Source organism: Desulfovibrio sp. ZJ746 (assembly GCF_011039155.1).
Classification (GTDB): domain Bacteria; phylum Desulfobacterota; class Desulfovibrionia; order Desulfovibrionales; family Desulfovibrionaceae; genus Desulfovibrio.
In genome coordinates, this window is record NZ_JAAKEK010000001.1 from 110,678 (window position 1) to 220,525 (window position 109,848).

A 109,848-nucleotide genomic window follows, 5' to 3' on the forward strand; every position below is an offset into this window, starting at 1 on the left:
AGAGGTCGTAGGAAAGGCCCATGGCCGGGAAGCCCAGGCTGCGCACCAGGATGAAGATGGCCACGAACTTGTAGACCGAGAGAAAGTTGGCGCTGCCGAAATAATAGGCCACCACGGCCGGCAGCACCACCCACAGGCCGCCAAGAGACACCCCGAAAAAGAAGCCGAAGGCCGCCATGCTGGCGAGGCTTGGCGGCAGCAGCAAAAGCCCCATGCTGGCGGCGCTCCCCATCATGAGCGCCCGCGAGGCCAGGATGGGCGTGGTGCGGTCGCACAGCCAGCCCCAGAAGAACTTGGCGAGCATGCCGAAAAAGGCCGCGGCCCCGGCAAGGATCATGGCGGTGTAGGCCTCGGCGCCCATGTCGGTGAAGCGGGGCTTGAGCTGGCTCAGGATGCCGGCGCCGACCATGAGCGCGAGCCCGAAGGCCACGCCGATGCACCACGGCGCGGGGTCGCGCACGAGCGCCGCGAGCGAGACCTGGCGCGGCACCCCCTCGGGCGGGCGCGGGTCGTGGCGGCGCCCGTCCGGGTGCAGGTGCAGCATCTGCGGCGTGCGGCGCACGAGCACCCAGCAAAGCGGCGCGAGGAGCAGGGTCGCCCCGCCAAGGACGAAATACGCCGTTTGCAGGTCGAAATGGCGGATGAGCAGCAGGGTAATGAAGGGCAGCACCATGCCGGACACGTTGGTGCCCGCATTGGCGAGGCCGAAGGCGATGCCGCGGTAGTGGCTGAACCAGTTGCTCATGAGCGCGTTGGCCACCACGCCGCCGCAGACCTGCGAGGCCACCCAGAGCAGCACGAGAAAGCAGGTGAAGAGCCGGATGTCGCCGGTCACGCCCATGGCGCAGGTGGCGAGGCCGCCGGCCACGGCGCCAGCGGTCATGAGCCCACGCAAAGAATGCCGGGCGGAAACGGCCGCCGCCAGGGGCATCGCCGCCTGCCCCATGAAGGCCGCCACGCCGAGGCTCATGTTGAGGCCCACGCGCGTCCAGCCGTGCGCCTCGCACAGGGGCTCCATAAAGGCGTTCATGCTATAGAGGGCGCTCCCCTGAAGCAGGAAGTTGCCCGCAAGGCAGAGGGTGCTGATCTTCCAGCCGTAAAACATGGGCGCTCCGTGTGGGCAGTGGCCGCGCGTTTCGGGCAGGATAGCGCCGCTTGGCCCGGCAAGGCAAGGCGCCGGGCGCCCGGCGCATCCGGCGGCCTTGGCAGGGCGCCCGTGCCGGCGTAAGATGGGCGCATGGACAGGCCCGACCCTTCCACCATCCCGCTCACGCCCGGCGTCTACCTCTACAAGGACGCCCGCGGCCGCGTCATCTATGTGGGCAAGGCGCGCGTGCTGAGGCGGCGCGTGCTCTCCTATTTCCGGCCCGAGGGCCTGCCGGTCAAGACGCGGGCCATGCTCGCGCACGCGCAGAGCATCGACTATCTCACCACCACCACGGAAAAAGAGGCGCTCCTGCTGGAGGCGAGCCTCATCAAGAAATACCGGCCGCGCTACAATATCGTCCTTAGGGACGACAAGCAGTATGTGCTCTTCAGGCTGGACGTGAAGCAGCCCTTCCCGCGCCTCGAGATCGTGCGCAACGCCCGGCGCGACGGCGCCCGCTATTTCGGGCCCTTCACCTCGGCCTTCTCGGCCCGGGAAACGTGGAAGCTCATCCACCGCGCCTTCGGGCTGCGCCGCTGCTCCGACCGCGCCATGCGCAACCGCGTGCGCCCCTGCCTGTACCACCACATGGGCCAGTGCCCGGCGCCCTGCATGGGCGAGGTCACGCCCGAGGAGTACCGCGTGTCCGTGGAGCGCGTGTGCGCCGTGCTCGAGGGCCGCGCCGAGCCGCTCCTGCGCTCGTTGCGCAAGGAAATGGAGGAGGCCGCCGAAGCGCTGGACTTTGAGCGCGCCGCGCGACTGCGCGACCAGATCCGCGCGGTGGAGCGCACGGTGGAGCGCCAGGCCGCCATCATGCCCGCGGGCGGCGACATGGACGCCATCGGCCTCGCCGAGGTGGAAAAGGGTCTCGGCCTCGGCATCGTCTTTGTGCGCGGGGGCGCGGTCACGGACGGGCGCGCCTTTTTCTGGCCGGGCCTGGGCTTCGAGGACGCGCCGGAGCTTTTGTCCTCCTTCCTCTCCCAGTTTTACGGCACGGTGACGCCGCCGCCGCGCATCCTCGTGCCCTGGCTGCCGCCCGACCTGCTCGCGGAGGACGGGGAAGGGGAAGGCGCCCCCGATGGCGAGGACGGCCGCGCCGTGCTGGAGCAGGCGCTTTCGGAGAAGCGCGGGGGGCCGGTGCGCGTGGTGGCGCCGCAGAACACGGCGGACAACCAGCTGGTGGACATGGCGGCCTCCAATGCGCGCGAGGAGGCCCGGCGCCGGCGCGGGCAGGACGGCGAGGCCCTGCTGGCGCGCGTGGGCAAGGCGCTTTCGCTTCCCGAGCCGCCGGCCCGCATCGAGTGCGTGGACGTGTCGCACACCGGCGGCAAGCAGGCGCGCGTGGGCATGGTGGTCTATGTGGACGGGCGCCCCAGCAAGGAGGACTACCGCATCTATTCCATGCCCGACAGCGCGGACGATTACGCCACGCTCCACGCCTGGGTGGCGCGGCGCCTCGAGAGCGGCCCCCCGTGGCCCGACCTGCTGCTCATCGACGGCGGCCGCGGCCAGCTCACGGCCGTGAGCCGGGCGCTCGCCGAAGCCGGGGAGGAAGGCCTGTTCCCGCTGGCGGCCATCGCCAAGGCCCGCGACGAGGACGGCCATGCGGACCGCCGCGCGGGTAACGTGGCGGACCGCATCTTCGTGCCCGGCCGGGTCAATGCGCTGCCCCTGCGCGAGGGCAGCCAGGAACTGCTCTTCCTCCAGCAGGTGCGCGACGCCACGCACCGCTTCGCCATCGGCCGCCACCGCCGCGCCCGGCGCGGGGCCGCGCTGTCGGGCGAGCTCATGCGGCTCCCCGGCGTGGGGCCGGCCACGGCGCGCCTGCTCTGGGATCATTTCGGCAGCGTGGAGGCCATGGCGAAGGCCAGCGAGGAGGAACTGCGCGCGCTCCCGGGTGTCGGGCGCGCCAAGGCCGCCAGCCTGCACGAAAAACTGCGCCGCCTCGCGGGCGAATAGGCGCAGGCGGATTCTTGCTGCTCGTCTTGAAAAAGGTTATCCTAAAAAATCATAATTTTAGGATAAGAAGGAATACTTATGCCAGAGTTGACTGTATATTTTGACGATAATCTCAAAGTGCTGGAAAAACTGCCGTCCGAAAGTGTGGATTTGATCTATATAGATCCACCATTTAATACCGGGAAGGTACAAAAACGTACACAAATTAAGACAGTCGCTTCGGATGATGGTGACAGGGTTGGTTTTCAGGGGAAAAAATACAAGACCATCAAGCTGGGCACAAAAGGGTATGCGGATAAGTTTGATGATTTTCTTAATTTTATTGAAAAGCGGATGGTGCACGCCCACAGGATTTTAAAGAAGCAGGGTTCCCTCTTTTTCCATCTGGATTATCGGGAGATACACTATTGCAAGGTATTAATAGACAAAATTTTCGGACGTGAATCCTTTATGAATGAAATCATTTGGGCCTATGATTATGGTGCGCGCTCTAAAAGAAAATGGTCGGCCAAGCACGACACCATTCTCTGGTATGCAAAAGACCCCAATAATTATACTTTTAATTATGAGGAAATGGACCGCATCCCCTACATGGCTTCGGGCCTCGTGGGGCCTGAAAAGGCTGCGCGTGGCAAAACGCCCACCGATGTGTGGTGGCACACCATCGTCAGCCCCAATGGGAAAGAAAAGACCGGCTATGCAACGCAAAAACCATTAGGAATCATTTCACGGATTGTAAAAATCCACTCAAATCCCGATGATATTCTCTGTGATTTTTTTGCAGGAAGTGGTACTTTGGGGGAAGCGGCTTATAGGAATGGCCGGGACTGTGTTCTAGTTGATAACAATATTGTAGCGTTGGAGACTATGGAGAAAAGATTTAGAGGATTTAATGTAAATTGGAATAATTATAATCCTACAAATGAGAGTGAAAAACTCGAGGAAATAAAATGTACGACAAATGATATAAAAAAATTAGAAATAAAATTAAAATTATACAAGGAGAGCTTATATGAATATCAATACTCAGGAATATAAAGCGTTAGTCCATATTAGCCACGTGTTAAAAATGAGTATTTAAAAAATAACCATCAATGGGATGATAGTCCCTTTGCTTGGATTAGACATAGACCTTCGCGTTCTATTGGCGCAATAGGTGAAAAGATGGTCTCCATGTGGCTAACGATGCATGATTTTAATGTATCGCGGTCTGGCGATTCAGAAGCCGATAGATTGGTAGAAGGTATTCGCACAGAGATTAAATTTTCCACATTATGGGAAAATGGTGACTATTGTTTTCAACAAATTCGAGATCAAAATTATAATATACTGATACTGTTGGGGATTTCTCCGCATAGCGCTCATTGCTGGGTACTGGAGAAGCGTGATATTATTGACTTGTGGAAGAAAAGACATGTTATTGGTGGGCAGCACACGGGACAATTGGGAACTGAGACAGCGTGGATACATGTACGGCCAGATGTAGAGTCCTTCCTGACGCCCTTTGGCGGTGAGTTAGAGGTTGCAATTGAACGTATGGCAGACTTAACCGGCTTTCAACCAAAGCCTTTGTCTGATGCCTTGGATGAGTCGTAATTTTTATCCCCTGCGTATTAGTTGACAGGCCTAATCAGCGTTGCAGCCAGTCGGCCAGGGTGGCCTCCAGCGTTTCAGCGTCCAGGCGCGGCGTGGCGTACCAGCCGGCTGCCTCCCGCTGGCGCGCGGCCTCGGCGAGGATGATGGCCGCGGCCACGGAGACGTTGAAGCTCTGGATCATGCCGTGCATGGGGATGTAGAGCCTGCCATCGGCCTCTGACAGCAGGGACTCGTCCACGCCCTCGTGCTCGTTGCCGAGAATGACGGCCGTGGGCCTGAGAAAGTCCCACTCGCGCAAGGGCCGCGCCTCCGGCGAGCAGGAGGTGGCGAGCACCTGCATGCCCCGGCCGCGCAGGGCCGCGAACAGCGCCTCCCTGTCGCGGTGGCGCTCGCTCTCCACCCATTTGCGCGCCGAGGCCGAGCTCTTGCGCCCGAGCGCCGGGAAGGGCGTGTTCGTGTAGTAAAGGTGCACGCGTGCCACGCCGAAAGCGTCGCACGAGCGGTAAATGGCCGAAACATTGTGCGGGTCGTGGATATTGGCGAGCACGAGAGTGAGGTCGGGCTGGCGCTGTGAGAGCACCTGGCGCAGGCGCGCGCGGCGGCGCGGCGTCACTGACCGGGCGGTGTCGTCGGGGGATGCGCTCTGCGCCCCGGGTTCGTCCTCGGGGGTCGCGGCGTGGGGCAGGGGCATGGCCTTCTCCATTGTGAGGCGGCCGCGGCGGAAAGGCCGCGCGGCCGGCCCCATATGTGGCAGAAAAAAACTTTGCGGGCAAGCGCATTGCAAAGCACGGGAAATTGCCCTACACAAAGGGGAACCACCTTGCGGCGCGGGAGCGCCACACTCCAGACAGGAGCGCACGATGTCACACCTCCGCTCATTGCCTCTGCTTGTGCCGGCCATCCTCTTGGGGGCGCTCGCCCTGTTGGCGCCCGAGGCGGTCCTCGCCTCCGAAGGCCATCCCACCATTCCGGGGGCCTCGCTCTCGGCCATCTGGGTCATTCCCTTCGCCTGCATGCTGCTCTCCATCGCCATCATGCCGCTGGCGCTGCCCCACTTCTGGGAGCACCACTTCGGCAAGATCGCCGTGTTCTGGGGTCTCGCCTTCCTCGTGCCCTGCTTCATCGTGTTCGGCCTGGGCACGGCGCTCTATGAATTCCTGCACATCATCCTCTTGGACTATATCCCCTTCATCGTGCTGCTGTTCGCGCTGTTCACCGTGGCGGGGGGTGTGCGCCTCAAGGGCACTCTGGTGGGCACGCCGGTGGTGAACACGGGCCTGCTCGCCATCGGCACCGTGCTTGCCAGCTGGATGGGCACCACCGGCGCGGCCATGCTGCTCATCCGGCCCCTGCTCCGCGCCAACGCGCACCGGCGCTACCGCGTGCATTCCATCGTTTTCTTCATCTTCCTCGTGGCCAATATCGGCGGCTCGCTCACGCCGCTTGGCGACCCGCCGCTCTTCCTTGGCTTCCTCAAGGGCGTGAGCTTCTTCTGGACGACCACCCACCTCTTCTTCAAGACACTCTGCATGGCCGTGGCCCTGCTGCTCCTCTTCTTCATCATCGACACGGTGCTCTTCAACAAGGAAGGCCGCCCGCAGCCCCCGCATGACCCCGACGCCGCCGAGGAAAAGCTCGGCCTCGAGGGCACCATCAACCTGCTCTTCCTGCTCGGCGTGGTGCTGGCGGTGCTCGCCTCGGGCATGATCAATTTCGGCACATGGATCGAGGTCTACGGCGTGCCCGTGGAAGGCCAGAACCTCTTGCGCGACCTTGCGCTGCTCTGCCTCGCCGGCCTCTCCTGGAAGTTCACGAGCCGCCACTGCCGCGAGATGAACGGCTTTTCCTGGGCGCCCATCGAGGAGGTGGCCAAGCTCTTCTTTGGCATCTTCCTCTCCATGATCCCGGCCATCGCCATCCTGCGCGCGGGCACCGAGGGCGCGCTCGCCTCGCTCATCAACATGGTCTCCACGCCGGACGGCCAGCCCGTCAACGCCATGTATTTCTGGCTCACCGGCGCGCTCTCGAGCTTCCTTGACAATGCGCCCACCTACCTCGTGTTCTTCAACACCGCGGGCGGCGACGCGCAGCACCTCATGACCGACATGGCGACCACCCTCATCGCCATTTCGGCCGGCGCGGTGTTCATGGGCGCCAATACCTATATCGGCAACGCGCCCAACTTCATGGTCCGCTCCATCGCCGAGAACCAGGGCGTCAAGATGCCGAGCTTCTTCGGCTACATGATGTGGTCGTGCGGCATCCTTGTCCCGCTGTTCCTCCTGCTGACCTGGGCCTTCTTCATCTAGGCGCGGCACGAAATAACACGAGCTTCGGGCGGGTCCGGCTGAGGTCGGGCCCGCCCCTCTTTTCAAAGGAGGTTTTTCATGAACCAGCGCGAACGCATGCTGGCCGGGCTGCCGTATATCCCCATGCGCGACGGCCTTTGGGAGCTCTATAGAGACTGTCACCAAAAGATCTACCGCTACAACAATCTTCCGCCCGACGCCGAAGAGGAGCGCGACGCGCTCCTGCGCTCCATCCTCGGCAAGTGCGGCAAGACCGTCACCATCATGGGACCCTTCTACTGCGACTACGGCTTCAACATCGAGCTCGGCGAGCGCTTTTACGCCAACTATAACTTCACGGTTCTCGATGTGGCGCCCGTCACCATCGGCGACAATGTGCTCTGCGCGCCCAATGTGGCCATCTATACGGCCGGCCATCCGCTGCACCCCGAGAGCCGCAATTCAGGCTATGAATACGGCGCGCCGGTTCGCATCGGCAGCAATGTGTGGCTCGGGGGCAATGTGGTCATCAATCCCGGGGTCACGGTGGGCGACAACGTGGTCATCGGATCGGGCAGCGTGGTCACGCACGATATTGCGGACAACACGCTGGCCGCGGGCAATCCGTGCCGCCCCTTGCGGGCCATCACCGAGGCCGACCGCGACTTCTATTTCAAGGGTCGCCGCTTCGACGTGGAAGACTATAAAGAACCCTGGTGGGAGCGGCGGGGCTAGCGGCCCCAGGGAAGCTGGCAAGAAAGAGCGGCCCGAAAAAAACGCCGCCCCGGCCCGTTGTGACCCGGGCAGGGGCGGCGAATTTTTCGCGGGCGCCGGGATTACAGGGCGGCGCCGAAGGCGCGCGCCTCCTCCAGGACGGGCTTGCCCGCGATGGCGCCGGCCTCGAGGACGCCGCCGGCGAACACATAGCCCAGGTCCTTCCACTTGAGGAAGCCGGTGAGCGCCTTGTAATAGTCCAGCACGGGCTTCCAGTTGTCCGGCGTGTCGCCTTCCGCGGCCATGAGCAGGGCGCATTCCTTGCGCGGGTTGGCGTAGTCGGGGTTGCACTCGGCCACGGCGAAGAGGCGGTCGAAGGCGGTCTTGAGCTGGCCGGAAATGGCCCAGTAATACATGGGCGAGGCCAGCACCACCATGTCGGCGGCCACATAGGCGGGATAGACCTTTTCCATGCCGTCTTTCTGCACGCAGGGGCTGGCCGGATCCTTGCCGCCCTTCATGCAGCCGAGACAGCCGTGGATGTCCAGCTTCTGGAGGTCGATGCGGGTCACGGTATGGCCCGCGCTTTCCGCCCCGCGGGTGAAGGCGTCGCAGAGCATGACGGTATTGCCCTTGAGCCGCGGGCTGCCGTTGAGGATGAGGATGTTCTTGCCCATGTTCGTCCCCCTGCCTTGAGCGGTTGCAGATGAAGGAATGCGGCGCTAGCACGCGGTTCTTGCGGCGCGGGTCCATCGCGCCCGCTGCGTGCGCCCGAATACTTGTTTATTGAATACTAAATAAATGTCAAGCGCGGAGCGCGTGGCGAAAATTCAGGCTGCGGGGCGCGGGGGCAACAGGTGCACGGCGCGGGCGGCCATGGCGCCCAGCTCTTCCCGGGAGAGGTCGTCGCGCGCCTGGAGCGACAGCCCCTCCAGCAGGGCATTGAGGGCGCCCGCGAGGGCGGTCACATCCGTCCCGGCCGGGAGCTGGCCCTCCGCGACCGCGCGGGCAAGGCGATCCGCGAACATGGCCTTGGTCGCCATGCGCATTTCCCGGATGGCGGCGATGATCTCCGTCTCGGCCGGGGAGATGTTCACCGCCGCCAGCACCAGCATGCAGCCGCAGGGCGTTTCAGGCGAGAGCAGGATGCCGGCCGCGGTGGTGAAAAACCCTTCCACCGCGCGGTAAATGTCGGGCTCGGCCAGGAAGCGTTCGGAAGGTTCCTGCCAGTACGCCTGCTCGTAATGGCGCACCGCCTCGAGAAAGAGCGCCGCCTTGTTGCCGAAGCTGGCGTAGAGGCTCGGGGGCTTGATGTCCATGACCTCGCAGAGCCGCGCCACGGAGGCGGGCTCGTAGCCCTCCTGCCAGAAAAGTTCGAGGGCGGCGTGGAGCGCCTGTTCGCGGTCGAAGCCGCGGGGGCGGCCCTTGCCGCGGTGCCCGGGGTGCTCTGGGTGCTCGTTGCTCATGGGCGCTTCCGCCGATAGCCGTTTTTCAGTATTTGTAATTCCATTTGATGCCGCCCCAGGTGTTCTGCTGCTCGGTGCGGATCTCCATGCTCGTGCGCGGGGTCAGTTCCCACTCGATGATGAAGGCCGTGCTGTCGGGCTTCATGCCCTGCTGGATGCCCATGTAGATGCTGTCCGTAAGGTACTTGCCCATCTCGAGGGTGGTGCCGCCGGCGTCGTCGTCGCCGGATTCGGCACCGCCGGTGGGGGAGGTGCCAAGCCTGAGCACATCCACGCCGAGCGCCTTCTTGGCCGCGCCGAAGATGCCGCCGCCCCCGCCGCCGAAGCCGGCGAGCTGGGCCACGGCCCCGGCCAGCTGGAGCGCCTCGAGGCGCCCGAGCTCGTTGACGCTCTTGCCGAAGAGCACCCGCGAGAGGATGTCGTCGCGCGGCAGGGAGGGGTCGCTCGTGAGCCTGAGCTTCATCTTGCGCACCGTGCCGGTGACGAGGATGTGGGCGGTGAGGTCGGGCGTTTCGTTGGTGAGCTCGATGTCCAGCAGCGGGTCGGAGAGCGCGCCGCCCGCAAAGGTGACAAGGCCGCGCGTGAGCGCGAAATTCTTGCCGAGAAAGTCGAAATTGCCGCGCACGGCCTCCACGCTGCCCGTGATGTCCGGGTCGGACGGGGGCCCGGTGACGAGCAGGTTGGCCTTCCACAGGCTGGTGAGGCCGCGCCCCTCCACGATGAAGCGCGGCAGCATGATGATGCGGATATGGAGGTTTCCCTGCGGGGCGGCGGCCGCGGGTTTCGGGGCAGACGCTGCTGCGGGCTTGGCGGCGTTTTTGCCGGCCTTCTTTTCTGGTGCCGGAGCCGTGCTGATGGGGAGCGTGGTGATGCTGCCGCCCATTTCAATATTGTTGAGCAGCACCTCGCCCTGGTTGACGATGATCTCGCCGGCCACATCGGGCGCCGTGGCGCTGCCCCTGACCGTGGCGTTGCCCGAGAGCATGATGTGCACGTCGCGGCGGCGCAGCGGCCTCAGGCGGTCGATGCTGGCCTTGATGTCAAGGCCGGTGCCGTTGAGCGCGCCCGTGCCGGTGATGGAGGCCTTGCCGCCGCGGCCGTCCGAGGCGGAGAGGTTGAGACGCATGCTGCCGGGCAGACCTCCCCGGGTGGCCGCGCCCTTGTCGTCGAGGTTCAGCCGCAGGGTGATGTCCGTGAGCAAAACCCCGAGCATGAGGTCTTCAAAGCGGCCCTGGTTGATCTGGACGCCGCCCCGGACGCGCGGGGCCGCGAGGGTGCCGCCGGCGTCGGCATTGAGCGCGATGCGGCCGTTGAGGCGGCGGTCGGCCATGGGCACGAGGCTCCAGAGGGGGCCGAGGGCGCCGTCCCAGCGCACTTGCGCCGAAAGCTGCCCAGCCATGTCCGGCTTGGGGATGCCGTCGACCCCGAAGAGCAGGGGCACGCGCGCGGCCACGCGGGCCGCGTCCCCGCCGAGGGCCTTGAGCGTGGCCTGCGGGAGCTCCAGCCGCGCCGAGAGGATGCCGCCATGGCGGGCCTGCTCGATACCGCCCGTGAGCGCGAGCGAGAGCGGGGCCAGCTGGCTCCCGGGGATCTTCAGGCTGGAGACGCCCACGCGGAAGCGGCCCGACGGCCGCGCCGGGCTCCCGTTGAGCCTGGCGCTGATGTCCACGGCGCCGGATGGCAGCGAAGGCACGAGGACGCTCCACGGCTTGAGCTCGAGACGCGCCAGACTGAGGTCAAGGTCGAGCTTGTCCGGCGCGAGGCCCCCCTGCGCATGGAGGCGCCCCGATGGGGTCAGCGCGAGGTCGAGGCGATCCACGCCGAAGCCGCCCTGGCCATAGCGCAGCCGCGCCGCCCGCTCGAGCCTCGCGCCGAGGCGCGCCGGCTGGCTGCCCGTGAGCGAGGCCGGCAGGGTGGCGCGGGCATCGAGCACGCGCAGGAGCACCTCGCCCGGCTGCCACGCCGCGTCAAGTTTCGCGGCCACATCGCCCGTGGTGGACAGTTTTGCGTTGAGCGGGCCCGCCAGCGGGCCCTCGGCCGTGAGCTTCGCGCCGAGGCGGATGCCCGATGCCCGCGCTTCCTGAAGGTCGAGGCGGCAGGCGAGCGCCGCGTGGCGGAAAAGGTCGCTGAGGCGCGCTTCGCCGGCGAGGCCCTGCACCCGGGCCACTTCCTTGCCGGCGCTTTCCCTGACGCCCAAGCGCGGGATGCGCCAGGCGAGGCGCGCGTCCTGCGAGGGGGCGACGCCGGACGCGTCCGGGTCGTCCGCGCCCGCGGGCGCAAGCGATTTAAGATCCAGCTCCACGCTGGCCTCGCCCGTGAGCGCCATGCCGGGCGCAAGCGCCGAGAGCGCGGCCCAGTCTTCCACATGCAGGCGCAGGCCGCCGTCCAGCGCTGGCGAGCCCCCGTGCGGCAACAGGGCCGTGAGGGCGCCCTCGCCGCCCACGCCCGCGGCGTGGAGGATGAGGTCGCGCACGCCCGCGCGCAGGCCGCGGGGCTCGCCGGCGCCGGCGTCCTCCGCCGCGGCGTAGAAGAAGTGCCCCCGGGTGGTGAGGGCATGGCCGTCCAAAGTGGCGGCCACGTCAAGGTCGATGCCCGTCTCCCTGGCGGGGGGGAAGGCGCCATCCAGCGGCAGCGCGAGATCCTTGCCGCTGACGGCGAGGGCCAGGCCCTCGAGGCGATGGCCGCCGGCGACGAGCTCGGCGCACGCAAGCCTGAGGTCGAGGTCAGGCGCGGGCAGGGCCCCGCCGGCGGAAAGCGTGAGCCTGAGCGGCGCGCGGAACATGGCGAGCGGGTCGCCGGCAGCGGCATCGGGGGCCGGCCCCTCCGCCGCGCCCGGTGCCAGCGCCGCCGCAAGGCGCAGGGCGAGCGGGCCGTCGATCTCGCCGTGGCTCCAGCCGGAAGCGGCCTGCCACGAGCCCTCGCCCTCAAGGCTCACGCGCCCGGCGGCGAGATTGGGGCCGCGCAGGCTGACGGACGGCGTGCTCGCGGCGTCCCCGAGCTCCCTGGCATCCAGCGCGAGGTGCAGGACGGCCGCGGAGCCGAGCAGGTCTTCGGGGAGGCCGGTCACGAAAAGCGCGGGCGCCCCAAGCTGCGCCTCCACCCGCGCGCCGGCGGCAAGCCCCGGGCCGGCATCATCCGCGTGCGCCGTGACCTTTGCCTTGACCTTGGCCTCGCTGAGCCCGAGCACGGCGACGCGCACCTCTTGCGCGTCCGCGCCGGCGAGCTTGGCCGTGGCGTCCACCGTGGCGCCCTTTGCGGCCTCGAAGCTCACCGTGAGACCGGCGTCCGCGCGCAGTTCGGCGCCGGGCGGCGTGGCGGGTGCCCCCCCGGCGTCCGGCGCCCCCCCAACGGTTGGCGACGCTGCCTTTGCGTCGATGAGCGCCGCGGGAAAGCGCGCTTCCTCCACCGTGGCGGCGAGAAAGACCCCGGGCAGCCAGAAGGGCGGCTTGCGGAAGATGCCCGCGACCTTGCCGAGGAGCGCCTGTACGTCCTGAAGCGTCAGGGGCGGCGAGGGCGGTTCGGGCTCCGGCGCGGGCGGCAAATCGGGCAGGCGCGTGAGCACCGGGCGCCGCGCGGCGATGCTTTCAATGCGCACGGCGCCGGGGAGCGCCCGCCAGTTCCAGAGGATGCGGTTGTCAGGTGCGGTGAGCCAGACGCCGTGGGCGTCGGCCGCTTGGAGGCCGAAGGTGAAATCAAAGGGCAGCGAGCCCGAGAGCCGCGTCAGGCGCAGGGTAAGGCCGCCGTCCTTGCTTTCGAGGGCCGCGTTGGCGGTCTTCACGAGCCACGCCTGGCCGGCTTCGGTCTGGCATGCCCAGTAGAGCCCCCCGGCCACGGCGGCGAGCGCCGTCACCACGAGCGCGAGCGCGGCGAACAGGCAGCGGCGCAGCCAGCGCCGGCGGTGCTTCGGCTGCGGGACGGCCTCCGGCGCGGCGCCGTCCCCGGGCTGTTTCTTTCTCCAGAACCAGGCCATCAGAAGGACTGCCCTATGCTGATGTAGAACTGCACCGGCGGGTCGCCGTCGATCCTGTGCAGGGGTGTGGCCACGTCGAGGCGCACCGGCCCGATGGGCGTGTAATAGCGGAAGCCGAGGCCCGTGCCCCAGTCCATGTCGCCGATGATGTGCGGGAATTCGTCCTTGTAGACCATGCCGCCGTCGAGAAAGGGCACGATGCCCACATTTTCGGCCACCATGAAGCGCGCCTCGAGGTTGACCACCTGGTAGGAGCGCCCGCCCAGGGGGTCGCCTTTCTTGTCACGCGGGCCAATGGCCTGGTAGGCATAGCCGCGCACCGAGCCCGCGCCGCCCGTGAAATAGCGCAGGCTCGCCGGGATGCTGTTCAGCGAGGAGGCCCCGGGCATGGCGCCGCCCTCCACGCGGCCGGCGAGCACGAGGCTGTCGTCGATCTTGCCGTCCGGCTTTTTCCCATAGGGCGCGTAAAAGCCCGCCACGGAGAGGGTGGTGGCGAAGGCGCCGAAAAATTCCTCATAAAAGCCGCTGAAGGGGATGAGCTTGAGCTCCGCCTCCATGCCGCTACTCGGGTTGAGCTTGTTGTTGCGGCTGTCGTGCCTGAGGCCGGCCTTGGGCTCGATGACGCCGTAAGGGCGCTTTTCGTGCTCGTTGTCCTTGAGCCAGCCGCCCTCGGCGCCCAAGTGGATGCCGCCCCACCACTGGCGCGCGAGGCGCCGGTCGATGCCGACCTCGCCCTTGAGCGCTTCCTGCTGGTAGGCGTCCGTATTTTCCCACAGGGCCGAGCCGTTGGCGAGCAGCCGCTGGCCGCGCTGGAGGAAGGCCGGCTTCTCGAACGCGGCCTTGAGGCCGATCTCCTGCTGCGAGATGGGCGCGTCAAGGGTGAGGCGCTCGCCGTTGTGGAAGAGGTTGCGGTGCTCCCAGGTGCCCTCCACGCCGAAGCCCGTGTCCGAATCATAGCGGGCGCTGGCGCTCACCGAGCGCGGCGGCCCCTCGGCCACGGTGACGGACGCCGGCACGATGCCCACGTCGCCCTCGCTGCCGTCAGCCCCGAGAACGCGGTGCTCGAGCTTCATGTCGTCGGCGACGGGCTCGGCCTCCACGGAGCGGAAGAGCCCGAGGCCGCGCAGGGTATTGGCATAGTCGGTGAGCAGCTCGTCGTCCCACGGCTCTTCCCCGGGCGTCCACGGGACGAGCCGTTCGAGGTAGCAGGTGTTGACCTCCTTGTTGCCGTGGATGAGCACCGGCCCCATGAGCGCGGGGGGGCCCGGGTTGATCACGATGTCCGCATTGAGGGTGCGGTCGGCCCGGTCGAGGGTGTAGCGGCTCTCCGTGACCTTGGCGAGCGGATAGCCCGTGCGGCGCAGGGCCTCGGGCATGGCCGCGACGGCGGCCAGCATGGCGTCGGCCACGATGGGCTCGCCCACGGTCACGCCGGGAACAGCGTCGGGAAAGGAGGGCGCGGGGAGCTCCTCGCGCTCCAGCCCCCAGAAGCCGGTGACGCGCGTTCGGTGCAAAAAGGCCTCGGGCACCACGGGCTTGGGCTCGTAGCGCACGTCGGCGCGGCCCACGGTATAGCGTGGCCCGGGCGTGAGGGTGAGCGTCACGCGCACGGGGGTCGCGGCCTCGTCGATGCTGAATTCCGCTTTGCCGTCATAATAGCACTGGGATTGGAGAAGCTTGACCGCCGTCTCCTCGTCGGCGCGGGCGCGCCGCTCGAGCGCGAGCAGGCTGTCCGGCGGCTCCTTGACGAGCTTGATGAGCTGGCTCGCGTCGCGCATCTTGCTCTTGAGGGAGTCCGGGTCGCCGGCGACCTCGATGTCCACGGTATAGGGCACCGGGTCGCTGTCCCATGCGGCTTCGGCGCCAGCGCCCTCGGCCGGGCCGCCTTCGCCTGCCCCCCCGTTTTGGGAGGCGCCCCGCGCCGTATCCGCGCCCTGCGCCCCCGGGTCGGTATTCTTGGCCAGCAGGCCGCAACCGCCGAGCTGCCCCAACAGGGCCAGAAGCAGCAAAAGGAGGGCCAGCCGTCCCGGCGCCCGCCGGAACGCCGCTCCGAAGTGGGGGAAGAGCCCGGATGCGCGCCGCATGGTGGCCGCAGTCTAGCCCGAGAGGGCGCGGCGCGCAAGCATTTGTGACCAATGCCGGGGCCTTGCGCGCTGCTGGCGGCAGCGGGCTTGGCAGGGGCGCGGGCCTCTGTTAACCTGCCGCGTGCTGTCTTTCGTGTCGCAACCGCCCGCCCGAGGGCACGCTTTTGGAGGAGGAGCCATGAACTACGATGTCTGCCTGCACCTTGACGCCAAGGATCCCGCCATTCTCGCCCTGGTGCTCCGCAATGCCGAAAACTATCTTAACGGCCTTGCCGGCGAGAGCTTCCAGCTCGACGTGGTCGCCAATGGCGGCGGCGCGACGCTGTTCGCGGCGGAAGGCGGCGAATTTGACGAGCTGCGCGCCAAGGCCGCCGGGCTCATGCAGCGCGGCGTGCGCTTCAAGGTCTGCGCCAACGCTCTCGCCGAGAACGACATCGCGCACGATCGCCTCTGGCCCGGCTGCCGGGTGGTGCCCGCGGGCCTTGTGGAGGTGGTGCGCCTTCAGCGCGAGGGCTTTGCCTACATCAAGCCTTAGGCCGCTCAGCGAAAGAGCTTCCAGGTGCCTTCCACGATGCCGCCGAGGATGTCCACGAAGCCCGTGGTGATGCCGGTGATGGTGTTGAGGATGAGCTTGCCCGCGCCGATGGAGGTCTTGGGCTTGTCCACGCTGCCGTAAACGCGCAGCGGAAATTCCGGCAGGCCTTTCATGTTGACGGTGAAGTTGCAGTCGAGGGTCCTGCTCACGAGGTTGAGGCTGCCGCTCCCCGTGGTAGTGAGGGTCGGCCCCTGGATGCGCAGGTCCTTGCTTTGCGCCACGCCGTCGCGCACGGTGCCCGAGGCCGAGGCGACGGTGAAGCGCGTGGGCTCGCCCTTGAGCTCGCCGCTCTTTCCCCGCGACTGGTAGGAGCCGTTGCGCACGCTGAAGCTCCAGTCGCCGTTGAGCGCCGCGGGGAGGCACCCGGGGCCAAGATCCTTGGCGCGCAGGGCCGCCTCGAGGCTGGCCTGCCCGGTGAGCACGGCCTCCACCTTGCGGTCGCGGGCGGCGGCGCCGAGGTCAAAGGCCGTGACCGCAAGGCTCGTGTCAAAGGCCATGGCCTTGCGGAAGTCCACGGTGCTTCTGCTGTGGAGCGTGGCGCCGTAAAAACGGCCCTTGCCGGGCCCGAGGGTGAGCCGCCCGGCCTCGAGTGCCACGGGCATCGCCACGTCTTTCAGGTGGAAGCGCCAGCCGGAGAGGTCGCGCACCTTGAGCTCCCCCTTGGCGTCAAAGTCGCGCAGGATGGGGAATTCCCACGGGGCGCCGCGGGCCTGCGCCTTTGTGGCGGCCTTGGCGGCGGGCCTGTCCGGCCCGGCCAGCTTTTCGAGGTCCACGGCTTCCGAGGCGAGGGCGAACTCCACGAGCGGCCGCCCCTTGCGCCGGCTGAGGCTGAGCGCGCCCGTGGCGGCGAGTTGCGGCGTCCTGGCGTTGAGCTTCGCAAGGCCCAGCGTTTCGGGCTTGGCCGTGAGCTCCCCGGTGAAGGAGAGGCTGCGCAGGGCCTGCGGCAGCCTGGGCGAAGCCATGCCCATGAGGCGCAGGGTGCGGGCGAGGTCGGGGCATTTGGCGTCGATGCGGCCCTGCACGGCCGGCCCCGCGCCCTCGAAGCTGAGCTCGCCCGTGACGGTGCCGGCCAGCGCCTCCAGATGCAGGCCGGCCGCCGTGAGGCGCTTGCGCGCGCTTTGGCAGCCGAGGGCGGCCCGCCATGTGGCGCGCAGGCCCTGATCGAGGCCGCAGAGCTCGGGCCCGAGCCTGAGGCTCCCGCTCGCCGGGACCTTCTGGAATTCCATGCCCGCGCCGGCCTCGGTGGCGCCGAACCAGAGCCTGCCGTCGAGCTCGGCGTTGCCGTCGAGGCCGGCATTTTCCAGCCTGAGCTTCCACGCCCCGTCGAGGCCGAGGCGCCTTGAGCGCCACACGCCGGAGCGCAGCGCGATGTCCGCCTCCAGCCGGGAAAAGGCCAAAGCCCCCGCGGCCACGCCGGCAAGGGCTCCCTGCTCGCCGCGCACGCTTACGCTTCCGCGCAGCTTGGAGAGGAAGAGGTCGAGCTCGCGCCCCTGGCTCTGCACATTGGCGTCGGCGCGGAAGCGCCCGCTGCGGAAGGGCAGCACGGGCAGGTCTTTCGCGAGCGGCGCGCCGTTGACCCCGCGCACCTGCGCCGTGATGGCATAGGGGGTCGCCTTGCTTCCGCCGAGGATGCACTGCCCGCGGAAGCTGCCGCCGTAAAGGGCGGCCTCGGCCTCGATGAGCACGTCTTCAAGGCCGTTCGTGTCCAGCTTGCCCGGGTAGATGCGCGTCTTCGCGCCCGTGATGGTCAGGGGGCCGTAGCGCACCGTTTCCGCCGCGAGGCGGATGTCGTAGTTGATGCCGGTCTCGCCGGGCTTGAGCGGTTCGCCGGGCATGGGCGTGAGCGGCGGGTGGAAAAAGTGCACGTTTTCCGGCGGCCTCGCCACGGCCTCGGGCAGGGCGAGGCCGAGGTTGACGTTTTTGGAGGCCAGGTCCAGCACCACCTCCGGCGCCCGCCACGAGGGCACGCCGCCGCTGCCCGTGAAGCGCGCGCCCGCGCACACGGCCGAGATGCGCGGCGCCTTGAGCCCTTCGCCGTCGAGCTCGAAGTCCACGCTCGCCTCGGTCACGTTGTCGAGGGCCAGTTGCAGCCCCGGGGCGAGATTGCGCGCGAAGCCGAGCCACTGGGTGAGGCTCGCGCGGTGGAGGAGCAGGCTGCCCTTGAGTGCCGGCCCCCCGCTGCCGGAGAGGCGCAAGGTGCCGTCGAGGCGGCCGCTGTCCGCCCCCAGGGCGAAGGTGACGCCGCGCAGGTCCATGTCGCGGGCGCCCTTGGCCATGGCGGCCGTGCCGTCGATGGTGAGCGGGATGAGCTCGTTCGCGGCGCTGCCGAGGGAGAGGCTGGAATCGAGCGCGAAGCTGCCGTTCCAGCCGCCGGGCTGGCCCTTGAAGGCAAGATCAAGGCGCACAGGCCCGGGCCAGTCCCCTGCGTGGAGGGTGGCGCCCATTTTCAGCCCCGGCGTGGCGCCGAGCGGCTCGGCAAGGTCGCTGCGGCCCTCAAGGCGGAAGCGCTCAAGGCTCGCCACGGTCTCGTCCTGGGCGAAGTAGCGCAGGCTCGCGAACTGGAGCGCGCCCCCCGCCTCGCCCGGGGGCGCCAGCTTGAGCCGGCACTGGAGGCCGCGTAGCGAAAGGCCCGCACCGTCCGGGCCCGTGAGGCGCGCGTCGCCCTGGGTGATCTCAAGGCGGCAGCTTCCGTCCAGAAAAGCCAGCGGGGCCGCGGGCGCCTTTCCTTCCCCGCCGCCGAGGAACGCCCGCAGCCGTTCCGCAAGCTCCCCGGGCTCGCCGAGGGGTGCGTCCAGGCGCGCCTCCAGCCTGGGGCGCACGAGGCCGACGCTCCATGGCGAAAAGGTGCCACGCAACAGGGCGAACGGGTCGGGGCGCACGGTGAGGTAGGCCGCGGAGAGCGTGATGTCAGGCCGCTCCACGCGCACATTGCTCACGGCGACGGCCGGCGAGGGCCACAGGCTCACGTCCACGGCGCCCATGCTGAACTCAAGCCCGTGGCTGCGGGCGGCCTCGCCCAGATAGCGGTTGATGAGGCCCCCGGGGTCACGCTGGAGGAACCACCAGCCCGCGCCCATGAGCAGCGAGAGCCCGAGAAGCGCCACAAGCACGACGCGGAAGAGGAGACGCAAGGGGCGACGCATGGCGTTCCTGCGGGATGCGGCCGGGCCCGGCCAGGGGGCCTGGCGGGGCCCCTGAAGGCGTGGCCCCGGGAGGGTGGCGCCTTGACGCCGCCGGCCGTGAACAGTATCTTGAAAATAGTATGCAATCTTGTCCACGATGGCAACCGCGGCGGGATACTCATGCAACGACTTCTCTGGATCGGGAGCCCCTTCTTCTGCTCGTCCCTCAGGGACTGCGGCTGGCAGGACGTGGCCTTCCACAATTTTGAGGAGCCGCGGGTCTACGGCTGGGAAGACCTCGTCAGGCTCGCGGGCTTCACGCCCGACGTGGTGGTGGTGGCGGACAAGAGCCGGGCGCCTTTCGTGCTCGGCGTGGAGGAGTTTCCCTGCCTCACGGTCTTTTATGCGGTGGATTCGCACATCCATTCGTGGGAGCCGCATTACGCCCAGGCTTTCGACGCCTGCCTGGTCTCGCTTGGCGGCCATCTCGAGCGCTTCGCCGGCCCGTATCTTCCCGCCGAGCGCGTGTGGTGGTCGCCCCCCTTCGCCTGGGAGGAAGACCGCCCCCGCCCCGAGCTTGCGAAGGAGTGGGACTGCCTCTTCGTGGGCAATGTGAACCCGGAGACCATGCCGCGCCGCGCCGCCTTTCTGGACAAGGTGGGCAAGGGCCTGCCCGGGCTGCACGTCACCCGGGGCGATTACCGCGCGCTCTTTCCGCGCGGGCGCGTGCTCCTCAACCAGTGCGAGCACGGTGACCTGAACTTCCGCGTTTTCGAGGCCATGGGCTGCGGCGGCTGCCTCGTGACGCCGCGCATCGGCCACGGCATGGAAAAACTCTTTGTGGACGGCGAGCACCTCGTGGGCTATGCGCCGGACGATGCGGGCGACGCGATCTACCGCATCCGCTTTTTGCTGGAGCGGCCCGAGCTTGCGCGCTACATCGGCGAGACCGCCCTCGCCGAGGTGAACGCGAAGCACCGCGCGCCCCACAGGGCGCAGGAATTCACCGACAGGCTCTGCGACCTCTGGATGCAGGGCGCGGAAGAACTGGTCGCCGCGCGCAGGGAGCGGGCGGAGTCGGTGCGCCGCGACTGCCTGTGCATGCCCTATTTGCTCTGGGCCAACGAAGTGCCGCAGCCGGGGCTCAAGCAGGCCTATCTGGACGCGGCGCGGGGGCGTTTCGGCGGAGGCGCCGGAGCCCGGGACGGGGCTTAGGCCGGCGCCTGAGACGGGCTCAGCGGCGGGGCTCTTCCTCGCCGGGCGCGAAGCGGAGCTCGAGCGCGGGGTCGTGCCCGTTTTCGCCGGCCGCCGGGGCGCGGGGCGTTTCCGGCTCCTCGAAGCTCAGGCGCAGCAGAGGGTCGGTGCCCGAGGGGCCGGCGGCCGTGTCGTCAAGCGGCGCATAGGAGGCTGCCTTGCGGGGCTCGCCCCCTTGCGTGGCGTCGTCCCCGCTTCTGCGCGCCTGCTCCGGGTCGAGGCACACGGTGGCGAGATATTCCAGCCGCGACTCCAGCGCGCGTGTAAGGACGCGCAACTGGGCGTGCTCGTCGCGCAGAAGCTGCCACGCCTGTTCCTGCCTTTTGTGCAGATAGAACAGCGCCGCCAGGATGCCGAAAAAGCAGAAAAAGATGAACAGCAGGGCGGAGAACATACGCAACCTCGCTTGCAAGGGCCGTGCGCCGGCACGTGGCTCCGCTTATATACGCTTGGCCCGTGCGGGGCAAGGAGGAAGTATGGGGCTTTCCCCGCGCCTGGTCATGGCCGACGCCAAGGGCAATGTGGTGGACGAGCCCGGGCTGCTCATGGTCTGCCGCCGCGGCGGCCAGTGGGGCCTCCCGCGCCCGGACGAGCTCATGCCGCTCCCGGAGGAGAGCGAGCTCTTCCTGCTGCCCGGGCGCCGCGCCGTGGGCCTTGACCCTGAAAGCGGCGCCATGGAGGCCGTGGACGGCCTTGCGGTGGCGGCTTTCGCCGCGCCCGCGCACACCCTTTCCGCCCACCCGGCCTCTGTGACGGAGGTGGGCGCGCCCCTGCTGCCGCTCTTCGCGTATGGCGCCGTTGGCTTCGCGAAAGGCCGCTTCTGGGTCTGCGCCCGCAAGGTGGACGACGACCCGCGCCAGCAGTTCCGCCATATCAGGCCGGGCCGCATCGAGCGGGGGGCCGAGGCGCTCTTGCGGGCCTATCCCAAAAACCGGCTCATCCGGCACATCATCGACAATTGCGTGCGCCGCTACGCCTGCCCCGCGGCGCGCAATTTCGCCCTCGGGCGCTTTGAGGCGCCGCTCCCGAGCGCGCGCGCCTGCAATGCCCGCTGCGTGGGCTGCATCTCCGCGCGCAGCGCGGACTCCCCCGTGGCCGTGACGCCCCAGTGCCGCCTCGCCTTCACGCCCACGCCCGAAGAGCTCGCGGAGGTCATGGCCGTGCACGCCAGCCGGGAGAAGGCCACGCCCATCTATTCCTTCGGCCAGGGCTGCGAGGGGGACCCGCTCACGAACCCCGACCTTCTCGTGGAAAGCGTGCGCTTCTTCCGGGGCGCGGCCGACCCCGCGCAATGGACGGGCCACGGCACGGTCAACTGCAACACCAACGCCTCACGGCCGGAAGCCGTGGCGCGCCTCGCTGAAGCCGGGCTCACCAGCCTTCGCGTCAGCCTCAACAGCGCGCGGCCCGAGCTGTATCACCGCTATTACCGCCCCACGGACTACACGTTCGCGGATGTGGCCGAGTCCGTCCGCACGGCGCGGCGCCACGGCGTGTTCGTGGCGCTGAACCTGCTCTATTTCCCCGGCATCACCGACACGGAGGCCGAGCTCGCGGCGCTCGCGCGCTTCGTGGGCGAGAACGGCGTGAGCATGATCGAGTGGCGCAACCTCAATATCGACCCGGAATGGTACTGGGAGATGATGACGGGTTCGTCCGCGGCCGCCCCCGCGGAAGTGCCAGGCGAGGGCGCGGCCTCCATGGGCCTCGCCGCGTTCATGAAAAGGCTGCGCAAGCTCTGCCCGTGGCTTCGATACGGCTATTTCAATCCCTGGCTCGGCGACCGCGCCGGGATCGAAGCGCCCATGCCGGGCGAGTGGCGCATGCCCGCGCCGGCGGGCAACGGCGCGGACTGACCGCGCATGCCGCGCTTCTGTCATGCGCGGGCCTAATCCTTTTGACACATGCACCGATAGGAGCCTATGAACCGGGCGGGGCAGGCATGCGCCGTGCCTTCCCGGCCGGCCGAAAGCGGGGCCCGGGGCATTGCAGGTCGCCCGCCGAACAGGTATGGTTCAGAAAAAACGAGGACAGGCCCATGTCGCAGACGCAGATCCTGCTGGAAGTCGGCACCAACGAGCTGGAGCTGGTCGAGTTCTACATCGACGAGGCGGACGGCTATCGCGGCTACTACGGTATCAATGTCTCCAAGGTGGTGGAGATCTCGCGCTCCCAGCCGGTCACGGCCATGCCGCAGATGCCCCATCCCTCGGTGCTCGGCGCCTTCCCCTTCCGTGACGGGCGCATCGTGCCGCTCATCGACATCAGCAAGTTCCTCAACAAGGGCGGCGTGGTCAGCGACGACCCGCGCATCATCATCACCGAGTTCAACAAGACGCACACGGCCTTTCTCGTTTCCGGCGTGACGCGCATCCACCGCATCAGCTGGAAACAGGTGGAGGCGCCCACGCCGCTTTTGCTCGAGATCAGCGGCGGCTCCATCACCGCCGTGGTGCGCCTCGAGGGGCGCGTGGTCTTCGTGCTCGACGCCGAAGCCATCGTGGCCGCCATGAACCCGGCGCTCTCCGTGCGCATGGACGAGCGCGACGATTCCGCGCTCGAGCGCAAGTACCACATCCTCCACGCCGACGACTCCGTGAGCATCCGCCACCTCGTCAATGACCTCCTCAAGAAGGAGGGCCGCTTCGAGGTGACGCAGGCCAATGACGGCGAGGAAGCCTGGAAGATGCTCCAGCAGTTCAAGCAGGAGGCCGAGGAAAAGGGCGTGCCCGTCACCGAGCTCGTGCAGGGCATCATCACCGACATCGAAATGCCCAACCTCGACGGGCTCACGCTCTGCCGCTACATCAAGGAAGACGCTGTCTTGAAGGAACTGCCCGTGGCCATGTTCTCGTCGCTCATTTCCACGTCGCTCGCGCGCAAGTGCGAGAGCGTGGGCGCGGACGCGCAGTTCGCCAAGCCGGATTTGCAGGCCATCAGCGACAAGATGTACGAACTCATTCAGGCGAAACCCGCGCTGGAAGCCGCGGCCCACCATGCGGCGCCGCAATAGCGCGCCCGACGCCCCTTGTGCCCGGGAATGACGTTCGCCCGGGATGATTTTCGGAGGATGCCGCCTTGCGCGGCATCTTTCGTTTTTTCCGCCAGGCCTCCCTTTACCCTGGCGCGCCTTCACGCTAGATTGCGGCTATGGATATGCTACGCAAAGCGCTTGCGCGCGGCCTCACGCCGGCCAATGTGGCCTCATGGGCGAGCCTCGAGGCCATGCGCGTTTTGGGCGTGGGCTTCGGCACCCTGCGCCTCCGGCTCAAGGCGCGCCTTTTGGGTGTGGCGCTCGGGCGCGGCGTCACGGCGCACGGGCCGGTGGGCCTTTTGCGCTGGCCCGGGGGCAAGATCCGCATCGGCGCCGGCGTGCACCTCATTTCCTCCTGGCGGCGGGCCACGGCGGCCTGCCTCGCCTGGCCGGTGCGGCTGCGCGTTTTCGGGCCCGGGGCCTCCATCGACATCGGCGAGGGCGCGGAATTGAGCGGCACCTCCATCACCGCGCGTTCCACGGCCGTGCGCGTGGGGCGCGGGGTGCTCGTGGCGCCCAATTGCGTCATCGTGGATTCGGATTTCCACGCGCCGTGGCCCCCGGAGGCGCGCGCCACGACGCCCGGCATGGAGCGCGACGCGCCCGTGACCATCGGCGACCACGCGTGGCTCGGCATGCGGTGCATCGTCCTCAAGGGCGTGACCATCGGCGAGGGGGCCATCGTGGGCGCCGGCAGCGTGGTCACGCGGGACATCCCGCCGCGCACGCTGGCCGCGGGCGCGCCGGCGCGCGTCATCCGGCATTTGGGGCCGGAGGAAGGCGCCCATGCCTGAGGAGGGGGGCGCGCCGCCGTTACAGGGCCGCGTGGGCGAATATATCGCGGCCCTGCTCGCCTCGCCCCGGCTCGGGCGGCAGGTGACGTATCATCGCGTCGAAGGCGCCTGCGAGGCGGACTACACGGAGAATCGCCGCCCGTGGCCCGCGGCCGTGGCGCGCCTGCTCGGGGAGCGCGGCATCCGGCTCTATTCCCATCAGGCCCTCGCCACCGACCATATCCGCGCCGGGCATTCCGTGGTGGTGGCCACGCCCACGGCCAGCGGCAAGAGCCTCATCTATAATCTCCCCGTGCTGGAGCGCCACCTGCTCGACCCGGACGCGCGGGCGCTCTATCTCTTCCCGCTCAAGGCGCTGGCGCAGGACCAGCTCGCCGCGCTCAACGGCCTCGCCGCCGCGTGGCCTGAAGACGCGCGCCCCACAGCGGCCCTCTATGACGGCGACACCAGCGACCACTTCCGCCGCAAGATCCGCCGCGACCCGCCCACGGTGCTCATCAGCAACCCGGAAATGCTGCACCTCGCCATGCTGCCGCATCACGAGCAATGGGCCGTCTTCTTCGCCGGCCTCACGCATGTGGTGGTGGACGAGGCCCACACCTACCGGGGCGTCTTCGGGAGCCACATGGCGCAGGTGTTCCGGCGGCTCAACCGCGTGGCCGCGCGCTACGGGGCGAGGCCGACCTATGTGTTCTGCACGGCCACGGTGGGCAACCCGGGCGAGCTCGCGGCCGGGCTCATGGGGGCGGCAGCCGCGGAAGGGGACGACAGCGCCCCGGCGAGCCCGGGGGAGGCCCCGGTGGTCATCACCCGGTCCGGCGCGCCGCGCGGCCCCAGGCACTTTGTCTTTCTCGACCCGGAGCAAAGCCCCTCCACCGCCGCCATCGACCTGCTCAAGGCGGCGCTCGCCCGCAATTTGCGCACCATCGTCTATTGCCGCTCGCGGCGCATGACCGAGCTCGTCAGCCTGTGGGCCGGCTCGCAGGCCGGGGCGTACAAGGATCGCATCTCCTCCTACCGCGCGGGCTTCCTGCCCGAGGAGCGCCGGGCCATCGAGGCGCGCATGGCCTCGGGCGAACTGCTGGCCGTGGTCAGCACGAGCGCGCTGGAACTGGGCATCGACATCGGCGGCCTCGATGTCTGCATCCTCGTGGGCTATCCGGGCACGGTCATGCAGACCCTGCAGCGCGGCGGCCGCGTGGGCCGGGCGCGGCAGGAATCGGCGGTCATCCTCGTGGCCGGGGAGGACGCGCTCGACCAGTATTTCGTGCGCAATCCCGAGGATTTTTTCAGCCGGCCGCCCGAGCGCGCCGTGGTCAACCCCGACAACGAGGTCATCGTGGCGCGGCACCTCGAGTGCGCCGCGGCCGAGATCCCCCTCACCGCCGCCGACCCGTGGCTCAACCAGCCCGGCGGCCTCAGGGCGCTCGCGGCCTTGCGCGACCAGGGGCTGCTGCTCCAGTCCGCGGACGGGGGCCAGTGGCTCGCCGCGCGCAAGAGGCCGCAGCGCCATGTGGACCTGCGCGGCGCCGGGCAGGCCATGGTCATCGAGGATACCGGGGGCGCGGTCATCGGCACGGTGGACGGCTTCCGCGCCTGGCGCGAGACGCATCCCGGCGCCGTCTACCTGCACCGGGGCCGCAGCTATGTGGTGAAAGAGCTGGACGCGGGCCGCGGGCGCATCCTCGTGGAGCCGGCGCGGCCATCGTGGTTCACGCGCTCGCGCGGCCAGAAGAGCACGGACATCCTGGAGGAGACCGGCCGGCGCGCCTTCGGCCGCGCGCTCGTCTGCCGCGGGCGCCTCAGGATCACCGAGCGCATCACCGGCTATGAAAAACGCGCGGCCAACGGCAACCGCCTGCTCACCGTGGTGCCGCTGGACGTGCCGCCGCAGGTCTTCGAGACCGAGGGCTTCTGGTATGTCATCCCCGAGCCTGTGCGCACCTCGCTGGAGGCGCGCTTCCTGCACTTCATGGGCTCCATCCACGCGCTGGAGCATGCGGCCATCGGGCTTTTGCCGCTGCTTGTCATGGCCGACCGCAACGATTTCGGCGGCATCTCCATCCCGCTGCATCCGCAACTGGGCCACGCGGCCGTCTTTATTTATGACGGCCTGCCCGGAGGGGCCGGGCTCACGCGCGAGGCCTTTGGCGACGCGGGCGCCCTGCTTGCGGCCGTGCGCCGCGCCATCGCCGCCTGCCCCTGCCTGGACGGCTGCCCCTCCTGCGTGCATTCCCCCAAGTGCGGTTCGGGCAACCGCCCCATCAGCAAGGAGGGCGCGCTCGCCCTGCTGGAGGAACTGCTGGCGCCCGGCGACGAGGGGGAAAAGCTGGCGGAAAGGCTGCGCATGACCCCGGCGCCGGACAGGCTGGCGCCGGAGTTCGTTTTGCCCTCACGGGAGCCGGAGGCGCCGGCAAGGGGCGACGCCCTGCGGGTGGAGCTGCCCGGCACTCACGCCCCAAGATCGCCGGCGGCGTCCATGCCTACGGGCCTTGCGCCGCCCGAACACTATGTGGTGGTTGACGTGGAGACGCGGCGCTCCGCCGCCGAGGTGGGCGGCTGGGGCCTTGCGCGCAAGATGGGCGTGAGCGTGGCCGTGCTCTATGACAGCCGCGATGATGCCTACCACGCCTTCCGCCAGGAGGAGCTCGCGGGCCTCTTCGAGCGGCTTTCCGGCGCCGCGCTGGTGGTGGGCTTCAACAGCGTGCGCTTCGACTATGCGGTGCTGGCGCCCTTTGCGCCGGCCTCCCTCCCCCATGGCGCGGACCTGCGCGCCCTGCCGAGCCTCGACTTGCTCCTGCGCATCCACGAGCGCCTGGGCTACCGCGTTTCGCTGGGCAATCTCGGCGAGGCCACCCTGGGCGAGCCCAAGAGCGCGGACGGCCTCCAGGCCCTCAAGTGGTGGAAGGAAGGACGCCTCGAGGACATCGCGGCCTATTGCCGCAAGGATGTGGAGCTCACGCGGCGCCTCTATCTTTTCGGGCTGGAAAACGGGTACGTGCTCTTCAGCAACAAGGCGGGGCAGAGGGCGCGCGTGCCCGTGGACTTCAGGCCGCGCGGCTGAGGTGGGGCATCCGCCCGCACGGGCGCCCGGTGGCGGCGGAGCGTTATGCGGACCGTGTCCCGCCACCTTGCCAGCCGCGCAAAGGCTTCTTAATGTAAGAGGAGTACGGCCGGGCGCCGTCCTGCGCCCCACGCGGGACGAAAGCAGAAAGTCCGGCGGCGGGCATTTACAAGGAGGCCAGCCATGACTGTGCGCGATGTCCTTTCCACCTGCATCTTCCGCAAGTACGCCAAGGGCGCCGGGCGCGCGTCGCGCGGCGAATTCTTCGTCTATTTCGCCTTCTATTTCCTCTTCTGCACGCTCTGGAGCCTGGGCATTCTGGGCCTCATCCGCACGGCCGGCGACATCAATTTGCTCGATTTCGTCCTGAGTTACGTGCCCTTTATCTTCCTGCCGCCCATGCTGGCCGTGAGCGTGCGCCGGCTGCACGATTCCGGCCGCTCGGGCTGGTTCGTGCTCCTGCTCTTCGTGCCGCTCATCAATCTCTTCTGCATGGCGCTGCTCTGCCTGCCGGGCACGCCGGGGCCCAACCGCTACGGCCCGCAACCCGAGGGCGTGCGCCTCGGCTGAGGCTTGGCGCGGGCCTAATCCCCTCCGGCCAGCGCGGCGGCGAGCGCGCGGAAGAGCACGCGCGCGGCGCGCGGCGAGGTGTCGCCCCGGGCGCGGGCGGCTCTCGCGGCCTCCACGGCGCGGAGAAGTTCCGCCTCCGCCTCGGGGGAAGCCGGGGCCGCGCCTTGCCTGAATTCCTCCAGCAGCGCCGGCACCCCGGCGGCCGGCGCGTCCAGGAGGCGCGCCCGCCAGTCTTCGGCCGCGTGGAAGCGCGCCACCTCGGCGGCGTCCCGCGCCTGGCGGCCGGCCATGGCCCGGCGCAGCGGCTCCTCGTCCACATCGCGCATGAGGCGCCCGATATACTGCTCCTGCCGGCGCCGGCCCTCACGGTCGGTGAGGCGGTCGAGCAGGTCCATGGCCTCGGCGAGCTCGGGCGTGAGCGGAAGATTCGCGCGCTCGGCGGCGGTGAGGCGCGCGATCTCGAGGCCCAGGGCTTGGCGGGCGTGGCTGCCCCGCTTGTTGGCGGAGCGGCTGGGCTTTTCCGGGCGGTCGCCGTCCGGCTGGGGGGAGGAACGCTTGCGCGGCATGGGGCCTCCTTTGCGGTTCAGAAACAGAGCCCGAGGATGACGCCGACGAGCACCACCGGCGAGATGATGCCGTTGAGCGTGAAAAAGGCCATGTTGATGTGCGTGAGGTCATCGGGCTGCACCAGCCTGTGCTCCCACACGAGCAGGGCCCCGATGCCGGCGCATATGGCGTACCACGGCCAGCCGAGCCCGGCAGCGAGGCCCGTGAGCGCGAGAAAGATGACCGTCATGACATGCGAGAAGCCGGCCAGCGCCAGGGCCGTCCTGGGCCCGAAGCGGGCGGGGATGGAGTGGAGCCCCTGGGCGAGGTCGCAGTCGAGGTCCTGGAAGGCGTAATAGATGTCAAAGGCGCCCACCCAGAAGGTCACGGCGAAAAAGAGCAGCACCGGCGCGAGGCTCATGCTTGAAGGGTCCACGGCGATCCAGCCGGCCAGCGGCGCGAGGCCCAGGGTGGCGCCGAGCCAGTAATGGCAGAGCGGCGACACGCGCTTCAAGAGGCTGTAGGCCCCGGCGAAGAGCAGGGCCGGCACGGAGAGCCAGAGGCACAGGGAGTTCATGGCGGCGCAGGCGGCGATGAAGATGGCGGCCATGACGGCGCAGAAGGCCCGGGCCTGCCCCATGCTGATGGCGCCGGTGACGAGCGGGCGCCCCTTGGTGCGCGGGTTTTCGGCGTCGATGGCAACGTCCGCGATGCGGTTGAAGGTCATGGCGTAGGAGCGCACGGCCACCATGGCCACTGTGAGCAGCAGGAGGGCGCGCCACGGCGGCAGGCCGCGCGCGGCCAGCACGGCCCCGGCCCAGGCATAGGGCAGGGCGAAGATGGAATGCTCGATCTTGATCATCCGGCAGATGTCGCCGAAATGGCCGAAACTGATGCGCATGGCTCGCTCCGCGGAAAGGCCGGCCCCGCGCCCGGCATTGGACGCGGCGACCGGAATGGCGTAGAACGGCTATCATAACGCGGCGGGCGACTGCTTACAAGCTGGCAGGGGTGGAGAGCGGGTTGGAGTATTTTACGGCAAGGGCTGCTTCCACGTTCCGTCTGGAGCGAAGCGGAAGACGGGTGCTGCGACCGGATGGCGGCGCGAAGCGCCGTGCCCGTTGGCGAGCAAAGCGAGCCTTACGGGCATCGACAGCAGCGATGGTGCCGGAAGAATCCTAAAAATAAGATTTTTAGGTTCCGGCAAGGAAGAAAAATAATTTCCGAAGGGAGTGTACTTAAGTACTCGACCGAGGAAATTTTTTTCTGACGCTGCCGGAACCTAAGCGCTAGCCGTTGGCGAGCTTGCGAGCCTTACGGATAGCGACAGTGGCATCGTTGGCTGGCTGTTGCGGTAACTAGTTGCTGTCTCCATCCGTAGCTTCCTTCGTCGCAACGGCTGGAGCAAGGCTGTTTTTGACGGATAATTTCGGCGTTACCCACGCCGCACAGCAAGACCACCCACGCGAAAGCATCACAAAGCCAAAAAGGAACATCCATGCCCCACCATGACCGGCCCGCCCCGGAATCACTGTCCACCGACACGCCCAAGCCCCGCCGTGACGACGTGAGCGGGCTGCACCTGCTCGGGGGCGGCTCACTGCCCTCGGTGAGCGGTGGCCCCAGCGCCGCCCTGCTGGAGGCCTTCCCCAACCGCTATCCCTACCGGCCCTATGTGGTCAGCATCGCCTTTCCCGAGTTCACCTCGCTTTGCCCGGTGACCGGCCAGCCGGACTTCGGCACCATCAGCGTGGAATACGTGCCGGACGCCCTGTGCGTGGAGTCCAAGAGCTTCAAGCTCTACATGTTCGCGTTCCGTAACCATCAGTCCTTCATGGAGAGCATCACCAACACCGTCCTTGAAGACCTCGTGGCCGTGCTCGCCCCGGCCTGGTGCCGGGTGAAGGGGCTCTTCGTGCCGCGCGGGGGCACGCGCATCCATGTTTTCGCCGAGGAGTTCAAGCCCCTTCCGCCGGAGAAGGGCGCCGCCGTGCGCGCCGTGGTGGCCGCGTGGCGCGCCGAGCAGGACCCGCACCGGCCCTGACACTGGGCGCGGTGGCAGCGGCCGGCGCAAAGGCTTGCGCGCCGCGCCCGGCTAAGGCATAGTCAGGGGCGCCCGGCACAGGGCCACGCGGAAAAGCCCGCGGGGCGCCCTGCCGGCCAGCGGAGCCACACCGGAACACATATGCCCACGCCCAGGAACTCCTCACCGCATGCGCCGCGCATCTCGCGCACGGCCAGGCGCGGCGCCGCCCTCCTTGTCTGGGGCGCGGGCATCGCGCTGCTCTTCGTGCTCGGCCTGTGGAACCTGGAGAGCAGCCGCCGCGACGCGGAAAACCGCCTCAGCGCCGAGGCCGGCCGCATGGCCGCGCAGCTCGCCACCCTGCTGGCGCTGCCCGCGTGGGACCTGGACGAGATCACCGCGCGCACCATCGTCATGGGCGCCATGGAGGACGAACGCCTCTACGCCATCAAGGTGGAGACGCGACAGGGCATGCTCGAGGGCCAGCGCCGCAACTATCTCTGGGAGCCGGTGCCCTGGGACGACGAACTCTCCGAGGATTGCGTCCAGGGCATGAACCCCCTCAAGGTGGAGGGCCAGACCGTGGGCTCGGTGGAGGTATGGCTCTCCCCGCGCCTCATGGGCGAGGAGGAGGCGCAGCTCCTCGCGCGGGAGCGCTGGCGCTTCGGCATCGCGGCCGGCATCTGGACGCTGGCGCTTGTGCTCCTGCTCTGGCTGTGGGGCGACCTCGCGGCCCTCAGGCGCCTCATCGGGCGCATCGGCAGCCCCCCGGGCGGTGCGGACGGCCCTGACGCCAAGGCGCCCCCGGAACCCGTGGTGCTCGGCCTCGCGCCCCGCGCTCCCGAAGAGGGCGGGGAGGAGGCTGCGGCCGCAGTGGCGCCTCCCGTGGACCGCGACTTGGGGCGGCGCTTCCAGCGCAAGAATCCTGACACCTGGCGCGTGACCGCCGGCCTGTTCCGCCAGACCTTCGCCCGCGCGCCCCAGCTCATGCAGCGCCTCTATGCGGACGGCGAGACCGCCGGCCTCTGCCATCTCGGCCGCATGCTGGAGCAGGCCGCGCCCTGCCTCGGCGCTGCGCGCCTCACCGAGGCCGCCCGCCAGATGCAGGCGGCGCTCAACGACCCGGACTGCGAAACGCGCGCCCTGCCCGTGGAGGAATGCGCGCGGGCTCTGGAAGAAGTGCTGGCGGCGCTGGAGGGCGCCCGCAAGGGACAAGGGGGCCAGTAATGGGTTTTTTCTCCAAGGTACGCCGCCTCTTTTCCGGTTCGGACAAGGCCGCTGAGACTCCAGAAGTCCCGCTTGCCGCCGAGGGCGCGGCCCCGCAGCCCGCGGACGCCGCCTCGCACGCATCCGCCCCTGTGGAAGGAGCGACGCCTGCGGCAAGTGGCACTGCCGGCGACGACGCCCTTGTGCTCCGCCTGCGCGAGGCCGAGCCCCGGCTCTCGGCGTGGCTCGCCGTCATCCTCGACGGCGTGGACAGCGCCGGGGACGAGCTCTGGCGCAGGCTCGGCGTCCTGCTGGGCGCGCTGGAGACGCCGCCCGCCGAGGCCGAGACTTTTATCTCCGAGTTCCGCTCCTGGCTCGAGCGCATGGAATACCGCCATGTGGAGGAATTCCGCTCCGAGCTCCAGTACCGCCTCGCCCTCGCCCTCGACCTCGAGGACGAGGAGGACGAGCGCAACCGCCTCTTCGTCAAGCTCACCGAGGGGCTTGCGCGCACGCGCGAGCAGTTCGTCCGCCGGCTGGACGGCCTTTTCGCCAGCCACGGCGAGCTCAATGACGCCTTCTGGGAGGAGCTGGAGGAGCTCTTCATCACCGCCGACCTCGGCTTCGAGACCTCGCTCGAAATGGTCTCGCGCATCAGGGAGCGCGCCCGGCGAGAAAAGGTCACGGATACGGCCGGGGTGCGGCCGTTGCTCCTCGCCGAGCTGGAGGAGCTTTTCCGCCAGCCGCGCCGCATCGCCGCGGTGAACGCGCCGGAAGTGGTGCTCATGGTGGGCGTCAACGGCGTGGGCAAGACCACCACCATCGGCAAGCTGGCGCACCGCGCGCGCATGCAGGGCAAGAAGGTGCTCATCGCCGCGGCCGACACCTTCCGCGCGGCGGCCGTGGAACAGCTCGAGACCTGGGCCAAGCGCGCGGGCGCCGAGTTCCACTCCGGCGCGCAGGGCGCGGACCCGGCCTCGGTGGCCTGGCAGGCCATGGACCGCGCCGTGAAGGAGGGCTTCGACATGCTCTTCGTGGACACGGCGGGGCGCCTCCAGACCAAGGTCAACCTCATGGAGGAGCTTGGCAAGATCCGGCAGGTGCTGGGCAAGAAGCACCCGGGCGCGCCGCACCGCTGCGTCCTCGTGCTGGACGCCACCACCGGGCAGAACGCGCTCTCGCAGGCGCATTTATTTAAGGAAGCCGCCGGCGCGGACGAGCTCATCCTGACCAAGCTGGACGGCACGGCCAAGGGCGGCGTGGCCATCGCCGTGGCCCTGCGCGAGGGGCTCCCCATCACCTATGTGGGGCTTGGCGAGAAGATGGAAGACCTCAGGCCCTTTGACGGCGACGCCTTTGCCCGCGCGCTTCTGGGCGAGCCCGAGGCGGAAGGCGGGCCCGCAAAGTGAGGGGCGGCGGGAAAATTTTTTGAAATTTCTTGACGGCCGGGGGAGTATCCGCTACAACCTCTCCCGTCCCACAATTGTGAGACGATCCCTGGACGGCAGGGAAGGGCAGGTCGAGCCTGTCCTGCTGCGCCCGGGCGGTGCGGAATACGCCGCGCGCCGGGCTTTGACATTCGCAGGCGTTGCCAGATGCCGCATAATGTCGAGCCGTTCCAGCCCAGTGACGGAGCCAGTGCGAGTTTCGCGCCGCAAGGCGCGCCGCGCGACCGGGGCTGTAAGGAAAGGGGGAGCTCCCCCGTTTGGCGACCCTGCGGGTCCCGCCAGTCACCGCCTCGCGGTGGCATGACCGGGCCGCGTCAGGGGCTTCCCGCGAATTTCGCGTGGCTGTGACGTGCGCCCGGCGTTCGTTTTCTCCCACGCAGCCGGTCATCCCGGAGTTTTTCGCAGGAAGCGCCCCCTTCGTCAGGGGTGTCGTGGCTTGCCGGCCGCACATGCGGCCGCGCCGGGTTTCCGCCTTCGGGCGCCCGGTTTTTTTGCAAATGGAGTAGGCATAATGACGACTGTCAGCAGCGATCGCATCCGGATCAAGCTCAAGGCCTACGATTACCGCATCCTCGACAAGGCCGTTGCGGAAATCGTGGACACGGCGCGCAATACCGGCGCGGGCGTGGCCGGGCCCATTCCCCTGCCCACCAATATCCACAAGTACACCATCCAGCGGTCGGTGCATGTGGACAAGAAGTCCCGCGAGCAGTTCGAGATGCGCATCCACAAGCGCCTCATGGATATTCTGGAACCCACACAGCAGACCGTCGATGCGCTCGGCAAGCTCTCCTTGCCCGCTGGCGTGGATGTGGAAATCAAGCTCTAGCGAGAGGCAGCCATGGCTGAGAAACTAGGAATCCTGGGTCGCAAGCTGGGCATGACCCGCATCTTCGCCGGGGACGGCGCGGCCGTCGCCGTCACGGTCATCGAGGCCGGCCCGTGCCCCGTCACCCAGGTCAAGTCTGAAGCGAAGGACGGCTACAACGCCCTCCAGATCGCCTTTGAGAAGTCCAAGGCCAAGCATGTGACCAAGCCCATGCAGGGCCATTTCGCCAAGGCCGACGCCGGCCTGTTCCGCAAGACCCATGAGCTGCGCCTTCAGGGCGCGCCCGAGCACAAGCTCGGCGACGAGCTCACCGTCGAGATGTTCGCCCCGGGCGATGTGGTCAAGGTGACGGGCAAGAGCCTCGGCAAGGGCTATCAGGGCCGCATGCGCCGCTGGAACTTCGCCGGCTCCAAGGATACGCACGGCTGCGAAAAGGTGCATCGCAACAACGGCTCCATCGGCAACAACACCTTCCCCGGCCATGTGTTCAAGGGCCGCAAGATGGCCGGCCACTGGGGCGATGAAACCGTGACCGAGCTGGGCCTCCAGGTGGTCGGCGTGCGCCCCGAGGACAATGTCATCCTCGTCAAGGGTTCCGTGCCCGGCCCCAAGAACGGCCTCGTGCTGGTCCGCAAGCAGTAGGGGAGCGACATGGCTACCGTGAAAGTATATGACCAGAACAAGCAGGAGTGCGGCGAAGTGACGCTGGCCCCTGAAGTGTTCGAGATCGAGCCCCGGCCGGAGATCCTCCACTTCGTGGTGCGCGGGCAGCTCGCCGCGAAGCGCGCGGGCACCCACATGGCCAAGACCCGCGCCTATGTCTCCGGCGGCGGCGTCAAGCCCTGGAAGCAGAAGGGCACGGGCCGCGCCCGCGCCGGCTCCAACCGCTCGCCCGTGTGGCGCGGCGGCGCCATCGTGTTCGGGCCCACGCCCCGCGACTACAGCTTCAAGGTCAACCGCAAGGTCCGCGAGCTCGCGCTGCGCATGGCGCTCTCGAGCCGCCTGGCCGACAAGGGCCTGATGGTGGTGAAAGGCATCGAGATCGCCGAGCCCAAGACCAAGCTCTTCGCGGGCGTCGCCAAGACCCTCGGGCTTGGGAAGGCGCTCATCGTGGCCCCCGAAGTCAATGAAACCCTGATCCGCTCCTCGCGCAACATTCCCGGCATCAACTTCACCACGCCAGACCAGCTGAGCGTGCTGGAGATCCTGCGGCACAAGCAGCTTGTGCTCATGGAAGGGGCCGTGGAGCCGGTCGAGGCGCGTTTTGCCAAGGGAGAGTAAGATGGACCTGACCACTGTTCTCCTCAAGCCCCTGCTCACGGAAAAAACGACCATGCTCAAGGACGAGGCCAACCAGGTGGCCTTCTACGTCCATCCGCAGGCGAGCAAGATCGAGATCGAGAAGGCCGTGGAAAAGGCCTTCGACGTGCATGTCACGGCGGTCAACATCGTGCGCCGGGCGCCCCGCAACAGGAAGCGCCAGGGCCGCGTCATCGGCCGCAAGCCCGGCTGGAAGAAGGCGTATGTGACGCTGGCCGAGGGCGATAAAATCGAGTTCTTCGAGGGGGTGTAGCCATGGCTGTCCGCAAGCTGAAACCGACCTCTGCGGGCCGCCGCTTCCAGACGGTTTCCGATTTTGAGGAAATCACGAGGACCACGCCCGAGAAGTCGCTCACCGAGGGGCTGCCCAAGAAGGCCGGCCGCAACAACAACGGCCGCGTCACCAGCCGCCGCCGGGGTGGGGGCGTGAAGCGCCTCTACCGCATCATCGACTTCAAGCGCAACAAGATCGGCATTCCGGCCACTGTCGCCGAGATCGAGTATGACCCCAACCGCACGGCGCGCATCGCGCTTCTGCATTACGCCGACGGCGAGAAGCGCTATATCCTCGCGCCTGTGGGCCTCAAGCAGGGCGATGTGGTCATGAGCGGCGTGGACAGCCGCACGGGCCAGGTGGCGGACATCAAGCCGGGCAACGCCCTTGAGATGGCCCGCATCCCCGTGGGCACGGTGCTCCACAATATCGAGCTCTCGCCCGGGCGCGGCGGCCAGCTCTGCCGCTCGGCCGGCACCTATGCCCAGCTCGTCGCCAAGGAAGGCAAGTACGCCCTTTTGCGCCTGCCCTCGGGCGAAGTGCGCCGGGTGCTCGCCTCCTGCATCGCCACGGTGGGCCAGGTGGGCAATATCTCGCACGAGAACATTTCGCTGGGCAAGGCCGGGCGCAACCGCTGGCTCGGGCGCCGCCCGCAGGTGCGCGGCGTGGCCATGAACCCCATCGACCATCCGCTCGGCGGCGGCGAGGGCAGGAGCTCCGGCGGCCGGCATCCCGTGTCCCCGTGGGGCATGCCCGCCAAGGGTTACAAGACCCGCGACAAGAAGAAGCCCTCCTCGCGGCTCATCGTCAAGCGCCGCGGCCAGAAGTAGGAGTAGACCATGCCCAGATCTTTGAAGAAAGGGCCGTTCGTCGACGGCCACCTGCTCAAGAAGGTCGACACCGCGGTGGCCAACAACGACCGCCGCGTGCTCAAGACCTGGTCGCGCCGCTCGACCATCCTGCCCGAAATGGTGGGGCTGACCTTCGCGGTGCACAACGGCAAGAAGTTCGTGCCTGTCTTCGTCACCGAAAACATGGTCGGCCACAAGCTGGGCGAGTTCTCGCCCACGCGCACCTTCCACGGCCATGCCGCCGACAAGAAAGCCAAGGCCGGCAAGAAGTAGGGTAGGGATATGGAATCGAGAGCCATTGCGAAATACCAGCGCGTCTCGCCGCGCAAGGCCCGCCTGGTCGCGCGGAACGTCCAGGGCCTCGGGGTGGAGGAGGCCATGAACCTCCTGCGCTTCACGCCCAACAAGCCCGCGGGCATCATCTACGGCGTGGTCAAGAGCGCCCTTGCCAATGCCTCCCAGCTCGGGGGCGTGGATGTGGACGCCATGGTGGTGAAGGAAGTGCTGGTCAACGAAGGCCCCACCTGGAAGCGCTTCATGCCCCGCGCCCAGGGCCGCGCCAGCAAGATCCACAAGCGCACGAGCCACATCACCGTCATACTCCAAGAAGGCAAGGAATAGGCTATGGGCCAGAAAGTACATCCGTTCGGCTTCCGGCTTGGGTACAACAAGAACTGGCAGTCCCGCTGGTTCAGCAAGAAGGAATACCCGGCCTTCGTCCAGGAGGACCACAAGATCCGCGCCTTCGTGAAGAAGCTCCTCTACCATGCGGGGCTCTCCAAGATCGAGATCGAGCGCGCGGGCGGCAAGGTGCGCCTCATCCTTTCCACGGCCAGGCCTGGCATCGTCATCGGCCGCAAGGGCGTGGAGATCGAGAAGCTGCGCACTGACCTTCGCCAGAAGTTCGGCCGCGAGTTCTCCCTGGAAGTCAACGAGATCCGCCGCCCCGAGATCGACGCGCAGCTCGTGGCCGAGAACATCGCCCAGCAGCTGGAGCGCCGCGTGGCCTTCCGCCGCGCCATGAAGCGCACGGTCTCCATGGCCCGCAAGTTCGGCGCCGAGGGCATCAAGGTCACGTGCTCCGGGCGCCTTGCCGGGGCCGAGATTGCCCGCACCGAATGGTACCGCGACGGCCGCGTGCCCTTGCAGACGCTGCGCGCCGACATTGACTTCGGCTTTGCCGAGGCGCACACCACCTATGGCATCATCGGCGTCAAGGTGTGGGTCTACAAGGGTGAAATCCTTGACAAAGAGGTTGAACAATAATGCTTGCGCCCAAGAAAGTTAAATTCCGCAAGTGGCAGAAAGGCCGCTTGCGCGGCCTGGCGACGCGCGGCGCCTCCATCGCGTTCGGCGATATCGGCCTCAAGGCCATCCAGCACGGGCATCTTTCCAGCCAGCAGATCGAGGCCGCCCGTATCGCCATGATGCGCCACATCAAGCGCGGCGGCAAGGTCTGGATCCGCGTGTTCCCCGACCGCCCGGTGACGGCCAAGCCCCTCGAGACCCGCCAGGGCTCGGGCAAGGGCGCGCCCGTGGGTTGGTGCGCCCCGGTGAAGCCCGGCCGCGTGCTCTACGAGATCAAGGGCGTGAGCCTTGACCTCGCCCGCGAGGCGCTCACCCGCGCCGCGCACAAGCTGCCCATCAAGACCATCATCGTGGTAAGGGAGGGCATGTAATGGCTGCCAAGAAGAAAGGCGACAAGGAAGTCCGCGACGTGGCCGCCCTGCGCGCCATGGATGTTGCCGAACTGCGCGAGAAGCTGGCCGACGAGCGCGAGGAGCTCATGCGCACGCGCTTCCGCCATGCCGCCGCGGCCCTTGAAAAGACCTCCGAGCTCAAGGCCCGCCGCCGTCAGGTGGCGCGCATCGCCACCATCTTGAACGAAAAGGAACAGAGGGCCTGAACATGGAAGCTCTGGAACACCGCAAGGGCAGGACCATGACCGGCATCGTGGTGAGCGACAAGAACGACAAGACCATCGTCGTGCGCGTCGAGACCCTGGTGAAGCATCCCCTGCTCAAGAAGTATGTGCGCCGCCGCAAGAAGTTCACGGCGCATGACCCCATGAACGAATGCGGCGTGGGCGACAAGGTGCGGATCGTCGAGTATCGGCCCATGTCGCGCAACAAGCGCTGGCATCTCGTCAACATCCTCGAAAAAGCCGTGTAGGACAACGCCATGATCCAGGTAGAATCCACGCTCCAGGTCGCCGACAATTCGGGCGCCAAGAAGGTCGCCTGCATCAAGGTGCTGGGGGGGTCGCACCGCCGTTACGCCTCGGTGGGCGACATCATCATGGTCTCCGTCAAGGAGGCCATGCCCCACAGCAAGGTGAAGAAGGGCGACGTGATGAAGGCGGTCATCGTGCGCACGGCCAAGGAAGTGCGCCGCATGGATGGCAGCTACATCAAGTTCGACGGCAATGCCGCCGTTTTGCTCTCCAACCAGGGCGAGCCCGTGGGCACGCGCATTTTCGGCCCCGTGGCCCGCGAGCTGCGCGCCCAGAATTTCATGAAGATCATTTCCCTTGCGCCGGAAGTGCTCTAGGAGACCGCCATGAATATGTTTCGCATCCGCAAGGGCGACAATGTGATGGTGATCACCGGCAAGGACGCCGACAAGGACGTGCCGCGCAAGGTGCTCAAGATTTTGCGCAAGCATGGCAAGGTCCTTGTGGAAAAGGTCAACCTCGTCAAGCGGCACATGCGCGCCAACCCCTATGCCCAGCAGCCCGGCGGCATCGTGGAAAAGGAAATGCCCATCGCCATCTCCAATGTCATGGTGGTGTGCCCGGCCTGCCACAAGCCCACCCGCATCGGCTATCGCCGCATCGAGGTGGAGGGCAAGGAAAAGAAAGTGCGCTTCTGCAAGAAGTGCAACGAAGTCATGGAATAAGGTGAAACGATGACACGCCTTGAAAAGATATATCAGGAGAAGGTGGTCCCGGAGCTGCAAAAGGAGTTCAATTACACCTCCCCCATGCAGCTTCCCGGGATCGAGAAGATCTCCCTGAACATCGGCCTTGGCGCCGCCACGCAGAACAACAAGCTCATGGAGGAGGCCGTCAACGAGCTCTCCGCCATCGCGGGCCAGAAGGCCGTGATCACGCGCGCCAAGAAGTCCATCGCCGCCTTCAAGCTCCGCGAGGGCATGCCCATCGGCGCCCGCGTCACCCTGCGCAAGGACCGCATGTGGGACTTCCTCGACAAGCTCATGAACTTTGCCCTGCCCCGGGTGCGCGACTTCCGCGGCATCCCCGACCGCGGCTTTGACGGGCGCGGCAACTTCACGCTCGGCGTCAAGGAGCACACCATCTTCCCCGAGCTCGAGATCGACCGCGTTGAAAACCCCAAGGGCATGAACATCACCATCGTCACCTCGGCCAACACCGACAAGGAGGGCAAGTTCCTCCTCGACAAGCTTGGCATGCCCTTCCGCAAATAGGAGAACGCCATGTCCCGTACTTCGCTGGAAGTGAAGGCCCGGCGCAAGCCCAAGTTCAGCGCCCGCGCCTATAACCGTTGCCCGCTCTGCGGCCGCCCGCGCGCCTTCATGCGCCCGTTCGGCGTCTGCCGCATCTGCTTCCGCAACCTGGCCCTCAAGGGCGAACTCCCCGGGGTGCGCAAGTCCAGCTGGTAAGCCGGCTGGCGAGCCTTTCCGGGCGGGAGCTTTCGCGTTTCGCCCCGCGGGAAGTGGCGGCATGGGGCCGCGAACCCCGCGGACACAACCTCAGGAGCTTTCGATGCTGACAGATCCCATTGCGGATATGCTGACGCGCATCCGCAACGCACATTTGGCCCTGCACAAGGAAGTGAATGTGCCGCGCTCGAAGATGAAGGAGGCCCTCGCCGCCATCCTCAAGCAGGAAGGTTACGTCGAAGATGTGGCCGTGGACGGCGACGTCATCACCATTACCCTCAAGTACCAGAAGGGGCGCCCCGTCATCACGGGCCTGAAGCGCGTGAGCACGCCTGGCCGGCGTGTCTATGTGAACTCGCGCCAGATTCCCAGGGTGCAGAACGGCCTCGGCATTTGCATTCTCTCCACGTCCAGCGGTGTCATGGACGGCGCTACCGCCCAGGAAAAGAAGGTGGGCGGCGAACTTCTGTGCGAAATCTGGTAGGCGGTGTCATATGTCTCGCATAGGCAAATTGCCCGTTCCCGTCCCGGCCGGCGTTGAGGTCAAGATCGGGACGGATGTTGTGGAAGTGAAGGGGCCCAAGGGCACGCTCTCGACGCCCGTCTCCCCGCTGCTCAACTATGAGCTTTCTGACGGCCACGTCACCCTGACGCGCCGCGAAGAAACGCGCGAAAGCCGCGCCCAGCACGGCCTTCGCCGCACCCTGCTCGCCAACTGCATCGAGGGCGTGACCAAGGGCTTTTCCAAGGCGCTGGAGGTCATCGGCGTGGGCTACCGCGTTGCCGTCAAGGGTAATGTGGTGGAGCTTGCCGTGGGCTACTCGCATCCTGTCATCGTGGATCTCCCCGACGGCATCAAGGCCGCGGTCGAGGGGCAGGTGCTCACCCTTTCCGGGGTGGACAAGGAGCTTGTGGGCGAGACTGCCGCCCGCATCCGCCGCATCCGCAAGCCCGAACCCTACAAGGGCAAGGGCATCAAGTACGTGACCGAGACCATCCGCCGCAAGGTGGGCAAGTCCGGCGGCAAGAAGTAGGGGCTCTCTATGAACGTAAGCAAGAACGAATCCCGGCAGCGCCGCAAGATCCGCATCCGCAAAAAGGTGCGCGGCACGGCGGAACGCCCCCGGCTTGTGGTCTTCCGGTCGAACATGCATATCTACGCCCAGATCGTGAACGACCTCGAAGGCGCGACCCTTGTCTCCGCTTCCACGCTCGCCCTCTCCAAGAGCGAGCCTGGCCTGCACTGCAACAAGGAGGGCGCCGAGCGCGTGGGCAAGGAGATCGCCCGCCTGGCCAAGGAAAAGAATATCAGCAAGGTGGTATTCGATCGCAACGGCTACATTTATCACGGCCGCATCAAGGCCGTGGCCGACGGCGCCCGCGAAGGCGGCCTGGAGTTCTGATATGCGTCAGGAAAACTCGAGCAACAGCGATGCCCAGCAGAACGAGCTGGGCGAAATCGAAAAGATCGTCTCCCTCAACCGCGTGGCCAAGGTGGTCAAGGGCGGCCGGCGTTTCAGCTTCAGCGCCCTCGTGGTCGTGGGCGACGGCAAGGGCGGCGTGGGCTACGGCCTCGGCAAGGCCCAGGAAGTGCCCGAGGCCCTGCGCAAGGCCACGGAGCGCGCCCGCAAGAACCGCGTGCGCATCCCCCTGCTGGAGGGCACCTTGCCCTATGAGGTGCTGGGCCGCTTCGGCGCCGGGCGCGTCATGCTGAAGCCCGCAAGCGAGGGCACCGGCATCATCGCCGGCGGCGCCGTGCGCGCGGTCATGGAGGCCGTGGGGGTGCGCGACGTGCTCGCCAAGGCCATCGGCACCAACAATCCCCACAATGTGCTGCGCGCCACCATGCAGGGCCTCGAAGCCCTGCGCAGCGCCGCCGAGGTCTCCGACCTGCGCGGCATGAAGCTCGAAGCCCCGAGGAAGTGACCATGGCCGAAATCAAAGTCAAGCTTGTGCGCTCGCGCATCGGCACCACGCCCCACCAGCGCAGGATGTTGGACGCCCTTGGCCTGAAGCGCATGCAGATGGTCAAGACGTTCAAGGACACCCCGGCCATCCGGGGCATCATCGCCAAGGTTCCGCATCTTGTGGCCGTCGTGGACTAGCGGTCGCGCGAGGAGAAGACTATGCAACTGCACGATCTCTATCCCTTTCCTGAAGAGCGCAAACAGCGCCGCAGGGTGGGCCGCGGCCAGGGCTCCGGCCTCGGCGGCACTTCCGGCCGCGGGCACAAGGGCCAGAACGCCCGCTCCGGCGGCGGCGTGCGCCCCGGCTTTGAAGGCGGCCAGATGCCGCTCCAGCGCAGGCTCCCCAAGCACGGCTTCAAGAACGCCCTGTTCAAGATCCGCTACGATGTGGTGAACCTTGACACGCTGGCCGAGGCCTTCCCGGGCAAGACGGACATCACGCTGGAAGACATCTATGCGCGCCGGCTCGTCAAGGGCGGCTCCCTCGTCAAGGTGCTCTCCCGCGGCGACATCACCGCGCCCATGAACATCGAGGCCCACCGCTTCAGCCGCGCCGCCGTGGAGAAGATCCAGAAGGCCGGGGGCAAGGTGAACGAGCTTCTTGTGGAAGTGCTCACCGAGGCCCCGGAAGTGGTGGAAGAAGTTACGGAAGAAGTTGAAGCGAAATAGCCAGGGCTTCGGGATCTGACGCGCAAGGCTGCGGCATCACGGCCCCCGGAGGGCTGTGATGCGCTTGCGCGTCTTGTCCCATCTGGCGCGGCGCAGCTGGGCAGTTCGGCTGTCCCGGGCCGCGGCGCCCGCGGCTTTTGCTCACAGTAAAGCACATCCGCTCCACGCGCGCCCCTGCGGGGCGGCGCAAACGAGAACGAGTCTTGCATGGCAACGGGAACGGCAAATACGATGGCGGGCCAGCCGGCCCTGGCGAAACGCCTGGGCTGGACCTTCCTCATCCTGTGCTGCTACCGGATCGGCGTCCATGTGCCGATCCCGGGCGTGAACGCATCCGCCCTGGCTTCCTTCTTCGACAGCATGGCCGGAACGCTGTTCAGCCTTTTCGACATGTTCTCCGGCGGCGGCCTGTCCAACGTCTCCGTGTTCGCGCTCGGCGTCATGCCGTACATCTCGGCGTCCATCATCATGCAGCTCTTGCAGGTGGTCAGCCCGGACATCAAGCGCATGGCCCGCGAGGAGGGCCAGGCCGGCCGGCGCAAGATAACGCAGTACACCCGTTACCTCACGGTGCTCATCACCCTGGTGCAGGGCCTCGGCATCGCCGTGGGCCTCGAGAACATGACGAGCCCGGCCGGCACGCCGGTGGTGCTCCATCCCGGCTGGGAATTCCGCATCGTCACCATGATCACCTTCACTGCGGGCTCGGTGCTCGTCATGTGGCTCGGCGAGCAGATCACCGAGCGCGGCATCGGCAACGGCATCTCGCTCATCATCTTCTGCGGCATCGTGGTCGGCATCCCGCGCGGCATCATCCAGTCCTTCGCGCTCATCGAGGCCGGCGACATGAGCATCTTCATGGCCATTGTCATCCTCGTGTTCATGGCCGCGGTGACGGTGTGCATCGTCTTTGTGGAGCGCGCGCAGCGGCGCATCCCCATCAGCTACGCCAAGCGACAGGTGGGCCGCAAGATGTTCGGCGGCCAGAGCTCGCACCTGCCGCTCAGGCTCAATACCGCCGGTGTCATCCCGCCCATCTTCGCCTCGTCGCTTTTGCTCTTCCCGGCCACGGTGGGCCAGTTCTCCGGCAATGAGTATGTGCGCCGCGCGGCCGAGTTCTTCTCGCCCAACGGGCTCATGTACAATGCGCTCTATGTGGCGCTGATGTTCTTCTTCTGCTACTTCTACACGGCCATCATCTTCGACCCCAAGGAAATGGCCGAGAACCTGAAGAAGGCCGGCGGCTTCATCCCCGGCATCCGGCCCGGCGAAAAGACCGCGGAATATATCGACAACGTGCTCTCAAGGCTCACGCTCTCGGGCGCGGTGTATATCTCGCTCGTGTGCCTCATGCCCATGCTGCTTATCCGCAACTTCAACGTGCCGTTCTATTTCGGGGGCACGAGCCTGCTTATTCTGGTGGGCGTCGCCATGGACTTCATGAACCAGGTGGAATCCCACATGATCTCCAGCCAGTACCAGGGCCTGATGCAAAAGGCCCGCAGGAGCGGCCGGGCCTAGGGCCGGCGGTGGGGCGATGAAAAAGTACCACGGCGCCTATATCAAGAACGACCGCGAGATCGCCTGCCTGCGCGAGGCCAACCGCATGGTGGCCAATGTCCTCGACGCGGTGGGCGATTTGGTGGCCCCGGGCGTGACCACGAAGCAGTTTGAAGAGCTCGCGCGCGACATGTGCGCGGATTACAAGGTCAAGCCCGCCTTTCTCGGCTATTGCGGCTATCCCTTCGCCACCTGCTGCTCGGTGAACGAGCAGGTGGTGCACGGCTTCCCCTCCGACCGGCCGCTTGAGGAGGGGGACATCGTGAGCGTGGACATGGGCGTGGTGTTTGAAGGCTTCGTGGGCGATGCTGCGCGCACCTACCCGGTGGGCCGGGTGAGCGACGAGGCCCGGCGCCTCATGCGCGTCACCGAGGAAAGCCTCTATGTGGGCATCGAGCAGGCGCGCCCGGGCAATGACGTGTACGCCATCGGCGCCGCCATCCAGAAGCATGTGGAGGCCGCCGGCCTCGGCGTGGTGCGCCGCTTCGTGGGCCACGGCGTGGGCGCGAAGATGCACGAGAAGCCCGAGGTGCCCAATTTCCGGCCGGCGAGCCCCGGGCTCACCCTGCACAGCGGCATGGTCATCGCCATCGAGCCCATGGTGACCTTGGGCACGCACGAGGTGGACATCCTCGAGGACAAGTGGACGGCTGTCACCAAGGACGGCAAATGGGCCGCGCATTTTGAGCACAGCGTCGCCATCACGCCCGACGGCCCGAAGATCCTGAGCATTTCCGACAGGGGGCTCAACCGGCACACCATTGCCGCTTGACAAGTTGGCACAACACGGCTAAAGATTTCCGCTCTTGCCAGACGGAGCGGCGCGCGCCCCTGCGGCGTTGGCGCGGGCCCCGTTTTTCGGCGAAATCGGCATACGCCATGTGGAGTAGCGAGATGAAAGTCAGACCGTCCGTCAAGAAAATATGCCCCAAGTGCAAAGTCATCCGGCGCAAGGGAGTGCTTCGAGTCATCTGCGAAAACCCCCGGCACAAGCAGCGCCAGGGCTAGGGCAGGAGAACGATTGTGGCGAGAATAGCAGGTGTTGATTTGCCGCGCGGCAAAAGGGTGGACATTGCGCTTACCTACATCTACGGCATCGGCCGTACCACTGCCCTGAAGATCCTGGACACCACCGGGGTCAACTGGGAGCGCAATATTGACGATCTCTCCGCCGACGAGGTCAACGAGATCCGCAAGGAGCTCGAGCAGCACTACAAGGTGGAAGGCGACCTGCGCCGCGAGGTTTCGGGCAATATCAAGCGGCTTATGGACATCGGCTGCTATCGCGGCCTGCGGCACCGCCGCGGGCTCCCGGTCCACGGGCAGCGCACCCACACCAATGCGCGCACGCGCAAGGGGCCGCGCCGCGGCGCCGTGGGCAAGAAAAAGTAATCGGCTCCTCCATCCAGCCAACTTGAGGGACAGTCATGGCAAGACCCAAGAAAGCGGTCAAGAAAAAGGAAAGGAAGAACGTGCCTCTGGGCATCGCCCACATCCAGGCCTCGTTCAACAATACCATCATCACCTTCACGGACACGCGCGGCAACGCCATTTCCTGGGCGTCGGCCGGGCAGAGCGGCTTCAAGGGCTCGCGCAAGTCCACCCCCTTCGCCGCCCAGGTGGCCGCCGAAACTGCCGCCCGCAAGGCGCAGGAAAACGGCATGCGCACCGTGGGCGTCTATGTGAAGGGCCCGGGCTCCGGCCGTGAGGCCGCCATGCGCGCCATCGCCGCCGCCGGCTTCCGCGTCGCCTTCATCCGTGATGTCACGCCCATCCCGCACAACGGCTGCCGTCCGCCCAAGCGCCGGCGCGTGTAGTTTCGCGGAGCTCCACCGCGCCGAACCAACGAAGAGGAACTATCCATGGCCAAATATACGGAAGCCAAATGCCGTCTCTGCCGCCGCGAGGGCTGCAAGCTTTTCCTCAAGGGCGACCGCTGCTTCACCGACAAGTGCGCCTATGAGCGCCGCCCCTACGCCCCGGGCCAGCACGGCCGCGCGCGCAAGAAGGTCAGCGAATATGCCGTCCAGTTGCGCGAAAAGCAGAAGACGCGGCGCGCCTACGGCGTGCTGGAGCGCCAGTTCCGCGGCTATTTTGAAAAGGCCGAGATGCACCGCGGCGTCACCGGCACCAACCTGCTGGTCACGCTGGAGCGCCGGCTCGACAACGTGGTCTACCGCCTGGGCTTCGCAAGCTCCCGCGATCAGGCCCGGCAGATGGTGCGCCACGGGCTGTTCACGCTCAACGGCCGCAAGGTGAACATTCCCTCGCTGCAGGTGCGCGTGGGCGATGTCATCGAGGTGCCGGAAAAGAACCGCAAGATCCCCGCGCTGGCCGTGGCCCAGGAGGCCGTGGCGCGCCGTGGCTGCCCCGTCTGGCTTGAGGCGGACGGCGCGGCCTTCAAGGGGACGGTCAAGGCGCTCCCGCAGCGTGACGATATCCAGTTCCCCGTCAACGAGCAGCTCATCGTCGAACTTTATTCGAAATAAGCCGGGGGCCGCATGCTTATCAAACAGGGCGAACGCCTCATCAACGCCCGCAACTGGTCGGAGCTCGTCAAGCCCGAGCAGATCCTGCGCGATGAGGAAAACGCAAGCGCCACATACGCAAAATTCATCTGCGAGCCGCTGGAGCGCGGTTACGGCACCACCATCGGCAATGCCATGCGCCGCGTGCTTCTGGCGTCGCTTCAGGGCGCGGCCTTCGTGGCCGTGCGCATCAACGGTGTGCAGCACGAGTTCACCACCATCCACGGCGTTCTGGAAGACGTGACCGACGTGGTGCTCAACCTGAAGCAGGTGCGCCTGCGCATGGATACGGACGAGCCCCAGCGCCTCACCCTGCGCGCCGACAAGAAGGGCAATGTCACCGCGGCCCTGATCCAGGCCAACCAGCATGTGGAAGTGCTGAACCCTGACCTGCACATCGCCACCCTCACCGAGGACATCCCGCTGGAAATGGAGCTGGAGGCCCGCATGGGCAAGGGCTATGTGCCCGCCGACATGCACGACGGCCTCGCCGAGGAGATAGGCCTCATCAAGCTGGACTCCAGCTTTTCGCCCGTGCGCAAGGTGGCCTACACGGTGGAGCAGGCGCGCGTCGGCCAGATGACCAACTACGACAAGCTCATCCTCGAGGTCTGGACGGACGGCTCACTCACGCCCGAGGACGCCGTGGCCTACAGCGCCAAGATCATCAAGGACCAGATCTCGGTCTTCATCAACTTTGACGAGCGCGTCTCGGGCGACATGCACCTCGGCGTGGGCGACAACAGCGAGCTCAACGAGCATCTCTTCAAGAGTATCGACGACCTCGAGCTCTCCGTGCGCGCCACCAACTGCCTGCGCAGCGCCAATATCGCCACCGTGGGCGAGCTCGTGCAGCGCTCCGAGAGCGAGATGCTCAAGACCAAGAACTTTGGCCGTAAATCCTTGGACGAGATCAAGAGCGTCCTCCTGGACATGGGGCTCGATTTCGGCATGAAGGTGGACGGCTTCGACAAGAAGTACCAGGAATGGAAAAGGAAGCAGCAAAATGAGGCATAGCAATTCCGGCAGAAAATTCTCGCGGACGCCCTCGCACCGCAAGGCCATGTTGCAGAATCTCGCCAAGGCGCTGCTCATTCATGGCAAGATCCGCACCACCGAGATGAAGGCCAAGGACCTGCGCCGCGTCGTGGAGCCGCTCATCACCCTTGCCAAGCGCAATGACCTGCACGCGCGCCGCCTGGCCTACCGCGTGCTCAACGACCATGCCCTCGTCAAGCACCTGTTTGACGAGGTGGGCCCCATCTTCGCCGAGGTGCCCGGCGGTTATACGCGCGTGCTCAAGCTGGCCACGCGCCGCAAGGGCGACAATGCGCCCATGGCCATCATCGAGTTCTCGCGCACGGCGCCCGCCCCCGCGGAGGCCAAGCCCGCCGCGTAGCGAAGGCCCGCTCTCCGGGCTCATGCAACCGACACTTCCGGGGGCCGCAGGGCCCCCTTTTTCTTGCCCCGCGAACTGTGCCGGGAAGGCGGCGCCCCCGCCGCAGCGCGCCCGGGCCCACTTCCCACGGCCCCGCGCTTGCCATTGCGGGCTTCGGCCTTATATTGATAACGGCCGGAAAGCGCGGCCATGCCCGGCCACACCCGGGCCGCGCGGCTTGCGGGCTGCCGGCGTCCATGCTAAATTTCCCCGATTTGCGAGGGTGGCGGAACTGGCAGACGCACTGGACTTAGAATCCAGCGCCTTCGGGCATGGGGGTTCAAGTCCCCCCCTTCGCACCACTGCCGACACCGGCCAGAAACCAAAGGAGCCCCTTGTGGAATACAGCGTCGAAGACATTTCCCCGGTCAAGAAAAAGGTGAGCATCACCATCGAGCCGCAGGAGGCGGAGGCCGCCATTCTCGGCGCTGTGGCCCTGTACAAGGATTCCGTCCAGATGGACGGTTTTCGCAAGGGCAAGGTTCCCCCTTCGGTGGTGGAACAGCGTTTCCATGACCGCATTTATGACGAGGCCCGGCAGGACCTCATCAATGTGCATATCAACGAGGTGATGCAGAAGCTCGGCGTGCAGCCGGTCTCGGGCATTACCGTCAACGGCGCCGAGGCCCCGCTCGAGCGTGGCAAGGGCTATGCCTACACCATGGAGTTTGAAGTCCTCCCCACCTTTGAGCTGCCGCCCTACGAGGGGCTTGAGGTGGAGCAGGAGGCCGTGGGCGTGGACGACGCCGAGGTGGCGGAAGTCATCGAGCGCATCCGGCGCGACCGCTCGAAGCTGGTGCCCGTGGACGGTACGGCGCCGCCCGTGGACGGCCAGGTCGCCAATATCGATTTCGAGGCTTTCGAGAACGGCGCGCCCGTGCCCGGCGTCAAGGCCGAGGGTTTTGACTTGGCCCTTGGCGAGCGCGAGGCGCTGGAGGATTTCGAGGCCCTGGTCAAGACCATCCGCCCGGGCGAAGAGGGCGAGGCCGAGATCACCTTCCCCGCGGATTTCGTGGCCCATGACCTCGCCGGCAAGACCGTGACCATGAAGGTTAAGGTGCATGCCGTCAAGGAGCGCCAGCTTCCGGCGCTCGACGACGAGCTCGCCAAGCAGATGGGGCAGGAGAATGTGGAGAAGCTCAAGGCCGCCATCACCGACAGCTATGTCAAGACGCGCGAGCGCCTGCACAAGGGCGCGGCGCAGAAAAAGCTTCTCGACAGCCTGCTCAAGATGGTGGACTTCCCCCTGCCGGAGGCCATGCTCGAGGCGGACATGCGCACCCTCATGACCGACCTCGCCGTGCGGCTCGAGCGCCAGGGCAAGCGCCTGGACTCCCTCGGCAAGAGCGAGGAGGAACTGCGCAAGGAGCTCCTGCCCCAGGCCGAGGAGGCCACGCGCAGCCTTGTCCTCCTGCTCGCCATCGCCAAGAAGGAGGGCCTTGAGGTCAGCGACCAGGAAGTGCTCGCCCAGATCTACCAGAACAGCCTCCGCAGCGGCCAGGATTTCAAGACGCTCCAGCAGGAGTACGAGCGCAGCGGCCTCATCTTCCTCCTCCGTGACCGCCTCCTGGCCGACAAGGCCATGGACCGCATCTACGCCAAGGCCAAGGTGAAGGAAGTGCCGGCGGCCGATAGTGCGGCTGGCGCCAAGGCTGCCGACGAAGCTGCGGACAAGGCCCCCGCGGGTGCTCCCGAGGCAGCCGCGGAAAAGATGGACGCCCCTGCCGCCGAGTGATCCCCCGGCGCCCCGTGGCGCCATGCCTTGTTTCGGTGCGCGGCCTGTGTTTTCGGGCCGCGCGCCCCTTTCCAAAAGCCCCAAGCGCGGCCGGAAGCCTCCGGCCGCAGACACGAAGAGGCACGCCATGTCGCTCATTCCCATGGTCATTGAAACCACAGGCCGCTCCGAACGCGCCTATGATATTTATTCCCGCCTGCTCAAGGACCGCATCGTGCTTCTGGGCACCGAGGTCAACGACACCGTGGCCTCGCTCATCTGCGCCCAGCTGCTCTTCCTGGAGTCGCAGGACCCGGAAAAGGAGATTAGCCTGTACATCAATTCGCCCGGCGGCTCGGTGACGGCCGGCCTCGCCATTTATGACACCATGCGCTATATCACCGCGCCGGTCTCCACGGTGTGCATGGGCCTCGCGGCGAGCATGGGCGCCTTTCTGCTGGCCGCGGGCGAACCCGGCATGCGATTTGCACTCCCCAACAGCCAGGTGATGATCCACCAGCCTTCGGGCGGCTTTCGCGGGCAGGCCACGGATGTGGAGATCCACGCCCGCGAGATCCTCCGCCTCAAGGAAAAGCTCAACCGCATCCTCGCCGAGAATACCGGCCGCCCCTATGAGGAGGTCGTGCAGGCCACGGAGCGGGACAACTTTTTGACTCCGGAGGAAGCCAGGGACTTCGGCATCATCGACAAGGTCCTGGTTTCCCGCCGCGACGCTGCCAAGGATAACAAGGCATGAGTACGAAAAACCCGGTCAACGAGCCTCTGCGCTGCTCCTTCTGCGGGCGCAGCGAGCTGGAGGTGCGCAACCTCATCGTCCAGGACGGCGCCAGCATCTGCGACAACTGCGTCAAGGCCTGCGGCGAGATCATCGCCCGCGACAGGATGGAGAGCGCGGACAGCGAGGAGCGCCTGCTCACGCCGCAGGAAATCAAGGAGCGCCTCGACGAGTATGTCATCGGCCAGGACGAGGCCAAGAAGATCCTCGCCGTGGCCGTGCACAACCACTACAAGCGCGTGTTCTGCGCCGAGGCTCTGGGCCAGGACGTGGAGCTTGAAAAAAGCAATATCCTGCTGGTCGGCCCCTCGGGCAGCGGCAAGACCCTGCTCGCCAAGACACTCGCGCGCGTGCTGCGCGTGCCCTTCGCCATAGCGGACGCCACCACCCTCACCGAGGCGGGCTATGTGGGCGAGGACGTGGAAAACATCCTCGTCCAGCTTCTCCAGAACGCGGACTACGACATCGAGGCCGCGAGCAAGGGCATCATCTATATCGACGAGATCGACAAGATCTCGCGCAAGGGCGACGGCCCCTCCATCACGCGCGACGTGTCCGGCGAGGGCGTGCAGCAGGCCCTGCTGAAAATCATCGAGGGCACCGAGGCCAACATCCCGCCCAAGGGCGGCCGCAAGCATCCGCAGCAGGAATTCATCCGCATGGACACGAGCAATATCCTGTTCATCGTGGGTGGTGCTTTCGTGGGCCTCGACAAGATCGTGGAGTCGCGCGTGCAGGGCGCCTCCATGGGCTTCGGCGCCAAGGTGCGCTCCACCAAGGAGATGCCCCTTTCGGAGCTTTTGGAAAAGATTCATCCGCAGGACCTCGTCAAGTTCGGCCTCATCCCCGAATTCGTGGGCCGCATCCCTATCATCACCCATGTGGACGAGCTGGACGAACCCGACCTCGTGCGCATCCTCACCGAGCCCAAGAACGCGCTGGTGCGCCAGTACCAGAAGCTCTTTGAGCTCGACAACGTGAGCCTCCGCTTCACGCCCAATGCGCTCAAGTCCATCGCCAGGCGCGCCATCGAGCGCAAGACCGGCGCGCGCGGGCTGCGCAACGTGATGGAAAAGATCATGCTCGACATCATGTACCGGCTGCCTTCGCTCCCCAACGTGCGGGAGTGCGTCATCAACCGGGCGGTCATCGAGAAGGGCAAGGAGCCTGTCCTGCTCTATGGCGAAAACGGCGAGCCCCGCGCCATCGAGGGCGCCCGGGACGCCTCCTGACCGCCGGCCCTGCCATTATGGAGAACGCCATGTCGGATGAAGCGCGCGGAAGCGCCATTGAGGAACTGCCGGTCATGCCCCTGCGGGAAGTGGTCATGTTCCCGCGGTCCATCATGCCCCTCTTCGTGGGCCGGGAGGCTTCCATCAAGGCCATCGAGGCCGCGCACGCCACCTACAGCAAGCAGATCTTCCTCGTGGCCCAGCGCGAGGCCGGGCTGGAAAAGCCCGACGCCGGCGACCTTTCGCCCGTGGGCGTGGTGAGCAAGATCCTCCAGATACTGCGCCTGCCCGACGGCACCATCAAGGTGCTCTTCGAGGGGCTGTACCGCGCCACCTGGCAGGAGCTGCGCGAGCGCGGCCAGTATTCCGTGGCCTTCGTGCGCCGCGTGCCCGAAAGCCAGAGCCGCCCCGAGGAAAGGGAGGCGCTGGTGCGCGCCGTGCACGAGGCGCTGGAGGAATACGGCAAGAACAACAAGAAGATCTCGCAGGAGGCCATCCTCGCCATGCTGGCCCTGCAGGAGCCGGGCCCCCTCGCCGATGCGGTGATGCCGCAGCTCAAGCTGGACTACCGCAAGAAGCAGGAGGTGCTGGAGCTCTCCGACGTGACCCAGCGCCTCGAGCGGGCCTATGAGTATCTTCAGGGCGAGGTGGCGCTCTCCACGGTGGAAAAGCGCATCAAGAACCGCGTCAAGGTGCAGATGGAGCGCAACCAGCGCGAATACTACCTCACCGAGCAGATCAAGGCCATTAACAAGGAGATGGGCCGCGAGGACGACCCGCAGGCCGAGGTGGCCGAGCTGGAAGAACGCCTCAAGGCCCGCGACATGCCCGAGGAGGCGCGCGAAAAGGCCCTCGCCGAGGTCAAGAAGCTGCGTTCCATGCCGCCGGCCGCCGCCGAATACACGGTGGTGCGCAACTATGTGGACTGGATCCTCGACCTGCCCTGGAACGACCTGAAGCAGATCGACATCGACATCGAGAAGGCCCGCGCCATTCTTGACGGCGACCACTACGGGCTGGAGCGCCCCAAGGAGCGCATCCTCGAATATCTCGCCGTGCAGAAGCTCTCGCACGGCCTCAAGGGGCCCATCCTTTGCTTCGTCGGTCCCCCCGGCGTGGGCAAGACCTCGCTCGCCAAGTCCGTGGCCCGGGCCACGGGGCGCGACTTCGTGCGCCTCTCTTTGGGCGGCGTGCGCGACGAGGCCGAGATCCGCGGGCACCGGCGCACCTATGTGGGGGCGCTCCCGGGCAAGATCATCCAGTCCCTCAAGCGGGTGAAATACAATAACCCGCTCTTCTGCCTCGACGAGGTGGACAAGCTCACCTCGGACTATCGGGGCGACCCGGCCGCGGCACTTCTGGAGGTGCTGGACCCGGAGCAGAACAACACCTTCATGGACCATTACCTCGACCTCGAGTACGACCTCTCCAAGATCTTCTTCATCACCACGGCCAACTCGCTGCACGGCATCCCCGGGCCGCTGCTGGACAGGATGGAGATCATCGAGCTCTCGAGCTACCTTGAGACGGAGAAGCGCCACATCGCGCGCCAGTTCCTCATCCCGCGCCAGCTCGAGGAGCACGGCCTGAAGCCGGAAAACCTGCGCGTTTCGGAAAACGCGCTCATGGAGATCATCCGCGGCTACACGCGCGAGGCCGGGGTGCGCAACCTCGAGCGCGAGATAGCCGCCCTCTGCCGCAAGACGGCCATCCGCCTCGTGGAGGAGAACGACCTCGAGCGCACGGTGCAGGTCTCGACCCAGAGCCTGCCCTCCCTGCTCGGCGTGAAGAAATACCGCCACGAGGAGCGCGAGGCCGAGCCGCAGGTGGGTGTGTGCGCGGGCCTTGCCTACAACCAGCGCGGCGGCGAGATATTGCTGGTGGAGACGAGCCTCATGAGCGGTTCGGGCCAGGTGGTGACCACAGGCCAGCTCGGCGAGGTCATGCAGGAATCGGCCAAGGCCGCCCTCTCCTATGTGCGCTCGCGCGCGGAAAGCCTCGGCCTCGAGCCGCGTTTTCACCGCAAGGTGGACATCCATGTGCATGTGCCGGCCGGCGCCACGCCCAAGGACGGCCCCTCGGCGGGCATCACGCTCGCCACGTCCATCACCTCGGCCCTGCTCGGCATCCCGGTGCGCAACGATGTGGCCATGACCGGCGAGATCTCGCTGCGCGGCCGAGTGCTGCCCATCGGCGGCCTGCGCGAGAAGCTGCTCGCTGCCCGCCGCAGCGGCATCAAAAAGGTCATCATGCCCGCGGACAATGAAAAAGACCTCAAGGAAGTGCCGGACGAGGTGCTGCGTGACCTGGAGCTCGTGTTCGTGGAGCATGTGGACGAGGTGCTGCCGCAGGCGCTGGCCGCCACGCCTGAGGAGATTTTCTCCGGCAGGGGCACGGCGCAACCGCTCTGGGCCTCCTTGCGCGCCCATGCCGCCGGCGAGGGCGGCGAGGAGAAGCACGCCGCGCAGTAGAGCTTGATTGCTGCTTGGTTGGTGCGTCTGTGCTGCGCGGATAATGCCGAAATTATCCGTCAAAAACAGCCTTGCTTCAGCCGTTGCGACGCAGGAAGCTACGGATGATGACAGCAGTTAGTTACCGTGGGGGTCAACCAACGATGCCACTGTCGCTATCCGTAAGCCTCGTAGGCTCGCCAACGGCTAGCGCAATTTTGTCTTCCTTGCCAGCAGCAAAAAATCTTATTTTTAAGATTCTTCCCGCCGCAGCACCCGTCTTCCGTTTCGCTCTAGGCGGAATGGCGGTGTGAGGGATAACCAAAGAAAAGGCCGTGCCCCCATGCGGGGCACGGCCTTTTGATATTTTTGCAGCCTTGGCGTCAGGCCTGAGCCGACGTTTCGGCGGGCGCCTTGGCGGCTGCCGGCTTGGCCTCCGCGGTCTCGCCTTCCTTCTTGGCGCTCACGGCCTTCTTTTCCGGCATGGGCGGCTCCACGATGGTGCCGTCCGGCATCACCATGGAGAGCGCCTGCACGGGACAGGCCTCCATGCAGGCCGTGATCTTCTTGCCGTTCTCCATGCGCCAGGCGTGGCACATGTCGCAACGCACGGCCACTTCGCGGCCCGGCGCCACCAGGGCCGGGGCCTCCTCACCTTCGGCGGCGGGAACTTCCTGGGCCGCGGCGTCCATGGAGATGGTGCCGTAGGGGCAGGACTTGATGCACATCTGGCAGGCGATGCAGAGTTCTTCATTGAAGAGGATGCGGCCGTCCTCCTCCTGCTGGAGCGCGCCGGTGGGACAGACATTGCAGCAGGGCGCGGGCTGGCACTGGTGGCAGCGCACCGTGGTCTTGAGCCCTTCCGCCTTGATCACCTGCACGCGCGCGACGAGTGTGTCACGGTGCTTCATGGCCTCCTTGAAGCTCATGTTGTGGTGGGCGGCGATGCAGGCCACCTCGCAGCGGCGGCAGGCGCGGCATTTTTCGGGAGTGACGCGGATGTGTTCAATCATGGTGCGCTTCCTCGGTATCGACGCGCAGGGACTGGAGCGTCAGCCCGTGCCCGCCGCTGAAATGGATGTTTTCGCCGCCGCACTCGGGGCAGGCGAAGTGGCGTTGCCGCAATTCAAACGCATGGCCGCAGTCTTCGCAGCGGCAAGCCAGGGGCGCGGTTTCGAGGGTCAGCTTGGCGCCCTCGGCTGCAGTGCCCTCGGCGAAAAGCTCAAAACAGGCCTCGAGCGTGCGGGGCTCCACACAAGCGATGAGCCCCATCTCGCAGACGAGTTCCTCGATGCGGGCGATGCGCTGCTCCGGGTGGGCGGCATTGTGCTCCGCGACCGACTTCAGGGCCAGGCCGAGCAGGCCCTGGACAAGGCTCGCCTCATGCACGGGCGCGCCGCCCCCTCGTCGGGGCATGCGCCCCGTGGCCTGCTCTGGCCTGCGTGACCACGGGACGACGCGCCGGAATATCCATAAGCCCTAGCGCTCCGTGCAGGACACGCAGGGGTCGATGCTGTTGGTGATCAGCGCCACGTCCGCCACCGCGCAATCGCGCATCATGACGCCCAGCGACTCCCAGTTCATGTAGGAAGGCACGCGCCACTTGAGGCGTTCGGGCGTTTCCGAGCCGTTGGTGCGGATGTAGTAGAACACCTCGCCGCGCGGCGCCTCGCTGCGGGCCGTGGCCTGCGTCACCGGGATGGGGTTCATGGCGCAGGTGACTGGGCCCTCGGGCATCCGCTCGCAGCACTGGCGGATGAGCCCGAACGACTCGAAGATCTCGTCGAGGCGCACCTGGGTGCGGGTGTGCACATCGCAGCCGTCCTTGATGATGGACTTGAACTCAAGGTCGGGATAGGCGGCGTAGGGCGATTCCTTGCGCACGTCGTTCATCACGCCGGAGCCGCGCGCCACCGGTCCGACCACGCCGAGGCGGATGGCGTCCTCCTTGGGGAGGAGGCCGATGCCCTTGGTGCGCGTGACCACATTGTGGTTGGTGTTGTAGATGTCGCGGATCTCCTCCACCTGCGGCTCCATCTTGGCGATCTGGGAGAGGATGTATTCGAGCAGCTTCGGGTCCACGTCGCACTTGACGCCGCCGAGGCAGTTGGAGGCCAGGTTCATGCGGTTGCCGTAGACCGTCTCCTTCACGTCCTGTATGATCTCGCGCACTTCCATGACGTGCATGAAGAGCGACTTGAAGCCGATGATATGCGCCTGGATGGCCGTGTTGAAAAGGTGCGAGGCCACGCGCTTGATCTCTTCGGCGAGCACGCGCAAATAGCGCGCCCTGGGCGGGATGCTCATGCCGAGCGCGTTCTCCACGGCCATGCAGTAGGTGAAGGAATGGCTGTTGGAGCAGAGCGAGCACACGCGCTCTGTGAGGGTAACGTTCTTGACAAGGTTGCGCTGCTGGGCCAGCGCCTCCATGCCGCGATGCACATGGCCGGAGGTGAGGTCCACATTGCGGATGGTCTCGCCCTCCACCTCGAGGCGGAAGTAAACCGGCTCCTCCAGGGCCACATGGACGGGCCCGAGGGGCATGGTAAAGGTATTCTTGCTCATGAGTTACTCCTTGCCCTGAAGGATGCGTTCCCAAAGGTCTTGGGAGCTGGCGCCGTTCATCATGATGGAGAGCGGCACGAGCTCGCCGAGCAGGCCCTTGTCCAGCTCTTCGTCAAGGAAGAGGCGGCGCGGGTTGGGCTGGTTGACGATCTTGATGCCATAGAGCTCCATCATTTCGCGCTCGTGCCAGTCGGCATTGTTGAAGAGCGGCGTGATGGAGGGCACCTGCGGGTGTTCCGCGTCCAGCGGCACCGTGACGCTGTAGACCACGCCCTCGAGCACAAACTGGTAGCAGAGCGCCTGCATGGGGCCAGTGTCCGAGTGGCGGTTGTAGGCGGTGATCATGGCGAGGCGCGAGCCCTGCGAGTGCAGGATGTCCGCCGCCTGCAAGAGCTGGTGGGGCGTGTCGATCTGGAACCAGTGGTAGGCGTTGCCAAAGCTGTCGCTCGTGTGGCGCACGCTGCCCCCGTGGGCGCACAAGGGCTCGATGCCCTCGATGATGGTGCTGTTGCCGCGAATGATGTCGTGCATGGGTCGGTCCTATGCTGAAGTTTATTGCTTGCGCAGCAATAACTAAGTCGTTTTCCGCTCTTGTCCGCACAGGCGGACAAAATTTTTCGGAGCTCAGGCTTTTTCTTCCGCCGGGGCCGGCTCCTCGACGGGCAGGTTCATCTGGGTGGAGGGGGCCTCCTCCAGATGGCCCACCTCAGGCTCCGGCGGGGTGGGAGGGTCCGGCAGGGCGGCGGCCTCCCTGATCTCTTCCGTCTCCACGGCCGGATAGACGCACTCGATGCGCTTGGCATCCTCGAGCTGGCGGCACTTGGGGCAGAGGTGCCGGATCTCCTCGGGGGAGATGTTGGCGTCGTGCGCGTAGATCTTTTCCGCCAGCTTGAGCGGGATGGGCCGGATGAGCGTGCCGCAGTGCGCGCACGGCTCGTAGTCGATGGTGTGCTGCTCCAGCATCTCGTACTTTTCCGACTCGGGGTGCACGAGATGCCAGTCATTGGTGATGCTCATGGCGCCTGTGGGGCAATAGTGGCGGCAATTGGCGCACAGGCAGCAGGAATCCTGCCAGATGGTGATAGTGTAGCCGCTCTTGTCCGGCTTGGGCGAGATGTCGATGGCGCCCGCCGTGCAGACATGCCGGCAGACGCCGCAGCCCACGCAGAGGTCGGGGTCCACCACGGCCTTGCCGCGCAGGCGCTTGGGCGTGAAGGTCGGGCCCAGCGGGAAGGGATCGGTGCTCGGCCCGTCCAGAAGATTGCGGAACAGAACTTTCAGAAAGCCCGCCATATATCAGTCCTCCTGAGCCTTGGCGTCAATGGGGTGGGGGCTCGTAGTCGCGGCAGCGCCGGCCCGCGCCTCGGCGCGGTGCAGCCAGCCGGGCTCGCGGCCCATGAGGCCGCAGACATTGTGGCAGACGCCACAGCGGTGGCAGCGCTCGCCGTCGTCGCGCATGGCCGCGCGAAGGCGCGCCAAGGAGCGCGCGAAGAGGCCGCCGGATGTCCTCATCCCTCGATGCCCAGTTTTTTCTTCCAGACTTCCAGCGCCTTGGCCACGCCCTCGAGGATGGCCTGGGGCCGGGGGGGGCAGCCGGGCACGTTCACGTCCACCGGGATGTAGCGGTCGATGGGCCCCTCGATGGAATAGCCCCCGCGGAACACGCCGCACGAGATGGGGCAGATGCCCACGGCCACCGTCACCTTGGGTTCCGGGATCTCGTCCCAGACCTTGAGCACCCGGTCCTTGACGCGGGTGGTCAAAGGCCCGGTGATGAGCACGATGTCCGCATGGCGCGGGCTGCCGCAATACCGGCAGCCGAGGCGCTCCACGTCATAGCGCGGGATGCAGGCCGTGGTGGCGAGCTCCACGTCGCAGCCGTTGCAGGAGCCCGCATTGATGCGGAAGAGCCACGGCGAGCGGACGGAAAGTTTCTTCAGCGTAGTATCCAGAGCCACGGCTGCCTCCTTACATCACCCAGACAAGAATGAGACTGCACAGCGCGAGCCCGGTGGGCACCGTCACATAAAAGCGAAACGCCTGCTCGATGCGGTAGCGCCCCGTCGCCGACTTGACGATGGTGAGCGAGATGAGCATGAGCACCAGGCACTTGAGCACGAACCAGACAAGGTTCACCGGCCACCAGTCGCAGATGGTCCCGGGGAAGAAGAGCGCCACCCCGAGCCCGAGCACCACGAAGGTCTTGAGCGCGCTCGTCACCTGGAAGAGCGCCAAAAGCGGGCCGCCGTACTCGAGCAGGGGGCCTTCGAGGATCTCGGTTTCCGCCTCGGCGATGTCGAAGGGCGCGGCGCCCATGGTGCCCGGCAGGAAGATGAGGTAGGCGACGAGCGCCGGGATCATGGCCGGGTTGAGCCCGAGGGAGCCGTATTCCTGCTGCCAGGCGACGATGTGCAGGAGGGAGAACTCGGCCCCCCAGGCGCCGCCGTTCATGGCCTTGCCCACCAGCATGGCCACGGCCAAGAGGATCATGAGCAGCGGCGTCTCGTAGGCGAGCATGAGCAGCATCTCGCGCGAGAAGCCCATGGCGCCGAAGGGCGAGCTGGAGGCCGAGCCGCCCAGCATGAGGGCCATGGCCGGGATGGGCAGCAGGTAGAAGATGACGAGCAGGTCGCCCATGTTGAAGAGCCCGTCAAAGACCCCGGGGATGGGGATGAAGGCCGCGCAGACCGCCATGCCCGTGAAGCCGAACACCGGGGCCAGCAGGAAGGCCGAGCGCACGGCCGTCTTCGGGATCAGCGTCTCTTTCGTCAGGAGCTTGGCCGCGTCCAGCCAGGGCTGGATGAGCGGCGGCCCGACGCGGCGCTGGAGGCGGGCCTCCACGCGCCGGTCAAGCCCCTTGAAGAGGAAGCCCACAATCAGGGCAAAGGCCCCGCCGGGGAAGATGCACATGTGCAGGATGGCAAGCAGGGTGTCGCTCATGAGCGGTTCTCCTTGGGGGCGCTGTCGCCGCCGAGCATGCGCACGAGGTCGCCGTAGATGCTCGCGGGCGTCATGCGGCTGGTGGCCGTTTCGGTGGGCAGGCCGCAGGTGTGGACATCGATCTCACGCAGGCGCGTGAAGCGGCGCACGAACCATGTGCCGCCGGCGAAGGCCAGGGCCATCATGATGAACATGCCGGTGGCGTTCCATGTGCCGGGGCCCGACAGAATGCCCGAGATGCCCACATTGAGCGGCGAGGCGCCGTACTGGGCGAGGATATTGTTGATGTGCATGAGCGGTAGCCCGGGGAAGATGCCCGTCACCACGCAGCCCAGAGCGAGGATGCCCATGGGCACGCGCATGACGAGCGGCGCCTCCGTCACCTTGTCCAGATGCGGCCCGGGCTGGCCCAGGAAGGCCGCGTGCATGAACTTGGCGATATAGGCCAGCGTGATGACGCTGCCCACGAGGGAGAGCAGGGCCAGGAAGGGCTGGTCGGCCTGCATGAGCGCGTGGTAGATGAGCCACTTGGAGGAGAAGCCGCTCGTCGGCGGCACGCCCACCAGGGAGAGGCCCGCGATGGCGAACATGAGGAGCGTGAACGGCATCTTGCGGCCGATGCCACCGAGGTCGTCCAGGGTGTCCGCATGCGTGGCGAACATCACCGCGCCGCAGATGAGGAAGAGCAGGTCCTTGAAGAACACATGGTTGATGAGGTGCAGAAGGCCGCCCGCATAGCCGAGCGCGCCGCCCGCGGCCACGGCCAGCACCATGTAGCCGAGCTGGCTCACCGTGGAGTATATGAACACGAGCTTGATGCCGTTGGCGCGGAGCGCCTGGACGGCGGCCATGATGATGGTGATGCCGCCGATCCACATCACCACGGTGGTGATGATGCTCTCGCCGAGGCCGCTCACGAGGCCCGCCAGGGCGAAGCCGCCGCCGAGCAGCATGAAGAGCTTGACGAGGCCGATGATGGCGCTCTTCAGGAGGACGGACGAGATGTAGCCGGAAACGGGCGTGGGCGCCAGCGCCGGGTGCATCTGCCAGTCGATGCGGAAGGGAAGCTGCGCCGCCTTGAGCACGAAGCCGATGGCGAGCAGCGCCATGCCGAGCCACGCCGCCCAGGGGGAGATGCCGCCCAAGATGCCGGAGAGCAGGCTCGTATTGAAGGGCGTGAAGGGCCCGAGCACGGCGAGGCCCACAAAGAGGAAGCCCGCGCCGAAGAGGTTGAAGAGGAAGTACTTGAACGCCTCGCGCAGCGAGTCGGGGTCGCCCTCATGGGCGATGGACATGTAGAGCGTCCACGAGCTCATGATCTCCCAGAAGAGGAAGAAGCTCAAAAGGTACTGGCTCGCGGACATGCCCACGAGGCCGCCGCACATGCAGGTGAAGGCGCAGTAGAAGCGCCACTGCGAGTGGCTGTGCGACATGTAGCCCACGGCGTAGGCCATGTTGATGGCGCCCACCAGCGGCACGATGAGGGCGAAGCAGAAGGAGAGCGTGTCGAGGTCGCGCCCGAAGATGAGCACGAGCAGCGCCGTCACGAGCAGCACGCCCACGCTCATCCAGCCGGCCATGCGCGGCTTCCCGCAGAAGAGTGCGGGCAAGACCGCGCCGAACACCGGGAAGATGACGTAAATGGGCCAGTTGACGCTCATGGCCGCGAGGATGGCCGGGGCCTGCGCCGGCACTTCGTAGGCCAGCGACGCCACCGGGAGCACCAGCGGCATGAGCACTTGCGGCGCGAGGCCGGCCACGAGGCTCATGGCGGCGAGCACCAGCATGGCGATACGCATGGTGAAGGGCGCCTCTTCGGCCACGGGCAGGTCCGCCGGCCGCTGCTCGAAGACCAGGGTCTTGAGGATCCGCCCGTAGTACACCGCGCCCACGAGCGCGCCGGCCAGCAGGAGCACGGCCACCCAGATGTGCCCGGCGCTCACCGCGGCCTGGATCATGAGGAACTTGCTGTAGAAGGCGCCGAAGGGCGGGAGGCCCATGATGCTGATGAGGCCCACGCACATGCAGGCGACCGTCCACGGCATCTGGTGCCCCAAGCCCCGCAGGTCGGCGAGGTTGCGGCTGCCGGCCCGCATGATGAGCGCGCCCGCGGCGAGGAAGAGCAGGTCTTTCATCACCGCGTGATTGAACACATGCCAGAGCGCGCCCGCCGTGGCGAGCCAGGTCCCGAGGCCGAGCACCAGCGCGATCTCGCCGATCTGGCCCATGGTGGAGTAGGCGAGCATGCGCTTGATGTCGCTCTGCATGAGGGCCATGATTTCGCCATAGATGAGCGTGGCCGCGCCCATGCCGCAGAGCCATGTGCCGAACCACGAGAGGCCGAACATGCCGGGGAGTTCGCTCTCCGGGCGGCCCACCCCGATGATGATGACGGAGAGGATGCCGAAAATGCCCATCTTGGTGATGACGCCGGAAAGGGGCGCGGACACCGAGGAGGGCGCGGCCGGGTGCGCGTCGGGCAGCCACGAGTGCAGGGGCACGAGGCCGGCCTTCACGCCGAAGCCGGCGAGGCAGAGGATGAGCCCCATCTGGAGCCACGCGGGCAACTGGAAGACGAGGCCCGGCTCCAGCGAGAACACCTTGAGCAGGAAGAGCCCGGGCAGCATGAAGAGCGCGCCGCCCGCGCACATGACATAATACTTGAGGCCCGCGTCGTAGGCCGCCGGCTTTTCCTCATGGACCACGAGGAAGTAGGAGGCGAAGGTCATCAGCTCCCAGTAGCCGTACATGGCCATCACGTCGGGCGTGGAGACGATGCCCGCGAGCGACGCGAAGGTGAGGAGCAGGAAGAACCAGTACCAGCCCTTGCGCCCATCGTGGATGTAGCTCAGGGAGTAGACGGCCACCACGAGGCCGATGAGGGCGATGATGACGAGGAAGAACTGCGCGAGCGGCGCGGCCTCGGCCACGCAGACGGCGGCCAGCGCGCAGGCGAAGAAGAGGGTGCCGATATAGGGCGCCACCTGCACGCGCATGAGAAAGGCCGCGCCCGTCACGAAGGCGCCGATATAGAGGCACCAGAAGGCCGGGCTCACCGGGCTGTGCGGCAGCGCAAGGCCGAAGGCGCCGCCGATGGCGTCGGTGATGGGCGCGCGGAACACGCCGAGCAGGGCCACCGCGAGGCCGAGGACGAAGAGCGCCGGCGTGAGCCCGGTGCCGAAGAGGACGGCCTTTTCGCCCGCAACTTCCTTGCCCCCGGCGGGGCGCTCAAGGCAGATGTGCCGCACGGCCACCACGTAGAGCCAGATGAAGATGGTGGTCGCCGCGGCCATGAGCATGAGGCAGAAAAAGCCGCCCGCGGGCAGCGTTTCCAGAAGGCCCACGGTGAGGAGCGCCCGCGCCTCGGGCAGGAGGAAGGGGCTCCCGCCGACGGCGGCCAGCAGGCCCAGGCCGAAGAGCGCGCCGGCCCAGGGCCTGGCCTGGCCCTGACCGTTGAGCTCGTCCAGCGAGGGGCCCGCCGCAAGGAGATTGCGGAAGGGACAGGCGCACGCGCTCTCCGCAGGGGCCGAAAGCCTCGCCAGGGCACACCAGGCGAGGAGGCGCGCGGCGATCTGGAAGATGGCGAAGAGCCAGAGGCCGGTGAGCCCCGCCGCCACCTGCGCGCAAAGCGCCATGCAGATGACGCCCACATCGTGCAGGCCGCCCCAGAGGATGAGCCGGCGCGGGTCGTTGCGCTGCTGCACGGCCTTGGCGGTGGCGTAGAGCAGGAGGAGTGAGCCGACGGCCAGCGGCAGCCAGGAACCGCTTGTGGTGAACAATGCTGCTGTCATAGACGCCCCATTGGTAGGAATCTTCAAGCCCTGCCCGCATCCGGCGGCGCAACGGCGCAGGAGGCCCTGCGGGCAGCCGGGGAGCTGACTGAAAAATTCGAATATGGAGAAACCTAGCCTATTCGGTCTACCCTGACAAGCGCCAAAAACTTTTTTTCCGATGTGAAAAAAAGGATTTTTCAACTGCCTGTCCCGCAAGGAATATTCAGGGCGCAGCCTGCTTCTGGCGGGAGCTTTCGGCGACCATGCGGCCGAAAGGCAAAAAAAGGGCGCCCCGAAGGGCGCCCCGAGCGTCAGCGGCAAGCCGCCGTCGCCATCTTACATGGTGCTGCCGGAGGCGGCGCGCTGCATCTTGATCTCGACCTTGTCGGTCAGGCCCTCGTAGTACTTGCGCAGGATGGCGAGCACTTCGGGGCGGCCGAAGTGATCCGGCACTTCCGCGCCTTCGGAGAGCATCTTGCGCAGCTTGGTGCCGGAGAGGATGACGCGGTCTTCCTTGCCGTGCGGGCAGGTGCGCATGGAGGCCATGCCGTCGCACTTCTTGCAGTAGAAGGTCCAGTCGATGTCGAGGGGCTGGCAGAGCAGGCGCTTGCCTTCGTCCTCGGGCTGCGGGATCTTCTTGAAGATCTCCTGCGCCTCGAACATGCCGTAGAAGTCGCCCACGCCCGCGTGGTCGCGGCCGACGAGCAGGTTGTTGATGCCGTAGTTCTGGCGGAAGGTGGCGTGCAGCAGGGCTTCGCGCGGGCCGGCATAGCGCATGTCGAGCGGATAGCCGGACTGGATGACGAATTCCTTGACGAAATAGTTGTCCACCAGGGTATCGATGCACTTCACGCGCACTTCGGCCGGGATGTCGCCGGGCTTGAGCGAGCCCACGAGGGAGTGGATGACCACGCCGTCGCAGACCTCGATGCCGATCTTGGCGAGATATTCATGCGAGCGGTGCATGGGGTTGCGGAGCTGGAGCGCCGCGACCTTCTCCCAGCCGCGCTCGTCGAGCTTTTCGCGCAACTGCGCCGGGGTCATGTAGACGCCGGGGAAGCGCTCCGGGAAGTCGCCCTGCGAGAGCACTTTCACCGGGCCCGCGATGTTGTACTCCTTCTGGGCGAGCACCATCTTGACGCCGGGATGGTCATTGGGGGCCACTTCCCAGAACTTCTCGGAGTCCGGGCCCTCGCCCTTGAAGACCATCTCGCATTCCCACTTCTTGTCGTCCTCGGTCATCTCATAGATCTCTTCGATCTTCATGGTCGCCATGATCTCGCCATTGCGGACCAGGGCCACCTCTTCGCCGACCTTGAGGCCCTTGGCCTCCTCGGCGGAGATGTCGAGCGTGACCGGCAGCGGCCAGAAGGTGCCGTCGGTGAGCAGCATCTTTTCGCAGACGCTCTTCCAGTCGGCCTTGTTCATGAAGCCGTTGAGGGGCGAGAAACCGCCAATGCCCATCATGATCAGGTCGCCCTTGGCGCGGGAGGAGATCTCGATCTTTTTCAGGCCCTCGGCCTTTTTCTTTTCGTCTTCCAGGGCCTTGCCTTCGAGAAGGCAGCACACGAGACCCTTGCCGCCATGCGGGGGTACCAGCTTGGACATTGCGAAATCCTCCATGTTTTGGTTCCGGGCGAACCGCTCCCGGCGGCTGCCCGGCAGCCCCGCGGTGCGGCTTCGGGGCGCACTCGCTGCGCCGCCAGTGGAATGGTTCCGCGACCATCTTGTGAATATTCTAACAAAAAGTCAACCACCTTTGAAAACTTTTCGCGCTTCAGTGCGCGTCCGTGAGGAGAAATTTGGAGGGAGGGATGGCCGGAGAGGCGCGAGCCGCGCGGCGATGCGGGCGCGGGGGCTGTACGGGCTCAGGCGCCGATTTTTTCGCGGATGAAGGCGAGCCGGTGGCCGTAGGTATGGGCGGCGCGCAAATGCTCGCGCCATGCCTGACGCAAATCCCGCGCGTGTTGCGAGTTTGCGGCGAGGGACGCGACGCGCGGGCCGAGTTCCGCGCGGGAGGTGAGGGTGATGGGCGCCGTGAGCTCGTGGGGGAAGATGTCGAGGCCCTTTGTGGCGTCGGTGAGCAGCAGGCCCCCGGCCGCCCAGACGTCGAAATGGCGCTGGCTCAGGCTCGCCGGCAGGAGGAGGCTCGTCACATTGAGCACGGCGGAGGCTTGGCGGTAGACTTCGGGGAGGCTGCCGTAATAATCCACAGGGGCCTCGGGCTCGCAGCCGGGCACGAGCTCGCGCCAGAGCGCGTCCCCGGTGACGCGCAGGCCCAGCGGCAGGCCGGCCGCTATCCAGCGGCTGCGGTTGGCCTGGGCGCAGCGCTCAGCGCCAAGGCCGGCGGCGCGCACCTCATGCCCGGGCCAGAGGCGCACATGGAGGCGTTGCGCCCACCAGTGGAAATTGGCCAGCCGGGAGGGAGCGGCGCTTTCGCGCGTCAGGGCAAGGGCGCGGGCCAGCAGTTCCCCGGGCACGCGCGCGGCCGCGAAAAAGCGCTCCCGGCCGGGAAAGGCCGCGCGCCCCACGAAGCGCGGGGCAAGCCGCGCGAGGTGCCCTGCCTCGGTTTCGTCCGGGAGCGGCCGCCACATGTGCGGCGCCACGGCCAGCGGCAGGTGGTGCACGCTCGTGGCCCCGTACTCGGTGAGACCGGGGATGAAGCTCGCGTCCGTCACGAAGAGATGGGCCTCGCGCCACCACGGAAGGCGCGCCGCCGGGAGCACATGCCAGGGATTGTCCACGAACCACAGCGCCACGGGCACGCCAAGCGCCCGGCAGGCGTGGAAGACGCGGCCCTCCGCATCCATGCCGCGCAGGTTGACGGAGAGCGCGAAGGCCGGGAGCCTTCCCCCCCAGGCATCGGGGAGCTCCGCCGCCCCGCGCGGGGCCGGCCCGCAGAAGGGGGAAAAGCCGGCTTCTTCCAGCGCGGTGCGCAGTTCCCGGTGCAGGAGCTGGGTTTCATCGCCGGGCAGCCACACCGTCGGGGCCGGTGCCCCCGGCAGGGCCGTGGCTTTGGCTTCGATGCGGCCTGCGATGGGACCCCAGAAGTCCGGCGCGAGCCTGAGGGAAGGCCGGTAGAGGTGGACGGCGGCGCCGGAAAGCCGCGCGGCCTCCCCGGGCGTGAGCCGGCGCCAGCCCGGAGGGGCGAAGCCGGCGGGGCGAAGCCTGCCCAGGGTCCGGCCATCCTCCACCCAAAAGACCGTGCCGCCGCGCTCCGCGGCCGCGCGCACGAAGGGCAGCTCTTGCGGGTTTCCGGGGCCGAGCCCGAGCAGGAGCACGTCCCGGTGATTCCCCCCGGGATTGAGGAGTTCCCAGGCGTCGGGAGCGTCAGGCAGGCTCACGGGGCGCCCGGCGAAGTCGGGAAGGCGCGGACGCTCAGGGGCACTCATGCGCCGGCTCCGGCTGAGGATGTGAAGAAGCCACGCCCCATGTCCGCCTCACTGCCGGGAAAGAGTCCCGGATGGTCGGGCGCCAACGGGTCCGACAGGGCCACTTTCGTGGCGGTATCACGGGCTGCGTCCCGCGGGGGCGGCACAAGGCGGGGGGGCTGCATGGGCCTTATCTGGGCCAGAGCGCCGTGGCCGCGGCGTAGAGCCCGAGGCGCTTCGCGCCCTCCCTGAAGGCCGCCCCAGATGCGGCGAGGGCGGCGGGCGCCGGGATGCGCGCATCCGCCTTGGCCGCGGCCGTCAGCGCCGCGAAGAGCGCGGCGGAAAAGGCCTGGCAATTGTCCGACTTGCCGGGCGTGAACTCGAGGTCGGTGAAGCCCCCGTATCCGCATGCCTTGGCCGCGAGCTCCGGCTGCTGGCCGAGCGCCCGGAAATAGAGGTAGTCATAGAAGGCGCTCGGCGGCAGGGCGTCCTGCTGGCCGTCCTTGGGCGGCCACGCGTCGAGCGGCCATTCTTCGTCAAAAAGGCGGAAGCCGGCGAGATGGCACTGGGCGAGGCGCGGGTCGCGCTTGGCGGCCACGGCATCCTCGGCATAGAGCTCCTGATACGGGCCGGCCACGCCATCGCTCACCCGGCAGAGCTTGCTGCCCTGAAAGAGCGATTCCACGGGCATGCGCTTGCCGTGGGCCTCGAGGCAGAGCTCGAAGCCGCTCAGGGCGCGCCCGTCCGCCATGGCGGACTTGGTGGAGATCTCAAGCAGGCTCGCCTTGGGCGCGAGCGCATGCGCCGCGGCCTGCATGGCGTCGATGGAGCGCCGCTTCTGCGCGAGCGACATGCCCGGGAACCACTGGAAGCTGACTTCCTCCACGCGCACCCAGGACTCGGCGGGCGTGGTGACGAAAAAGACGGGACGCGTTGCCATGCGGGCCTCCTTGGGGATTTCAGAAAAGCGTATATCAGCCAATACAAATACAGTTGACAGGTATTCCTTCAGTCCGTCTGGAGCGAAGCGGAAGACGGGTGCTGGTGCCGGAAGAATCCTAAAAAATAAGATTTTTTGCTGCTGGCAAGGAAGACGAAAATTTCCGAAGGGAGTGTACTCAAGTACTCGACCGAGGAAATTTTTTTCTGACGCAGCCAGCAGCAAAAAGGCTGTTTTTGACGGATAATTTCGGCATTATCAGTGCAGCATAGGAACATCAACAACTCACAATCATAGCTTCAACATCAGGAACGGCAGCTTTCCGCCCGGCCCTCGAGCCCGAAAAAGCGCCGCGTGTTCCTGCCGCAGGTGCGCCACAGCTCTTCCGGCGCCACGCCCCGCGCCTCGGCCACGGCCCGCGCGGTAAAGACCGTATAGGCCGGCTCGTTGCGCGTGCCCCGCCAGGGCACGGGCGAAAGATAGGGCGCGTCCGTCTCAAGCAAAAGGCGATCTTCCGGGATGACGGCCACGGCCTCCCGGAGCGCCCCGTTGGCGGGATAGGTGACGGGCCCGGGCACGGAGATGTGCCAGCCGTTGGCGAGAATGCGCCGCGCCAGCGCGGGCGCCCCCCCGAAGCAGTGCCAGAGCAGCGGATAGCCCGCGAAGCCCCGCGCCTCGAGGATGGAGAGGCATTCCGCCTCCGCCTCCCGGCAATGGAGCACCACGGGCTTTTCAAGGGCGCGGGCCATGTCGAGCTGCGCGGCGAAAGCGGCCATTTGCAGTTCGCGCGGGCAGTCGTCCCAGTGGAAGTCGAGGCCGATCTCGCCCACGGCCCGAAGGCGCGGCTCAGCGGCGAAGGCGGAGGCTATGCTGTCGAGGCAGGCGGGCGTGCACTTTTCGCCGTCACAGGGGTGGATGCCGAGCAGGAAGAAGACCCCGGGGTGAGCGGCAAAAAGCCCGCGTCGTTCCGTAAAGGCCTCGGGCGAAAGAAAGACATTGCCGATGCCCGACACCCCGGCCTCGCGGGCGCGGGCGAGCACGGCCTCCCGGTCGGGGTCGAATTCCGCCCCGTCAAGGTGGGCGTGGCTGTCCACGCCGCCCGGGGGCAGGGCCACGGTGAGCGGGTCGATCCGCTGCGGTTTCTTGTGTCCCATCGTTGCCTGCCTGTGTCTCAGCCTCGTTTTTGCGGGAAGCCGCCATCCTAGCAGAGGGGCGCCGGGCGCGCAAGAAAGCCATTGCCATGCCGGCTCTTTGCGCGTAAGAGTGCGGTGCGCGCCCGGGCGGCCAAAGGCCGCGAAAGGCGCGGGGAGGATGGCATGCACTTGCGCAAAAGGGTCCTTGTCACCGGCGGTTCCGGCTTTCTCGGCTCGCACCTCTGCGCCCGGCTTCTCAGGGAGGGCAACGAGGTCATCTGCGTGGACAATTTTTTCTCCAGCGCCCGCTCCAACGTGGAAGAGCTCATGGACAACATGCGCTTTGAGCTCATCCGCCACGACGTGACCTTTCCGCTCTATATCGAGGTGGACGAGATCTACAATCTCGCCTGCCCGGCCTCGCCCGTCCATTACCAGCACGACCCGGTGCAGACCATCAAGACCTGCGTGCACGGGGCCATCAACATGCTCGGGCTCGCCAAGCGTTTGCGCGCGCGCATCTACCAGGCCTCGACCAGCGAGGTCTATGGCGACCCCGAGGTGCATCCCCAGCCCGAATCCTACTGGGGCCATGTCAACCCCATCGGCATCCGCTCCTGCTACGACGAGGGCAAGCGCTGCGCCGAGGCGCTCTTCTTCGCCTATTGGCGGCAGGGGGGCCTGCCCATCAAGGTGGGCCGCATCTTCAACACCTACGGGCCGAAGATGCACCCCAACGACGGCCGCGTGGTCTCCAACTTCATCGTCCAGGCCCTCAAGGGCGAGCCCATCACCATCTATGGCGACGGCAGCCAGACGCGCTCCTTCTGCTATGTGGACGACCTCATCGACTGCATGGTGCGCTTCATGGCCTCGCGCGAGGACTTCACCGGGCCCATGAACATGGGCAACCCCGGCGAGTTCACCATCCGCGAGCTGGCGGAAAAGGTGGTGGACATGACCGGGAGCCGTTCGCGCATCATCCACGAGCCCCTGCCCGCCGACGACCCGGCCAAGCGCCGGCCCGACATCACGCTCGCCCGGCGCGAGCTCGGCTGGGAGCCTGTGACGCCGCTCGCCTCCGGCCTTGAGAAGACCATCGCCTATTTCGACGGCCTGCTCAAAGAAGGGCTCATCTAGCGGGGGACGCGTGCCTGGCGAAAAGGCGGGGCGTGTGGGCGGCTTTCAGGTTTTCCGGGACACTTCCCCGGAGGCGCGGGTATTCCATGGATTGTTATCTCGCCAGTCTTTGCGTTTTCGTGGCCTCGGCCCTCGTGCTCGGGGCGGCGGCCGTGGCGGCGTCCATCCGGCCGCCGCGCCCGCGCAGGAGCCGCCGGGTCAACGCGCTGGGCGCCGGCTGCGCGGCCTTGGGCTGCGCCGTTGGCTTTGCCGGCGCCGTCGGGGCGCTTATCAACGGCGGCGCGACGGTCGAGCTTCTTTGGGGCCTGCCCGTAGGCCACCTCGTGCTCCGGCTGGACGCCCTCTCCGCCTTCTTTCTCTTGCCGGTGTTCGGGCTTGGCTTTGTCTGCGCGCTTTCCGGCGGCATCGCCCTGCGCTCCGTGCGCCCGGGCGAGCACAATCTCGCGGCGCACTGGTTTTTCTTTCTCCTGCTGCTCACAGGCATGGCCTGCGTGATGTGCGCGGCCGACGCCATCTTCTTCCTGCTCGCGTGGGAGATCATGTCGCTCGCGCCCTTCTTCCTCATTGATTTCAACGATGGCGACAGCAAGGTGCGCGACGCCTCCTGGGTCTATCTCGTGGCGGCGCATCTCGGCGCGGTGTTCCTCATCGCCTTCTTCGTGCTGCTCTGGCAGGTGACGGGCTCGACGGCCCTCACGCTCGCGGCCTGTGCGCCGCTCTCCGACGCCGGCGCGGGGACGCTCTCGGTGCTCTTCGTGCTGGCCGTGGTCGGCTTCGGGGCCAAGGCGGGCATAGCTCCCTTGCATGTGTGGCTGCCCGAGGCGCACCCCGCCGCGCCGAGCCATGTGTCGGCCCTGCTCTCCGGGGCCATGATCAACGCGGGCCTCTACGGACTCATCCGCGCCCTGGCTCTTTTGGGCGGCTCGCCCTCGGCCGGGGTGCTCGGGGAGCTTCCCGAATGGTGGGGCTGGTTCCTGCTGCTGCTCGGGCTCGCCACGGCGCTCCTCGGCATCCTCAAGGCGCTGGGGCAGGGCAACCTGAAACGCCTGCTCGCGTATTCCAGCGTGGAGAACATGGGCCTCATGTTCATGGGCGTGGGCGCGGGCCTCGTGGGCGTGAGCGCGGGCGACGGCTGGACGGCGGCGCTGGGCTTTGCCGGCGCGCTTCTGCACATGCTCAACCACGCGGGCTTCAAGGGCCTGCTCTTCCTCTGCGCGGGCGAAGTGCTGCACGCCGCGGGCACGGTGCGCATGGAGCTTCTGGGCGGCCTGCAACGCCGCCTGCCCCTAGTGGGCGCGGCCTTCGCCCTGGGTGCCGCCGCCATCGCCTGCCTGCCGCCCCTGAGCGGCTTCACCTCGGAATTCGTGCTCGCCATGTCGCTTCTGGACGGCGCCTCGCTCCCCGGGGTGGAGCGGCAGCTCGTGCTGCTGTTCACGCTGGCCGGGCTCGCCCTCGTGAGCGGGCTCGCCGCCGCGGTCTATGTGCGGGCCTATGGCATCACCTTTCTCGGCGAGCCGCGCACGGGCTTTGCGGCCAATGCCCATGCCGTCGGGTGGCGCGGCGTGTGGCCGCTGATCATCCCGGCGGCGGCCTGCGTGGCCGGGGGGCTGCTCGCGCCGTATTTCTTTGATCTCGCCGCCGGCACGGCCGCTTCCGCCATCCCCCTGCCGCAGGGCCTGACCGGCTCGGCCACCGGGGCGGACGTGCAGATGCGCAGAAGCCTCGCCATCGTGGCCATGGTGAGCGGGGGCGGCGTGGCGCTGGCCTTTTTGCTCTTCGCCGCGCGCGGCCTGCTCCTTCGGCGGCACGGCGTCCTGCGCGAAAACACCTGGGGCTGCGGCTACCAGGCCTCCTCGGCGCGCATCCAGTATACCGCTGCCTCCTTCGCCGAGCCGCTGGCGCGCCTTTTCGCGCCCGGCATGGGCCTTCTGAAGCGCGGCGGCGCGCCCGAGGGCATCTTCCCCGAGCGCGCGGTCTTCAGCACCTCCGCGCCGGACAGGCTCAGGACCCATGTCTTCGCGCCGCTCTTCGAGCTCGTGGAGCGGGCCTGCAATGCCTGCAAGATCCTCCAGCACGGCAAGATCCATCTCTACATCCTCTATATCCTCGCCACGGTGGTGGGGCTGCTCGTCTGGGGGCTCAGGCCATGAACGCGCCCGCCTGCTTCCTCGTCCAGCTCGGGCTCGCGCTCGTGCTCGCGCCGCTTTTGCCGGGCGTCATCAACCGCGTCAAGGCCAAGGTGGCCGGCCGGCGCGGCAAGCCCCTGCTCCAGACCTACTATGATTTAGCCAAGCTCCTCGGCAAGGGCGAGGTCGTAAGCCGCACCACCACCTGGACTTTCGCCGCCGGCCCCGGCGTGTCGCTGGCTGCGGCCCTGTGCGCGCTGGCCCTGTTGCCCATGGGCGGCGTGACTTCGCCGCTGGCCTTCGGCGGGGACTTCCTGCTCGCCGCCTATCTGCTCGGCATGGGGCGCTTCGCCACCATGCTGGCCGCGCTCGACACCGGCTCCTCCTTCGAGGGCATGGGCGCGAGCCGCGAAGCCGCCTTTTCCGCCCTGGGCGAGCCCGCGCTCTTCCTCGCCTTTCTCACGCTCACGAGCCTCTCTCTCGACCTCGGGCGCGGCGAGGCCGGGCTTTCCGTGGTGGACGCGCGCGCGGCCTTTTCGCTCTCCGCGCTCTTCAATGGCGACATGGCCGCGTTCTGGCAGTCGGGGCGCCCCGAGCTTCTGCTGGCGCCGGCGGTGTTTTTCGCGCTGCTCCTGGCCGAGAACTGCCGCATCCCCGTGGACGACCCCACCACGCACCTCGAGCTGACCATGATCCACGAGGTCATGGTGCTGGACCACTCCGGCCCCAACCTCGCCATGATCGTTTACGGCGCGGCGCTCAAGCTCTGGTTTTTCGCGGCGCTCGTGGCCGGGCTCCTCGTACCGCCGCTGCCGCTCTGGCAACATGCGGCGCTTTCGCTCGCCGCCATCTTCGGCATCGGCTGCTGCGTGGGCCTGGTGGAATCGGGCATGGCCCGGCTCAAGCTCACGCGCGTGCCGCATTTTCTCGGCGTGGCCGCGGCCCTGGCGGCGCTGGCCCTTATCCTGACGCAGGCCCGGTAGCCGCCGAAGCCACGGAGAGCGAGCCCCATGATCCCGCTGATTTCGCTGAACTCGCTATTTTCCACCATGTTGTTTTTGCTTCTGCTGAACAACCTGCTCCTCTTGGGCGCGCCGGGCCTGCGCGCGCTCATCCGGCTCACGGCCTTTCAGGGCATCCTGCTTGGCGTGCTGCTCTTCGGCATGGAGCACGCGCTGCTCGCCTGCGCGGTGCTCGGCATCAAGGGCCTGCTTTTGCCCGGCCTTTTGGAGCGCACCCGGCGCAGGCTCGGCGCAGCGGACGAGCCCCGGCCGCGCATGCACCTTGGGGTGTGCGTGGTCACGGGCATTCTGGGCCTCGTCTTTTCGCTCTGGCTGGAGACGCGGCTCCCCATCCTGCCCGACCTCTTCCCGCCGCTGCTTTTGCCCACGGCGCTGACCACGCTCTTTTGCGGGCTCATCCTCGTGGTGGGGCGGGCCACGGCCATTTCGCAGGTCATCGGCTATCTCGTGGCGGAAAACGGCATCTTCCTCCTCGGCATGCCGCTCATGGCCGCGGGCGCCATCTGGTTCGAGCTCGCGCTCCTGCTCGACATCTTCGTGGCCGTCTTCGTCATGGGCAATGCCATCGGCCATATCGGCGAGACCTTTGACTCCCTCGACACGGGCCGCTTCCGCAGCCTCAGGGACTGATCATGCTTGAAGCCCTGATCCTCCTCCCGCTGGTGGCGGGCGTCCTCATGCTGGCCGTGGGCAACGCGGCCTTCTGCCGCGCGCTTTTGCCGCTCACGGGCGCCGGGCATGTCTCACTCTCGCTCGCCACGGTGGCGGCTGTCGCCCGGGGCGAGCACCCCGCTGCCCTGGGCGGCCTCATGGCGCCGGACGCGCTTGGCGGGCTTTTCCTCATCCTGGCGAGCCTGCTCTTTTTCGCGGCCTCCATCTACGCCGTTGGCTACCTGCGTGAGGAGGAGGCCATCGAGGTGCGCACCTGCATCCACGACGGGCGCCCTTTCACCAATTCGCCGGAGCGCCGCTTCACCGCCTGCCTCTGCTTCTTCCTCGCGGCCATGAGCCTTGTCACCACCACGCCGCACCTGGGCGCCCTGTGGGTGGGCATCGAGGCCACGACGCTCTCCAGCGCGCCGCTCATTTACTTTCACCGCCACCGGCGCTCGCTGGAGGCGACCTGGAAATACCTCATCATCTGTTCGGTGGGCATCGCTCTCGCGCTGCTCGGCAACATCCTGCTCTCCGTGGCCTTCTACGCCCCCGGGAGCGGCGCCGAGAGCCCAGTGCTCGCCGATGACATCGACTCCCTCGGCTGGTTCGTGGCCCATGCGGGCGACGCGGCGCCCCCCTGGCTCAAGGCGGCCTTCATCTTCCTGCTCGTGGGCTACGGCACCAAGATGGGGCTCGCGCCGCTGCACAACTGGCTGCCCGACGCGCACAGCCAGGCGCCTTCGCTGGTGTCGGCACTGCTCTCCGGCGCGCTGCTCAACTGCGCGCTCCTCGGCATCCTGCGTGGGCACCAGATATTGCTCGCCGCCGGGCTCGGCGGCTTCAGCGGCGGGCTGCTCGTGTTTTTCGGCATCCTCTCCCTGCTCACCGCGGCCATCTTCATCGTGGGCCAGGGGCATTACAAGCGCCTGCTCGCGTATTCCAGCGTGGAGCACATGGGCATCCTCTCCCTCGGCATCGGCCTCGGCGGCATCGCGGTGGAGGGCGCGCTTTTGCACTCCGTCTGCCATTCGCTGACCAAGTGCCTGCTCTTCCTGCTCTCGGGCAATATCCTCGCCCGCTACCACACCTATTCGAGCTACGACGTGCGCGGCCTGCGCTGGACCATGCCGGCCACGGGCGCGCTCTGGACGGCGGGCTTCCTCGCCGTGGCCGGCTCGCCGCCCTTCGGCATCTTCGTGAGCGAGCTCATCATCCTCAAGGGCATGCTCGCCGACGGCGCGTGGCTCGTGGCGGGCATCTACCTTGCGGCGCTCGCGGTCATCTTCGTGGGCATGTCCGTGGCGGTGCTGCGCATGGTGCAGGGCGCGCGCCCGCTGGACATGTCCGCGAGGCCGCGCAGCCGCCGCGAGCCGCTCTGGAGCGTGGTGCCACCGCTGGCGCTGGCCGTGGCCGTTCTCGGGCTCGGCCTCTGGGTGCCGGCGTGGCTCTGGCATTTTCTCGAGATGGGCGGCCGGCTCATCGGGGGGCAGTGATGCACGAGTTTGACTATCGCAAGGCCGTCGCGCTCAATGAAGTCCCCGTGCTCACCGCCGAAGCGCTGGGGGAGCGCATTCTTGAGCATGTCCGCGACGGCTGGCGGGTGCTTGCGTATTTCGGCCTGCCCGAGGCCGGCGGGGACGGCGCGGTGGGCCTGTGCTGCGTGCTCGCCCACGATGCCGAGCAGCGCCTCGCCGCCGCCCGCACGGCGCCGCTCACGGCCTTTCCCTCGCTGGCCGAAGCCTGCCCGCAGGTGGAGCTTTTCGAGCGCGAGATTTATGAGGAATGGGGCATCCTGCCCGAGGGGCACCCCTGGCTCAAGCCCGTGCGCCGCTCGCCGGACGCGCCCGGCGGATCGGGCCGCGATTTTTACCGCGTGGACGGCAGCGAGGTGCACGAAGTGGGCGTGGGCCCGGTGCATGCGGGCATCATCGAGCCCGGGCATTTTCGTTTCCAGTGCTATGGCGAGATCATCCTGCATCTGGAGATCGCGCTCGGCTACCAGCATCGCGCCCTCATGGCGCTTTTGCGCCCGCGGGCCGCTGCCGAGCCCGTCGCCGCCCTGCGCCTTGCGGAATGCGCGGCCGGTGATTCCAGCGTGGCGCACGCCACGGCCCTGTGCGTGCTGCGCGAGCGCCTTTTGGGCCTTGGCGAGCTTTCGGAGCGCTGCCAGCGCCTCCGGCGCGCGGGCCTGGAGCTCGAGCGCCTCGCCAACCATTGCGGCGACCTCGGCGCCATCGCCGGCGACACGGGCTTTTTGCCCACCTCGTCGTGGAACGGCCGCATCCGGGGGGATTTTCTCAATCTCACGGCAACGCTGTGCGGCAACCGTTTCGGGCGCGGGCTGCTCGCCTATGGCGGCGCGGCCTGGGGCCTTTCGTCCGAAGAATGCGCCGACATGGCCGGGCGCCTCGCCGCCACCGGCAGGGACGCCGCCGGCTCGGCGAAAACCATGTTCGCCTCGTCCAGCGTGGGCCAGCGCATGGCCGGGACAGGCCAGGTGACGGAGGCCCTTGCGCGCGAGATCGGCCTTGTGGGCGTGGCCGCGCGAGCCAGCGGCCTCCCCCGCGACGCCCGCTTCCATGCGCCGCTTTCGTCCCTGCCGCAGGCGGCGCCGGGCCCGCGCACCGAGCGCACGGGCGACGTGTTCGCCCGCGCCGAGGTGCGCCGGGCCGAGATGGAGGATTCGCTCACCATGGTGGAGGCCGACCTCGACTGGCTGGGTCGCCATCCTGAGGACGCGGCCGAGCGGGAGCGGGCGCACGGCATGGAAAAAGCCGCGCTCGCACAGCTTCCGCCACAGCGGCTGGCCGTGGCCCAGGTGGAAGGCTGGCGCGGCGAGATCTGTCATGTGGGCGTCACCGGCCCGGACGGGGATTTTCTGGCGCTTCGGGTGGTGGACCCCTCCTTCCACAACTGGACGGGCATGGCGCTCGCCATGCGCGGCGGCCAGATCTCGGATTTTCCGCTCTGCAACAAGAGCTTCAATCTGTCCTATTGCGGCTATGACCTGTGAGGGCTCGCCATGTTCCGCATCCTCGCCGAGCGCCTGAAACAAGGCTCGCGCACCCTTGACTGGCCCCGGAAGGAGCCCGCGCTCTCCCCGCGCTATCGCGGGCGCCCCGAGCTTGCCGACACGGCGTGCGGGGACTGCCGCGCCTGTTACGCCGCCTGCCCGGCGGGGGCGCTGTTCACGCGGGCGGACGCGCCGGGGCGCACGCCGCTCTTGGACATGGCCCGCTGCATCTTTTGCGGAGCCTGCGCCGAGGTGTGCCCCGAGGGCGCCATCCGCTTCAGCCGCGACTACCGGGTGGCCGCGGCCAGCCGCGAGGGGCTTCTGGTGGGGCCGAGGGCAGCGGGAGGGGAGGGGGCTGGGGGCGCCCCGGCCGACCCGGCGGCACTCATGGGCGACCGTTTCCGCCTGTTCCGGCGCTCGCTCAAGCTGCGCGAGGTGAGCGCCGGCGGCTGCAATGCCTGCGAGGCGGACACCAATGTGCTCGGGACGCTCGTGTATGACCTCGGCCGCTTCGGCATCGAGTTCACGGCCTCGCCGCGCCATGCCGACGGCCTCGTCGTCACCGGCCCGGTGACGCGCAACATGTGCGCGGCCCTCGTCGACACCTGGGCCGCTGTGCCCCGCCCGCGCCTTCTGGTGGCCGTGGGCGCCTGCGCCATCTCCGGCGGCCTGTTCCGCGAGGCGCCCGAATGTCTGGGCGGCCTCGGCGGCACGGCCGGGGACACGGGGCCGGGTGCTCCCGCCGTGGCGGACACCCTCACGGAAGCCGGCCTCACGCCGGACATCTATGTGCCCGGCTGCCCGCCCAATCCTTGGAGCATCCTTGCGGGCATCCTCGCCCTGCGCGGCGAGGGGCGGCCGCTGATACCTGATTGGACGTTGAGCGTAGGGCCCGGACAGACGATAGTGCGGGGGTGACAAGGTGCGTGGCGCAAGAGGGGCCCATTGGCCGTGGCGGCATCCTGAAGGGAAAGGAATTTGCGGTGGCCTGTTGCAAAGAGAATGAAGGGTTGTGCCTGATAATACCAATATGTGGGAGGGCCAAGCCAGTCCTTTTTGTGGCATGGGCCGAGGGGTGGCTCGCTTGCCCGGCCAGCACAGAGCCAAGCGGTAATAAAGTTTTCAGAGCAGGTAAGGGTCGCTATGCGCATAAAAAATGATGATGGGTTGGGGACATGCCCGGTGTGTGGGGCTGAGGAATGGAAATTTTTTAAAGAAAACAATATTCCCCAAGTTCTTGAACCGGAGATGTTTAAAATTACGGATAGCCACTATGGAATTACCGGTGAATTATGGAAGTGTGCAAATTGTGGATTTATAAAATGTAGCGATGTTGATAAACCGGGAGAGTACTACACGGCTCTGGAAGATACGGAGTATGTGGATACATTTGAAGAAAGGATACTTCAGGCGCAGGGATTTTTAAAGGTCATACAGCGCTATAAACCCTTTGGGAAGTTGCTGGATATTGGTGCAGGTTGTGGCGTGCTTTTGCAGGCAGCCACCGAGCTTGGGTATTCCGCGGTGGGGATAGAACCATCCGCCAGTCTTTGCGAAGTTGGCGTCCGCCGCGGCCTTGACATACGGCAGGGCGTCTTTCCCGAAGTCGCTCCCGACAGAGATTTTGACATCATCACCATTACGGATGTGCTGGAGCATGTGCAGGCCCCGGATCTCCTGGTCCGGGAGGCTGCAAAATATCTCCGCAAGGATGGCGTTCTCTTTCTCACCACGCCCGACAGCGCTTCCTTCATGGCGCGCCTGCTGGGCAGGCGCTGGTGGCATTACCGCATCGCGCATATCTGCTATTTCAACAGGAAGAACCTGGCCACGCTCCTGGAGAATGCCGGGCTGAGCATCCTCGCCATGAACCGGCCAGTCTGGCATTTCAAGGCCGACTATCTGGTAAACAGGTTAAAGAAATATTTTCCGCTTCCCCAGGCCCTGGTGAATGCGGAAGTCTGGCGCAAATGGACCGTGCCTCTCAATCTGTTTGACTCCTGGTATGCCATTGCCGCCAGGCGTTAGTCTATGGAGCATATTCGTTTGCTGAAGAAAAACGCATAAAAAGCACAGGCCCTGACAACCGTCAAGATGGATCACTCGAGGCTCTGCCCGCGGCAAGGCCGCATGGGCCACGTTTCTCGTAATTTTCATTAACAGTCCTCATGTTAGCGCATGCAGTCAATGAGGGCTCTTGACGCAAGGAAATTTTTGCAGCTCTTGAGCGGGCGCAGATGGCCTTTATAAGCTCGCCCGGGATTTTGCGAAAACGCAAAGAGGATGCATGTCTCTTTAGGGGGAAATAGTGGAAAACGCACCACAACCAAACACTCGCGAACATCACGAAACTAAGGTCCGTGGCCTCACGCTTCTCACGCACTCTGGAAAAAAGGGGGCATCCCGATGTACCGTAAGCAGAAATCCTCTCTCTCTCTCTCTCTCTCTCTCTCTCTCGATTCCTGCCGTTTCTGCACCATCTGATCCCCTATATAAATATCGCGCGCCCGGATCACTGGTTTAAAAATATCTTTATACTCCCTGGGTTCATTTTTGGTATCATTCTTTATCCTCATTGGCCCGGATTCTGGAACCTTGTGGCGGCCTGTATTTCTGTCTGCTTTGCAGCGAGCGCCAACTATACGATCAACGAATACCTCGACGCTCCGTTTGACAGGCTGCATCCCATGAAATGTAACAGGCCCGCCGCCCGGGGCCTGATCACGCTCCCTTTTCTCCTCGTCGAATATTTTTTTCTGGTCTGCTGCGCGATCCTTCTCGGCTATGCGATAAACAGCCTTTTCGGATCCCTCATCATCTTTCTGCTCTTCATGGGGCTCATTTACAATGTCGCACCGTTGCGTGCAAAGGATCGCGCGTGGCTGGACGTGATCGTGGAATCGGTAAACAACCCCATCCGCCTGCTGCTTGGCTTCAGCATAGTGGTTGCCAACGGCCTGCCGCCGTCAAGCTTTATTTTGGGATATTGGGCGGCCGGCGCCTATCTTATGACCCTCAAGCGGTTTGCAGAAATCCGCAAACTCAAGGACCCGGATGTCATCAAGGCCTACAGAAAAAGCCTTGCCGGGTATAGCGAAAAAACCCTTCTTTCCGCAGCAATCTTTTATGCCATGGTCTCGTCGCTCTTTCTTGGAATTTTCCTCATTAAGTATAAGGTTGAAATGCTACTTCTGTTTCCTTTTATCGCCCTGTTGTTTAGCTGGTATTTCAATATCAGTCTTGCACCAGATTCCGTGGTACAAACGCCAGAAAAACTGTATAAAAGAAAATATTTTATCGCATATGTGTTTTTTCTCGGACTTTTGTTTTGTGCGCTTTGCTTTGTAAATATCCCTGAATTTGAAGTGTTTGTTTCGCCCATAAAATTTCAATGATAAAGAATTGTGGCGAAGGACGCAACATCCTCATGGCAGAGGAAGCGCAATCATCTCTTGTTGAATTATTCATAAGTATCATGATATCATGATTTAATCTATGGAAGAAAAGAGAGATTCCCTACCGCTTTCGTAGCAGGTGTGCAGCCATGTCAGGAAAAAAAATGAAAAGTATTAATTTTCCCTTGATAAATGTACTTGTTTCTCTCTTTACGTTTTTATTTGTATTTTTTACCCCCCTTGATTATTCTTTAAATAAATACGGTGGTACGTATGTCTATACTCCTGACACGGGTACCTATTTTCCCCTGTACTGGGATCCGTGGAAATCTACCCGTACCCCAGGGTATCCCCTTTTTCTCTATCCCTTTCTTGAACCACATAGAAAAGAATTGGCGGCGGCCTTTAAAATGGCACATAAGAAGCTTGCGCCTGAAGACTTTTCCACAGGTTTTCATGAATGTCTCAATGAGGCAGGCTTGCAAGGAGTTTTTGACAATATTGTTCTCTGCCAGAGATTATTGCTCAGCATCGGCGCGGCCTTTCTGGTCTATACCTGCGCCTTATTCATAAATCCGCTTGTTGTGGGGGGATGCTTTTTTCTCTGCGTCAAGATGCTCCCCCTTGTTAACCCCACATGGCTCATTACTGAATGCGTGGCCCAGCCACTGTCGTTTTTTACCATAGGCCTCCTGCTGCTGTTTTTTAGAAAAAGAAATTTTCTTTTTTTATTTTTAGCTGCTCTTTGCGCATCATTTCTATATCTTGTCCGCCCTGCGGGGGTCTACATGCTTGCCCTGGGTGGTATCTGCTGGCTCTATTTCTTCTGGAAAGACCGCTTCCACCATGTCTTTAAATTCCTCTTTTCAGCCACAGGTTTTTTGCCGGCTGTCGCGTACATTGGCTATCTCAGCATTACCTCCGGGTACCTGTTGTTTGGGACACATCCGGAATCCTCGGATCTTCAGTTTTCGTGCTACTTTCTGCAAAAGGAAGATATAGAGAATATGCCTACCTTGCGTGCAAGGGAGTATGCGAGGATACAGCTGGACAAAGTCGAGTTTTGGAAGAAGGAAATCAGCAAACTCTACTGGCCGGATTTCGAGGAGTGGCCTCGGACCAAGAGCTTTGGCTTCCTGTATAACTACAGCGCGTGGCCCATCACGTACATGCCGGAAAACGAAGTATTGAGGGAGCTGTCAAAAAATCCACAGATTGGCCCACTCAATCTCAAGCAGAGGGTGATGATGGGACGTGAGTTAAAAAAAGGCATGCTTAAGCGGCATTCATGGGATCGTATTAAAACTGTGGGCTGCAATATCCTGGCTGGATTGGGATATTACAGTGATTTTCCAAGCTCCACCCTGAAGCGCAAATATGGGTTTCCTCTTATGGTTTGCGGGTGGGGAGTGTGGTGCATCGCGCTGCTCCTCTGCCAGGAGGTTCGCTTTTGCCTGCTTTTGCCAGGGGCAGCCCATTTACTCCATGTGTTTGCCATTTCCTATGGGAATTCTATCGGATACAGGTATGTTGACCTCACAGAACCACTTTTTGCCTTTGCGGTTTTTCTCTCTTTGTGGGCGCTTGCCTGCCGCCTGTGGCAATTTTATCGAAAAACATCTGGCGCAAGAGGGAGAGAGACCATGGAGGCCGCCGGGTGATGCACCCCGGGAAGTGGGACTGTTTGCGGCGCGTTGCGCCCTGGACAAGCATACAAACCCTTGGCCGCAACTGCGGAATACAGGCACGAATGGATACTGGACTTTCCTACAACATACCGCTGGTCCTTGACCTGGACGGGACACTGCTACGCGTCGATTCAAGCCGCCACTTCCTGAAGGAAGCGTGCCTGGCGGGTGATGCCAATATCTTCGCGGCCTTTTGGAAAGGCGTCCCCTGGCTTAAGGCCTATCTTGCGTCACGTTATGCCCATACCTTGGCGCCCTCTTACTGGAATGAACCCCTTATGCGCATAGCGGAGGCCTACCGCGAGCGCGGGGCCGAGGTATGGCTGGTTACGGCAAGCCATGTTCTCCTGGCAAAAAAAGTCTTTCACCAGTTTTCCTTTTTGACCCACTTCGCCGGCTCAACCAGGCTGCAAAGGCTCAAGGGGGCGACAAAAGCCCGCTGGCTCAACGCGAGGTTCGGCACGGGCGGTTATGATTATGCAGGGGACTGCGCCAATGATGTCCCGTGCTGGAATTCGGCCCGCATAGCGTGGCTCCCTGCCGGGCTGCCGGCAAGCGTGCGGAAGAGGATTCATGACGCCACCATACGGGAATACTGAAGCTCCACAGGGCCCCCACGGATGGCCTGGCTTGTCCCGACTTGCGGCTGGCCGCGGGCGAACATGAGCGGAAAGTTGGCACATAGCGTCAGCAAGCACGGAGCGTGCGGATCTTCAAAGCCACTGAGCGCGGTGGTTGAGTTGTTTGCAGTAATATAGACGATGGACAACTTTCCCGTAGATATCGGCTCAGGAGCACAAGCATGGATGGAATGGCAAGTAAGGGTATCAATCCTTTCCTGATACGCATATTCGTTTCTCTCTTTATATTTTTCTTTGTATTTTCCATCCCGCTTGATTATTCTTTAAATAAATACGGTGGTACATATGTTCATCGCCCTGATACCTCTTCTTATCTCTCACTGTCTCTCTCCCCATCTATTTTGCTGTCGCTGGATCCATGGAAATCTGCCCGTGCCCCTGGCTATGGCCTTTTTCTCTACGCCTTCCTAGAGCCGCATAAAAAGGAGCTTGCCAATGCATTTAAAAAAGCCGGCAAGCTTCCCCCGAGTGAAGTATTTGCTGTTGGGAAGCGCCTCCCCGAGTTTATTAATGGGGAGGGTTTGCAAGGGGTTTTTGACAATATTGTCCTCGCTCAGAGATTATTGCTCAGTATAGGCGCAGCATTTCTTGTTTATGCCTGTTCACTCTACATAAATGCCCTTGTGGTTGGCGCGTGTTTTTTCCTCGGCGTTCAGGTCACCCCTCTCGTTAATGTCTCAATGCTCCTTACGGAAAGCGTTGCGCAGCCCTTGTCCTTTTTCGCTGTCGGCCTTCTGCTACTGTACTTTAAAAAAAGAAACTTTTTCTTATTATTCTTGGCTGCCCTTTGTGCATCCGCCCTTTATCTGGTGAGGCCCGCCGGCATATACATGCTTGGCCTGGGCGGAATCTGCTGGTTCTATTTCTTCTGGGAAGCACGCTTCCGCCATGTTTTTAAATTCCTCCTCGCAGCCACAGGATTTTTGCCGGCCGTCGCATATATTGGCTATATCAGCCTTACCTCAGGGCACTTGTTCTTTGGCACACACCCGCAAGGTTCGGATCTTCAGTTTTCGTCCTATTATCTGCAAAAGGAAGATATGGGGAACATGCCCACCTTGCGTTCCCGGGAGTATGCGAGGATATTTTTGGACAAAGTTGAGCTCTGGAAGAAGGAGAATGCCACAAGCGCCTTCGGGCCCGATTTCAAGGAATGGCCCCGGACCAAGAGCTTCGGATATGTGTACAACACGACTGTCTGGCCTTTGACATATGGCCCGGAAGGAGAGGTGTGGGCGGAGCTTGCAAAAAACCCGCGCATCGGCCCTCTCAGTCTCAAGGAAATGGTGAAAACCGGCCGTGAATTAAAAATAGGTATGCTTATGCGGCACACCGGTGACCGGATCAAGACTGTGGGCTGCAATATACTGGCAGGTTTGGGATATTACAGGGATTACCGGAGCTCCTCCCTGTGGGCATACGGGTTGCCCCTTATTATGGGAGCGTGGGGGGCCTGGTGCCTGGGCCTGCTGCTATGCCCGCAGGTGCGGTTTTGCCTGTTCTTGCCCGGAGCGGCCCATTTGCTCCATGTGTTTGTCATATCCTATGGGAACTTTATTTTGCCCAGATACATAGACCTGACAGAAACGCTTTTTATCTTTGCGGTTTTTCTCTCTTTGTGGGCGCTTGGCAGCCGCCTGTGGCAATTTTGCGGCACAACACGCCCCGAGAGGCGCAAGGAACCCCTGCGGCCGTCGGTGATCATCTCCGGGTAGTGAGGCTGTTTGGGGCGCGCGTTGCGCCGTGAACAGATTTTAAGCCGGCTCCGGCACTGGCGGACAGGCGCACGAAACGGGGATATTAAACCACAGGCGCCCCCGCTGGCGGCTGCTTGACGGCGGCACGCGGCAGCGACGGAAATGGAACGCACATCGGCTCCAAGCAAGGAGCGGGCTGCCGGAAAACGACAGCCCGCTCTTTTTGTGGGGAAAACCCGTGCCTACAAAACGGCGATGGCCTCCACCTCCACGCGCCCGCCCTTGGGGAGCGCGGCCACGGCCACGCAGGAGCGCGCCGGCGGGTTGGCGGTGAAGGTGCGGGCGTAGACATCGTTGACGGTCTGGAAGTCGGCCATGTCGGTGAGGAAGACCGTGACCTTGCAGACATCGTCCACCGAGGCTCCCGCCTGGGCGAGCACGGCCTTCATGTTGGCGAGCGCCTGGGTGGTCTGCTCGGCCACGTCGGGGGAGATGAGCTCGCCCGTGGTGGGCACGATGCCAAGCTGGCCGGAAAGATAGAGGGTGTCACCCTTGCGGATGGCCTGGGAATAGGGGCCGAGGGCGGCCGGGGCACTGGCGCTCTTGATGACGGTTTTCATGATGTTCCTCGCTGGGCTAGCGCGCCCATTTAAAGGTGAACACCTGCTCCACGTCGGGATGCAGGCTGAGACAAACGGGGCAGGTCAGGGTGGCGCGTTCCATCATGAGCTTCTGCTCGTCGGTGTAGTCGCGATCCGGCATGTGGAGGACCACCTCGATCCTGGCGATGCGGCGCGGGTCGGCGCTCATGGTCTTGGTCACCTCGAGGGTCGTGCCGGTCACGTCCACGCCGTTCGCGCGGCCATAGATGCCGATGATGGTCATGGCGCAGGTGGCGAGCGCCGTGGCGCAAAGATCCGTGGGCGAGAACGCCTCCCCCTTGCCCTGGTTGTCCACCGGCGCGTCGGTGACAAGGGTGGTGCCGCTCGCCACATGGACGCATTCGGTGCGCAGATCCCCGAGATATTTGGCGGTAACGGTGGCCATGCACTCCTCCTTTGCTGTGCGCGATGCCGGTACAGCATAGGGAGTGCGGGCCGGATTGTAAACGGCTTCGTGAAGGAGGAGCCAGGCCGCGAGGGTTGCCGGCAGCGCGGCGAAGGCCGCCGGCTGGCCGGGCGCCAGCGTGCCCGCGCCTGCCGGAAACCCGAGGGCCGCCGCGCCGTTGACCGTGAGCATGCGCACCAGGGCGCGGACGGGGACATCGAGATACTCGCGAAGCCACAGGGCTTCGTTGCGCACGTCAAGGTCGCTGTTGGAGGAGAGGCCGTCCGTGCCGAGGCAGAGCAAGGCGCCGCTTTGCATGAGCTGGCGCACCGGCGCGACACCCACGCCGAGATGTTCGTTGGAGCGCGGGCAGAGGCAGAGCGCGGCGCCGCTGGCGGCGAGGGTCGCGATTTCGTCCGCATTGAGCTGGACGCCGTGCACGGCGAGGACGCCCGGGCCGAGCAGCCCGAGGCCCAGGGCATAGGCCGCCGGCCGCAGGCCAGGCGCCCGCCAGCCGGCGGGAAGCACCGTGTCCTCGTAAGTGGCGCGCAAGGGGCCCGTGCCCTTGGTGAGCAATTCGGTTTCTTCCGGGGATTCCGCAAGATGGAAGCTGAAGACGCGCCCGGAGTGGGCGCACCACTCCCGCGCGGCCTGCAAAAGCTCAGGCGCCGTGGAGTAGAGGGCGTGCCCCGCTGGCGCGCAACCTGCTGTCAGTTCCGCATCCGCCGCGATTTCCGCGCGGCAGCGGGGGGGCCAGGGCCGCTCCCCGTCCACGAGCGGCGGCGCGAACCCGAACCACTCGCAGAACTGGCGCACTTCAAGCCCGGCGGCGTCACAAGCCTCGCGCACGGCCGTGAGCGCCCCGGGCGCGGAGCCGCCCACATCGCCAAGCCAATGGGTGCCGCACTCCGCCAGCATTGCGCAGGCCGCGCCAACCGCGTCCCGCCGGCGCTGTGCCTCCCCGCTCTCTACCGGCGCCACCACCTGCGGGATGAGGCTCGTGAGCCACGCCGCAAAGCCACGGCCCCACAGCGTGCGCCCGGCGAGCCATGAAAGCTGCACATGCGTGTGCGCGTTGGTGCACGCCGGCATGAGGCAGGCATCGCCCAGATCCCGCACCAGCGTCCCCACCGGGAGCCGCGCGCCCTTCCATGGGCCCACAGCCTCCACGAAGCCACCCCGCGTCAGCAGGACGGCGTCATCCACGCGGGCGAGCGGCGCCAAAAGCCCGGCCCCCCGCGCCGGCCCCTCCCCGGCGAGGGAGAACAGGCTCCGCGCCCGAAAGGCCACGGGGCGCCCGGCCTCCTCCCGGGGCACGGCCTAGCGGCCCTGCCGCGCGAACTGGCCGCCCGAGACGTAAAAGGTGTTCTCGACGATGAAGAGCGCGTGCGGGTCGATGGTATAGACGAGGTTTTCCAGCCGCTTGAGGGCCACGTTGTTGGTAACGGTGAGCAATATTTCCCGGTCGGTGCCCGAATAGGCGCCCTTGGCGCGGATCATGGTGGCGCCGTAGCGCTCGCTCGCCAGCACGGCCTCGCCGATCTCCTCGCCGCGGCTCGAGATGACCATGACGAGCTTGCGGCGGTTGAACATGCCGAGCACATATTCCAGCGTCTGCGAGGAGATGAACATCATCAGGATGGAGGCCACGATAAGGTCCGCGGGCAGGCGGAAGGCGCCGATGAGGAAAAGGCTCGCGTTGAAGAGAAAGTTGAACTGGCCGATGGGGATGTTCCAGCGCTCCTTGAGCAGGATGGCGAACACGTCCGTGCCGCCGCTGCTCCCGAGGGTGCGCAGCATGATGCCCGCGGCAGCGCCGTTGAGCACGCCGCCCACCAGCGCCGCGTACACGTCGTTGGAAAAGGGCAGCTCAAAGGTGACGAAGTAGCCGAAGAAATTGATGGCCAGCGTGCCGTAGACCGTATAGAGCAGGAAGCGCCGCCCGAGGAGGAACCAGCCCACGATGTAAATGGGCAGGCAGAGCGCGAGATACCAGACGAGCGGCGGCAGCCCGTGCGCCCAGTAGTTGAGCAACAGCGCCACGCCCATGACGCCGCCCGCGAGGAAGTTGTGCGGCGCGGCCACGCTCTGGATGCACACGGTCATCAAGAAGGCGCCCACGGTGAGCCAGAGCAGGTTCCACCAGACGGATTCGGTGAGCTTGCGGTTATAGGTGGTCAGCATGGCGCGGGCGGTCTAGAGCAGGTCCCAGAGCATCTTCAGGCCGACAACGATAAGGAAGAACGCGAAGAAGCGCTTGAGCTTCTTGGTAGGAAGCGAGTGGGACAGGCGCACGCCGATGGGCGCGGTCAGGCAGCTCGCGCAGGCGATGCCGAACAGCGCCCAGAGATGCACGAAGCCGAGGCACGCGGCCGGCAGGTCCGGCCGCCCCCAGCCGCCCACGATATAGCCAAGCGTGCCCGCCACGGCGATGGGGAAGCCGATGGCCGCGGAGGTGCCCACGGCCGTGTGGATGGGCACGTTGCAATAGGTCATGAAGGGCACGGAAAGCGAGCCGCCGCCGATGCCCACGAAGCTCGAGACCATGCCGATGACGCCGCCAACGCTTGCCGTGCCGAGGGCGCCGGGCAGGTCCCGGCTGGCCGGGGGCCGGTAGTTGGAGATCATCTGCGCGGAAATGGCGAAGAGGAAGCAGATGAAGAAGATCTTGAGGAACATGGTCGGCAGGTGGGTGGCGATGAGGCCGCCGAAAAAGGTGCCGAGCAGGATGCCGGGCACGATGTGGCGGAAGATGTCCCACCTCACGGCGCCGCGCAGGTGATGCGCCCGCGCGCTGGAAATGGAGGTGAACATGATGCTGGCGAGCGAGGTGCCGAGGGCGAGCTGCTGCACATACTGCGGGGGCACGCCCTCATGGGGAAAGACGGCCACGAGGATGGGCACGATGACCGTGCCGCCGCCCACGCCGAGCAGCCCGGCGAGCACGCCGACCACGGCGCCGCAGCAGAGGTAGATGAGAAGCGAGACGAGCATGCGGATCCTCCCTGAGGCAGTGGCCCCGCTGGCATGGCTCCTTCCCGCGCAGCTATCCCGGCCGCGCGGGCAGGCCCACGGTAGTCAATGGGCCGTGCGCCGTCAACCGCTTCACGGGAGCGGCAGGATTTTTTCTTTACAATGCCCGGTGCCGCGCCTAGACTTCGGGCATGGATACCCAGCCGCCTGCCGCTTGCGCGCGGCCTTTCGTCGCCGCGCAGACTTTTGCGCGGGCCTTGTCCCGTCCCGCCGGCCCCGCCGTCCGGGCAGCCGTTTCCCCGTTCCCGAGAGCGGGGATTTTTTTTGCGCCTGCCACGGCCCGCCGCATCACCCGCAGCCAAGGAGGGCCGCCGCGCCATGCCCGATGACAACCGCCACCCCTGGCCGCACAAGGACCTCCTCGACGTGACCCAGCTCGACGCCGCCGAGGTGCGCCGCCTGCTGGACCTCGCCGCGGGCTTTCAGGAGATCAACCGCCGCCCGGTGAAAAAGGTGCCCACCCTCAAGGGCAAGACCGTGGTGCTGTTTTTCGCCGAAAACAGCACGCGCACCAAGACCTCCTTCGACGTGGCGGCCAAGCGCCTCTCTGCCGACACCTTCGCCCTTTCCACGGCGGGCTCGAGCATCAACAAGGGCGAAAGCCTCAAGGACACGGGCCTGACGCTCCAGGCCATGAACCCGGATGTCATCGTCATCCGCCACCAGTCGAGCGGCGCGGCCCGCTACCTCGCGGAGCTTCTGCCCTGCGGCGTGGTCAACGGCGGCGACGGCTGGCACGCCCATCCCACGCAGGCACTCCTTGACTGCTTCAGCCTGCGCGAGGTCTGGGGCGACGATTTCGCCGGCCGCGAGCTGCTTATCCTGGGCGACATCGCCCACAGCCGCGTGGCGCGCTCCAACCTGCACCTGTTGCGCATGCTCGGGGTAAAGGTGCGGCTCTGCGCGCCGCGCACCCTGCTGCCCGCCGGGGTGGACCACTGGCCGGCCGAGGTCTATTCCGACCTCGACAAGGCCATGGACGGCGTGGACGCGGTCATGTGCCTGCGCCTCCAGCTCGAGCGGCAGCAGGCCGGCCTGTTGCCGGATCTTTCCGAATATTCGCGCCGCTATTGTCTCGACTTCCGGCATCTTCACAAGGCCAAGCCCGGCTGCCGGGTGCTGCACCCCGGGCCCATGAACCGGGGCCTTGAAATTTCGAGCGCCGTGGCCGACGCGCCGGAATGTCTCGTGCTCGATCAGGTGGCCGCGGGCGTGGCGACCCGCATGGCCATCCTCTACCTGCTCGCCACGCGCACCGAGGGAGGGGCCGCCTAATGCTCTCAATCCGCAATGCACGGCACTTGGACGCGCCCGTGGACCTTCTGGTGGACGGCGCCCGCATCGTCACCATGACGCCCGCTGGCCATGTGGCGCCGCCCGAGGGCTGCGAGGTCTTCGAGGCCCATGGCCTGCGCCTGTTCCCGAGCCTCACCGACGCGCATGTGCACCTGCGCGAGCCCGGCTTTGAATACAAGGAAGAGATCGCCACCGGCCTTGACGCGGCGGCGCACGGCGGCTTCGGGCAGGTGATGTGCATGGCGAACACGAAGCCCGTCAATGACACGGCCGCGGTGACGCGCTTCATGCTCGAGCGCGCGCGGGAGAGCCACCCCGATGGCCCGCGCCTCTACCCGGTGGCCGCGGCCAGCGTGGGCCTCAAGGGCGAGGCCCTGGCGCCGCTCGCCGAGATGCGGGCCGCCGGCTGCGTGGCCGTGTCCAACGACGGGCGCCCCTTGGAGAGCGCGGAGCTCGTCCGGCGCATCATGGAATACGCGGCGGACCTCGGCATGGTCTTCATCGACCACTGCGAGGACCCGCACCTCGCCCGCGGCTGGCTCATGCACGAGGGCGACGTGAGCGGCATGCTCGGCATCAAGGGGCAGCCCGCGGCGGGCGAGGCCATGCAGGCCGCGCGCGACATCATGCTCGCCGAATATCTGGGGCTTCCCGTGCACATCGCCCATGTGTCGAGCCGCCTCACCGTGGACCTCATCGCCTGGGGCAAGGCGCGCGGCGTGCGCGTCACCGCCGAGACCTGCCCGCATTACCTGTTGCTCGACGAGACGGCCCTCGAGGGCTACAACACGCTCGCCAAGGTGAGCCCGCCCCTGAGGACGGCCGACGACCGCGCGGCCCTGCGCGAGGCCGTGGCCTCCGGCATCGTGGACATCCTTGTGACGGACCACGCCCCGCACGCGGCCCACGAAAAGGACGAGACACTGGATCTCGCGCCCTGCGGCCTCACCGGGCTCGACCTCGCGCTCTCCCTCACGTGGGAGCTGGTGCGCGAGGGCGCGCTCACCGAGGCCGATGTCCACCGCCTCTGGAGCCGGCGGCCGGCCGAGATTTTCGGGCTCCCCCGCAATGACTTCGCCCCGGGCGACCCGGCGGATTTCTTCCTCTTCGATGCGGACGCCACGTGGGAAGTCACGCCGGAGGCCTTGCGCTCGCGCGGCAAGAACACGCCCTTCCTGGGGCGCCGGCTCCATGGCCGCGTGCGCCATCACTGGCTCGGCGGCAAGGCGCTTTTCTAGAGAAGGAGGGGCCATGCCAGTTCGCCAGCCAGTGGTCGCGGGCCGGTTTTATCCCGCAAATCCCCAGGACCTGCGCCGGGAAGTGCGCCGGTTTCTCGCGGCGTCCAAAGACGCTGCGCTTCCCGGCCGCAGCCGGAAGGCCTGGGGCTGCATGTTGCCCCATGCGGGCTATGTGTTCAGCGGCGCCGTGGCCGGGGCCACGCTCGATGGCCTGGCGCTGCCCGGAAGGCTCGTCATCCTCTGTCCCAACCACACCGGACGCGGTGAGCCTTTGGGCGTCTGGCCCGGTGGCGCGTGGCTCACGCCGCTGGGCCAGGTCACGGTGGACGAGGCGCTGGCCCAGGCACTTATGGCCGCAGGCGGGGGCTTCAGGCCGGATGTGCACGCGCATCTTGGGGAGCATTCCATCGAGGTGTTGCTGCCCTTCCTGCAGGAGACGGCCATCGAGGGTGGCCGGGGCCTCCACTCGGTGGTCCCTGTCTGCGTGGGCACGCGGCACCCCGGGGCGCTCGCCCGCGCGGGCGAGGCGCTGGCCTCGGTGCTCGGCCGGCCGGAAAACGCCGACGTGGGCGTGGTGGTCAGCTCGGACATGAACCATTATGAGAATGTGCGCCGCACCGAGCAGAAGGACGCGCTCGCCCTTGAGCGCGCCTTGGCGGCGGATGCCACCGGCCTTTTGCGGGTGGTGGACGAGGCGGACATCAGCATGTGCGGCGCCGCGCCGCTGGCGCTGGCCCTCTTTGCGGCCGAGCGCCTCGGGCGTGTGCGCGTGGAGCTCGCCGCGCACGACACCTCGGCCACGGCCTCGGGCGACAGCGAACATGTGGTGGGATACGCGGGCTTGCGCCTCTGGCTGGAGCGGGGGGAGCCGCCCCTGGCCTAGGCCTGGCGCGCCGGCGCCACGTCGCGGCAGGGCTTCCAGTCCCTGATGCCGAGGTCCACCGAGGCCATGCCGTTGTAGGTGTCGATGCGCGGGGTGTAGGCGATGCGGATGGTCTTGCCCACCAGTGAGGCGGGGAGCGCGTCGGCCATGCGCCAGGCTTTCGCCGCGAGCGTGATGCCGCTGGCCTCGTCCTTGAGGTGCAGCCGCACATGCTCCCGGCCGCGGCCAAGATACGACCGCTCCGTGACCACCACCGGCGGCGAGGCGAAGACGGGCTCGGCATTGCCCGGCCCGAAGGGCTGCATGAGCTGGAGCTCCTTGAGGAAGTCGAGGTCGGCGGCCTCGGCGAAGCCCAGCTCGCATTCAAGCGTCAGCGTCGGTTCCAGCGGGTCCGGGCCCAGAGCCTCAGCCACGGCCGCGTCAAAGCGGGCGCGGAACTCCTCGAGCCGGTTTTCTTCAAGCCGCACCCCCGCGGCCAGGCGGTGCCCGCCAAAGCCCGTGAGGCAGTCCGCGGTGCGGGCGAGCCCGTCATGCAGGTCAAATTCCCGCACGGAGCGGCCCGAACCCTTGAGGCTTGCGCCGTCCCGGCAGAGCACGATGGCCGGCCGGTAAAATTCCTCCACGATGCGCGAGGCCACGATGCCCACGATGCCGGGGTGCCAGTCCTCCCCGTAGAGCACGAGGCCGGCGTGCGGCCCCCGGGCCAAAAGTTCCGCGGCCTGCTCGCGCGCGGCGGCGTGGACGCGTTCTTCCTCGGCCTTGCGCTCCTGGTTGCAGGCGTCGAGCTCCGCGGCGAGCTCTGCCGCCCGGGCATGGTCCTGCTCGCGCAGGAGCGCCAGCGCCGTTTCGGCGCTGCCCATGCGGCCGGCGGCGTTGATGCGCGGCGCGAGGCGGAACACCGCCTGCCCGGCCGTGAGCGCCCCGGCAGGGTCATGGCCGCTCACGGCCTTGAGCGCCGCCATGCCGGGGCGCGCGCCCTTGCCGATGCGGGCGAGGCCGCCGCGCACGAGCACGCGGTTCTCGCCCGTGAGGCGCATGACATCGGCGAGCGTGCCCAGGGCCACGAGATCGAGTACGCCGTCCATGCGGAAGCGCCGCCCCGTATGCGGGGCCAGCGCCGCATTGACAGCGGCCATGAGGTAGAAGGCCACGCCCACCCCGGCAAGGTGGACGCAAGGCCACAGGGCAGGCTCGCCAGTGCGCGGGTTGCACAGGGCATGCGCGGGCGGGAGCTCCGCCGGCGGCACATGGTGGTCGGTGACGATGACGGTCATGCCGAGCTCGCGCGCGCGGGCCACGGGCGCGGCGTCGGAAATGCCGCAATCCACGGTGAGCAGGATGCCGCAGCCGGCTTCGGCCAGCGCCTCCACCCCGGCCGTGTTGAGGCCGTAGCCCTCGGCCTGCCTGTCCGGGAGGTGGTGGGCGGCCTCGATGCCGTGCGCGGCCAGCACGTCCAGCACGAGGGCCGTGGCGGTCACGCCGTCCACATCATAGTCGCCCCACACGGCGAGGCGCTTGCCGGCGAGAAGCTCGCGGGCGAGCAGGGCGGCGGCTTCGGGGAGCTGCGGCCAGCGCCCCGGCGGGGTGAGGGAATCGAGCCGGGCGGAGAGGAAGGCATCGATGGCGTCGCGCTCCGTGAGGCCGCGCCGCCACAGGATGTCGAGCAGGCGCGGCGAGATGGAGAGCTCTTGCGCCCAGCGGGCCGGCGGCTCTTTGGCCGGGGCGTCTTGCGGGGCCTCGCGCAGGCGCCAGTGGCTCATTGCGGGCCCGGGGCCGCGCTCTGGGCTTGGGGCGCCTCCGCCGACGGGGCTGCCGCGGGAGCGGCAGCGGCCGCGGCCCGCGCGCCCTGGCTGGCGGCGGTGAGAAGCTCGCGCACCTTGTCCATCTTTTCCGCGGGCACCATGGATTTTTGCAACAGCCACGCGAGGAACTTGAGCGAGACCTCGTGGCGCGGCGCCAGCTCCAGCGCGGCGAACAGGTGCTCGAGGCAGCCGTCCATGTCGCGCGTTTCGAGGAGCACGCGGGCGAGGTTCATGTGCAGGTTCTCGTCATTGGCCGTGAGCTGGAGGGCGCGCTGGTAGTATTCCACCGACTGCGCGAGCATCTTGTTCTTGCGCAGGTTGATGCCGAACTCGTTGAACAGGTGCTTGTGCTCGGCGTCAAAGGCGCCGTCCAGCTTGAGCAGGCGGTCGAAGATGTCCTGCGCCTTGTCGAGCTCGCCGCGCTCCATGTAGGTCAGGCCGATGCCGAAATTGGCGCGCACGTTGGCCACGTCCACCTTGAGCGCGCGCGAATACTCGTATTCCGCCGCGAAGGTCTCGCCCTTTTCGCGGTGGCTGTCGCCCTTGTCCACCGACTGCTCCACCTCGCGCATCTTCGGATATACGGACATCTGGTAGAATTCCGGCTCCGGCGAGAACTTGGCGATGAGCTCGTCCATGGTGATCTTGCGCTTGGGGCCGCTCGGCACATAGTTGGCGTTGAGCGGCTGGCACTCGATCACGTCCCCGTGCTGCTCCACGAACCAGAAGGTCTTTTGCACGGTCTTGCGCGTGGTCGTTCCCGTGCCGACCTTGCGGATCTCCTGGGTGGAAAACACCCCGCGCACATCGGTCTTGTTCTGTCCGGCGGTGGCTGCTGACTCGGCCATGATTTCCTCTGGTGCTTTATTCTGCGGCGGGCGCCACGGACGCGGCCCGCATTTCTTCCACAATGGCCGCCGCCGCCTCCGCGGGCGAAGGGGCCCCGATGATGGGCCGGCCCACCACCAGATAATCGGCGCCCGCGAGCACGGCCTCGCCCGGGGTCATGGTGCGCCGCTGGTCGCCCGCGTCGGCGCCGCCGGGGCGGATGCCGGGGCAGAGGCAGCGGAGCTCGGGCGACGCGGCCTTGATGTCCCGCACTTCGTGGCCGGAGCAGACCACGCCGTCGAGCCCCCAGCGCGCGGCGCCGGCGGCGAGGTCCTGCGCGAAAACGCCGGGATGGACGGCGATCCCGGGCATCTCCCCGGGGCCGAAGCTCGTGAGCGCGGTCACGCCGAAGAGCAGAGGGGCGGAGCAGGCGTCCGCGGCGCCGTCGCGGGCTTCCACGGCCGCCTGGCACATGCGCTTGCCGCCCTGGCAGTGCAAAGTGAGCATGTCCACGCCGAGCACGGCCGCGGCCTCCACGGCCTGGGCCACGGTGTGCGGGATGTCGTAATACTTGAGGTCGAGGAAGACGCGGTAGCCCTGCTCCTTGAGGCGTTCCAGCAGGCGCGGGCCGCCGAGGGTGAAGAGCTCGAGGCCCACCTTGCACCAGTCGAGGACGCCGCGCAGCTGGCGGGCCATGCTGACCGCCTTTTCGCGGTCGGGGAGGTCGAGGGCGACGATGAGCTCGGGCATGGGCATACCGCCGTGTCAGGAGGTGGCGAGAAGGGAATCCACAAGCCGGGGGTTGCGGGCCGGGGCCAGGGTGGCGGCCAGGTAGGCCGCCCTCAGGCGGTCATAAGCGCCGTCAAGGTCGTCGTTGACCACGAGGGCGTCGTACCATGCGGCTTCGCGCAGCTCGCGTCGGGCATTGGCGAGGCGGCGCTCGATGACCTCCTCGTCGTCCTGCCCGCGCAGGCGCAGGCGGCGCTCCAGCTCGGTGAGGCTCGGCGGCAGGATGAAGACGAAGGTGGCGGCCTCGAGGTTCAGCTTGAGCTGCGCCGCGCCCTGCACGTCGATGTCGAACAGCGCGTCGCGCCCCTCGGCGAGCATGGCCTCCACCGGGGCGAGCGGCGTGCCGTAAAGGTTGCCGTGCACCTCGGCCCATTCGGCGAATTCGCCGGCCGCGCGGCGGCGCTCGAAGTCGGGACGGCTGAGAAAGGTGTAGTCCCTGCCGTTCACCTCGCCCTCGCGCGGGGCCCGCGTGGTGCAGCTCACGGAATAGCCGATGGCCGGAAATTCGGCGCGAAGCCGCCGGACGAGGGTGGTCTTGCCGGCGCCGGAAGGCGCGCTGAGCACGAGCGCGATGCCCTGGCGCATCAGGCGTCCTCCTGGGCGAAGCGCTGGCTGATGGTCTCCGGCTGGATGGAGGAGAGGATCACGTGGTTGGAATCCGTCACCAAAATGGAGCGCGTCTTGCGGCCCTGAGTGGCGTCCACCAGGCGCCCGGCCGCGCGGGCGTCCTCCCTGAGGCGGCGCATGGGCGACGAGGCCGGGTTGGCGATGCCCACCACGCGGGCGGCGAGCACATAGTTGCCGAAACCGATATTGATGAGTCGTTCGCCTGCCATGGCTATTCCAGGTTCTGTACCTGCTCGCGGCACTTTTCCAGCTCGTTCTTGAAATCCACCACCAGGCGGGAGAGCCGGATGTCGGGGATCTTGTTGCCGCAGGTGTTGATCTCGCGGAAGCACTCCTGGAGCGTGAAATCGAGGCGCCGGCCCGCGTCGCCGCCGCCGCGCAAAAGCTCGCGCAGGCGCGTCAGGTGCGCGCCAAGGCGCGTCAACTCCTCGCTCACGTCGAGGCGGTCCATGAGCACGGTCACTTCCTGCAGGAAGCGCGCCTCGTCGAGCGAAAGGCCTTCGGGCGCGAGCTCTCCCGCGATGCGGGCGCGCAGCGCCTCGGCCCGCTCCTTCTTGATGGCCGGGGCCGCGGCCGCGAGCTCGCAGGTCCACTCTTCCATGCGCCTGAGCCGGGCATCGAGGTCTGCAGCGAGCGCGGCCCCCTCGGCTTCGCGGGACTGGTTCCAGTCCTCCAGGGCGCGGCCAAGGCCTGCCTCAAGCTCGAGCACCAGCGCCTCGTCCGGCGCGGCGGCGTTCTCGCCCCACAGCGCGGGCACGGAGAGGAGCGCCGCATAGTCGGGCGTGAAGGCGTCGCCCCGCTGGCGGGCGAGGGCGGCCAGGCTGTCCAGCATGGAGGAGGCCAAGCCTGCGTCAAAGCCCGCGCCGGGGGCGCCCGTGGCCCCCTGGAGGGTGAGGCTCACGTCCACGCGCCCGCGCGAGGCGTGCCGGCGCACGATCTTTTCCAGCACGGGCTCGAGAGAGCGCACCGCGGGCGGCAGGCGCCATTTGAGGTCCAGATGGCGCCCGTTGACGCTCTTGACTTCCCATTGCTGGATGCTGTCCGCGCTTTCCGCAAGACAGCGCCCAAAGCCGGTCATGCTGCGAAGCATGGCGCGCGCCCCCTTCATCGGCCGCAGGCCCGGCTGCGGCGGCTTGGCTGCGAAGAAGAAAATCTACTTCAGGGCAGGGCGGATTGCAAGGCAGGGATGGCCGGGAGGGCGGCGTGCTTTGCCGGAACCCCCTCGCAGAACGGGAGAATCGGCGAAGAGAGACGGGCAAAAATCCATGGGCGGCCGCCTGAGAACGCGAAGGGCCGGCCCCCGCGGGGAACCGGCCCTGAAGTGCTGTTGCGGATGTGCGTGCGCCGCGGAGGACTGCCGGCTAGGCGCCTTCCTTTTCGCCTTCCTTGCGCATGCCTTCGAGGATGTCGGTAAGCACGTGCGATTCCTGCACCATCTCGGCCATTTGCTCCACGGCCTCGCCCATGACGCGCGAGATCTCGGCGCTCAGGTGGTTGACCTCGGTGATGCTGCGGTTGATCTCTTCCGACGCGGCGGACTGCTCCGTGGCGGCGGCGGCGATGGCCGAAACGCGCAGGCTGGAGTCTTCGGCGAGGCCCGAGATGTGCTCGAGCGCGGCGCCGGATTCCTCGCCCATGTGGCTCGTGTGCTCGATGGCCTCCACCGCGGTGTCGAGGTTGGCGGAGCTCTTGGCCGTGCGCTGCTGGATGGCCTCGATGGCGGATTCCACGTCGCGGGTGGCGCTCATGGTCTTTTCCGCAAGCTTGCGCACCTCGTCGGCCACCACGGCGAAGCCGCGGCCCGCCTCGCCGGCGCGGGCGGCCTCGATGGCGGCGTTGAGCGCGAGCAGGTTGGTCTGGTCGGCGATGTCGCGGATGAGGGTGAGCACCGTGCCGATGTCCTTGGCCTGCTTGTCGAGGCCTTCCATGTCGGTCTTGAGGTTGACGGAGAGGGTGCGCAGGGTGCGCAGGCTCTCCACCGTGCGCAACACTAGGGCATTGCCCTCGTGGGCCTGGGTCTGCACCGAGGTGGCCGCGTCGGCCGCGCCCTCGGCGTTGCTCGCCACCTCGAGCACCGTGGAATTCATCTCGTTCATGGCCGTGGCGGACTCGGAGAGGCGGGCCGCCGCTTCCTGCGCCTGGTTGCGCACTTCGTTCAAGGCCACGTTGAGGCTTTCGGCGCCCTTGTCGATGCCGCTGACCACGCCTTCGAGCTGCGTGACCATGTGGGCGCGCGCCTCGGCCGCGGCCTGCTTGCTGCGCTTCTCGAGGGCGATGCGCTCGGTGATGTCCTCGCCCACTTCGAGATGGCCGATGACCTTGCCGCTCGCGTCATGCAGGTATTCGAGGATGATCTGCATGGTCTTGCCGTTGGGCATGTGGTTGATGACGCGATGGTTGCCCTTGCGCAGCTGCTCGATGCCGCAGTTCGGGGTGTTGCAGATGTTGCCGCCCTTGGCGGAGCAGTGCTTGCCCATGACCTCGTCCATGGAGGTCTTGCCCATGGACTTGAGCGAGGCCGTGTTGCAGAAGGTCCAGTTCATGTCCGGGTCGGTGACGGCGATGGCCCAGGGCAGCCCGTTGAGGATGCTCTCGTACCAGTGCGTGCGGTCCAGCGAGCGCTGGCGCATGCCCACCACGCCGCGGGCGAGCGGCGCGAGGCTGCCGCAGGCGGCCGGGTCGAGCTGGGGCACGGCCTTGCCCTGGGAAGCGGCCTCGGCGTATTCCGCGATCTTCGGCAAATTGCCCGTGCTTTTGGAGATGAGGACGGCCCCGATGATGGCGAGCACGATGGCCGCGCCGATGCCCGGGAGCGCCGCGCTCCAGGCGGAGGCGCCCGATGACATGCAGATGCTTACGATGCAGGCGAGGCACGCGAGCACCAAAAAGCAGAGGAAGATAAGCACCTGTTTGGAGCTGAGTGAATTGCTCATGGCTGTGTCCTTTCCAAAAGCTGCTGAGCTGAAAGGGCGCCCGGCGGCGGGTAAGCCGCGCCGCATGGCGGAATCTGCACTTCTGTTCGGTATGTGGCGGAGAAACTTTATATGGAACGGGGCTTTTTGCAAGAAAAAAGGGGAGGGGGCGGGCCATGGCGCCGGGCCGGGGGAGGTTTTCTTGCGTGGCTTATGAGAGATATTCCTTAAATCCGTCTGGAGCGAAGCGGAAGACGGGGCTGGTGCCGGAAGGAGCCTAAAAAATAAGATTTTTTGCTGCTTGCAAGGAAGATAAAAATTTTCGACGGGAGTGTACTCAGGTACTCGACCGAGAAAATTTTTCTCTGACGCAGCAAGCAGCAAAGCGGTAGCCGTTAGCAGGCTCTGCCTGCTTAGGGATAGCGACAGCGGTTCCGTTGACTCGCTACCGCGCTAACCAAATGCTGTCTTCATCCGTGGCTTCCTTCGTCGCAACGGCTGAAGCAAGGCTGTTTTTAACGGAGACTTTAGGCGTTACACAGGCAGCACAGGCACAGCACCAACCCGGAAGCGGTGCACGGCCCTTCGCCTACAGCTCCTGCCGGAAACGCAGGGACTGGCGCAGCGTCTCGCGGTCCATGTACTTGACCTCGGCGCCGAGCGGGATGCCCTGCGCAAGGCGCGACACGCGCAAGGAAGGGAAGCGCCGGCGCACCATCTCGCGCACATAGGCCGCGGTATTTTCCGCCTCCACGGTGGCGCCGAGGGCGAGGATGAGCTCGGCTATCTCGCCTTCCGCGAGGCGCCGCTCCAGCCGTCCGAGGTCGGGCGCGCCCTCCTGCGGGCCCAGGAGGCCGCCGAGGATGAGGTACTGCCCGCGGTAAAAGCCGCCTTCTTCCAGGGTGAGCATGCTGTCCCACTCGGTGACGAGGCAGAGCGTGTCGCGGCTGCGGGCGCCGTCGGCGCAGATGGCGCAGGGGTCGGTGGCCGAGAGGCCCCCGCAGCGGCCGCAAAGATGCAGGCTGTCGCGCAGGCCGTGGATATTCTGCCCGAGGCGGCGCGTCTCGGCCTCGGGCCACTTGAGCAGGGTCATGGCGACCCGCATGGCGGACTTGGGGCCCAAGCCCGGCAGGCGCGCCATCTGCTCGACGAGCACCCTGAGCGGCTCGGGAACGCGGGCCGGCATGGCCTAGAACATGCCGGGCAACTTGATGCCCCCGGAAATGGCGTTCATCTCGCGCTCCATGCTTTCGCGGGCGATGCGCGAAGCCTCGTTGACGGCGGCGAGGATGAGATCCTGCAGCATTTCCACGTCGCCGCCCTCAAGGGCCTTGGGGTCGATGGTGAGCTTGCGCAGCTCCTGCTTGCCGGAAACCTCGGCCTTGACCATGCCGCCGCCGCTGGCGGCCTCGTAGGTGCGCTCGGCCATCTCCTGCTGGAGCTTGGCGAGCTTGTTCTGCATGACCTGGGCCTGGCGCAGGATGTCGTTCATGTTGCGCATGGGGGTCTCCTCGCGCCCGGGGGCGCGTCGTTGTTAGGGTTTGGCGCTCAGGGGCGCGGCCGGGGCGCCCGCTTCCGTGCAATGGTCGATTTCCGCTCCCAAAAGCTCGAAGCAGTGCCTAAGCTCGGGGCGCCGGGAAAATTCGGCGATGAGCTCGCCCTGGCTGCGGCGCGCCCTGGGCGCCACGATGTCGAGCTCGGGCGCCCCCCCGCCGCAATAGCTGGCGAGGGCCGCTTCCAGCGCCGGGCGGTGCTTTTCCAGCTGGTGCACGAGGGCGCGCGCGGGCGCGTGCAGGGTGAGCGCCCCGGGGCGCCAGTCCACCTCGAGGCCGCGCAGGGCATGGAGCGGGGGCGCGGGGCGCCCGGCTTCGTGCTCGGCGGTGCAGAAGGCGCAGAACGAGGCCCAGTCCGGCTGGAAATTGGGGGCGGCCTGCACCGGCTCAGGCGCGTTGCCGGGTGCGGCTGTGTCGGCCTCGGGCGCTCCACTGGATGCAGCAGCGGCGGGGGCAGGCTTTTCCGCAGTCTCCCGGGGTGGCTCGATGTGTGCGGCGGCTTCGGCGTGCTCGGGCGCCGCGCTCCGAGGCTCAGCTTCCGGCACGGGCGCGGGCGCTTCTGTCGCGTTCGGGGCTCTCGCTTCCGGGGCCGGAGCCTGTGCCGGCCCAGGCCGCGCCGGCTCCACGCGGGGGCGGCTTTCCGGGGGCGCCACGGGGCGCGCCGGCTCCGCCGTGGCTCCCGCAAGGCCCTCCAGCTTTTCCAGCGGCAACAGGCGCGGCAAAAGGGCCAGGTTGAGCAGCAAGAGCTCCAGCGCTGCACCGGGTTCCGGGCTCTGGGTGATGCCGCGCTGCGCGTCGAGGGTCATCTGCCAGGCGGCATGGAGGTGCGGGGCCGAAAAGCGCTCCGCCATGGCCGTGAGCCACGCGGCCTCGTCCTCCGGGAGGGCCAGCGCGCCAAGCGCCGCGCCGCCGCCCTGCCTGAAGAGGAAGAGGTTGCGCCAGTGGCCGGCGAGCTCGCGCAGGAAGAAGCCGATGTCCACGCCTTCGCGCAACAGGTGCCGGCTCGTGTCCGCGGCTGCGGCGCAATCCTGCGCCGAAAGCGCGCCGAAGAGCCGGGTGAAGAGCTCCTGGCCGGCGAGGCCGAGCACCTGCCGGGTGGTCTCCGCGTCGAGGGTGGCGCCCCCGAGGGCCAGCGTCTGGTCGAGCAGGGACATGGCGTCGCGCACGCTGCCCGCGGCGCGCCTCGCGATGAGGCGCACGGCCGCGTCCTCATAGCCGCGGCCCTCGGCGTTGAGGGTGCGCACGAGATGGGCGGCCAGTGCGTCTTCCCCGAGGTGGCGGAAGACGAAGTGCTGGCAGCGGCTGACGATGGTGACGGGGAACTTGTGGGCCTCGGTGGTGGCGAAGATGAAGACCACGCGCTCCGGCGGCTCCTCCAGCGTCTTCAACAGGGCGTTGAAGGCACTGCGCGAGAGCATGTGCGCCTCGTCGATGATGAAGACCTTGTAGCGGCCGTCCATGGGGGCGTAGCCGATATGCTCCCTGAGTGCGCGGGCGTCCTCCACGCTGTTGTTGGAGGCGCCGTCGATCTCGGTCACGTCCACATGGGAGCCGGCCGCTATCTTGCGGCACTGGGCGCACTCGTTGCACGGCTCGGCCGCCGGGGCGTGCTCGCAGTTGAGCGCCTTGGCGAAGATGCGGGCGATGGTGGTCTTGCCGACGCCCCGGGTGCCGCTCAAAAGATAGGCCGGGGCCGGGCTGTCGCGTTCCGCGGCGCGCGACAGCGCGGCCACGACCATCTCCTGGCCGGCCACCTCTGCGAAGGTCTGCGGACGGTAGCGCGCCGCGAGCGAAAGGTGCTTCATGCCGCTCCGCCGGGGCAACCGGCCTGCCTAGAACGTGTAATGCGTCAGCCAGTCGGCGTATTTGGGGTTCTCGCCGGTGGCGATGGCGAAAAACTCCTTCTGGAGGCGCTTGGTCACGGGGCCGGCGTGGCCCGCGCCGATCTGGCGGTGGTCCACCTCGCGGATGGGCGTGATCTCGGCGGCCGTGCCGGTGAAGAAGGCCTCGTCCGCGGTGTAGAGCTCGTCGCGGGTGAACTGCTCTTCCTTCACGGTATAGCCCATGTCGCGCGCCACGGTGATGACGGAATTGCGCGTGATGCCGCCGAGGATGGAGGTGAGGGGCGTGGTCTTGATGATGCCGTCGCGCACGATGAAGATGTTCTCGCCCGTGGCTTCGGAAACGAAGCCGTTGGTGTCGAGCATGACGGCCTCGTCGTAGCCGTCCTCCTTGGCCTCGATCTTGGCGAGGATGGAGTTGATGTAGTTGCCCGCGGCCTTGGCCTTGGACATGCTCGTGTTCACATGGCTCCTGGCGAAGCTGCTCGTCTTGATGCGGATGCCCTTCTCCAGCGCCTCGGGGCCCAGATAGGCGCCCCACGGCCACACGGCGATGATGGTCTGGATGGGATTGTTGCCCGGATAGACGCCCATCTCGCCATAGCCCACGAAGGAGAGCGGCCGGATATAGCCCGCGGGCAGCTTGTTGGCCACCAGCGTCTCGATACAGGCGTCGGCCAGCTGGTCGGCGGTGTAGGGCAGCTTCATGCGCAGGATCTTGGCGGAATTGAGCATGCGCTTGCAGTGGTCGCCCAGGCGGAAGACCGCCGAGGTGCCGTCCACGCAGGCATAGGCGCGGATGCCCTCGAAAATGGCGCTCCCGTAGTGCAGGGAGTGGGTGAGCACGTGAACCTGGGCCTGATCCCAGGGAACCAGCTTGCCGTCGAACCAGATGAAGTGCGTTGTCTGCATGGCTGTCCTCGCGCTGGGCGCATTTGGCGCGTGCGGTTGGCGGGCGAAAGCCCGCGCGGCCGCGCAAGGGAGAGATGCTACTTAAAAGCGCGGGGCTTGGCAAGCGGCGCGGGCGCCGCCGGGGCGGATGCGAGGCTTTCGGGGCCGCTGTCCTTGTCAGCGGCCTGACCTGCGCGGCAACGAAGATCCTCGCAATATGGGCACGAATCGGCGGCGCTGAGGCTCGCGAGGATGCCGCAGCCGGCTCCGCAGCCCGGGCCGTGGGCCGAGGCGTCGCGCAGGGCCGTGAGCTCGGCCTTGAGGTGTTCGAGCCCCGCGATCTGGGCCTCCACATTGGCGATGTGCTCGTCCACCAGCTGGTGCACCCAGGCGCAGTCGCGCGCCGGCCTGTCGCGGAAGGCGAGCAGCTCGCGGATCTCGGCGAGCTTCATGCCGTGGCGCCGGCAGTGCATGACGAAGCGCAGGCGCTCGAGGTCCGCCTCGCCGTAGAGGCGGTAATTGCCCTCGCTGCGCTCGGGCCGCGCGAGCAGGCCCTCCTTTTCATAAAAGCGGATGGTCACCACCGGGCAGCCGGCCAGCTTGGCCAGTTCGCCGATTTTCATCTTCATGGCTCACTCCTCGCGGCAGCGTCCTTGCATCATCTGAAGGAGAGTGGGCACGCCCGGCGCGAAAGTCAATGTGCCGGGCCTGCCGGGCGCGCCGCTTGCAAGGGGGGCGGCGCCGTGCGAGAATGCGGGCTGGAGCGCGCCCTGACGCGGCCGCCCCGGAGGTGAACGCATGAAGATCGGCCTCATTCGCTGCATGCAGACCGAGGAACTGTGCCCGGCCACGCGCTGCCTGGACGCCATGCGCAAAAAAAAGGACGCCTTCGCCGATGTGGAGGGCGGGCTCGAGCTTGTGGGGGTGACCACCTGCGGCGGCTGCCCGGGCAAAAAAGCCGGCCTGCGGGCGGCCATGATGCTGCGCCGGGGGGCACAGGCCATCGCGCTCGCCTCGTGCATCACCAAGGGCACGCCCATCGACTACGCCTGCCCCTTTGCGGCCAGGCTCGCCAAAGTGGTCAGGGCGGCGGTGGGCGATGACGTGCCCATTTTTGCGTACACGCACGCGCCGGCGAAAAAGAAGGCGCCCGCAGCCTCCGCGCCCGGCTGCTGCGGCGCGCCCCGGGAGGCGTGATGGCGAAATCCGCACCCGCCCCCGAAGCAGTGTCCGCCGCCCCGGCCCCGCTGGTGGATCTCCCGCCAGGCGAGCTTTCCGTGGCTTCCCGTCTCGCCGACGAGGCAGCGGACGCCATCGCCGCCGCGCCCAAGGATTACGCGGCGCACGCGCGCGTGCTCCACGACCTCAAGCTCGCGCTCGTGGAGCTCGCCGACCGCGGCGAGGCGCCCGCGCGGGCGGAAGAAAAGGGCAACGAAGCTGCGCCGGCTGTGGACGATAGAGGGGAAGTCCCCCCGGGCCTCCCCCATGCCGACCTCGTGTGGGACCTGGCCCGCGCGCTCCCGGATTTCAGCACTGAGGCCCTGTACCAGAAGCGTTCCTCCCTCGGGGCCATGGCCGGCATGGCCGTCTTCGGCTGGTTTTTGGGCGGCCTCGCCTCCACGGTGCTCGGCTGGCTCGGGCTTGGCGGTGACATCCTGCGGGCCTTCGGCGTGTGGGCCATGTTCTGGCTGTCGGAATACCTCTCCGCCAATCCCCGCGCGCGGCACACCGTGCTCGCCCTGCTCGGCATGGGAGCCTTGGGGCGTTTCGCCATGAGCGCCATGTCGGGCATGCTGCGCCTGACCTCGTGGGGCAGCATCCGCCAGGCCATCTTCGGCGTGGGGCGGCTGCCCAATATTTTCAAGGTGTCGTGGCTGCTTTTCGGCGCCTTCTTCGTGCTCGTCTTCCTCTCCAAAAAGATCACCGCGCTGGACATGACGGCCTTCCGCCATTCCCTGCGCGAGCAGGCCGAGGGCTGCCTGCGCCTTGCGGCCTTCGTGCTCGGCGAGGTGGAAAGCCGCGACGCGGCGCTCGCCGAGCTCAGGGACCGGCTGGACGAAGCCGCCGATGGCGAGGCCCCGCGCCGCGCGGGCGACGCGCTTGCCCGGGACATGCTCGGCATGCTCGACGGGCTCGACCCCGACGCCCGCCGCTTCCTCCTGCAGCGGCTTGCGGCCGCGGGCTATACGCCGGAAAGCACGGGTGAGGACTGGCTCGTCTGGCAGCCGGGGCGCGATGCGGAACTCTATGACACCGTGGGCCTCGTGCGTGAGGGCGACCGCTGCCGCATCCTCCGGCGCGCCATGCGCACGCCCTCGGGTGTTACGCGCGGCCTTGTGCAGCGCGCGCCCGACACTGCGCCCATACAGCGGGGAGCCCGGCCATGAGCGGGGGGACGAAGGCGGCGCAGGAGGGCGCGGGCCGCATCCTCGGCATGGATCTCGGCACGAGCAACACCTATCTCTTCGCCGGCAGCATGGACCGCGCCTCGCGGCCCGAGGCCGTGGTCGTGCCCGGGGTGAGCGACGCCGCGGGCAGCATGGCGACCGCCGTGCTTTATGAGGATGACCGCCCCATCCTCATCGGCAACATGGCCGAAAGCGAGTGCTACGCCAACCCGAAGCCGGGCCGCGTGCTCCGCACCCAGTTCAAGCCGGAGCTCGCCCACGGCGGCGCCGAGGCCCTGCGCTGGATGATGGATTTTTTGCGCCTGCTCGGGGAGGCGCTTCCCGGGGGCGCGCCGCCCGATGGCACCAAGCTCTATGTGGGCATCCCCTCGCTCACGAGGGAGGATTTCAGCCTCAATCTCGGCCGCTGCTTTGCGGCGGCCGGCTGGCCCGCGCCGGTCTTCGTGCGCGAGTCGGACGCGGCGCTCATCTCCTCACTCCAGTCCGGCGCGCTGGACATCGACGACCTCGAGCGGCGGGCCGTTATCCTCGATTTCGGCGGGGGCACCTGCGACTATACGGTGCTCGACGGCGTGGACGCCCTCGCCAACGGCGGCGACCCGCTCTATGGGGGGCGCCTCTTCGACGACCTCATCTACCAGGCCTTTTGCCGCCGCGTGCCGGAGCTCGCGCCCGGGCTTGCGGGCTCGGCCTATGCCTATTTTTTCCACTGGATCGAATGCAAGACGGAAAAGGAGCGCTTTTCCAAGGCCATGAGCGCCGAGGCAGGCGCGCTCGCGCCGGGGGGGGAAACCGCGGCTGACCCTGCCGCGCCCGCGCAGGAGGCCGGCGTGAGCCTGCACGCCGTGTGGTATGACGCCGAAGGCAGCCGGCGCGACGCCTGGGTGCATGACTACAGCCGCGAGGACTTCATCCGCGACGCGGAAAATTATGCGGCCTCGCCGCAGATGCTCGCCATGCTCGCCCAGTATGCGGGGCGCGGCGGCCTGAGCGGGCCCGCGCGCGACTTGCTGGGGGGGCGGAGCATCGGCCTCGTCTCGTGGTTGCGCGAGCTTCTGGGCGGCCTTGAAGGCCGGCGCGAGGTGGGCCGCGTGCTCCTCACCGGCGGCAGCAGCCGCTGGTTCTTCGTGCGCGCCCTGGTGGAGGAGCTCTTCCCCGCCGCCTCCTGCGCCATGAGCCGGCGCACCTATGAGGACATAGCCTACGGGCTCGCGCTCTATCCGGTGCTCGCGGCCTCTCGCGAGCGCGTGGAGCGCCTGCTCAAGGAACAGCTCCCCGCATTCGCGGCCGAGGCCGCCACGGCCGCGCGGGCGCTGGTGGAAAAGAGCGGCCGGGCGCTGGCGCGCCGCTGCACGCAACGCATGGTGGAGCGGGACATCATGCCCGCCCTCGAGGCGGCGCAAGGCGCGCCCACCACGGTGGCTGAGCTCGAAGCCGCCTTTGAGCGCAATATCCGCGAGGACACGGCCCTGCTCGACATCGTGCGCGAAAAAAGCGACGCCCTGCGCGCGGAGCTTCAGCGCGACCTCTCCCTGCGCTTCCGCGCGTGGCTTCGGGAAAACGGCGTGCTGCTCGTGCCGCGCTTCGAGGTGCCGGCGCAGGCCATCAGCGCGGACTTTTTCAAGGGCCTGAGCGTCCGGCTCTCGCGGCTGGATTCGCTCAATATCATGCGCTTCACCCTGACGGCGGTTTTGCCCCTGCTGGCCGGCACCGCGGCGGCCGGCGCCATCGCGCATACGGGCGAGCCGGTGTCCACGGTGCTCGGCGGCGGCGTGGCCTTCGGGGGCGCATGGCTGCTCGGCCGGGCCGCGCCCGGCTTTCTGGAAAAGCGCAAGCTGCCCGGCTTTCTCCTCAACGAGAGCAACCGCCGCAAGATCGTGGAGAAAAATTCGGCCTATATCGAAAAGGCCCTCAACGAGGCCTTTGCCGAAGTGCAGGCGGATATTTCCGACGGGATGGAGCGGCGCCTCCGGCATGCGCTGGAATCCATGCTCGGCCGCCTCTCCGTGCTCAACCAGGTGCGCTGCCAGCATTGAATTTTTGCCGAAACGCGGGCAGGGAAGCAGAATGAAGGAAACTCTCGTCCTCGGCATCGACGCCGGGGGGACGCATACGGACGCGGCGCTGCTGGCGCTGCCGGAAGCAGCGGCCGGGCTGCCGCAGGCGCGCCTGCTGGCCTCGGCCAAGGTCAGCACGCGCCATGAGGATTTGCCCGGCACCGTGCGCACGGTGCTCGCGGCGCTCACGGCGGCGCTGGCGGAAGCCGGCCTCGACGGGCCGGCCTTGCTCGGCCGCGTGGAGCGCGCCACCCTCGGCACCACGCTGGCCGTGAACGCGCTGGTGCAGGGCAGGGCGGACAAGGTGGGCCTGGCGCTTTCCGCCGGGCCCGGGCTCGACCCGGTGCATTTCACCCTGGGCGAGCATGTGTGCATCGTGCCCGGGGGCCTCGACCACCGCGGGGTGGAGGTGGCGCCCCTCTTTACCGAGACGCTCGCCGAGACCGCGGCCCGCTGGCCCGGGGAGGGCGTCGCCGCCGTGGCCTGCGTGGGCAAGTTCTCGCCGCGCAACCCGGCGCAGGAACAGAAGATGGGCGAAGTGGCCGGGGCAGCCTCGGGCCTTCCCGTGACGCTCGGGCACAGCCTTTCCGGACGGCTCAACTTCCCGCGGCGCATCGCCACGGCCTACTACAATGCCGCAGTGGCGCGGCTCACGGGCGAATTTCTCGACGCCGTGGAAGCGGCGCTCGCCGATGCCGGCGTGCGGGCGCCCGTGCGCCTGCTGAAGGCCGACGGCGGCGCGGCGACCTTGGCCTTTTCGCGCCGCGAGCCCGTGCAGTCCATCCTTTCCGGGCCGGCGGCCAGCGTCATGGGCGTCATGGCGCTCTGGCCCGACGCCGCCGAGGGCTGCTCGCTTTTGCTCGACATGGGGGGCACCACCACCGACCTTGCGCTCTTTTACGAGGGCTCGCCCGTGGTGGACAGGGACGGCATGCTGCTCATGGGGCGGCGCACTTTGGTGCGGGCGCTGGCGGCGATTTCCATCGGCGTGGGCGGGGATTCACAACTCAGGCCGGAAAGGACGCAGGACGGCGCCCTCGCCGTGCATGTGGGCCCCTTGCGCGAAGGGCCGGCCATGGCCTTCGGCGGCGAGCGGCCCACCCTGCTCGACGCGCTCAACGTGCTCGCGCAGGCGGGCGGCATGTGCGGGGACGGCGCCGCCTCCCGCGCGGGCATGGAAGCTCTCGCGGCGTCGCTCGGGATCGTGCTTGCGCCGGGCGGGGGCGCCCAGCTGGCGCGCCTCGCCGTGGAGGACGCCTGCGGCCAGGTGGCGCGCGCGGCCTATGCGCTGGTTGAAGGCGTCAATGCACGGCCCATCTATACCTTGGCGGCGCTCAGGGCCGTGCGCGAGGCGCGGCCTGTGCGGGCCTGCCTTGTGGGCGGCCCGGCGGCGAGCGTGCGCCCGTATCTCGAAGAGGCGCTGGCGCTCCCGGTCGCCATCCCGCCGCATGCCGAGGTCGCCAACGCCATCGGGGCGGGCCTCGCCGTGCCGACGGCCGTGCTGGAAGCCTATGCGGACAGCGGGCGGGGCGTTTACAGCGTACCGGCGCTCGACCTGCACGAACGCCTCGGCCGCCATGCGACGCTCGAGTCGGTGGCGGACCGCACGCGGGAACTGCTCGAGGAGCGGCTTGCCGCCGAGGGCGTCACCGACGCGGCCGTGGAAGTGGTGGAGGCGGACCTCTTCGCCACCCTCGATGATGGCGGCCGTGGCTCACGCGACATGCGCGTGGCCTGCCAGGTGCGGCCCGGCATTTCCGGGCGCCTGTCCGCCGGGGCCTGAGCGGCGTTTTTCGGGGAAGGAAAAGCGCCCGGCTTCCGCATGGGAGGCCGGGCGCGGCTCACTTGTGGCCTACGGGCTTGCCGGGGGCTTAATGGTCGTCGCTCATCTTCATGCCGATAAGGCCGACGATGATGGCGAAGAGCAGGAATCCGGCGCAGATGACGAGAACGGTGGTATCGAGATCCATGGTTGGCTCCTTTGAGGTATGAGGCACGCCGGGCGCCGGCCAAGACCGCTACTCGCGTAGACCGCCGACTGGCGCAGGGCTGCCGCGCCGCCCGCAGGGGACGGCCGGTGGTGGAAGTATCCCCGGGATTCAGAGAGTGGCGCCCACGGCGCGGGGCGGAGCCTGGGAAAGGGGCAGCATGCCGCGCAGATGGCGCCTTGGAGGCAGATCAGGTCGCTGGGGCGCAAGGGCGGCAAAAAAGACAGGCGGATGCGGCAGCCGAGGCCGGGCGCTCAGGGCCGTGCCCGCCGCATGGAGATGGGCGAAGGCATGGCGCTGGCGCTGCTTGCTCGCCTGGCGCAGGGTCACCACCACGGCGGAGCCCACGGCGAGCGCCCCGGCCGTGACCGAAGGCAGCCGGTCGCAGCCCAAGCGCGGCAAGG

107 protein-coding genes and 1 tRNA gene (2 of these 108 only partly in view) are annotated in these 109,848 nt (G+C 66.8%); 68 read left to right on the plus strand and 40 right to left on the minus strand.

Annotated elements, in window-relative coordinates; all coding sequences use genetic code 11:
• A protein-coding gene (locus G7Y54_RS00525; protein WP_165075408.1) for an MFS transporter crosses the window boundary here: on the minus strand, positions 1 to 1,105 show its 5' portion. 125 nt of this gene lie to the left of the window's left edge; only the first 1,105 of its 1,230 coding nucleotides appear in the window; its start codon is at positions 1,103 to 1,105; its stop codon lies off the left edge, out of view.
• Positions 1,106 to 1,237: 132 nt separating this feature from the next.
• Here G7Y54_RS00525 and uvrC point away from each other — a divergent pair, with 132 nt between their 5' ends.
• The 3 genes from uvrC (at position 1,238) to G7Y54_RS00540 (ending at position 4,702) form a co-directional block, all read left to right on the plus strand.
• The gene (uvrC, locus tag G7Y54_RS00530) at positions 1,238 to 3,106 is read left to right on the plus strand and encodes an excinuclease ABC subunit UvrC (protein ID WP_165075412.1); all 1,869 of its coding nucleotides are present in this window, start codon (positions 1,238 to 1,240) and stop codon (positions 3,104 to 3,106) included.
• Positions 3,107 to 3,184: 78 nt separating this feature from the next.
• Positions 3,185 to 4,144 carry a site-specific DNA-methyltransferase gene (locus G7Y54_RS00535; RefSeq protein WP_165075415.1) on the plus strand — a complete coding sequence of 320 codons (960 nt, stop codon included), beginning with the start codon at positions 3,185 to 3,187 and terminating at the stop codon, positions 4,142 to 4,144.
• 126 nt (positions 4,145 to 4,270) lie between these two features.
• Positions 4,271 to 4,702 carry a hypothetical protein gene (locus G7Y54_RS00540; protein WP_165075418.1) on the plus strand — a complete coding sequence of 144 codons (432 nt, stop codon included), beginning with the start codon at positions 4,271 to 4,273 and terminating at the stop codon, positions 4,700 to 4,702.
• Between the two features lie 34 nt (positions 4,703 to 4,736).
• On the opposite strand, the gene G7Y54_RS00545 is transcribed toward G7Y54_RS00540, so the two are convergent.
• Positions 4,737 to 5,393, minus strand: a complete 657-nt coding sequence (locus G7Y54_RS00545) for an RNA methyltransferase (RefSeq protein WP_165075426.1) — start codon at positions 5,391 to 5,393, stop codon at positions 4,737 to 4,739.
• 169 nt (positions 5,394 to 5,562) lie between these two features.
• Between G7Y54_RS00545 and G7Y54_RS00550 the strand changes: the two genes are divergently transcribed.
• Positions 5,563 to 7,011, plus strand: coding sequence for a sodium:proton antiporter (locus tag G7Y54_RS00550; RefSeq protein ID WP_165075432.1), 1,449 nt, complete (start codon positions 5,563 to 5,565; stop codon positions 7,009 to 7,011).
• Positions 7,012 to 7,089: 78 nt separating this feature from the next.
• On the plus strand, positions 7,090 to 7,725 hold the full coding sequence (locus G7Y54_RS00555) for a sugar O-acetyltransferase (protein ID WP_165075436.1): 636 nt from the start codon (positions 7,090 to 7,092) through the stop codon (positions 7,723 to 7,725).
• Positions 7,726 to 7,826: 101 nt separating this feature from the next.
• Here G7Y54_RS00555 and G7Y54_RS00560 read toward each other — a convergent pair whose 3' ends face one another.
• The 4 genes from G7Y54_RS00560 to G7Y54_RS00575 all read right to left on the minus strand — a co-directional run bounded on the left by G7Y54_RS00560 (position 7,827) and on the right by G7Y54_RS00575 (position 15,224).
• A complete protein-coding gene (locus G7Y54_RS00560) occupies positions 7,827 to 8,381 on the minus strand; it encodes a flavodoxin family protein (RefSeq protein ID WP_165075440.1) in 555 nt (184 codons plus the stop codon).
• Between the two features lie 153 nt (positions 8,382 to 8,534).
• A complete protein-coding gene (locus tag G7Y54_RS00565; RefSeq protein ID WP_165075446.1) occupies positions 8,535 to 9,170 on the minus strand; it encodes a TetR/AcrR family transcriptional regulator in 636 nt (211 codons plus the stop codon).
• 25 nt (positions 9,171 to 9,195) lie between these two features.
• Complete coding sequence (locus G7Y54_RS00570) at positions 9,196 to 13,140, minus strand: translocation/assembly module TamB domain-containing protein (protein WP_165075450.1); 3,945 nt, start codon at positions 13,138 to 13,140, stop codon at positions 9,196 to 9,198.
• A complete protein-coding gene (locus tag G7Y54_RS00575) occupies positions 13,140 to 15,224 on the minus strand; it encodes an autotransporter assembly complex family protein (protein WP_165075454.1) in 2,085 nt (694 codons plus the stop codon). Before G7Y54_RS00575 ends, G7Y54_RS00570 begins: the two co-directional genes overlap by 1 nt.
• 178 nt (positions 15,225 to 15,402) lie before the next feature.
• Here G7Y54_RS00575 and G7Y54_RS00580 point away from each other — a divergent pair, with 178 nt between their 5' ends.
• Positions 15,403 to 15,759, plus strand: a complete 357-nt coding sequence (locus G7Y54_RS00580; RefSeq protein ID WP_165075459.1) for a DsrE family protein — start codon at positions 15,403 to 15,405, stop codon at positions 15,757 to 15,759.
• Positions 15,760 to 15,764: 5 nt separating this feature from the next.
• Here G7Y54_RS00580 and G7Y54_RS00585 read toward each other — a convergent pair whose 3' ends face one another.
• Positions 15,765 to 18,962, minus strand: a complete 3,198-nt coding sequence (locus G7Y54_RS00585; RefSeq protein ID WP_165075464.1) for an AsmA-like C-terminal region-containing protein — start codon at positions 18,960 to 18,962, stop codon at positions 15,765 to 15,767.
• A gap of 159 nt (positions 18,963 to 19,121) precedes the next feature.
• Here G7Y54_RS00585 and G7Y54_RS00590 point away from each other — a divergent pair, with 159 nt between their 5' ends.
• On the plus strand, positions 19,122 to 20,156 hold the full coding sequence (locus G7Y54_RS00590) for a glycosyltransferase (RefSeq protein ID WP_165075469.1): 1,035 nt from the start codon (positions 19,122 to 19,124) through the stop codon (positions 20,154 to 20,156).
• 19 nt (positions 20,157 to 20,175) lie between these two features.
• On the opposite strand, the gene G7Y54_RS00595 is transcribed toward G7Y54_RS00590, so the two are convergent.
• Positions 20,176 to 20,589 carry a hypothetical protein gene (locus tag G7Y54_RS00595; protein ID WP_165075473.1) on the minus strand — a complete coding sequence of 138 codons (414 nt, stop codon included), beginning with the start codon at positions 20,587 to 20,589 and terminating at the stop codon, positions 20,176 to 20,178.
• Positions 20,590 to 20,671: 82 nt separating this feature from the next.
• Between G7Y54_RS00595 and G7Y54_RS00600 the strand changes: the two genes are divergently transcribed.
• The 5 genes from G7Y54_RS00600 (at position 20,672) to G7Y54_RS00620 (ending at position 27,657) form a co-directional block, all read left to right on the plus strand.
• Positions 20,672 to 22,051: a radical SAM protein gene (locus G7Y54_RS00600; RefSeq protein ID WP_165075478.1), complete on the plus strand. Its 1,380-nt coding sequence runs from the start codon at positions 20,672 to 20,674 to the stop codon at positions 22,049 to 22,051.
• Between the two features lie 182 nt (positions 22,052 to 22,233).
• Positions 22,234 to 23,208 carry a chemotaxis protein gene (locus tag G7Y54_RS00605; RefSeq protein ID WP_165075482.1) on the plus strand — a complete coding sequence of 325 codons (975 nt, stop codon included), beginning with the start codon at positions 22,234 to 22,236 and terminating at the stop codon, positions 23,206 to 23,208.
• Positions 23,209 to 23,345: 137 nt separating this feature from the next.
• Positions 23,346 to 24,023 (plus strand): acyltransferase, encoded by a 678-nt coding sequence (locus G7Y54_RS00610; protein ID WP_165075485.1) that lies wholly within the window; start codon positions 23,346 to 23,348, stop codon positions 24,021 to 24,023.
• The gene (locus G7Y54_RS00615) at positions 24,016 to 27,087 is read left to right on the plus strand and encodes a DEAD/DEAH box helicase (RefSeq protein ID WP_165075489.1); all 3,072 of its coding nucleotides are present in this window, start codon (positions 24,016 to 24,018) and stop codon (positions 27,085 to 27,087) included. Before G7Y54_RS00610 ends, G7Y54_RS00615 begins: the two co-directional genes overlap by 8 nt.
• 183 nt (positions 27,088 to 27,270) lie before the next feature.
• Entirely contained in the window at positions 27,271 to 27,657 is a 387-nt protein-coding gene (locus G7Y54_RS00620; protein ID WP_165075493.1) for a DUF805 domain-containing protein, read from the plus strand.
• 14 nt (positions 27,658 to 27,671) lie between these two features.
• Here G7Y54_RS00620 and yjgA read toward each other — a convergent pair whose 3' ends face one another.
• Complete coding sequence (gene yjgA, locus G7Y54_RS00625) at positions 27,672 to 28,223, minus strand: ribosome biogenesis factor YjgA (protein WP_165075496.1); 552 nt, start codon at positions 28,221 to 28,223, stop codon at positions 27,672 to 27,674.
• Between the two features lie 17 nt (positions 28,224 to 28,240).
• The gene (locus tag G7Y54_RS00630) at positions 28,241 to 29,104 is read right to left on the minus strand and encodes a 4-hydroxybenzoate octaprenyltransferase (protein WP_165075500.1); all 864 of its coding nucleotides are present in this window, start codon (positions 29,102 to 29,104) and stop codon (positions 28,241 to 28,243) included.
• A gap of 597 nt (positions 29,105 to 29,701) precedes the next feature.
• Here G7Y54_RS00630 and queF point away from each other — a divergent pair.
• From queF to lon, 37 genes are all read left to right on the plus strand, one after another.
• Positions 29,702 to 30,247, plus strand: coding sequence for a preQ(1) synthase (gene queF, locus G7Y54_RS00635; RefSeq protein ID WP_165075503.1), 546 nt, complete (start codon positions 29,702 to 29,704; stop codon positions 30,245 to 30,247).
• 141 nt (positions 30,248 to 30,388) lie between these two features.
• On the plus strand, positions 30,389 to 31,453 hold the full coding sequence (locus G7Y54_RS00640) for a hypothetical protein (RefSeq protein ID WP_165075507.1): 1,065 nt from the start codon (positions 30,389 to 30,391) through the stop codon (positions 31,451 to 31,453).
• Positions 31,453 to 32,841, plus strand: coding sequence for a signal recognition particle-docking protein FtsY (gene ftsY, locus G7Y54_RS00645; protein WP_165075510.1), 1,389 nt, complete (start codon positions 31,453 to 31,455; stop codon positions 32,839 to 32,841). Before G7Y54_RS00640 ends, ftsY begins: the two co-directional genes overlap by 1 nt.
• A 550-nt stretch (positions 32,842 to 33,391) precedes the next feature.
• The gene (gene rpsJ, locus G7Y54_RS00650) at positions 33,392 to 33,709 is read left to right on the plus strand and encodes a 30S ribosomal protein S10 (protein WP_006008400.1); all 318 of its coding nucleotides are present in this window, start codon (positions 33,392 to 33,394) and stop codon (positions 33,707 to 33,709) included.
• Between the two features lie 12 nt (positions 33,710 to 33,721).
• Positions 33,722 to 34,351, plus strand: coding sequence for a 50S ribosomal protein L3 (gene rplC / locus G7Y54_RS00655; protein ID WP_165075514.1), 630 nt, complete (start codon positions 33,722 to 33,724; stop codon positions 34,349 to 34,351).
• A gap of 9 nt (positions 34,352 to 34,360) precedes the next feature.
• Positions 34,361 to 34,990: a 50S ribosomal protein L4 gene (gene rplD / locus G7Y54_RS00660; RefSeq protein ID WP_165075517.1), complete on the plus strand. Its 630-nt coding sequence runs from the start codon at positions 34,361 to 34,363 to the stop codon at positions 34,988 to 34,990.
• A 1-nt stretch (position 34,991) separates the two neighbouring features.
• Entirely contained in the window at positions 34,992 to 35,282 is a 291-nt protein-coding gene (gene rplW / locus G7Y54_RS00665) for a 50S ribosomal protein L23 (RefSeq protein ID WP_165075521.1), read from the plus strand.
• A 2-nt stretch (positions 35,283 to 35,284) separates the two neighbouring features.
• Positions 35,285 to 36,133: a 50S ribosomal protein L2 gene (gene rplB, locus G7Y54_RS00670; RefSeq protein ID WP_165075525.1), complete on the plus strand. Its 849-nt coding sequence runs from the start codon at positions 35,285 to 35,287 to the stop codon at positions 36,131 to 36,133.
• Between the two features lie 9 nt (positions 36,134 to 36,142).
• Positions 36,143 to 36,427 carry a 30S ribosomal protein S19 gene (gene rpsS / locus G7Y54_RS00675; RefSeq protein WP_165075528.1) on the plus strand — a complete coding sequence of 95 codons (285 nt, stop codon included), beginning with the start codon at positions 36,143 to 36,145 and terminating at the stop codon, positions 36,425 to 36,427.
• Between the two features lie 9 nt (positions 36,428 to 36,436).
• A complete protein-coding gene (gene rplV / locus G7Y54_RS00680) occupies positions 36,437 to 36,775 on the plus strand; it encodes a 50S ribosomal protein L22 (protein WP_165075531.1) in 339 nt (112 codons plus the stop codon).
• Between the two features lie 3 nt (positions 36,776 to 36,778).
• Positions 36,779 to 37,420, plus strand: a complete 642-nt coding sequence (rpsC, locus tag G7Y54_RS00685; protein ID WP_165075536.1) for a 30S ribosomal protein S3 — start codon at positions 36,779 to 36,781, stop codon at positions 37,418 to 37,420.
• Complete coding sequence (gene rplP / locus G7Y54_RS00690) at positions 37,420 to 37,833, plus strand: 50S ribosomal protein L16 (protein ID WP_165075558.1); 414 nt, start codon at positions 37,420 to 37,422, stop codon at positions 37,831 to 37,833. Before rpsC ends, rplP begins: the two co-directional genes overlap by 1 nt.
• A gap of 56 nt (positions 37,834 to 37,889) precedes the next feature.
• The gene (gene rpmC / locus G7Y54_RS00695; protein ID WP_241159360.1) at positions 37,890 to 38,060 is read left to right on the plus strand and encodes a 50S ribosomal protein L29; all 171 of its coding nucleotides are present in this window, start codon (positions 37,890 to 37,892) and stop codon (positions 38,058 to 38,060) included.
• Between the two features lie 2 nt (positions 38,061 to 38,062).
• Complete coding sequence (gene rpsQ / locus G7Y54_RS00700) at positions 38,063 to 38,326, plus strand: 30S ribosomal protein S17 (protein WP_165075589.1); 264 nt, start codon at positions 38,063 to 38,065, stop codon at positions 38,324 to 38,326.
• Positions 38,327 to 38,335: 9 nt separating this feature from the next.
• Positions 38,336 to 38,704, plus strand: coding sequence for a 50S ribosomal protein L14 (rplN, locus tag G7Y54_RS00705; RefSeq protein ID WP_008685833.1), 369 nt, complete (start codon positions 38,336 to 38,338; stop codon positions 38,702 to 38,704).
• Between the two features lie 9 nt (positions 38,705 to 38,713).
• Entirely contained in the window at positions 38,714 to 39,052 is a 339-nt protein-coding gene (gene rplX, locus G7Y54_RS00710; RefSeq protein WP_165075592.1) for a 50S ribosomal protein L24, read from the plus strand.
• Between the two features lie 9 nt (positions 39,053 to 39,061).
• Positions 39,062 to 39,601, plus strand: a complete 540-nt coding sequence (rplE, locus tag G7Y54_RS00715; protein ID WP_165075595.1) for a 50S ribosomal protein L5 — start codon at positions 39,062 to 39,064, stop codon at positions 39,599 to 39,601.
• 9 nt (positions 39,602 to 39,610) lie between these two features.
• A complete protein-coding gene (locus G7Y54_RS00720) occupies positions 39,611 to 39,796 on the plus strand; it encodes a type Z 30S ribosomal protein S14 (protein ID WP_165075598.1) in 186 nt (61 codons plus the stop codon).
• A gap of 103 nt (positions 39,797 to 39,899) precedes the next feature.
• Positions 39,900 to 40,280 carry a 30S ribosomal protein S8 gene (rpsH, locus tag G7Y54_RS00725; protein ID WP_165075601.1) on the plus strand — a complete coding sequence of 127 codons (381 nt, stop codon included), beginning with the start codon at positions 39,900 to 39,902 and terminating at the stop codon, positions 40,278 to 40,280.
• A 10-nt stretch (positions 40,281 to 40,290) separates the two neighbouring features.
• On the plus strand, positions 40,291 to 40,830 hold the full coding sequence (gene rplF, locus G7Y54_RS00730; protein WP_165075604.1) for a 50S ribosomal protein L6: 540 nt from the start codon (positions 40,291 to 40,293) through the stop codon (positions 40,828 to 40,830).
• A gap of 9 nt (positions 40,831 to 40,839) precedes the next feature.
• Entirely contained in the window at positions 40,840 to 41,199 is a 360-nt protein-coding gene (gene rplR / locus G7Y54_RS00735) for a 50S ribosomal protein L18 (protein WP_165075607.1), read from the plus strand.
• Between the two features lies 1 nt (position 41,200).
• Positions 41,201 to 41,722, plus strand: a complete 522-nt coding sequence (gene rpsE / locus G7Y54_RS00740) for a 30S ribosomal protein S5 (RefSeq protein WP_165075610.1) — start codon at positions 41,201 to 41,203, stop codon at positions 41,720 to 41,722.
• A 2-nt stretch (positions 41,723 to 41,724) separates the two neighbouring features.
• On the plus strand, positions 41,725 to 41,901 hold the full coding sequence (rpmD, locus tag G7Y54_RS00745) for a 50S ribosomal protein L30 (RefSeq protein ID WP_165075613.1): 177 nt from the start codon (positions 41,725 to 41,727) through the stop codon (positions 41,899 to 41,901).
• 21 nt (positions 41,902 to 41,922) lie between these two features.
• The gene (gene rplO, locus G7Y54_RS00750) at positions 41,923 to 42,432 is read left to right on the plus strand and encodes a 50S ribosomal protein L15 (protein WP_165075616.1); all 510 of its coding nucleotides are present in this window, start codon (positions 41,923 to 41,925) and stop codon (positions 42,430 to 42,432) included.
• 207 nt (positions 42,433 to 42,639) lie between these two features.
• Entirely contained in the window at positions 42,640 to 43,953 is a 1,314-nt protein-coding gene (secY, locus tag G7Y54_RS00755; protein WP_165075619.1) for a preprotein translocase subunit SecY, read from the plus strand.
• Between the two features lie 16 nt (positions 43,954 to 43,969).
• A complete protein-coding gene (gene map / locus G7Y54_RS00760) occupies positions 43,970 to 44,764 on the plus strand; it encodes a type I methionyl aminopeptidase (RefSeq protein ID WP_165075622.1) in 795 nt (264 codons plus the stop codon).
• 122 nt (positions 44,765 to 44,886) lie between these two features.
• A complete protein-coding gene (gene rpmJ / locus G7Y54_RS00765) occupies positions 44,887 to 45,000 on the plus strand; it encodes a 50S ribosomal protein L36 (RefSeq protein ID WP_005027799.1) in 114 nt (37 codons plus the stop codon).
• Between the two features lie 15 nt (positions 45,001 to 45,015).
• Positions 45,016 to 45,384, plus strand: coding sequence for a 30S ribosomal protein S13 (gene rpsM, locus G7Y54_RS00770; RefSeq protein ID WP_165075625.1), 369 nt, complete (start codon positions 45,016 to 45,018; stop codon positions 45,382 to 45,384).
• Positions 45,385 to 45,419: 35 nt separating this feature from the next.
• Entirely contained in the window at positions 45,420 to 45,809 is a 390-nt protein-coding gene (gene rpsK, locus G7Y54_RS00775; protein WP_165075628.1) for a 30S ribosomal protein S11, read from the plus strand.
• Between the two features lie 45 nt (positions 45,810 to 45,854).
• Entirely contained in the window at positions 45,855 to 46,481 is a 627-nt protein-coding gene (gene rpsD / locus G7Y54_RS00780; protein WP_165075646.1) for a 30S ribosomal protein S4, read from the plus strand.
• 12 nt (positions 46,482 to 46,493) lie between these two features.
• The gene (locus tag G7Y54_RS00785; RefSeq protein WP_165075650.1) at positions 46,494 to 47,537 is read left to right on the plus strand and encodes a DNA-directed RNA polymerase subunit alpha; all 1,044 of its coding nucleotides are present in this window, start codon (positions 46,494 to 46,496) and stop codon (positions 47,535 to 47,537) included.
• On the plus strand, positions 47,527 to 47,919 hold the full coding sequence (gene rplQ / locus G7Y54_RS00790; RefSeq protein ID WP_165075654.1) for a 50S ribosomal protein L17: 393 nt from the start codon (positions 47,527 to 47,529) through the stop codon (positions 47,917 to 47,919). The genes G7Y54_RS00785 and rplQ overlap by 11 nt, the downstream gene beginning before the upstream one ends.
• A 256-nt stretch (positions 47,920 to 48,175) precedes the next feature.
• Positions 48,176 to 48,260, plus strand: a tRNA-Leu gene (locus tag G7Y54_RS00795).
• A 35-nt stretch (positions 48,261 to 48,295) separates the two neighbouring features.
• Positions 48,296 to 49,693: a trigger factor gene (tig, locus tag G7Y54_RS00800; RefSeq protein ID WP_165075657.1), complete on the plus strand. Its 1,398-nt coding sequence runs from the start codon at positions 48,296 to 48,298 to the stop codon at positions 49,691 to 49,693.
• A gap of 127 nt (positions 49,694 to 49,820) precedes the next feature.
• Positions 49,821 to 50,429 carry an ATP-dependent Clp endopeptidase proteolytic subunit ClpP gene (gene clpP / locus G7Y54_RS00805; RefSeq protein WP_165075662.1) on the plus strand — a complete coding sequence of 203 codons (609 nt, stop codon included), beginning with the start codon at positions 49,821 to 49,823 and terminating at the stop codon, positions 50,427 to 50,429.
• Positions 50,426 to 51,700 (plus strand): ATP-dependent Clp protease ATP-binding subunit ClpX, encoded by a 1,275-nt coding sequence (gene clpX / locus G7Y54_RS00810; RefSeq protein ID WP_165075665.1) that lies wholly within the window; start codon positions 50,426 to 50,428, stop codon positions 51,698 to 51,700. Before clpP ends, clpX begins: the two co-directional genes overlap by 4 nt.
• Positions 51,701 to 51,729: 29 nt before the next feature.
• Complete coding sequence (gene lon / locus G7Y54_RS00815; protein WP_165075669.1) at positions 51,730 to 54,171, plus strand: endopeptidase La; 2,442 nt, start codon at positions 51,730 to 51,732, stop codon at positions 54,169 to 54,171.
• A 362-nt stretch (positions 54,172 to 54,533) separates the two neighbouring features.
• Here the strand turns inward: lon and G7Y54_RS00820 are convergent, their stop codons facing one another.
• The 13 genes from G7Y54_RS00820 to G7Y54_RS00880 form a co-directional block, all read right to left on the minus strand.
• Positions 54,534 to 55,163 carry a 4Fe-4S dicluster domain-containing protein gene (locus G7Y54_RS00820; protein WP_165075674.1) on the minus strand — a complete coding sequence of 210 codons (630 nt, stop codon included), beginning with the start codon at positions 55,161 to 55,163 and terminating at the stop codon, positions 54,534 to 54,536.
• Complete coding sequence (gene hypA, locus G7Y54_RS00825; RefSeq protein ID WP_165077903.1) at positions 55,156 to 55,539, minus strand: hydrogenase maturation nickel metallochaperone HypA; 384 nt, start codon at positions 55,537 to 55,539, stop codon at positions 55,156 to 55,158. Before hypA ends, G7Y54_RS00820 begins: the two co-directional genes overlap by 8 nt.
• 90 nt (positions 55,540 to 55,629) lie before the next feature.
• On the minus strand, positions 55,630 to 56,715 hold the full coding sequence (locus G7Y54_RS00830) for a nickel-dependent hydrogenase large subunit (protein WP_165075677.1): 1,086 nt from the start codon (positions 56,713 to 56,715) through the stop codon (positions 55,630 to 55,632).
• Positions 56,716 to 56,718: 3 nt separating this feature from the next.
• Positions 56,719 to 57,246, minus strand: coding sequence for an NADH-quinone oxidoreductase subunit C (locus G7Y54_RS00835; protein WP_165075681.1), 528 nt, complete (start codon positions 57,244 to 57,246; stop codon positions 56,719 to 56,721).
• Positions 57,247 to 57,339: 93 nt separating this feature from the next.
• Positions 57,340 to 58,008: a 4Fe-4S binding protein gene (locus G7Y54_RS00840; protein WP_206214868.1), complete on the minus strand. Its 669-nt coding sequence runs from the start codon at positions 58,006 to 58,008 to the stop codon at positions 57,340 to 57,342.
• 3 nt (positions 58,009 to 58,011) lie between these two features.
• Complete coding sequence (locus tag G7Y54_RS00845) at positions 58,012 to 58,227, minus strand: hypothetical protein (protein ID WP_165075688.1); 216 nt, start codon at positions 58,225 to 58,227, stop codon at positions 58,012 to 58,014.
• A complete protein-coding gene (nuoB, locus tag G7Y54_RS00850) occupies positions 58,224 to 58,673 on the minus strand; it encodes an NADH-quinone oxidoreductase subunit NuoB (RefSeq protein WP_165075695.1) in 450 nt (149 codons plus the stop codon). Before nuoB ends, G7Y54_RS00845 begins: the two co-directional genes overlap by 4 nt.
• 10 nt (positions 58,674 to 58,683) lie before the next feature.
• A complete protein-coding gene (locus tag G7Y54_RS00855; protein WP_165075700.1) occupies positions 58,684 to 59,655 on the minus strand; it encodes a complex I subunit 1 family protein in 972 nt (323 codons plus the stop codon).
• Entirely contained in the window at positions 59,652 to 63,446 is a 3,795-nt protein-coding gene (locus G7Y54_RS00860) for a proton-conducting transporter membrane subunit (protein ID WP_165075707.1), read from the minus strand. The genes G7Y54_RS00855 and G7Y54_RS00860 overlap by 4 nt, the downstream gene beginning before the upstream one ends.
• Positions 63,447 to 63,764: 318 nt before the next feature.
• A complete protein-coding gene (gene sat, locus G7Y54_RS00865; protein WP_165075713.1) occupies positions 63,765 to 65,036 on the minus strand; it encodes a sulfate adenylyltransferase in 1,272 nt (423 codons plus the stop codon).
• Positions 65,037 to 65,296: 260 nt separating this feature from the next.
• On the minus strand, positions 65,297 to 66,820 hold the full coding sequence (locus G7Y54_RS00870) for a glycosyltransferase (RefSeq protein WP_165075718.1): 1,524 nt from the start codon (positions 66,818 to 66,820) through the stop codon (positions 65,297 to 65,299).
• A 169-nt stretch (positions 66,821 to 66,989) separates the two neighbouring features.
• Positions 66,990 to 67,739, minus strand: a complete 750-nt coding sequence (locus G7Y54_RS00875; protein WP_165075723.1) for a hypothetical protein — start codon at positions 67,737 to 67,739, stop codon at positions 66,990 to 66,992.
• Positions 67,740 to 68,044: 305 nt separating this feature from the next.
• The gene (locus G7Y54_RS00880; RefSeq protein WP_165075727.1) at positions 68,045 to 68,893 is read right to left on the minus strand and encodes a TatD family hydrolase; all 849 of its coding nucleotides are present in this window, start codon (positions 68,891 to 68,893) and stop codon (positions 68,045 to 68,047) included.
• Between the two features lie 162 nt (positions 68,894 to 69,055).
• On the opposite strand from G7Y54_RS00880, the gene G7Y54_RS00885 reads away from it, so the two are divergent.
• The 12 genes from G7Y54_RS00885 to G7Y54_RS00940 all read left to right on the plus strand — a co-directional run bounded on the left by G7Y54_RS00885 (position 69,056) and on the right by G7Y54_RS00940 (position 84,269).
• The gene (locus tag G7Y54_RS00885) at positions 69,056 to 70,012 is read left to right on the plus strand and encodes a UDP-glucuronic acid decarboxylase family protein (RefSeq protein ID WP_165075732.1); all 957 of its coding nucleotides are present in this window, start codon (positions 69,056 to 69,058) and stop codon (positions 70,010 to 70,012) included.
• 86 nt (positions 70,013 to 70,098) lie between these two features.
• Positions 70,099 to 72,162: a proton-conducting transporter membrane subunit gene (locus tag G7Y54_RS00890; RefSeq protein WP_165075736.1), complete on the plus strand. Its 2,064-nt coding sequence runs from the start codon at positions 70,099 to 70,101 to the stop codon at positions 72,160 to 72,162.
• Positions 72,159 to 73,121, plus strand: a complete 963-nt coding sequence (locus tag G7Y54_RS00895; RefSeq protein ID WP_165075740.1) for an NADH-quinone oxidoreductase subunit H — start codon at positions 72,159 to 72,161, stop codon at positions 73,119 to 73,121. Before G7Y54_RS00890 ends, G7Y54_RS00895 begins: the two co-directional genes overlap by 4 nt.
• Before the next feature lie 27 nt (positions 73,122 to 73,148).
• Positions 73,149 to 73,790, plus strand: coding sequence for a hydrogenase-4 component E (locus G7Y54_RS00900; RefSeq protein ID WP_165075743.1), 642 nt, complete (start codon positions 73,149 to 73,151; stop codon positions 73,788 to 73,790).
• Between the two features lie 2 nt (positions 73,791 to 73,792).
• On the plus strand, positions 73,793 to 75,310 hold the full coding sequence (locus G7Y54_RS00905) for a proton-conducting transporter membrane subunit (protein WP_165075747.1): 1,518 nt from the start codon (positions 73,793 to 73,795) through the stop codon (positions 75,308 to 75,310).
• On the plus strand, positions 75,310 to 76,830 hold the full coding sequence (locus G7Y54_RS00910) for an NADH-quinone oxidoreductase subunit C (RefSeq protein WP_165075751.1): 1,521 nt from the start codon (positions 75,310 to 75,312) through the stop codon (positions 76,828 to 76,830). Before G7Y54_RS00905 ends, G7Y54_RS00910 begins: the two co-directional genes overlap by 1 nt.
• A gap of 9 nt (positions 76,831 to 76,839) precedes the next feature.
• Positions 76,840 to 77,748 (plus strand): 4Fe-4S dicluster domain-containing protein, encoded by a 909-nt coding sequence (locus G7Y54_RS00915; RefSeq protein ID WP_165075754.1) that lies wholly within the window; start codon positions 76,840 to 76,842, stop codon positions 77,746 to 77,748.
• A gap of 225 nt (positions 77,749 to 77,973) precedes the next feature.
• Positions 77,974 to 78,858 carry a class I SAM-dependent methyltransferase gene (locus G7Y54_RS00920; protein ID WP_165075757.1) on the plus strand — a complete coding sequence of 295 codons (885 nt, stop codon included), beginning with the start codon at positions 77,974 to 77,976 and terminating at the stop codon, positions 78,856 to 78,858.
• A 500-nt stretch (positions 78,859 to 79,358) separates the two neighbouring features.
• The gene (locus G7Y54_RS00925) at positions 79,359 to 80,225 is read left to right on the plus strand and encodes a UbiA family prenyltransferase (RefSeq protein WP_277424347.1); all 867 of its coding nucleotides are present in this window, start codon (positions 79,359 to 79,361) and stop codon (positions 80,223 to 80,225) included.
• A gap of 164 nt (positions 80,226 to 80,389) precedes the next feature.
• Entirely contained in the window at positions 80,390 to 81,886 is a 1,497-nt protein-coding gene (locus tag G7Y54_RS00930) for a hypothetical protein (RefSeq protein WP_165075761.1), read from the plus strand.
• Positions 81,887 to 81,975: 89 nt separating this feature from the next.
• Positions 81,976 to 82,512, plus strand: a complete 537-nt coding sequence (locus G7Y54_RS00935; protein ID WP_165075765.1) for a haloacid dehalogenase-like hydrolase — start codon at positions 81,976 to 81,978, stop codon at positions 82,510 to 82,512.
• A 203-nt stretch (positions 82,513 to 82,715) separates the two neighbouring features.
• On the plus strand, positions 82,716 to 84,269 hold the full coding sequence (locus G7Y54_RS00940; protein ID WP_165075768.1) for a hypothetical protein: 1,554 nt from the start codon (positions 82,716 to 82,718) through the stop codon (positions 84,267 to 84,269).
• A gap of 224 nt (positions 84,270 to 84,493) precedes the next feature.
• Here the strand turns inward: G7Y54_RS00940 and G7Y54_RS00945 are convergent, their stop codons facing one another.
• Genes G7Y54_RS00945 through G7Y54_RS00965 form a run of 4 tightly spaced genes read right to left on the minus strand, consistent with a single transcriptional unit; the run spans position 84,494 to position 88,292 of the window.
• Positions 84,494 to 84,871 carry a RidA family protein gene (locus G7Y54_RS00945; protein WP_165075772.1) on the minus strand — a complete coding sequence of 126 codons (378 nt, stop codon included), beginning with the start codon at positions 84,869 to 84,871 and terminating at the stop codon, positions 84,494 to 84,496.
• Between the two features lie 16 nt (positions 84,872 to 84,887).
• Positions 84,888 to 86,588, minus strand: a complete 1,701-nt coding sequence (locus tag G7Y54_RS00955) for an amidohydrolase family protein (RefSeq protein WP_241159314.1) — start codon at positions 86,586 to 86,588, stop codon at positions 84,888 to 84,890.
• 30 nt (positions 86,589 to 86,618) lie between these two features.
• Positions 86,619 to 87,482, minus strand: a complete 864-nt coding sequence (locus G7Y54_RS00960; RefSeq protein WP_165075776.1) for a YitT family protein — start codon at positions 87,480 to 87,482, stop codon at positions 86,619 to 86,621.
• A 12-nt stretch (positions 87,483 to 87,494) separates the two neighbouring features.
• Positions 87,495 to 88,292 carry a sulfite exporter TauE/SafE family protein gene (locus G7Y54_RS00965; RefSeq protein ID WP_165075779.1) on the minus strand — a complete coding sequence of 266 codons (798 nt, stop codon included), beginning with the start codon at positions 88,290 to 88,292 and terminating at the stop codon, positions 87,495 to 87,497.
• Between the two features lie 357 nt (positions 88,293 to 88,649).
• Between G7Y54_RS00965 and G7Y54_RS00970 the strand changes: the two genes are divergently transcribed.
• The 3 genes from G7Y54_RS00970 to amrB are packed head-to-tail and all read left to right on the plus strand — an operon-like array spanning position 88,650 to position 91,748.
• On the plus strand, positions 88,650 to 89,606 hold the full coding sequence (locus tag G7Y54_RS00970) for an aspartate carbamoyltransferase catalytic subunit (protein ID WP_165075783.1): 957 nt from the start codon (positions 88,650 to 88,652) through the stop codon (positions 89,604 to 89,606).
• Positions 89,606 to 90,865 (plus strand): dihydroorotase, encoded by a 1,260-nt coding sequence (locus tag G7Y54_RS00975; RefSeq protein ID WP_165075786.1) that lies wholly within the window; start codon positions 89,606 to 89,608, stop codon positions 90,863 to 90,865. The genes G7Y54_RS00970 and G7Y54_RS00975 overlap by 1 nt, the downstream gene beginning before the upstream one ends.
• Positions 90,866 to 90,878: 13 nt before the next feature.
• Positions 90,879 to 91,748 (plus strand): AmmeMemoRadiSam system protein B, encoded by an 870-nt coding sequence (gene amrB, locus G7Y54_RS00980; RefSeq protein WP_165075790.1) that lies wholly within the window; start codon positions 90,879 to 90,881, stop codon positions 91,746 to 91,748.
• On the opposite strand, the gene recJ is transcribed toward amrB, so the two are convergent.
• The 12 genes from recJ to G7Y54_RS01040 all read right to left on the minus strand — a co-directional run bounded on the left by recJ (position 91,745) and on the right by G7Y54_RS01040 (position 103,620).
• Positions 91,745 to 93,508: a single-stranded-DNA-specific exonuclease RecJ gene (recJ, locus tag G7Y54_RS00985; RefSeq protein WP_165075793.1), complete on the minus strand. Its 1,764-nt coding sequence runs from the start codon at positions 93,506 to 93,508 to the stop codon at positions 91,745 to 91,747. The two genes, amrB and recJ, sit on opposite strands and share 4 nt — an antisense overlap.
• Positions 93,505 to 94,398 (minus strand): hypothetical protein, encoded by an 894-nt coding sequence (locus G7Y54_RS00990; RefSeq protein WP_165075797.1) that lies wholly within the window; start codon positions 94,396 to 94,398, stop codon positions 93,505 to 93,507. Before G7Y54_RS00990 ends, recJ begins: the two co-directional genes overlap by 4 nt.
• Positions 94,399 to 94,414: 16 nt before the next feature.
• Positions 94,415 to 95,128, minus strand: a complete 714-nt coding sequence (gene pyrF / locus G7Y54_RS00995) for an orotidine-5'-phosphate decarboxylase (protein WP_165075805.1) — start codon at positions 95,126 to 95,128, stop codon at positions 94,415 to 94,417.
• Between the two features lie 15 nt (positions 95,129 to 95,143).
• Complete coding sequence (gene gmk / locus G7Y54_RS01000) at positions 95,144 to 95,752, minus strand: guanylate kinase (protein WP_165075810.1); 609 nt, start codon at positions 95,750 to 95,752, stop codon at positions 95,144 to 95,146.
• Entirely contained in the window at positions 95,752 to 96,003 is a 252-nt protein-coding gene (locus G7Y54_RS01005) for a DUF370 domain-containing protein (protein WP_165075815.1), read from the minus strand. Before G7Y54_RS01005 ends, gmk begins: the two co-directional genes overlap by 1 nt.
• A gap of 2 nt (positions 96,004 to 96,005) precedes the next feature.
• Positions 96,006 to 96,884: a YicC/YloC family endoribonuclease gene (locus G7Y54_RS01010; RefSeq protein WP_165075820.1), complete on the minus strand. Its 879-nt coding sequence runs from the start codon at positions 96,882 to 96,884 to the stop codon at positions 96,006 to 96,008.
• 271 nt (positions 96,885 to 97,155) lie between these two features.
• Positions 97,156 to 98,727, minus strand: a complete 1,572-nt coding sequence (locus tag G7Y54_RS01015; RefSeq protein WP_165075843.1) for a methyl-accepting chemotaxis protein — start codon at positions 98,725 to 98,727, stop codon at positions 97,156 to 97,158.
• A 568-nt stretch (positions 98,728 to 99,295) separates the two neighbouring features.
• Positions 99,296 to 99,892, minus strand: coding sequence for a recombination mediator RecR (gene recR / locus G7Y54_RS01020; RefSeq protein ID WP_165075850.1), 597 nt, complete (start codon positions 99,890 to 99,892; stop codon positions 99,296 to 99,298).
• Between the two features lie 3 nt (positions 99,893 to 99,895).
• On the minus strand, positions 99,896 to 100,207 hold the full coding sequence (locus tag G7Y54_RS01025; RefSeq protein WP_165075853.1) for a YbaB/EbfC family nucleoid-associated protein: 312 nt from the start codon (positions 100,205 to 100,207) through the stop codon (positions 99,896 to 99,898).
• Positions 100,208 to 100,240: 33 nt separating this feature from the next.
• Positions 100,241 to 102,064, minus strand: a complete 1,824-nt coding sequence (gene dnaX / locus G7Y54_RS01030) for a DNA polymerase III subunit gamma/tau (RefSeq protein ID WP_165075870.1) — start codon at positions 102,062 to 102,064, stop codon at positions 100,241 to 100,243.
• Between the two features lie 27 nt (positions 102,065 to 102,091).
• Complete coding sequence (locus G7Y54_RS01035) at positions 102,092 to 103,012, minus strand: branched-chain amino acid transaminase (protein WP_165075873.1); 921 nt, start codon at positions 103,010 to 103,012, stop codon at positions 102,092 to 102,094.
• A 77-nt stretch (positions 103,013 to 103,089) separates the two neighbouring features.
• Positions 103,090 to 103,620: a Cd(II)/Pb(II)-responsive transcriptional regulator gene (locus G7Y54_RS01040; protein ID WP_165075876.1), complete on the minus strand. Its 531-nt coding sequence runs from the start codon at positions 103,618 to 103,620 to the stop codon at positions 103,090 to 103,092.
• A 169-nt stretch (positions 103,621 to 103,789) separates the two neighbouring features.
• On the opposite strand from G7Y54_RS01040, the gene G7Y54_RS01045 reads away from it, so the two are divergent.
• The 4 genes from G7Y54_RS01045 to G7Y54_RS01060 are packed head-to-tail and all read left to right on the plus strand — an operon-like array spanning position 103,790 to position 109,239.
• On the plus strand, positions 103,790 to 104,188 hold the full coding sequence (locus G7Y54_RS01045; RefSeq protein ID WP_165075879.1) for a CGGC domain-containing protein: 399 nt from the start codon (positions 103,790 to 103,792) through the stop codon (positions 104,186 to 104,188).
• Complete coding sequence (locus tag G7Y54_RS01050; RefSeq protein WP_165075882.1) at positions 104,188 to 105,378, plus strand: adenosine deaminase; 1,191 nt, start codon at positions 104,188 to 104,190, stop codon at positions 105,376 to 105,378. The genes G7Y54_RS01045 and G7Y54_RS01050 overlap by 1 nt, the downstream gene beginning before the upstream one ends.
• Positions 105,375 to 107,435, plus strand: coding sequence for a molecular chaperone (locus G7Y54_RS01055; protein WP_165075886.1), 2,061 nt, complete (start codon positions 105,375 to 105,377; stop codon positions 107,433 to 107,435). Before G7Y54_RS01050 ends, G7Y54_RS01055 begins: the two co-directional genes overlap by 4 nt.
• A gap of 31 nt (positions 107,436 to 107,466) precedes the next feature.
• On the plus strand, positions 107,467 to 109,239 hold the full coding sequence (locus G7Y54_RS01060; protein WP_165075889.1) for a hydantoinase/oxoprolinase family protein: 1,773 nt from the start codon (positions 107,467 to 107,469) through the stop codon (positions 109,237 to 109,239).
• Positions 109,240 to 109,555: 316 nt separating this feature from the next.
• Here the strand turns inward: G7Y54_RS01060 and G7Y54_RS01065 are convergent, their stop codons facing one another.
• On the minus strand, positions 109,556 to 109,848 hold the 3' portion of the coding sequence (locus G7Y54_RS01065; protein ID WP_165075893.1) for a hypothetical protein. 112 nt of this gene lie beyond the right edge of the window; only the last 293 of its 405 coding nucleotides appear in the window; its start codon lies beyond the right edge, outside the window — the gene reads right to left on this strand; it ends in the stop codon at positions 109,556 to 109,558.

What these genes read in the sequence shown, in the direction of transcription:
- uvrC (WP_165075412.1), top strand. Translation starts at nt 1,238, where the DNA reads ATGGACAGGCCCGACCCTTCCACCATCCCGCTCACGCCCGGCGTCTAC.
- G7Y54_RS00535 (WP_165075415.1), top strand. Translation starts at nt 3,185, where the DNA reads ATGCCAGAGTTGACTGTATATTTTGACGATAATCTCAAAGTGCTGGAA.
- G7Y54_RS00540 (WP_165075418.1), top strand. Translation starts at nt 4,271, where the DNA reads ATGGTCTCCATGTGGCTAACGATGCATGATTTTAATGTATCGCGGTCT.
- G7Y54_RS00545 (WP_165075426.1), bottom strand. Translation starts at nt 5,393, where the DNA reads ATGCCCCTGCCCCACGCCGCGACCCCCGAGGACGAACCCGGGGCGCAG.
- G7Y54_RS00550 (WP_165075432.1), top strand. Translation starts at nt 5,563, where the DNA reads ATGTCACACCTCCGCTCATTGCCTCTGCTTGTGCCGGCCATCCTCTTG.
- G7Y54_RS00555 (WP_165075436.1), top strand. Translation starts at nt 7,090, where the DNA reads ATGAACCAGCGCGAACGCATGCTGGCCGGGCTGCCGTATATCCCCATG.
- G7Y54_RS00560 (WP_165075440.1), bottom strand. Translation starts at nt 8,381, where the DNA reads ATGGGCAAGAACATCCTCATCCTCAACGGCAGCCCGCGGCTCAAGGGC.
- G7Y54_RS00565 (WP_165075446.1), bottom strand. Translation starts at nt 9,170, where the DNA reads ATGAGCAACGAGCACCCAGAGCACCCCGGGCACCGCGGCAAGGGCCGC.
- G7Y54_RS00570 (WP_165075450.1), bottom strand. Translation starts at nt 13,140, where the DNA reads ATGGCCTGGTTCTGGAGAAAGAAACAGCCCGGGGACGGCGCCGCGCCG.
- G7Y54_RS00575 (WP_165075454.1), bottom strand. Translation starts at nt 15,224, where the DNA reads ATGCGGCGCGCATCCGGGCTCTTCCCCCACTTCGGAGCGGCGTTCCGG.
- G7Y54_RS00580 (WP_165075459.1), top strand. Translation starts at nt 15,403, where the DNA reads ATGAACTACGATGTCTGCCTGCACCTTGACGCCAAGGATCCCGCCATT.
- G7Y54_RS00585 (WP_165075464.1), bottom strand. Translation starts at nt 18,962, where the DNA reads ATGCGTCGCCCCTTGCGTCTCCTCTTCCGCGTCGTGCTTGTGGCGCTT.
- G7Y54_RS00590 (WP_165075469.1), top strand. Translation starts at nt 19,122, where the DNA reads ATGCAACGACTTCTCTGGATCGGGAGCCCCTTCTTCTGCTCGTCCCTC.
- G7Y54_RS00595 (WP_165075473.1), bottom strand. Translation starts at nt 20,589, where the DNA reads ATGTTCTCCGCCCTGCTGTTCATCTTTTTCTGCTTTTTCGGCATCCTG.
- G7Y54_RS00600 (WP_165075478.1), top strand. Translation starts at nt 20,672, where the DNA reads ATGGGGCTTTCCCCGCGCCTGGTCATGGCCGACGCCAAGGGCAATGTG.
- G7Y54_RS00605 (WP_165075482.1), top strand. Translation starts at nt 22,234, where the DNA reads ATGTCGCAGACGCAGATCCTGCTGGAAGTCGGCACCAACGAGCTGGAG.
- G7Y54_RS00610 (WP_165075485.1), top strand. Translation starts at nt 23,346, where the DNA reads ATGGATATGCTACGCAAAGCGCTTGCGCGCGGCCTCACGCCGGCCAAT.
- G7Y54_RS00615 (WP_165075489.1), top strand. Translation starts at nt 24,016, where the DNA reads ATGCCTGAGGAGGGGGGCGCGCCGCCGTTACAGGGCCGCGTGGGCGAA.
- G7Y54_RS00620 (WP_165075493.1), top strand. Translation starts at nt 27,271, where the DNA reads ATGACTGTGCGCGATGTCCTTTCCACCTGCATCTTCCGCAAGTACGCC.
- yjgA (WP_165075496.1), bottom strand. Translation starts at nt 28,223, where the DNA reads ATGCCGCGCAAGCGTTCCTCCCCCCAGCCGGACGGCGACCGCCCGGAA.
- G7Y54_RS00630 (WP_165075500.1), bottom strand. Translation starts at nt 29,104, where the DNA reads ATGCGCATCAGTTTCGGCCATTTCGGCGACATCTGCCGGATGATCAAG.
- queF (WP_165075503.1), top strand. Translation starts at nt 29,702, where the DNA reads ATGCCCCACCATGACCGGCCCGCCCCGGAATCACTGTCCACCGACACG.
- G7Y54_RS00640 (WP_165075507.1), top strand. Translation starts at nt 30,389, where the DNA reads ATGCCCACGCCCAGGAACTCCTCACCGCATGCGCCGCGCATCTCGCGC.
- ftsY (WP_165075510.1), top strand. Translation starts at nt 31,453, where the DNA reads ATGGGTTTTTTCTCCAAGGTACGCCGCCTCTTTTCCGGTTCGGACAAG.
- rpsJ (WP_006008400.1), top strand. Translation starts at nt 33,392, where the DNA reads ATGACGACTGTCAGCAGCGATCGCATCCGGATCAAGCTCAAGGCCTAC.
- rplC (WP_165075514.1), top strand. Translation starts at nt 33,722, where the DNA reads ATGGCTGAGAAACTAGGAATCCTGGGTCGCAAGCTGGGCATGACCCGC.
- rplD (WP_165075517.1), top strand. Translation starts at nt 34,361, where the DNA reads ATGGCTACCGTGAAAGTATATGACCAGAACAAGCAGGAGTGCGGCGAA.
- rplW (WP_165075521.1), top strand. Translation starts at nt 34,992, where the DNA reads ATGGACCTGACCACTGTTCTCCTCAAGCCCCTGCTCACGGAAAAAACG.
- rplB (WP_165075525.1), top strand. Translation starts at nt 35,285, where the DNA reads ATGGCTGTCCGCAAGCTGAAACCGACCTCTGCGGGCCGCCGCTTCCAG.
- rpsS (WP_165075528.1), top strand. Translation starts at nt 36,143, where the DNA reads ATGCCCAGATCTTTGAAGAAAGGGCCGTTCGTCGACGGCCACCTGCTC.
- rplV (WP_165075531.1), top strand. Translation starts at nt 36,437, where the DNA reads ATGGAATCGAGAGCCATTGCGAAATACCAGCGCGTCTCGCCGCGCAAG.
- rpsC (WP_165075536.1), top strand. Translation starts at nt 36,779, where the DNA reads ATGGGCCAGAAAGTACATCCGTTCGGCTTCCGGCTTGGGTACAACAAG.
- rplP (WP_165075558.1), top strand. Translation starts at nt 37,420, where the DNA reads ATGCTTGCGCCCAAGAAAGTTAAATTCCGCAAGTGGCAGAAAGGCCGC.
- rpmC (WP_241159360.1), top strand. Translation starts at nt 37,890, where the DNA reads ATGGATGTTGCCGAACTGCGCGAGAAGCTGGCCGACGAGCGCGAGGAG.
- rpsQ (WP_165075589.1), top strand. Translation starts at nt 38,063, where the DNA reads ATGGAAGCTCTGGAACACCGCAAGGGCAGGACCATGACCGGCATCGTG.
- rplN (WP_008685833.1), top strand. Translation starts at nt 38,336, where the DNA reads ATGATCCAGGTAGAATCCACGCTCCAGGTCGCCGACAATTCGGGCGCC.
- rplX (WP_165075592.1), top strand. Translation starts at nt 38,714, where the DNA reads ATGAATATGTTTCGCATCCGCAAGGGCGACAATGTGATGGTGATCACC.
- rplE (WP_165075595.1), top strand. Translation starts at nt 39,062, where the DNA reads ATGACACGCCTTGAAAAGATATATCAGGAGAAGGTGGTCCCGGAGCTG.
- G7Y54_RS00720 (WP_165075598.1), top strand. Translation starts at nt 39,611, where the DNA reads ATGTCCCGTACTTCGCTGGAAGTGAAGGCCCGGCGCAAGCCCAAGTTC.
- rpsH (WP_165075601.1), top strand. Translation starts at nt 39,900, where the DNA reads ATGCTGACAGATCCCATTGCGGATATGCTGACGCGCATCCGCAACGCA.
- rplF (WP_165075604.1), top strand. Translation starts at nt 40,291, where the DNA reads ATGTCTCGCATAGGCAAATTGCCCGTTCCCGTCCCGGCCGGCGTTGAG.
- rplR (WP_165075607.1), top strand. Translation starts at nt 40,840, where the DNA reads ATGAACGTAAGCAAGAACGAATCCCGGCAGCGCCGCAAGATCCGCATC.
- rpsE (WP_165075610.1), top strand. Translation starts at nt 41,201, where the DNA reads ATGCGTCAGGAAAACTCGAGCAACAGCGATGCCCAGCAGAACGAGCTG.
- rpmD (WP_165075613.1), top strand. Translation starts at nt 41,725, where the DNA reads ATGGCCGAAATCAAAGTCAAGCTTGTGCGCTCGCGCATCGGCACCACG.
- rplO (WP_165075616.1), top strand. Translation starts at nt 41,923, where the DNA reads ATGCAACTGCACGATCTCTATCCCTTTCCTGAAGAGCGCAAACAGCGC.
- secY (WP_165075619.1), top strand. Translation starts at nt 42,640, where the DNA reads ATGGCAACGGGAACGGCAAATACGATGGCGGGCCAGCCGGCCCTGGCG.
- map (WP_165075622.1), top strand. Translation starts at nt 43,970, where the DNA reads ATGAAAAAGTACCACGGCGCCTATATCAAGAACGACCGCGAGATCGCC.
- rpmJ (WP_005027799.1), top strand. Translation starts at nt 44,887, where the DNA reads ATGAAAGTCAGACCGTCCGTCAAGAAAATATGCCCCAAGTGCAAAGTC.
- rpsK (WP_165075628.1), top strand. Translation starts at nt 45,420, where the DNA reads ATGGCAAGACCCAAGAAAGCGGTCAAGAAAAAGGAAAGGAAGAACGTG.
- rpsD (WP_165075646.1), top strand. Translation starts at nt 45,855, where the DNA reads ATGGCCAAATATACGGAAGCCAAATGCCGTCTCTGCCGCCGCGAGGGC.
- G7Y54_RS00785 (WP_165075650.1), top strand. Translation starts at nt 46,494, where the DNA reads ATGCTTATCAAACAGGGCGAACGCCTCATCAACGCCCGCAACTGGTCG.
- rplQ (WP_165075654.1), top strand. Translation starts at nt 47,527, where the DNA reads ATGAGGCATAGCAATTCCGGCAGAAAATTCTCGCGGACGCCCTCGCAC.
- clpP (WP_165075662.1), top strand. Translation starts at nt 49,821, where the DNA reads ATGTCGCTCATTCCCATGGTCATTGAAACCACAGGCCGCTCCGAACGC.
- clpX (WP_165075665.1), top strand. Translation starts at nt 50,426, where the DNA reads ATGAGTACGAAAAACCCGGTCAACGAGCCTCTGCGCTGCTCCTTCTGC.
- lon (WP_165075669.1), top strand. Translation starts at nt 51,730, where the DNA reads ATGTCGGATGAAGCGCGCGGAAGCGCCATTGAGGAACTGCCGGTCATG.
- G7Y54_RS00820 (WP_165075674.1), bottom strand. Translation starts at nt 55,163, where the DNA reads ATGATTGAACACATCCGCGTCACTCCCGAAAAATGCCGCGCCTGCCGC.
- G7Y54_RS00830 (WP_165075677.1), bottom strand. Translation starts at nt 56,715, where the DNA reads ATGAGCAAGAATACCTTTACCATGCCCCTCGGGCCCGTCCATGTGGCC.
- G7Y54_RS00835 (WP_165075681.1), bottom strand. Translation starts at nt 57,246, where the DNA reads ATGCACGACATCATTCGCGGCAACAGCACCATCATCGAGGGCATCGAG.
- G7Y54_RS00840 (WP_206214868.1), bottom strand. Translation starts at nt 58,008, where the DNA reads ATGGCGGGCTTTCTGAAAGTTCTGTTCCGCAATCTTCTGGACGGGCCG.
- G7Y54_RS00845 (WP_165075688.1), bottom strand. Translation starts at nt 58,227, where the DNA reads ATGAGGACATCCGGCGGCCTCTTCGCGCGCTCCTTGGCGCGCCTTCGC.
- G7Y54_RS00855 (WP_165075700.1), bottom strand. Translation starts at nt 59,655, where the DNA reads ATGAGCGACACCCTGCTTGCCATCCTGCACATGTGCATCTTCCCCGGC.
- G7Y54_RS00860 (WP_165075707.1), bottom strand. Translation starts at nt 63,446, where the DNA reads ATGACAGCAGCATTGTTCACCACAAGCGGTTCCTGGCTGCCGCTGGCC.
- sat (WP_165075713.1), bottom strand. Translation starts at nt 65,036, where the DNA reads ATGTCCAAGCTGGTACCCCCGCATGGCGGCAAGGGTCTCGTGTGCTGC.
- G7Y54_RS00870 (WP_165075718.1), bottom strand. Translation starts at nt 66,820, where the DNA reads ATGAGTGCCCCTGAGCGTCCGCGCCTTCCCGACTTCGCCGGGCGCCCC.
- G7Y54_RS00875 (WP_165075723.1), bottom strand. Translation starts at nt 67,739, where the DNA reads ATGGCAACGCGTCCCGTCTTTTTCGTCACCACGCCCGCCGAGTCCTGG.
- G7Y54_RS00880 (WP_165075727.1), bottom strand. Translation starts at nt 68,893, where the DNA reads ATGGGACACAAGAAACCGCAGCGGATCGACCCGCTCACCGTGGCCCTG.
- G7Y54_RS00885 (WP_165075732.1), top strand. Translation starts at nt 69,056, where the DNA reads ATGCACTTGCGCAAAAGGGTCCTTGTCACCGGCGGTTCCGGCTTTCTC.
- G7Y54_RS00890 (WP_165075736.1), top strand. Translation starts at nt 70,099, where the DNA reads ATGGATTGTTATCTCGCCAGTCTTTGCGTTTTCGTGGCCTCGGCCCTC.
- G7Y54_RS00895 (WP_165075740.1), top strand. Translation starts at nt 72,159, where the DNA reads ATGAACGCGCCCGCCTGCTTCCTCGTCCAGCTCGGGCTCGCGCTCGTG.
- G7Y54_RS00900 (WP_165075743.1), top strand. Translation starts at nt 73,149, where the DNA reads ATGATCCCGCTGATTTCGCTGAACTCGCTATTTTCCACCATGTTGTTT.
- G7Y54_RS00905 (WP_165075747.1), top strand. Translation starts at nt 73,793, where the DNA reads ATGCTTGAAGCCCTGATCCTCCTCCCGCTGGTGGCGGGCGTCCTCATG.
- G7Y54_RS00910 (WP_165075751.1), top strand. Translation starts at nt 75,310, where the DNA reads ATGCACGAGTTTGACTATCGCAAGGCCGTCGCGCTCAATGAAGTCCCC.
- G7Y54_RS00915 (WP_165075754.1), top strand. Translation starts at nt 76,840, where the DNA reads ATGTTCCGCATCCTCGCCGAGCGCCTGAAACAAGGCTCGCGCACCCTT.
- G7Y54_RS00920 (WP_165075757.1), top strand. Translation starts at nt 77,974, where the DNA reads ATGCGCATAAAAAATGATGATGGGTTGGGGACATGCCCGGTGTGTGGG.
- G7Y54_RS00930 (WP_165075761.1), top strand. Translation starts at nt 80,390, where the DNA reads ATGAAAAGTATTAATTTTCCCTTGATAAATGTACTTGTTTCTCTCTTT.
- G7Y54_RS00935 (WP_165075765.1), top strand. Translation starts at nt 81,976, where the DNA reads ATGGATACTGGACTTTCCTACAACATACCGCTGGTCCTTGACCTGGAC.
- G7Y54_RS00940 (WP_165075768.1), top strand. Translation starts at nt 82,716, where the DNA reads ATGGATGGAATGGCAAGTAAGGGTATCAATCCTTTCCTGATACGCATA.
- G7Y54_RS00945 (WP_165075772.1), bottom strand. Translation starts at nt 84,871, where the DNA reads ATGAAAACCGTCATCAAGAGCGCCAGTGCCCCGGCCGCCCTCGGCCCC.
- G7Y54_RS00960 (WP_165075776.1), bottom strand. Translation starts at nt 87,482, where the DNA reads ATGCTGACCACCTATAACCGCAAGCTCACCGAATCCGTCTGGTGGAAC.
- G7Y54_RS00965 (WP_165075779.1), bottom strand. Translation starts at nt 88,292, where the DNA reads ATGCTCGTCTCGCTTCTCATCTACCTCTGCTGCGGCGCCGTGGTCGGC.
- G7Y54_RS00970 (WP_165075783.1), top strand. Translation starts at nt 88,650, where the DNA reads ATGCCCGATGACAACCGCCACCCCTGGCCGCACAAGGACCTCCTCGAC.
- G7Y54_RS00975 (WP_165075786.1), top strand. Translation starts at nt 89,606, where the DNA reads ATGCTCTCAATCCGCAATGCACGGCACTTGGACGCGCCCGTGGACCTT.
- amrB (WP_165075790.1), top strand. Translation starts at nt 90,879, where the DNA reads ATGCCAGTTCGCCAGCCAGTGGTCGCGGGCCGGTTTTATCCCGCAAAT.
- recJ (WP_165075793.1), bottom strand. Translation starts at nt 93,508, where the DNA reads ATGAGCCACTGGCGCCTGCGCGAGGCCCCGCAAGACGCCCCGGCCAAA.
- G7Y54_RS00990 (WP_165075797.1), bottom strand. Translation starts at nt 94,398, where the DNA reads ATGGCCGAGTCAGCAGCCACCGCCGGACAGAACAAGACCGATGTGCGC.
- pyrF (WP_165075805.1), bottom strand. Translation starts at nt 95,128, where the DNA reads ATGCCCGAGCTCATCGTCGCCCTCGACCTCCCCGACCGCGAAAAGGCG.
- gmk (WP_165075810.1), bottom strand. Translation starts at nt 95,752, where the DNA reads ATGCGCCAGGGCATCGCGCTCGTGCTCAGCGCGCCTTCCGGCGCCGGC.
- G7Y54_RS01005 (WP_165075815.1), bottom strand. Translation starts at nt 96,003, where the DNA reads ATGGCAGGCGAACGACTCATCAATATCGGTTTCGGCAACTATGTGCTC.
- G7Y54_RS01010 (WP_165075820.1), bottom strand. Translation starts at nt 96,884, where the DNA reads ATGCTTCGCAGCATGACCGGCTTTGGGCGCTGTCTTGCGGAAAGCGCG.
- G7Y54_RS01015 (WP_165075843.1), bottom strand. Translation starts at nt 98,727, where the DNA reads ATGAGCAATTCACTCAGCTCCAAACAGGTGCTTATCTTCCTCTGCTTT.
- recR (WP_165075850.1), bottom strand. Translation starts at nt 99,892, where the DNA reads ATGCCGGCCCGCGTTCCCGAGCCGCTCAGGGTGCTCGTCGAGCAGATG.
- G7Y54_RS01025 (WP_165075853.1), bottom strand. Translation starts at nt 100,207, where the DNA reads ATGCGCAACATGAACGACATCCTGCGCCAGGCCCAGGTCATGCAGAAC.
- dnaX (WP_165075870.1), bottom strand. Translation starts at nt 102,064, where the DNA reads ATGAAGCACCTTTCGCTCGCGGCGCGCTACCGTCCGCAGACCTTCGCA.
- G7Y54_RS01035 (WP_165075873.1), bottom strand. Translation starts at nt 103,012, where the DNA reads ATGCAGACAACGCACTTCATCTGGTTCGACGGCAAGCTGGTTCCCTGG.
- G7Y54_RS01040 (WP_165075876.1), bottom strand. Translation starts at nt 103,620, where the DNA reads ATGAAGATGAAAATCGGCGAACTGGCCAAGCTGGCCGGCTGCCCGGTG.
- G7Y54_RS01045 (WP_165075879.1), top strand. Translation starts at nt 103,790, where the DNA reads ATGAAGATCGGCCTCATTCGCTGCATGCAGACCGAGGAACTGTGCCCG.
- G7Y54_RS01050 (WP_165075882.1), top strand. Translation starts at nt 104,188, where the DNA reads ATGGCGAAATCCGCACCCGCCCCCGAAGCAGTGTCCGCCGCCCCGGCC.
- G7Y54_RS01055 (WP_165075886.1), top strand. Translation starts at nt 105,375, where the DNA reads ATGAGCGGGGGGACGAAGGCGGCGCAGGAGGGCGCGGGCCGCATCCTC.
- G7Y54_RS01060 (WP_165075889.1), top strand. Translation starts at nt 107,467, where the DNA reads ATGAAGGAAACTCTCGTCCTCGGCATCGACGCCGGGGGGACGCATACG.